Source organism: Streptomyces sp. NPDC086077, assembly GCF_040686175.1.
Taxonomy (GTDB): Bacteria; Actinomycetota; Actinomycetes; order Streptomycetales; family Streptomycetaceae; genus Streptomyces.
The window spans coordinates 1-100,533 of sequence record NZ_JBFBJT010000009.1 but is presented as its reverse complement, the minus strand read 5'-3'; the positions used below and the strand labels follow the sequence as shown (position 1 = coordinate 100,533).

Below are 100,533 nucleotides of genomic sequence, written 5' to 3'. Positions count from 1 at the left end.
AGCGGCTTCGCCGCCGCGGTCCGCCGCGCGAGACGGGTGAACTTGCGCGGGTTGCCGATGGACTCCAGGTACATCAGCACGACGTCGGTGTCCGGATCGTCGTACCAGTACTGGAGTACGTCGTTGCCGGACACGTCCGCGCGGTTGCCGGAGGAGACGAACGTCGACACGCCCGTGTCCCCGGTGACCCCGCCACCGCGCCGGTGCAGCCGGGACAGCAGCGCGATGCCGATCGCCCCGGACTGCGCGAACAGCCCGATCCGCCCGGGGCGCGGCATCTCCGGTGCCAGCGAGGCGTTGAGCCGCACCTCCGGGGAGGTGTTGATGATCCCGAAGGTGTTCGGCCCGATGATCCGCATGCCGTACGCGCGCGCGTGCCGCACGAGTTCACGCTGGCGCTCGCGTCCGTCGGGCCCGCTCTCGGCGTACCCGGCCGAGATCACGACGAGCCCCTGCACCCCGTGCTCCCCGCACTCGGCGACCACCTCGGGGACGTGCTCCGCCGGCACCGCCACCACCGCGAGGTCGACGGGCTCCTCGATGTCCCGCACCGACCGGTACGCCGGCACCCCGTCGAGCTCCTTCTGCCCCGCGGGCAAGGCCCTGTTCACGGCGTACAGGCGGCCGGTGAAGCCGGCCTCCCGGATGTTGCCGAGCACGCTGCGGCCCACGCCCCCGGGCGTGCGCCCGGTGCCGACGACGACGATCGAGCCGGGCGTCAGCAGCCGCCGTACCGACCGCCCCTCGGCGCGCTGCTCTCGCGCGCGTTGCACCGCGAGCGAGCGGTCGGTGGGTTCGAGGTCGAACTCCAGGCGTACGACGCCGTCCTCGAAGCTGCGCTTCTGGGTGTACCCGGCGTCCGTGAACACCTTGATCATCTTGCTGTTGGCAGGCAGCACCTCGGCGGCGAAGCGGCGGATGCCGCGCTCACGGGCGACGGCGCCGATGTGCTCCAGCAGGGTGGAGGCGACACCGCGCCCCTGGTGGGCGTCCTGCACCAGGAAGGCGACCTCGGCCTCGTCGGCGGGCGCGGACGCCGGCATGCCGTCGGCGCCGATGCGGTCGTAGCGTACGGTGGCGATGAACTCGCCGCCGATGGTGGCCGCGAGTCCCACCCGGTCCACGAAGTCGTGGTGCGTGAAGCGGTGGACGTCCTTCGCGGACAGGCGCGGGTAGGGCGCGAAGAAGCGGTAGTACTTCGACTCGTCCGAGACCTGCTCGTAGAAGCTGACCAGGCGCTCGGCGTCGTCGACGGTGATGGGCCGGACGCGTGCGGTGCCGCCGTCGCGCAGCACCACGTCGGCCTCCCAGTGGGCGGGGTACTCATACCGGTCCGACGGGCTCTGCATGGGCCCCAGAGTACGGCTCGCGTACGACAACGGCGCGAGGCAGTCTGTGGAAGGACGGGCACCGGACCGAGGCCGCGGTCCGGTGCCGTTCCGGACGGGACACAGGGCCCGTCGGGGCATGCCTCACGATATGGGAAACTGGTCTAGACAACCCTGAACACCTGAAGGGCAGCATCACATGGCTGAGCGCCGCGTCAACGTCGGCTGGGCCGAGGGCCTCCACGCCCGCCCCGCCTCCATCTTCGTACGAGCCGCCACGGCCGCAGGCGTCCCGGTGACGATCGCCAAGGCGGACGGCAACCCCGTCAACGCGGCCTCCATGCTGGCCGTCCTGGGTCTGGGCGCCCAGGGTGGCGAGGAGATCGTCCTGGCTTCCGACGCCGAGGGCGCGGACGCCGCGCTCGACCGTCTGGCAAAGCTGGTCGCGGAGGGCCTTGAGGAGCTCCCCGAGACCGTCTGAACCCGCTGACGGCATTCCTGAGGCCGCGTCGCCCATTCCGGGCGGCGCGGCTTCGCCGTCTGCCGCACACCCGGTCGCTTTTTCGCACGACGGGTCGAGAGAATTCCGAGCACCCAGAAAGGGGCAGCGGAAATGCACCGCCGCCGAATATCACTTCTTTGTATACGGCGCCCGTGTTAATGCCGCAGGCCCGACATGTTTACGGCATGTTGCGAAGTCCTCACACGGTCCGCGCGGTCGCCGCCGCCGGGAAATCGGAGCCGGTGCGCGCCGGTCGCGCGCTCGGCGTGCAGCGCCGTGACCGCCCGCGCCCGCTCGCCGTCGCCGCGCGCCACCGCGTCCACGATCGCGCCGTGCTCCGACCACGACTCCACGGGGCTGACGGGTGCCTCCACGGCGTACATCCAGGCGATCTTGTGCCGCAGCTGGGTCAGCATCGCGATCAACGCGGGGCTTCCGCAGGCCTGGGCCAGCGTCTCGTGGAACCAGCCGCCCAGGGAGCGCAGGTCCTCGCTGCCGCCCCGCCTGGCCCGCTCCTGGCCCAGCCGGACCAGGCCGCGCAGCACCTTCAGATGGGCCTCGGTGCGCCGCTGCGCGGCCCGCGCGGCGCCGAGCGGCTCCAGCAGCAGCCGCATCTCCAGCAGGTCGGCGGCCTCCTGCTCGGAGGGCTCCGCCACGCACGCGCCCGCGTGGCGCCGGGTCACCACGAAGCCCTCGGCCTCCAGCGTGCGCAGGGCCTCCCGGACGGGGACGCGGGAGACGCCGTAGCGGCGCGCGAGGAGTTCCTCGGTGAGCCGGCCGCCACGCTCATAGACACCCGCGACGATGTCGTCCCGGATGGCCGTGCACACCGAATGCGCCGGAATACGCATGACCGACCTCCGCCTTAATCCCCGTGAAACGCCGACGACTGACGTGTGTTCCGTGACTCTATTGCAGTGAGCCGGAATTTCCGATGGGGGGCCGGAATCCATGCATATTTTTTGGACATACAGGCGTACGAAACACCGAAAGCCCCGGCTCGGAGAGCCGGGGCCGCGGGAAGCGGGGCGGTCCGCTGTCAGATGCCGACGCCGTGCGAGCGGAGGTAGGCGACCGGGTCGATGTCCGTGCCGTACTCCGCCGTCGTCCGGGCCTCGAAGTGCAGGTGCGCTCCGGTGACGTTGCCGGTGGCCCCGGACAGGGCGATCTGCTGTCCCGGGGTGACCGTCTGGCCCACCGAGACAGCGAAGGACGACAGGTGACCGTACTGGGTGTACGTACCGTCGTTCATCTTGATCACTACTTGATTGCCGTACGCCCCACCCCAGCCGGCCTCGACGACCGTGCCGGAGCCGACCGCGTGCACGGGGGTCCCGCTCGCGGCGTGGAAGTCGACACCGGTGTGGCTGCCGGAGGACCACAGCGCACCGCCGGACCGGTAGCCGGTGGAGACGTAGGAGCCGCTGATGGGCGACACGTAGGTGTTGAGGCGCTTGCGCTCGGCCTCACGGGCGGCACGCTCCTTGGCCTCGCGGGCCTCCTTGGCCCGCTCCTCCGCGCGCTTCTTGGCGGCGGCCTCGGCCTTCTTCTCGGCCTCGGCCTCCGCCGCCGCCTGCTGCTGGGCGGCGGCCTGGGCGTCTATCTGCTCGGCGACCGAGTCGCCGATGGTGATGACCGGGAGCAGGCCGGTCTGCTCGGCCGCGGGCTCGTCGGCGAGCGCGGGAGCGGCCAGGGTGCCGAGGACACCGGTGGTGGTGAGGGCCGCGACACCGGCCGCCTGGGCGGTGGTGCGCTTCATCCGGCTGGGACGGCGGTGCTTCCCGGTGGCGCGCGTGAACGCCATGTGGTGGCTGGTCCTTTCCTTCCCTCTCGCCTACCGGGTTAGCTGACGGGTTCGGAGCAGGAAGGTCTCCTACGGACCCCCTCGCCGTGCGCGGGCGTCCGATTCACCCCAGGGACTTCATGGTTGGGTCCCCGGCTCCCCTGGCTCGCGCCGTACGGGGACTCGGCGATGACTGTCCGGTGCCGCGGGTGCGGCGCACTGCCTGACGGACAGCCCGGATGACGCTAAGCGGGACATCTTTCAATCCCCAAACCCATCCGGGCGTTTGTAGCGCATCCCACAGGCCAGACAGGCAACCTCTCCCTCAATTGGGACATAAAGGGGCCCTGGTGACGCGTCCGTCACCAGGGCCCCTCCGCGCGCGTGCCGCTCGCCGGCCTCTACTCGGCCGGGACGACCGTGACTTCGCCGATGCCGAGGGCCTCGACGGGCGCCTTGATCTGCGCCGCGTCACCGACGAGGATCGTCACCAGACGGTCCGCCGGGAAGGCGCTGACGACCGCCGCGGTGGCCTCGACAGTGCCGGTCGCGGCGAGCTGCTGATACAGCGTCGCCTGGTAGTCGTCGGGGAGGTGCTGCTCGACCTGGTCGGCCAGGGTCCCCGCGACGGCCGCCGCTGTCTCGTACTTCAGCGGCGCCACACCGACGAGGTTCTGCACGGCGACGTCCCGCTCAGCGTCCGTGAGCCCCTCCGCGGCCAGCGTGCGCAGCACCGTCCAGAGGTCCTCCAGCGCGGGACCGGTGTTCGGCGTGTCCACGGAACCGCTGATGGCGAGCATCGCGGCACCGCTGCCGTCGGGCGCGGAGCGCAGCACCTGACCGAACGAGCGCACCCCGTAGGTGTAGCCCTTCTCCTCGCGCAGGACGCGGTCCAGACGGGAGGTGAGGGTGCCACCCAGGCAGTACGTGCCGAGCACCTGGGCCGCCCACACGCGGTCGTGCCGGTCGGGGCCGACGCGGCCGATCAGCAGCTGGGTCTGGACGGCGCCGGGACGGTCCACGATCACCACGCGGCCGGTGTCGTCGGCCGTCACCGGCGGCACGGGGCGCGGCTGTGCCTGGGAGCCGGCCCAGGCACCCAGGGTCTCGCCGAGCAGCACGTCGACGTCGACGTCCGTGAGGTCGCCGACGACCACGGCGGTGGCGGTGGCGGGGCGCACGTGCCGCTCGTAGAAGGCGCGTACGGCGGCGGAGTCGATCTTCGCGACCGTCTCCTCGGTGCCCTGGCGCGGGCGGGACATGCGCGAGGTCGCCGGGAACAGCTCCTTGGAGAGCTCCTTGGCGGCCCGCCGGGCGGGGTTGGCCAGCTCGTGCGGGATCTCGTCGAGGCGGTTGCGGACCAGCCGCTCGACCTCGCTGTCGGCGAAGGCGGGCGCCCTGAGGGCGTCGGCCAGCAGTCCGAGCGCCTTGGGCAGGCGGGAGACCGGCACCTCCAGGCTCAGTCGGACGCCGGGGTGGTCGGCGTGTGAGTCCAGGGTGGCGCCGCACCGCTCCAGCTCTGCGGCGAACTCCTCGGCGGAGTGCTTGTCGGTGCCCTCGGAGAAGGCCCGCGCCATGATCGTGGCGACACCGTCGAGGCCGGCCGGCTCGGCCTCCAGGGGCGCTTCAAGCAGCACTTCCACGGCCACGACCTGCTGGCCGGGGCGGTCACAGCGCAGCACCGTCAGGCCGTTGTCGAGCTTCCCGCGTGTGGGAGCCGGGAACGCCCACGGGCGGGCCTCGCCCGCCTGCGGCCGGGCGTGGAAGTCCATCGTGGCGAGCTCGGTCACTTGGCCGCCTCCTCGGTGTCGTCGTCTGCGTCGGTCGCGGCGGCTTCCGGAGTCGTGGGCTCGTAGACCAGCACCGCGCGGTTGTCGGGCCGCAGGCGGGCCTTGGCGACCTCCTGGACCTCCTCGGCCGTCACCTCCAGGACACGCTGCACGGCGGTGAAGGCGAGCTTCGGGTCGCCGAAGAGCACGGCGTACCGGCAGAGTTCGTCGGCGCGGCTGGCGACCGTGCCCAGCCGGTCCAGCCACTCGCGTTCCAACAGGGCCTGCGCGCGCTCCATTTCCTCGGCCGTCGGGCCCTCCTCGGCGAAGCGGGTGAGCTCCTCGTCGATGGCGGCCTCGATCACCGGCACCTCGACGTCGCCGGACGTCTTCACGTCCAGCCATCCCAGGGAGGGCGCTCCGGCCAGCCTCAGCAGCCCGAACCCGGCCGCCACCGCCGTACGGTCGCGTCGTACGAGCCGGTTGTACAGGCGGGACGACTCGCCGCCGCCGAGGATGGTGAGCGCGACATCGGCCGCGTCGCACGCGCGCGTGCCGTCGTGCGGGAGCCGGTAGGCGCCCATCAGGGCACGCGCCGGGACCTCCTCCTCGATGACCTCGCGCAGCTCCTTGCCGATGACCTCCGGCAGCGAACCGTCGCGTGGCGCGGGCTTGCCGTCGTGGGCGGCGATGGAGCCGAAGTACTTCTTGATCCATTCGAGCGTCCGCTCGGGATCGATGTCGCCGACGACCGACAGCACCGCGTTGTTCGGCGCGTAGTACGTGCGGAAGAACTGGCGCGCGTCCTCCAGGGTCGCCGCGTCCAGGTCGGCCATCGAGCCGATCGGCGTGTGGTGGTACGGGTGGCCCTCCGGGTAGGAGAGGGCGGCGAGCCGCTCGAAGGCGGTGCCGTAGGGGACGTTGTCGTAGCGCTGGCGGCGCTCGTTCTTGACGACGTCCCGCTGGTTCTCCATGGACTCGTCGTCCAGGGCGGTGAGCAGCGAGCCCATGCGGTCCGCCTCCAGCCAGAGCGCGAGCTCCAGCTGGTGGGTGGGCATGGTCTCGAAGTAGTTGGTGCGCTCGAAGCTGGTGGTGCCGTTCAGCGAGCCACCGGCGCCCTGCACCAGCTCGAAGTGCCCGTTCCCCTTGACCTGGGCGGACCCCTGGAACATCAGGTGCTCGAAAAGGTGAGCCAGGCCGGTACGCCCCTTGACCTCGTGGCGCGAGCCGACGTCGTACCACAGGCACACCGCGGCGACCGGGGTCAGGTGGTCCTCGGAGAGCACCACACGCAGGCCGTTGTCCAGGCGGTGCTCTGTCGCTGTCAGCCCGCCGGAGCCTGCCTCGGCTGTGGCCGTGTGACCCATGGGCATGTACGTCCCTTCGATCGCGGTGCGGTCGGGAAACCGCAGATTTCCTGCCAGTCCTGCCACTGTATGCAAGCGCGCCGACCTGGTGTGAAGTTCCCGGAGCGCGTACGCCCAGAGCGAGAATCTGGTTGCCGGTCGCGAGGGCGTAGCCTGCGGGTCAGCGCGGGGCCGGTCGGCCGACGTCGGGTCCAGCGTCCGCGTTTGTCAGTGGCGCGGTCCACAATGGTCCGCGTCAGATGCCGTTCACGCTTCAGCAACAGCGAGCCGCAGGGACCGAGCGCCCCGTGGGCGAACGACCAGAAAACAGGAGGAGCCGGCAGCGATGGCCCGCCGCAGCACGAAGACCCCGCCGCCCGACGACTCGTACGAGGAGCGGATCCTCGACATCGACGTCGTGGACGAAATGCAGGGCTCCTTCCTCGAGTACGCGTACTCGGTCATCTACTCCCGGGCCCTGCCGGACGCCCGTGACGGTCTCAAGCCCGTGCACCGACGCATCGTCTACCAGATGAACGAGATGGGCGTGCGCCCCGACCGCGGGTACGTGAAGTGCGCCCGCGTGGTCGGCGAGGTCATGGGTAAGTTGCACCCGCACGGCGACGCGTCGATCTACGACGCCCTGGTGCGCATGGCCCAGCCGTTCTCCATGCGGGTGCCCCTGGTGGACGGCCACGGCAACTTCGGCTCGCTGGGCAACGACGACCCGCCCGCCGCCATGCGGTACACCGAGTGCCGGATGGCCGAGGCCACGAGCCTGATGACGGAGTCGATCGAAGAGGACACGGTCGACTTCGCGCCGAACTACGACGGCCAGGAGCAGGAGCCGGCGGCCCTGCCCGCCGCCTTCCCGAACCTGCTGGTCAACGGCGCGTCCGGAATCGCGGTCGGCATGGCCACGAACATGCCGCCGCACAACCTGCGCGAGGTCATCGCGGCCGCCCGCCACCTGATCAAGCATCCGAACGCCGACCTCGACGCCCTGATGCGGCACGTCCCGGGCCCCGACCTGCCCACCGGTGGCCGGATCGTCGGCCTCACCGGGATCCGCGACGCCTACGAGACCGGCCGCGGCACGTTCAAGATCCGCGCCACGGTCTCCGTGGAGGACGTGTCGGCGCGCCGCAAGGGCCTGGTCGTCACCGAGCTGCCGTTCGCGGTCGGCCCGGAGAAGGTGATCGCGAAGATCAAGGACCTGGTCGGCTCGAAGAAGCTCCAGGGCATCGCCGACGTCAAGGACCTCACCGACCGTGAGCACGGGCTGCGCCTGGTCATCGAGATCAAGAACGGCTTCGTGCCGGAGGCGGTCCTGGAGCAGCTGTACAAGCTCACGCCGATGGAGGAGTCCTTCGGCATCAACAACGTCGCCCTCGTCGACGGCCAGCCCCTCACACTGGGCCTGAAGGAGCTCCTGGAGGTCTACCTCGACCACCGCTTCGAGGTCGTGCGCCGCCGCTCGGAGTTCCGCCGCGGCAAGAGGCGCGACCGGCTGCACCTGGTCGAGGGCCTGCTCACGGCGCTGGTGGACATCGACGAGGTGATCCGCCTCATCCGCTCCAGCGACAACTCCGCCCAGGCCAAGGAGCGCCTGATCGAGCGCTTCGGGCTGAGCGACATCCAGACGCAGTACATCCTGGACACGCCGCTGCGCCGCCTGACCAAGTACGACCGCATCGAGCTGGACGCGGAGAAGGACCGGCTCACCGCGGAGATCCAGGAGCTGACCCGGATCCTGGAGTCGGACACCGAGCTGCGCAAGCTGGTCTCCACCGAACTGGCCGCGGTGTCCAAGAAGTTCGGCACCGATCGGCGTACGGTCCTGCTGGACTCGAACGCCACCGCGGTGGCAGCCGTTCCGCTCCAGGTGGCCGACGACCCGTGCCGGATCCTGCTGTCCTCGACAGGGCTGCTGGCCCGTACGGCGAACGCCGAGCCGTTCCCCGAGGACGCCGTGGCCAAGCGCGCCAAGCACGACGTGATCGTCTCGGCGGTGCCGGCCACGGCCCGCGGCGAGGTGGGCGCGGTGACCTCGGCGGGCCGACTGCTGCGGATCAACGTCGTCGACCTCCCGCAACTCCCGGAGACGACGACGGCGCCGAACGTCTCCGGCGGTGCGCCGCTCGCCGAGTTCGTCTCCCTGGAGGGCGACGAGACGGTCGTCTGCCTGGCCACGCTCGACGAGTCCTCCCCCGGGCTCGCGCTGGGCACGGAGCAGGGCGTCGTCAAGCGCGTGGTGCCCGACTACCCGGCCAACAAGGAGGAACTGGAAGTCATCACCCTGAAGGAGGGCGACCGGATCGTCGGCGCGGTGGAACTGCGCACCGGCGAGGAGGACCTGGTCTTCGTCACGGACGACGCGCAGCTCCTGCGCTACCAGGCTTCGCAGGTGCGCCCGCAGGGCCGTCCGGCGGGCGGTATGACGGGCATCAAGCTCACCGAGGGCGCCAAGGTCATCTCCTTCACGGCCGTGGACCCGGCGGTGGACGCGGTCGTCTTCACGGTCGCGGGCTCGCGCGGCACGCTGGACGACTCCGTGCAGACGACGGCCAAGCTGACCCCGTTCGACCAGTACCCGCGCAAGGGCCGGGCGACCGGTGGCGTGCGCTGCCAGCGGTTCCTGAAGGGCGAGGACTGCCTGTCCTTCGCCTGGGCGGGCGCCACGCCGGCCCTCGCCGCGCAGAAGAACGGCTCGCCCACCGAGCTGCCCGAGATGGACCCGCGCCGCGACGGCTCGGGCGTGTCCCTGGCGAAGCCGGTGGGGGCGGTTGCGGGCCCGGTCTAGGCCGGGGGCTCCTCGAGATCCGGCGCGTCCGGATCTCGAGCGTCCGGATCCTGTACGTAGCGCAGGACGCCCCACATGCCGTGTTCATCGGCGTGCGGGGCGTCGCTCCTGCACGCCGCGAGTTCCTTGTCGAGGGCGGGGGCGTCGATGCCGGAGCCGATGAGGACGAGCTGCGTGAGGCGTTCGCCGTCGGATCCCCAGGGCTCCGGATAGAAGCGCAGGAACCGCCCGACGGCGTGCACGGCGTACCGGCTGCGCGGATCGTGCGGGCCGAAGTCGACGTATCCCTTGATCCGGTAGAGCCCCTCGGGCCGGCTGTCGAGGAACGTCATCAACCGGCGCGGGTCGAGGGGCACTTCGGAGACGAAGGAGAGGCTGTCGTAGGCCGTGTGCAGGTGCCCGGCGTGCTCGGCGCCCGCGCCTTCGTGATCGTGCAGGTCGTCGAAGGACAACTGCCCGACGCGCTCCCGCGAGGGCCGGCAGTCGAAGAGGAGCTCGGGGTCCACACGGCCGTACGTCGTCGGTACGACGGCGGCGCCGTCGGCTAGGGAACGGACGAGGGCGAGGACGTGCTCGGAGTCCGGCGCCCGGTCGGTCTTGTTGACGACGACCAGGTCGGCGAGCGCGAGGTGCCGGCCGATCTCGGGGTGCTTCGCGCGCGTGTCGTCGAACTCGGCCGCGTCGACGACCTCGACGAGCCCGCCGTACACGATGCCCGGATGCTCGCTGGCCAGCAGCATCCGTACCAGTTCCTGCGGCTCGGCTAGCCCGCTGGCCTCGATGACGACGATGTCGATCCCGGCGCCGGGATGCGCCAGCCGTTCGAGGTACTCGTCCAGCTCACTGGCGTCGACGGCACAGCACAGGCAGCCGTTGCCGAGGGAGACGGTGGAATCCCCCAGGGCTCCGGCCACCGCCATGGCGTCGATCTCGACGGACCCGAAGTCGTTGACGAGGGCGCCGATACGGCTGCCTCCACTGCGGTGCAGGAGGTGGTTGAGAAGGGTCGTCTTGCCGGACCCCAGAAATCCGGCGATGACGACGACCGGGATCTGCCGGGAACTCGGGCTCAGCCCCACCGTGCGACCTCTCCCACGCCTACGCGCACACCGGTTCACACCCCGGCGCGCCTTACGGAACTTGCATGCCGGGCCAGGATACGAGCACGCAGAATCTCCGCGTAGTGAACGATTGTTAGCATCGCGAGCGGGGCAGACGTTGGGCATGGCGCCGGTTTGTGCGACCCTCGCTTCCTTCCGTGCGCCTCCTCTCCGCCTCCCCGCCGATCAGAGCCGCTCGGCACCCTGGGAGACGGCAAGCGCCGCCCACCGCTCGCCGGTCCCCACCCGTCGACCCGCACCCCGACGACCGGCGGGCGGCCGCCTGAATCGGGGGTTGACATGGCCACACGGAAAATAAGGACACGGGGGCTGGGCACCGCGGCGGCAGCGGGCCTGGGTCTACTGACAGGAGCCCTCGCCGCGCTGGCCGCGGAACGCCGCACGGCGCACGCCATGCGGGCACGACTCGACCGCCTGGAAGCACAGGTGGCCCATTCGCACCGGCACGCGAACCTCGCCAACCAGCAGCATCTGCACTGGGAACTGCTCAGCAAGGCGATCGACAGCCCGGAGCTGGCGGAGGTGCTGGACATCTTCGAGGCACCGGCATCACCGCTGGAGCGCCGCCAGTACCTGTTCGCCAATGCCCTCTACACGAACCTTCTCTTCTATTACCGCATCGGCAACCTCAGCCGAGAGGAGGTCTTCGGGCGGATGCGCGGCCTGCTGCAGAACCCGGTGGTACGGGAGTACTGGCTCGCGACGCGCGGCCAGCGCGCCACCCTTCCGGAGGACTCGGACGAGGCGGAGTTGGGACGAATGGTGGACGACCTTCTTCGGCAGTTGGAGGAGGCGGACACGGAGGAATGGTGGGTGGTGGGCGAGCCACCGGCCGAGTAGGAACGCGCTCCCGCAGAAATCACACCCTCGGGCCATAACGAACGGGTGAATACGTCAGTTGTCCCAGTCGCCACTGGGGTTGACTCTCGCCTGACCGTGCCGAGCGACCCCACAAGCGTCGCTCACGCTGCCGGACGACGAGTGCACCCACAAGGCTGCCTTCGCACCAGCTGCCGTCGTGCACCCCTCTTCAGTCGTGGACCAAAGGGAAACAAACAGTGAGTCAGATCATCCGTCGGATCGGTGTACCTCCAAGCCAGCGCGGGAGCACTGGAGGAGGCAATTGCCCTGACATCTTCGAATTGGCCGACGGAAACTTTGCCGTCATCGGCAGGGACGCCACGGACTCACTCGACCCGGATCTACCCTCCGACGCCTCGCGTGCTGATTACGAGCGCATCGTCGTCATCACCCGCGAAACCCTTATTCGCGCAAAGCGCGACATTCCTGATGTGTGAGTAATCCACGGCGGCGCCCGACCGGGACCGCCGCCTTCAGGTCCGGCACCAGATCGGTGCCGGACCTCGTCCGTTCCGGGCCGGCCGCGTCAGGCCGCCCGCGGCACCTCCACCGGTGCCCCGGGCCCCACATACCGTGCCGCGGGGCGAATGATCTTCGAGTCCTGGGACTGTTCCAGGATGTTGGCGCTCCAGCCGACCACGCGCGCCGCGGCGAAGGTCGGGGTGAACATCTCGCGGGGCAGGCCACAGAGTTCCATGACCACGCCGGCGTAGAACTCGACGTTGGCGTGCAGTTCGCGGCCAGGCTTGAGGTCGGCGAGGATCGCCTCCACCCGGCGCTCCACCTCCACGGCGAAGTCGACCAGCGGTCCACCGAACTGCTGCGCGATGCCACGCAGCATGCGGGAGCGCGGGTCCTCCGTGCGATAGACGGGGTGCCCGAAGCCCATGATGCGGTCGCCGGCAAGGACACGCTCCCGGATCCAGGGGTCGATGCGGTCCACCGTGCCGATCGCGTCCAGGGTGTCCAACGCCCGGCTCGGGGCACCTCCGTGCAGCGGCCCCGACAGCGCCCCGATGGCCCCCACCATGCACGCGCCCACGTCGGCGCCGGTGGACGCGATCACCCGTGCCGTGAAGGTTGATGCATTGAATCCGTGATCAATGGTTGAGATCAGGTATTGCTCAACCGCACGAGCTCGCCGCTGATCCGGTTCGTCGCCCGTCAACATGTACAGGTAGTTGGCCGCGCACGAGAGGTCCGCACGGGGCGGCACCGGCGCCAGCCCCTTCCCCAGCCGATGCAGCGCGGTGAGCACGGTCGGTACGGCCGCGGTCGCCACGAGCGTGTCCTCGCGCCGCCGGTCCGCATCGATGTCGTACAGCGGACGGAAGCCCTTGGCCGCGCCCAGCAGGGACAGCGCGGTGCGCAGCCCGGCGAGCGGCCCGGAGCGTCCGCCGGCGGCAGCGATGGCGGGCAGCGCCGCCGACACCTCGTCGGGCAGCCGTCGCAGCGCCGCGGTCCCGGCGACGAAGGTGGCCGCACTCGGGGCGTCCGGCAGCTCGCCGTGGACCAGGAGATGCCAGACGTCCTCGAAGGAGCGGGTCTGCGCGAGGTCGACGGCCGAGTACTGCCGGTAGTGGTAGAAGCCCTCAAGACCCCGTACGTCACCGACCTCCGTGTCGGTCACGACGACGCCCGCGAGTCCCCGCGGTACGTCGACGGGAGTGGATGCGGACCTGTTGACGGACATGTTTTCCTCCCTGGATTTAATGCGACTGTCCATGGTTGACTCAATTTCTGTCAATATTGATTGAATCAATACAGGAGTCAATGTGTTGCTCGGGCCGCTACCGTGACCCCCATGCGCGATCAAGAACCCGGCCTCGTCCCACCGGGCCTGCGGCTGAGCACCAAGGAGGCCGCCGAGCTGCTCGGCGTGAAGGCGGAGACCGTGTACGCCTACGTGAGCCGGGGCCAGCTGAGCAGCCACCGCACGCCCGGCGGCCGGGGCAGCACGTTCGACGCCGAGGAGGTGGCGGCGCTCGCCCGGCGCAACAGGCGGGAGACCAGGGGGAGTTCGGCCGCCGGCGCCGACATGGCCGTACGCACTCGCATCACGCTGATCGACGACGACCGGTACTACTTCCGGGGCGTCGACGCGACCGAGCTCGCCGCACGCCACAGCTACGAGGAGATCGCCGAATGGCTGTGGACGGGGCGACTGCGCCCCGGGATCGCCTTCGCCGCACCCCTGGCCTCCGTCGCCGTCGCCCGGCGCGCGGTCGACTCGCTGCCCGAGCACAGTGGCCCCACCGACCGGCTGCGCGTCGCCGTGGTCGCCGCCGCCTGCGCGGACCCGCTGCGTTTCGACCTGTCCGAGGAGGCCGTCCTCGGCACCGCGCGCGTGCTGATCCCCACGCTCGTCGCCGCTCTGCCGCCACGGCGCCGCACAGAGCGCGACGAGGGCTCCCTGGCCCAGCGCCTCTGGCGGCGGCTCAGCCCGCGCGACCCGGACGAGACCTCGCTGCGCGCCCTGGACATGGCGCTCGGCCTGCTGGTCGACCACGACCTCGCCGCCTCGACGCTCGCGGTGCGCGTCGCGGCGTCGGCCCGGGCGCACGCCTACGCGGCCGTCTCCGCCGGGCTCGGCGTGCTCGAGGGCCCCCTGCACGGCGCGGCCAGCGGGCTCGCCCACCGGATGCTCGTGGAGGTCCTGGACCAGGGTGACCCGGCGCCCGTGGTCGCGGAGGAGCTCCGGGCCGGCCGCCGTGTCCCGGGCCTCGGCCACCAGCTGTACGCGGGCGAGGACCCCCGCGCGCGGGCGCTGTTCGCCGTCCTGGAGGAGATGCCCGACGCCGAGCCCGCCCTCGCCGCCGCCCGCGACGTCATGGTCACCGCCGCCCGGCACACCCCGCTGCACGCCAACGTCGACCTGGCCCTCGCCGTGCTCACGGTAGCGGGAGGAATGTTCCCCACCGCGGGCGAGACGATCTTCGCGGTGGCCCGCACGGCGGGCTGGATCGCCCACGCCCTGGAGGAGTACGGCGAGCGTCCCCTGCGGCTGCGCCCCAGCGGACACTACGTCGGCTCGCGCCCGCCGCAGCCCCTGCCGGAGTAGGTCACCGGGAGGTCCGGAAGTCACCCTGCACAAAGTCAGGTTAGGCTCACCTGTGTGAGTAGGTGTGCAACCGTCTCGCGGGACCTCGACGAGCCCGTTTCCGGAACCGCCGCGACCGCCAGGACCTGGCTCCTGGTGGAACAGCCGGGTCCGTGGGGCGCGAGGGCGCTCACTTCGAGCCACCTGGATCCCGCGCTGGGCCGGTCCCTGGAAGCGGCCGCGAAGGGCACGGGCGTTCGCGTCGCGCTCATCCGCCGCCCGGGACGCCACGCGGACTTCGGCACGCCCGCCGTTCGCAAGGTGTACGCGGCGCACACCATGCCCGGCAACGCCTGGTTGCACGCCGCCACGATCGACGACCCGGCGCGGCTGCTCGACCTCGACTTCACCGCTCTCGGCACGGGTGACCAGCACACCTTCGACGCCACGCTGCAGGGCCGTCCCCATGTCGGTGGCCCGCTCGCCCTCGTCTGCACCAACGGCAAGCGCGACCGCTGCTGCGCCCTCCTCGGCCGCCCCTTGGCGAACGACCTCGCCGCCTCCGGCATGAGCGGCATCTGGGAGGTCACCCATCTGGGCGGTCATCGCTTCTCGCCGACCGTGCTCGTGCTGCCCCACGGCTACGCGTACGGCAGGGTCGAGGCCCACACCGTCAAGGACGTCCTGCACGGCGTCCAGGAGGGCCGTGTGGTCCCGGAGGGGTGCCGTGGCCGCTCGGCCTGGGAGCGGCCCGGTCAGGCGGCGGAGCTGGCCGTGCGCACGGCCGCAGGCGAGTACGCGGCGGACGCGCTGAGCGTCGTACGGACCGAGAACGCCGTACGGGTGGACGGTGCGGCAGCCCGCTGGGAGGTGGTCGTCGCCCATGCGGACGGACGCCACTGGCGGGTGATCGTCGCCCAGGGGGCGTCGCTGCCCCCGCGCGCGGAGAGCTGCGGTACGTCGGTCCTGGGCGCCCCGGCGCGGATGGACGTGGTGTCGGTCCACGAACTCGAGCCGACGGCACTCGCGAGCTGACACCTCCGGCGATGCCGTCGGCGCGGACCGACCTGCCGCTCGCCGCCCAGGTGAGCGCCCGGGGTGGGCGCACCGCCCGGCTGAGCCCCCCGAGGGCACCTAACCGCCCTCCGGCCCCGCACGCGCCCTCTCCCAAAGACCACACCCCACGGGACCCGTCCCACCCCCATACGGCACCCCCCGCTCCCCCACGTACCTTCGTGGGCATGAGCCCCACTCCCCCCGCCCGCCGCCTGCGCCTCGGACTTCCTCGCCGGGTGTTCTCGCAGGTGCTGATGATGCAGGTGGCGATCGCCGCGGGAGTCGCGGTGCTCGCGACCGGACTGTTCCTCGCACCTCTGAGCGACCAGCTCGACGACCAGGCGATGCGGCGTGCGCTCGCCATCGCGCAGACCACCGCGGCGCATCCGCAGCTCGCCGAGGAGGTCCGCACGACGCCCGCGACGCCCGACGGGCCCGTCCAGCGGGAGGCTGAGCGGATCCGGCGGGCCACGCAGGCCGAGTACGTCGTGGTGCTGGACCGCCGGGGCGTGCGCTGGTCGCACACCGAGCCCTCGCAGATCGGCAAGCACGTCTCCACGGACCCCGGCGACGCGCTCGCCGGCCAGGAGGTCATGGAGATCGACGAGGGCACCCTGGGCCGCTCCGCGCGCGGGAAGGTGCCGCTGCGGGACGCGGACGGGGAGATCGTCGGCGCGGTCTCGGTGGGCATCGCCTACGACAGTGTCCGGGCGCTGCTGATCCATGCGATCCCGGAGTTGCTGGCGTACGCGGGCGGCGCCCTGGCCGTCGGCGCGCTGGCCGCCTGGCTGATCTCCCGGCGGGTGCAGCGGCAGACCCGGGACCTGGCGTTCTCCGACATCGCGGGGCTGCTCGCGGAGCGGGAGGCGATGCTGCACGGTATCCGGGAGGGCGTCGTCGCGCTGGACCGCACGGGCCGTGTCCGGTTGCTCAACGACGAGGCGCAGCGCCTGCTGGGCATCGGGAACGAATCCGTGGGCCGCTCCCCCGACGAGGCGCTCGGCGAGGGCCGCACGGCCGACGTGCTGGCCGGCCGGGTGACCGGCACCGATCTGCTCACGGTGCGCGGCAGGCGGGTCCTGGTCGCCAACCGGATGCCCACCGGCGACGGCGGCGCGGTCGCCACGCTGCGCGACCGCACGGAGCTGGAGCAGCTCGGCCGGGAACTGGACTCGACGCGCGGCCTGATCGACGCCCTCCGCGCGCAGGACCACGAGCACGCCAACCGGATGCACACGCTCCTGGGGCTGCTGGAACTGGAGATGTACGACGACGCGGTCGAGTTCGTGGGCGAGGTGGTCGGCGATCACCGGGCGACCGCGGAGCAGGTCACCGAGAAGATCGAGGACCCGCTGCTCGCCGCGCTGCTGGTCGGCAAGGCGACCGTCGCGGCCGAGCGGGGCGTCGCGCTGCGCCTGTCGGGCCGTACGCGTCTTCCGGACCGGCTGGTCGACGCCCGGGGACTGGTCACCGTGGTCGGCAACCTGGTGGACAACGCGCTGGACGCCGCCGCCGGCGCGCCGCACGCGCGCGTGGAGGTCGAGCTGTACGCCAAGGGCCGTACCGCCGTGCTCGTGGTGCGGGACACCGGTCCCGGAATTGCGGCGGAGCTGAGGGAATTGATCTTCACCGAGGGCTGGTCCACCAAGAAGCCGCCCGCGCACCGGAAGCGAGGTATAGGCCTCGCCATGGTGCGCAGGCTGGCGGAGCGGCAGGGCGGATCCGCGGCGGTCGGTGAAGCCGCCGGTGGGGGCGCGCAGTTCACCGTCGTCCTGCCCGAGGCCCTCGCCGAACCGGGCACGGAACCGGCACTCACCGTCTCGTCCGCTCAGCGGACCGCCGAGGAGGAGGCGTGGTGATCGAGGTCCTGGTCGTGGACGACGACACCAGGGTCGCGCGCGTGAACGCCGCGTACGTCGAGAAGGTGCCGGGCTTCCGCGCCGCCGGGGAGGCGCACAGCGCCGCCGGGGCGCTGTGTCAGCTGGAGGCGCTGCCTCGGGTGGACCTGGTGCTGATGGACCACTACCTGCCCGACCGGACGGGCCTCGCGGCAGTGCGGGAGATGCGCCGGCGCGGCCTCCAGACCGACGTGATCATGGTCACGGCGGCGCGCGACATCTCGACCGTGCAGGCGGCGATGCGGCAGGGCGCGTTGCAGTACCTCGTCAAGCCGTTCGCGTTCGCCGGTCTGCGGGCCAAGCTGGAGGCGTACGCCGCGCTGCGCCGCACCCTCGACGGGGGCGGCGAGGCGGAACAGGCCGAGGTGGACCGCATCTTCGGCGCCCTGTCCGCGACGTCGGAGCCGGATCTGCCCAAAGGCCACTCCCCCACCACCGCCGAGCTCGTACGGCAGTCCCTGATGCACGCGGAAAGCCCCCTGTCCGCCACGGAGATCGCCGAACGGACCGGGGTGAGCCGCCAGACCGCCCAGCGCTATCTGAAGCTCCTGGAGCGCACGGGACGGGCCACGCTGACCCTCAAGTACGGTGACGCAGGCCGCCCGGAACACCGTTACGCGTGGGCGACCCGCACCTGAGCCCCGGCCCCGTCAGACGGCTCCCAGCCCCGTCAGGCACCCCCGGCCCCGTCAGACGGCTCCCAGCCCCGTCAGGCACCCCCGGCCCCGTCAGACGGCCCCCGCCCCCGTCAGCGCCCGCACCTGCGTCTCCGCGTGCTTGGCGGCGTCCGGGGTCTCCGCGGACGTGACCGTGCCGACCCAGCCCGCCAGGAAGCCCAGGGGGATCGAGACGAGGCCCGGGTTCTGCAGGGGGAACAACTGGAAGTCCACGCGGGGGAACAGTGATTCGGGGTTGCCCGAGACGACGGGCGACAGAGCGACGAGCGCCACGGCCGGGATCAGCCCGCCGTAGACGGACCATACGGCACCGCGGGTCGTGAAGCCGCGCCAGAAGAGCGAGTAGAGCAGCACGGGCAGGTTGGCCGACGCGGCGACGGCGAAGGCCAGGCCCACCAGGAAGGCGACGTTGAGGTCCCGCGCGAGCAGGCCGAGGGCGATGGCGACGACGCCGATGCCGACCGCGGCGGTGCGCGCCACGGTCACCTCGCTGCGCGGCTCGGACTTCCTGCGCCGCACAGACGCGTACAGGTCGTGCGCCACGGATGCCGAGGAGGCCAGGGTGATGCCCGCGACCACTGCGAGGATGGTGGCGAAGGCGATGGCGGCGACGATCGCGAAGAGAACCGTTCCCCCCGTGGAGCCCGCCCCGCCGCCCAGGTCCAGGGCCAGCAGCGGAACCGCCGTGTTCCCGGCGGCGTTCGACGCGCGTACGGCGCCCGGTCCGACGATGGCCGCCGCGCCGAAACCGAGGACGATCGTCATCAGGTAGAAGCCGCCGATCAGCCCGATCGCCCACACCACCGAGCGACGGGCCGCCCGCGCGGTGGGCACGGTGTAGAACCGGGACAGGATGTGCGGCAGCCCGGCCGTGCCCAGCACCAGGGCGAGCCCGAGACTGACGAAGTCGAACCGGGCGGTCCAGTCCCCGCCGTACTTGAGTCCCGGCGCGAGGAACGCCTCCCCCTGGCCACTGCGCGCGGCCGCGGTACGCAGCAGCTGGTCGAAGTCCCCGTGGAAGCGCGCCAGGACGAGCACGGTCAGGGCGATCGCTCCGCCCATCAGCAGGACCGCCTTCACGATCTGGATCCATGTGGTGGCCCGCATCCCTCCCAACGACACGTAGATCACCATCAGCGCGCCGACGCCGATGACCGTCCACGACCGCGCCGCCTCGCTGGTCCCGCCCAGCAGCAGCGCCACCAGGCTGCCCGCACCCACCATCTGCGCCACCAGGTACAGAACGGACACGGTGACCGAGGAGGTTCCCGCCGCGATCCGCACCGGCCGCTCCCGCATCCGCGCGGCCACCACGTCGGCGAGGGTGAACCGCCCGCAGTTGCGCACCAGTTCGGCGACGAGCAGCAGGACCACCAGCCAGGCCACCAGGAAGCCCACTGAGTACAGCATCCCGTCGTACCCGAACAGCGCGATGAGTCCGGAGATGCCCAGGAAGGAGGCGGCAGACATGTAGTCGCCCGCGATGGCAAAACCATTCTCCATGGGCGAGAAGAGCCGCCCGCCGACGTAGAACTCCTCCGCCGAACCCTGCCTGTTGCGGCTCACCCACGTCGTGATCCCGAGAGTGACGGCGACGAACGCGCTGAAGAGCAGCAGGGCCAGCGTCTGGTGATCACCCGTCACAGGACACCGCCACGGACGCCACGCGCCAGTTCCTGGGTGTCCCAGCGCAGTTCGAGCGCGGCCCGGTCCCGGCGCAGCCGTGCGTGCCGCGCGTAGGCCCAGGTGAGCAGGAAGGTGGTGAGGAACTGTCCGAGCCCTGCCAGCATCGCCACGTTGACCGCGCCCACCACGGGCCGGGCCATCAAGCCGGGCGCGGTCGTGGCGGCGACCACGTACGCCACGTACCAGAGGAAGAAGCCGGTCACCGCGGGGACCACGAACCTCAGGTACCGGCTGCGCACCTCCCGGAAGGCCGCGCTGCGCTGCACCTCGAGGTAGATGTCGCCGGCCGCCGGGGCCTGCCCGCGCGCGGGCGTCGCGGGCGCGGTGGGGCCGGCCTGCTCGCCCCAGCCGGAGGCCAGGGAGTCGTACCAGGGGTCGTCGTAGTGCATGGGGCGACCATTGCTTGAGGGCATGCCCAAGCATGGACAGAGCGGGAAGATCCCTGACTATTCTTCTTCCCGCTCTTCACCCCATCAGGTGACTCGGGGCCACTGGTGGCCCCCGCTCCGCGCTAGGCGTCGATGCGCGACCGGTCCAGGGTCGCCGCCGAGTTGGAGATGAACTCCTTGCGCGGTGCGACGTCGTTGCCCATCAGCAGGTCGAAGACCTGCTCCGCGGCCTCCAGGTCGGCGAGGTTGATGCGGCGCAGGGTGCGGTGGCGCGGGTCCATGGTGGTCTCGGCCAGCTGGTCGGCGTCCATCTCGCCGAGACCCTTGTAGCGCTGGATCGAGTCCTTGTAGCGGATGCCCTTGCTCTGGAACTCCATGAGCTTGTCGCGCAGCTCGCGGTCCGAGTACGTGTACACGTACTTGTCCTGGCCCTTCTTGGGCTGGACGATCTCGATCCGGTGCAGCGGCGGCACCGCGGCGAACACCCGGCCGGCCTCGACCATGGGGCGCATGTAGCGCTGGAAGAGCGTCAGGAGCAGGCAGCGGATGTGGGAGCCGTCCACATCGGCGTCGGTCATCATGATGATCTTGCCGTAGCGGGCCGCGTCGAGATCGAAGGTCCGGCCCGAGCCCGCCCCTATGACCTGGATGATCGCGCCGCACTCGGCGTTCTTGAGCATGTCCGTGACGGACGACTTCTGGACGTTGAGGATCTTGCCGCGGATCGGCAGCAGCGCCTGGAACTCGGAGTTCCGGGCGAGCTTGGCGGTGCCGAGCGCGGAGTCGCCCTCGACGATGAACAGCTCGCTGCGGTCCACGGCGTCGCTGCGGCAGTCGGCGAGCTTGGCCGGCAGCGACGAGGATTCCAGGGCCGTCTTCCGGCGCTGCGCGTCCTTGTGCTGGCGGGCCGCGATGCGCGTACGGGCGGCGGCGACCGCCTTCTCCATGACGACCCGGGCCTGCGCGGCGGCGTCCCGCTTCGTGGACGTCAGGAAGGCCTTGAGCTCCTTGGAGATCACGGTGCTCACGATGCGACGGGCCGCCGAGGTGCCGAGGACCTCCTTGGTCTGGCCCTCGAACTGCGGCTCGGCGAGACGGACGGTCACGACCGCCGTCAGGCCCTCCAGGGCGTCGTCCTTGACGATGTCGTCCTCGGCGACCCGCAGCATCTTCTTGGTGCGCAGCACCTCGTTGAGCGTGCCGGCCACGGCCTGCTCGAAGCCCGCGACGTGGGTACCGCCCTTGGGGGTGGCGATGATGTTCACGAACGACTTGAGGGTCGTGTCGTACCCCGTGCCCCACCGCATCGCGACATCGACGTCGAGTTCGCGGGTGACCTGGGTGGGGGTCATCTGCCCGTGCTCGTCAAGGACGGGGACGGTCTCCCGGAAGGTGCCCTGGCCGGACAGCCTCAGGACGTCGCAGACCGGCTTGTCGGTGGCCAGGAACTCGCAGAACTCGCTGATGCCGCCGTCGAAGCGGAAGGACTCCTCGCCCTTGCTGCCGCCCTCGCCGAGGCCGTACTCGTCGCGGACGACGATGGTCAGGCCGGGGACGAGGAACGCGGTCTGGCGGGCGCGCTGGTGGAGGTTCTCCAGGGAGAGCTTGGCGTCCTTGAGGAAGATCTGGCGGTCGGCCCAGTACCGCACGCGCGTGCCGGTGCGGGTCTTGGGGATTTTCTTGGCCTTGCGCAGTCCACTGCCGGCGTCGAACTTCGCGTCGGGCCCCAGGGTGGCGAAGGCGCCGGGGACACCGCGGCGGAAGCTGATGGCGTGGGTGTGGCCGCCGCGGTCGACCTCGACGTCCAGCCGCGCGGAGAGGGCGTTCACCACGGAGGCGCCCACCCCGTGCAGACCGCCGGAGGCGGCGTACGAGCCGCCACCGAACTTGCCGCCGGCGTGCAGCTTGGTCATGACGACCTCGACGCCGGACAGGCCGGTCTTGGGCTCGACGTCGACCGGGATGCCGCGGCCGTTGTCGCGCACCTCCACCGAGCCGTCGTCGTGCAGGATCACGTCGATGTGGTCGCAGTAGCCACCCAGGGCCTCGTCCACGGAGTTGTCGATGATCTCCCAGAGGCAGTGCATCAGGCCACGACTGTCGGTCGACCCGATGTACATGCCAGGGCGCTTGCGGACGGCCTCCAGTCCCTCCAGGACGAGCAGGTGCCGCGCGGTGTAGTTGGAACCGTCCCGGTCTGCTCCTGCCAGCAGCGCTGTGGACGGCACGGACGTTTCGGCGGTCACGCGGTTCGCTCCTCGCTGAATTTCATGTGGGGCCCATTTGGGTAAGGGCGCGGCTCCGGTAGCCGTTCAGAGGGTACCGAGGCCTGGTAGAGCCGTTGTAACGCCACCCTCGTTCGGAACTCAGACTAGTCCACGGTCGCATGCGTGTTCGATCCCTCGTTGGAGTGAAGCACATATCACGTTCCCTTCGAGGCATGAACCATTTAGGCTCCGGGCACGTCCTCATGAACAACCGGCAAGCCGGCCGGGGAGGACACCGACACCGACAGACTGCGCGAACCCGTAAGACACATAGACACGTAATACGGCACATTCGCCGCCAACCGGCAGCAGACAGCCACCTCAAAGATTTTTTTCGAGGAAACGCCACGAGCGGGAACGTTTTCGGGCTGGTTGGATGTTGACCCTGGTACGACAGCTCGTCGAGCTAGAGAAGAGGCGACGTGACTACTGTTCTGACCCCCGCGAGCCCGCTGACGGCGGCTGATCGCTGCGACCGCTGCGGCGCCCAGGCATACCTGCGCGTCGTGCTGCTCAGCGGCGGAGAGCTGCTCTTCTGCGCGCACCATGGCCGCAAGTTCGAGCCGGAACTCAAGAAGATCGCCGCTGAGATACAGGACGAGACGGAGCGACTCACGGCCGCTCCTGCGACCGCTTCCGAAGATGAGCGCTGACGCCTAGCGTCCACGACGAGCTCCGGTACAGACCGGTGAACGGGCGGCCGCCCTGCCTTCAGGGCGGCCGCCCGTCCTCGTCCTCTCGCTCTCAGCGGCCCTGCCGTAACGCCTGTCCAGGCTCCCCGCCGGGAGTCCCGTTCAGATCCCGCCAGGGGTCCGCTCGGGTCCAGGTCCCGTCAGGGAAGCCGCACGGGCTTCTCGGGCACCTTCCCGCGGCCCTCACCCTGCGCACGGCGCTCCGAAGTCTGGGCGGGGCTGTCCCAGCCCAGCTTCTTGATCACGTCCGACACCCGCGTGTACACACCCGGGCTGCCGGGCCGTCCGCAGCCGCTGCCCCATGACACCAGGCCGATCAGCCGACCCTGGGCGACCAGTGGGCCTCCACTGTCCCCCTGGCAGGCGTCCCGGCCTCCCACCCGCAGACCCGCGCACAGCATGGCGTCCGCGCGATAAGCGCCGTCGTCACTGCCCGGATAGGCTCTGTCGCACAGAGCGTCCGGCAGCACGCGCACGCGGGCGGCCCGCAGGCTGTTCGGGTAGTTGCCGGCGCCTGTGATGTCGCCCCAGCCGTAGACCGTGGCGCTCGTCTCGGCCGCGTACGCGGCATCACCTGCCGCGGCCATGGCGATCACGGCCTTCTCCGGAAGTTCCTCGGCGAGGGTGAGTACCGCGAAGTCGCCGGCGTTGCTGATGTTGTCGTACGCGGGATTCACCCATGTCTCGCGGACGGGGATCTCCTGCCCCTCGTCCGTGCGCAGGTCCGTACGGCCCGCGATGACCTTGAGGTCGCGCACCTTGCCCGGCGGCTTCCCGAGGACGTCCTCGCCCAGGCAGTGCGCCGCGGTGAGGACAGTGGTCCGGCCCACCGCGACCGCGCCGCAGAACTGACCCGACCGCGTACCTCCGAACCGGTCACGGCTGGACAGCGCGACGGTGTAGGGACTGTCGGCGGCGTCGATCGGGAAGCCGCCGACGACTATGCCGTCAGAGGCGGCAGGAACCGCCATGGCCAGGGGTATCGCGGTCACCGCGGCCGCCAGGACCAGCGGCCGGGCCAGGGCCCGGACAAAGGGACGACGCATGTCTGCTCCTCACTCTGGGAGGTTCGTGAGACACCCAGAGTGATTCAGGCCGCTACGGCTCGCACCCGCTCAGCCCAGCGCGAGGGCCCAGCACGAAGGCCCGGCACCCCCTCGGGTGGCCGGGCCTTCGTGTCGTGCGGACGACCTAGTCGAGGTAGTCGCGCAGCACCTGCGAACGCGACGGGTGGCGCAGCTTCGACATGGTCTTCGACTCGATCTGGCGGATGCGCTCGCGCGTGACGCCGTACACCTTGCCGATCTCGTCGAGGGTCTTCGGCTGACCGTCGGTGAGACCGAAGCGCATCGAGACGACGCCCGCCTCGCGCTCGGACAGGGTGTCGAGGACGGAGTGCAGCTGCTCCTGCAGAAGCGTGAAGCTGACCGCGTCGGCCGGAACGACGGCCTCGGAGTCCTCGATGAGGTCACCGAACTCGCTGTCGCCGTCCTCACCCAGCGGGGTGTGCAGCGAGATCGGCTCACGACCGTACTTCTGGACCTCGATGACCTTCTCGGGGGTCATGTCGAGTTCCTTGGCCAGCTCCTCCGGGGTGGGCTCGCGACCCAGGTCCTGGAGCATCTGGCGCTGCACGCGCGCGAGCTTGTTGATGACCTCGACCATGTGCACCGGGATACGGATGGTGCGGGCCTGGTCGGCCATCGCGCGGGTGATCGCCTGACGGATCCACCAGGTGGCGTACGTGGAGAACTTGTAGCCCTTGGTGTAGTCGAACTTCTCGACCGCGCGGATCAGACCGAGGTTGCCTTCCTGGATCAGGTCCAGGAAGAGCATGCCGCGGCCGGTGTAACGCTTGGCCAGGGAGACCACCAGACGGAGATTGGCCTCCAGCAGGTGGTTCTTGGCGCGGCGGCCGTCCTCGGCGATGATCTCCAGCTCGCGCTTGAGCTTCGGCGCCAGCTTGTCGGAGTTGGCAAGCTTGTCCTCGGCGAACAGGCCCGCCTCGATGCGCTTGGCCAGTTCCACCTCCTGCTCCGCGTTGAGCAGCGGGACCTTGCCGATCTGCTTCAGGTAGTCCTTGACGGGGTCGGCGGTGGCGCCGGCCGCGGCGACCTGCTGAGCGGGCGCGTCGTCCTCATCCTCGTCGGACAGCACGAACCCGGCGCTCTCGGTGCCTTCGGGCTCCTCGGTGGCTCCCTTGGGCTCCTCCAGCGTCTCCTCTTCGAGGAGCTCCGCGTCGTCCTTCTTGGCGTCGGACTTCTTGGGCGCGGCCGTCTTCTTGGCCGCGACCGTCTTCTTCGCGGTCGCCTTCTTGGCGGCCGTCTTCTTGGCGGCGGCGGCCTTCTTCGTGGGCGCGGCTTCCTCGGCCGGATCGTCGACGGCGGGCGCGGCCGGTGCAGGCGTGGTGGCGGAGGTCTTACGGGCTGCCACTGTCTTCGCCGCGACCGTCTTGGTGGCGGTGCGCTTGGCCGGACTCTTCGCTGCGACGCTCTTGCGGGTGCGCTTGGGTTCTGCGGCACTGACCATCAGCGTCACACCCTCTTCCTCGAGGATCTGGTTGAGGCTGCGCAGTACGTTCTTCCACTGAGTGGCCGGAATCTGGTCAGCTTCGAAGGCCCGACGCACGTCATCGCCGGCGATCTGCCCCTCAGCCTTTCCCCGCTCGATGAGCGCCATGACAGAGACGGACTCGGCGATCTCCGGCGGGAGCGTACGGGATGTGCTGGCCGACACGAACAACCTCTCGGAACGTTGGAAAACGACTTCCGGCCCCGTCCACGGCGGACAGGAGCCGACCGCCGACTTGGGGATGGGCCGACGGCGCGGGCGGGGGCCGGGAAGATTCACAACGCCTTGTACGGCGTCCGTGTTCCCCTCTCGGCTGTCACCTCTTAGGTCATCGCGCTGTTTCCACGAGTGTTACGCCCAATCTGCGTGGCCCGAGTCACACCCCGTAAGCGCGCAAAAACGATCAGAGTAGGGCAGAGGGGGTCACGGAGGGCTCTGAATCGTTCCGCTCAGATCGTCCCACGGGTGCGCCGTCGGTTCATCGCTTGTCGTGGTCGCTCCGTGGGTCGGCCCGTGGTCGGTAGGCGGTCGGTCCGTGGTCGGTCCGTGGTCGGTCCGCTCGCGGTGCGCCATCGGTCCTCTCACCGGTGCGCCCGCCCGCCCGTCGGTCAGTCACGGCCCGCCCGTCGTCCCGCCCCCGCCCGTCCGCCTCCGTCGCGTCGTCGGACCCCGCAGATCGAGATGAAACCTGCGGGGTCCGAGGGGGACGAACGGCCGGCCGAGCGCTACCGGGGAAGCCGAGCAGCAACGGGGAGGAGAACACCTCGGACGCCTACCGGCCGCGGCACACCGCGCGCCGCGGTCAGTGCTCGCGCGGCGCCGGCACCACGCGCTCCACCTCGGGGTGGACGGTCAGCAGTTGACGCATGGCCGCCTCGGCGGCCCCGCCGTCGCCGGCCGCGAGGGCGTCGGCGATCCGGGCGTGGTGCGCCAGGGACGCCTCGTTCGGCCGGTCACAACCGGTCACCGGGCCGCCGGAGACCTGGAGCGCGGCGGAGACGATGCCGGACAGGTGCTCCAGCATGCGGTTGCCCGCGACCTGGATGAGCAGCGAGTGGAACTCGGCGTCGGCACGGGAGAAGGTGATCGCGTCACCCTGCCCCATCGCGTGGCCCATGATCTCGACCATGTCGGACAGCCGCTGCTGGACGTCCTCACGGCCGTGGCCGGCGGCCAGGCGGGCAGCGAGCGGTTCGATGGTCCAGCGCAGCTCACTCAGTTCACGACGCTGGTCGTCACGCTGCGGGCCGAAAGCCCGCCATTCGATGATGTCCGGGTCGAGCAGGTTCCAGTCGCTGACGGGACGCACGCGCGTGCCGACGTTCGGGCGGGCGCTGACCAGGCCCTTGGCCTCCAGAACGCGAAGCGACTCGCGGACGACGGTGCGGGAGACCTCGAAGCGCTGGCCGATCTCTTCGGGCACCAAAGGGCGGTCGGCGCCCAGGTCGCCGGAGACGATCATCTGTCCGAGCTGCTGCACGAGTTGGCCGTGCAGTCCGCGGCCGCGGCTGCCCGCGGCGCGGCGGCCCACACGGCCCAGCTCGGGGTCCGCGCCCTCCCAGGCGGGGACGCTCACGCGGTCGGGGCCGTGGGCCTCGGCGTAGGGGTAGCGGTCGAGTTCGCCCGGGCCGACGAGACCGGAGTCGGTGGAGCGGGCGGAGGTCATCATGGTGTGCGCAAGGGTACTCACGGATCCTTTGTCGGCGCTGTCTCCAACTCCCTTGAGGTCTTTGGTGAAAAGCACACGAAAGGGTGATCGCTCACCCCGTCGCAATTGACGCCTTATCGGAAAGAAATGGGCTTTCCTGAGGGAGTTGTGCGCAGCACTGAATCGGAAGGGCACGGAGGGTAGTCAGAAGCCTGTCATCGGACCCTGCTTCGCAGGGTGGTGAACAGATACGCGCAGAGCAGCGCGGTGAGCGACAACGTCAGTGCGCTGCCGACGGGTTGGGCGACCACCCGCGCCGCGGCCTCCAGATATCGCTCCCCACCGAACGGCCACTGCAGCAGAAACATCTGCCTCATCCGCATCGGCAGCCCCGCGGCGGCTCGCACGGACGATCCCTCGACGACCTTCTGTACGAGCGGTACGACGAGGACCGGTACGGCGAGCACGGCGGACAGCCCGGCCGTGGTGGACCGGAAGACACCGGCCGCCAGCACGCCGGCCCAGGCGCACCCGACCATGAGCCCGAACCAACTCGCGCTCAGCGAGAGCCAGTCGCCCGGGATCTGCGCGAGATCCTGCCCGTAGACGAGATAGAGCACCTCGGCGTCGCACCCCACCGTGAGGATGGCCAGGGCGAGCGCGGTGCCCGCGGCTACCAGAAGCTTGGCGGTGAGCAGCCCCAGGCGGCGGGGGACGGTGCCTCGGTCCGCCGCCAGGGCGGGGTGGCGGAACTCCTCCCCGAACGCCAGCGCCCCCAGCAGGCCCGCGCCGAGCGCCGCGGGCGGCAACGGCAGCTGCTGCGGCCACGCGGCGAGCAGCCGCGCCTGCGGGGTGTGCCCGATCCGCGCGAGCACGAGGGCGGTGAGCGCGGACACGGCGAGCACGGCGGCGCTGGTGACGAACCCGGTACTGATGCCGGTGGCCCGGCGGAGTTCGTAGCGGAGCGGGCGGAGCGGGGAGGGGGCGGAGTGGACGGTGATGGGGGGTGGGAGCGGGGGGAGGGCTTCCCGGGGGGGTGGGGAGGGGGCGGGTGAGGGGTGGGGGGCCTCAGGGCGATCGGGGGTTTGGTGGGTTGCGGAAGTGTGGACGGCGCGGGTCTTGTCGGTGGGGGCCTTGCGGTCGGGAGTGGCGGCGCTGCGGTCGGTGGCGGCGCTGCGGTCTCGGGCTGCGCTGGGGTCTGGGGTTGCGCTGCGGTCAGCGGCGGTGTTGCGGTCGGGGGTTTTGTGGCTGGTGGGGACCCCGTGTTCCGCGAGGGCGATGCGACCGGCGAGGGCTCCGCGGTCCGGGCGGGAGGCTTGGCCGACGCACGGGTTGCCGGCCGTGAGGGGGGTGCCCTTGGTGGCCGGCTCGTGAGCCGTCAGGGGGTTGGCATTGGCGGTGGGCTCGTGAGCCGGCAAGGGGCTGCCGGCGGCGGTGGGCTCATCAGCCGCCAGGGGGTTGCCGTCGGCGCGAGAGTCGTGGGCCGCGGCTTCGTGGGCTGTGAGGGAGTTACCCGTGGCCGCGAGCGCCCCGTCCGCGTCTGTGGGGACGTTCTGCTGAGAGGCGGACAGCATCGCGGTCGGCGGTGCGTCGAGCGGGGCGGGCATCGGCCGGGGCGTGTGCTTGCCGGCAGCGGCTTCGTCGGTCGCCGCTGCGCCGGTGGCGGCCTTGCCGAGGGTGAGCCCGCCGACGGCCTCCTTGTCGATCGCACCCGACGACGGAGCCGTGTCCTTGTGCGACCCGCTGTCCGACTGGCGCGGAAGGCCGGCTCCCGTGCGACGCGGGTCCGGTTCGGGCCCCTCCGGGGCCGGCGGCCGCTCGTGGCCCGGCTGCGAGGGCTCCGAGTGCTGCGAGGACTGCGAGGACTGCGAGGGTTCCGAGTGCTGCGATTCCAGCGGCGGCGTCCTTTCCGTTCCGGCCCCCGGCCCCATGTCCCCGACCTCGTCGGCGAGTTTGAGTACGAGGACACTGTGGCGGAACGCCGCCTCTCCGATGTCGGCGCAGGTACTGCCGTAGACGGACAGGCGGTTGCCGCTCTCCATGACGACCTCGACGGAGCGGTGCGCGGTGCGGGCCTCCTTGGTGAGCACGGCCGCGAGCCGGGCGGCGTGCGGGCTCTGGACGACGACGCGCGGCCGCAGCCGGGTGCGGGCGAACTCCTTGGCCTCCTGATCCGCGACGACCCTGCCCCGTTCGAGGGTGACGACGCGGTCGGCGGTGCGCGCGGCCTCCTTGGGGTCGGACGTGGTGACCAGGACCGTGCCACCCTGGGCAGCGTGGGCGCGCAACATGCCGTAGAGCCAGTTGCTCTCACGCGGCGAGAGCCCCTCGGCGGATTGGTCGAGCACGAGCGTGTGGGGGTCGGGCAGCAGGGCGCAGGCGAGGCCCATGCGGCGGTCCATGCCCCGGGAGAGGGTGCCGAGGCATTCGTCGCGGAGGCTGACGAGGCCGACCACTTCCAGGACCTCGTCGGCCCGGCGGGCGGAGATCCCCGCGGCGGCGCACAGCATGCGGAGATGGCCGCGAACCGTCCTGCCGGGGTGCCCCGGCACGTCGCCCAGTAGGACGCCGACTTCGTGGAACGGGTGGTCGATGCGATGCAGGGGGCGGCCCCTGAAGTAGGTAATGCCGCGGCCCGGTTGGAGTTCGAGCATCAGCCTGAGGGCCGTCGTCTTGCCTGCACCCGGATCTCCGAGCAGCGCGGTGACGCGGCCCGCGGGCGCTACGAAGGAGACGTCGTCGACGGCAGGCGGAAGGTCCTTGCGGGAGTTGCTGGTCAGTCCGAAGGCCTGGATCACCCGTAGCAAGATAGCGTGCTATGTCCGTTTTTTCGGGTACCTAACACGTTGCCCTGTGGAGCGCGACCGGACGCTTCGCGCCCGGGGCAGGTCGGTCCCAGGCTTTCTCTGATGCTCCAAGGCGCTTCCAAGGCGCCTCCTGGACACTCCCAGGGCGTATCCCGCGTGCCTTCCTGGGCACTTCCCGTTCGCTCCTCGCGAGCTCGAACCCGGCCTGGCGGCCGGTGACACGGCCGCCGTCACACCTCCGGTCGCAGCATCGGCGGGTTCAGGAGCGTCGCCCCGCCCGCACGGAAGAGCTGTGCCGGACGGCCGCCCTGCCGTGTGGTGGTACCGCCCGTGGGTACCAGGAAGCCCGGCGTGCCCGTCACCTTGCGGTGGAAGTTGCGCGGGTCGAGCGCCACGCCCCAGACCGCCTCGTAGACGCGGCGCAGCTCCCCGACGGTGAACTCCTGCGGGCAGAACGCCGTGGCCAGCGACGAGTACTCGATCTTGGAGCGGGCCCGCTCGACCCCGTCCGCGAGGATCTGCGCGTGGTCGAAGGCCAGCGGCGCCACGGGCTCGTCGGCGCGGCCGTAGCCGCCCTGTTGCAGCAGCTCCTCGACCGGCGCCCAGCGGGCATTGCTGGCGTCCCCACCCGCGCGCGGTGCGGGCAGGTCGGGGGCGAGGGCCAGGTGCGCGACGCTGACGACACGCATCCGGGGATCCCGCTTGGGATCGCCGTAGGTCGCGAGCTGCTCCAGGTGAGCCCCGTTGTCCTGGGTAGGGACAGCGGGGTCGTGAACGCAGAGCCCGGTTTCCTCGGCCAGTTCGCGTGCGGCGGCCTGAGAAAGATCCTCGTCGTCCCGCACGAAGCCCCCCGGGAGCGCCCAGCGCCCCTGGAACGGCTGCTCGCCCCTGCGTACCGCCAGCGCACACAGCGCATGGCGACGCACGGTCAGCACGACCAGGTCCACGGTCACGGCGAAGGGCGGAAAGGCTGACGGGTCGTAGGGCATGCCGCGATCATAGTCGTCTGCCTGACGATAAACACTCCCCTCGTCGGCCCCTTCGGCGGCCGGTCCGCGTCCGGGCGGTACCGGTCTCACCTGCGGCTCCCGGCGCTCGCCCGTCGTCCCGTGGGCCTGCCTGATCCCCTTCTCGGACCACCGTCCACTTCACAGCCCCAGCTGCAGTCCCTCCGCCGCCTCCTCCACCATGGCGAGGCCGAGGCGGCTGACCCGTACGGAGAAGGGCGCGCCCGCGACCCGTAGTCCGTTCAGGGTGAGCTCTCCCAGGGGCGCGCTGCGGACAGGACGCAGCGTGACCGTGCCGGCGGGGGCGTCCGGACGGATGCCGACGAGGGTGGTGAGCAGCAGGATCCCGGCCGCGGCCGTGGTGGCGGCGGGGCGGCAGGCCGCCGGGTGGGGAAGCGGGGTGCTCCCGTCGCCGCGCTGCTCCCCCGCGTACATCTCGGGCAGCCGGTGATGGAATGCCCCGGCGGCCGCGAGGACGCCCCGCAGCAGCGCACTCGCCTCCTTCTCGTACCCGGCGGCAGCCAGTCCCGCGACCGCTGTAGCCGTCTCCTGGATCCGTACGGCGCCGCTGCGGTGGCCGAACGGGTTGTAACCCGCCTCCTTGACGCCCAGCCCCCGCAGTCCCCACCCCGAGTCCATCGCCGGGCTGCCCAGGAGCCGGGCGAGCTGCTCGGTCTGCACCCGCTCGAGCAGCCCGGGCGCCAGTTGGCCCCCGCCGAGCAGACCGGTGTCGAGAAGGTGGGCGGCGGCCGCTCCGAGGTGCGGCACGCGCCGACCGTCGGGGGAACGGGCCGCCGCCGGTCGCCCGCCTCCCAGGCCGTCGACCCAGAAACCGGTCCTGAACGCGGACCGCAGCGCCCGGGCCCAGTCCCGCAGCCCGGGCCCACCCGGTCTGCCGCAGGCGTCGAGGAGATCGGCGCCCAGCAGCGCCGCGCGATGGGCGTGTGCCTGCGTCTCGCAGCGGACGGGACCACCGGGCTGCGGGTCACACAGGTACATGCCGTCGCCGACGGCGGTCCGCAGCCAGGTCAGACAACGCTCGGCGGCGGGCAGCAGTTCCTCCACCTCGTGCTCCGGCATCCCCCAACGGCGGGCCTCCGCGAGGAGCGCGGGGAACAGCAGCGTGGCCTCGGTACCCGTACAGGCGGGCGGCAGGTGACCGCCCGCGTCCCGGCGCGGCCCGGGGATCAGGCCGGACTGCTGTCCGGGACCGGTGAGTTGGCTCCGGGCGAGCGCACGCAGCGTGCCCGTGGCGAGCCGGGTCCCGAGCGGCAACGCCATCCTCGCGGCCGCGAGTGCGTCGGCCGGGGCGAGGCCGCAACGCCACGGTGCCCCGGCGGCGAGATACACGTCCGTCGGCTGCGCGGGATCGCGCAGCAGCAGCGCCTGCAGGTCGTCGACGCTGGTCCGCAGGAACGCCTGCACGCAGGGGTCGTCACCCGTCGCTCCGGCCTGGGCGAGCGGACTCGTCGCCGCGCGGCCGACCGCCCGAACGGGCCCCGCGCCGGCCGTGCGCACCCTCAGCTCCAGGGTCGCGCTGCCGCCCGGGGGCAGTTCGACCTCCCAGCGCAACAGGCCCGCGGAGGCCAGCGCGTCGGCGGGCGGCGGGTCCGCCGTGACCGTCGAGGCCTCTCTGCCGGCGGTCCAGCGCAGACCCGCGTCATGAACGCTGGCCGGCACCTCCGGCCCCGCGTTGCCGGACGCGATCGCGCCCAGCGCCGCCAGGTCCGTGCCGAGGGCGACCTCGACGGGCAGGCGCAGGGGACGGGTGGCCGCACTGTGCAGTGTGATCCGCTCAGTGCCGTCCGCATGCCGCGTGCGCTCGACCACGACGTCCGGGTCCGGTCCGGCGTGCGGCGAGGCGCGCAGCGTACCCACGAAGCGAGCGTGATCGGCACCGGTCATCTGGGCCTGCACCGCGAGCGGTTCACGCCCGGCCACGCGGACCTGGCACCGGGAGAGCAACCGCCGGCCCGCGCGGTAGAACCCCTCCAGCCCCTGCCCGGTCAACTGCCCCTGCCCGTTGGAAATGGCGAGGCCCGGAAGGGCGACGCAGATCATGGCGGTATGGGTGGGTGGCAACTCGCCGGGGCGAGGCGGCGGTGGGGGTGGGGATGCGGGGCGGCGTTGGTGCGGTGGTTGCGGCGCGAGGGGTCCCCCGGCGTTCATGGAGGACTCCCGGTGCCCGAGTCCGTCGGTCCGCTGCGGCGGGCCGGTGCCCGGCCCGGGCCGTGGCGCGTGCCGGCCACGGATCGTGCGGTCGGCCGTGGGCGGAGTCGGCTGGTGCATCGGGCTGCTTCCTCTGCGCTCTGTGCGCCTCGGGCTGGATCGAGGCCGGGCGCAAGGCTCGGTCGGGACGTGGCATTGCGGCGGCTCGACCCGTCCAGGCGTTCCGCCACTCAGGTGAACGGAAAGGGGCTCCTTCGGGTCACGCCCATACCCGGTCGGCCCAACCGAATGGCAGGCGGGACGCGTACCACCGCACTCGGCACGGGCACTCCAGTCCGCGAAAGAACGCTGGTGAGCACCTTGGCCCCGACTGATCGGGCAGCTCACTCGACCGCCCCTCGTACGTCCCCCTCACAGTCGCTGCGAGCAGGAGAAACGCCTCGCCGGGAAGTGCCACGACGCCGTACGCTTCCCTTCCCTGCCGAGGGCGGACGCGTACCGCCGCCGCGCCCGTGCCCCGGACCAGTCCCTCCCTCTGACACCCTGCGCCGTGGCGACGCCTTCTTCCGCACTTTTTGATCCGCAAGGGAGCGCGTGTCGGCGACGTCGGGTGTGATCCGGTCTCGGTCCTCCCGCTCCGCGCGCAGGCAGCGGCGGATCGATTCCGGATCAAGGCCTTCGTTGACGGCCTGGTGCAGAAGTCGGGCGAAGAGATAGCTGGGATCGGCCCCCAGTGCCATGGCCAGCGCCTCCCTTGCTTCGAGGTCGTCGCCGGTCGACCAGGCCACCCAGCCCGCGAGAGTGAGGGGCGCTGCCGCGTGCTCGCCATAGGGGCCGACGCAGCGGCGGGCCAGGGCTCGCCAGAGCCGTAGTGCGTGGGCTGCCTCGTCGCCCTCCATCCACTCGGCCACCCGATCGCGGGTGGTGCGGTCCTGCAGGCCGAGAATCAAGGTCGCCGCTTCCTCGCTCCGGAGCAGGCCGTCGTCGCGGAGGTCCGCCATGAACGCGCCGGACGCGGGCGGCGCACCGGCCAGCCGGCTCATGACCTGTCGGGCCAGCTCCACCGTCTCCTCGGCCACGTCCGTGCGACTGGTGCCGTCGAGCATCCTGGGGACGAGGGCCATGCTGCCGGAGTCCAGCGCGGTCTCCTGCTCCAGTGCCGCTGCCGTCTCCCAGGGCTGGAGCCTCGCCCTCAACTCACGCAGGGTCCCGCGGACCTGGAGACCTGCGTAGGTGGCCGCGGCGGCCAGCACCGACGTACCCGGCAGTCCCATGGGCAGGCCCTCGTCCGGGCAGCATCCCTTGATCTCGCAGCAGTACGACCAGAAGCGGCTGCCCGAGATGCACAGGGCCTCGATCACCGGCACGTCGAGCTGGCCGCACTGGTATCGCAGATGGTGGGCCAGCGGGCGGAGCCGCTCCATGACGTGCTGGCCCGTCTCACCTTTGCCGGGCTCCTGGCAGACGTACGCCACGATCTGTTCCGGTCGTGCCCCTCTGCGCTCGCTTCCGCGGATCAGGCCGTGCGCCAGCTGCCCCGCGACGGACTCCCAGTCGTCCGGATTCGCCGGAATACCCAGTCGCGCCCGGCCGCCGAACCGCCCGCGGCCGCCATGCAGGGCGACCAGGACGATGCTGTCCTCCGGGCGGTACCCGAGCAGATACGGCAGGGCGTCGGCCAGCTCGGCCGGGGTGCGCAGAGTGACGCGGTGGGCGGCGGGGAGTACGTCACAGTTCGTGGAGGCGGCGTCGTGGATATTGCCGTCGTGTGCCGTGTGCGCATTGCCGTCGTTCGTCGTGCGCGCCTTGCCGTCATGTGGTGTGCGCGCCTTGCCGTCATGTGGTGTGCGCGCGTCGTCATGTGGCGTGTGCGCCTTGCCGTCATGTGGTGTGCGCGCGTCGTCATGTGGCGTGTGCGCGTCGTCGTGGTGGTCGTGACCGTGGGGTCGGCGCGCCCCGGCCCACTCGGCCACGTCGTCGTTGTCGAAGGATCCAGTCGGTTCGCCGTGATGCGTCATGCGCCGACGATCTCGCGGAATCCAAAACTCCGCTTGGGCCTGTGGATAAGTCCGATCAGGGACACGACACCTTCGCTCATTCCTGACCCACGCCTGCGGCCGGCCCGCCCGTCTGTCAGTGCCGTCCTGTTGTATGGACGCATGGAGCACACGAGCAACGCGGAACTCCGCGCGGACGCCGACGCCGTCCTCGCGCGCCTGGTCGGGGACGCCACAGGCACGGCCCGGCTGCGCGAGGACCAGTGGCGGGCTATCGAGGCGCTGGTCGCCGAGAAGCGCCGGGCCCTGGTCGTGCAGCGCACGGGCTGGGGCAAGTCCGCGGTGTATTTCGTGGCGACCTCGTTGCTGCGGGCCCGCGGCAGCGGTCCCACCGTGATCGTCTCCCCGCTGCTCGCGCTGATGCGCAACCAGGTCGAGGCCGCGGCACGCGCCGGGATCCACGCCCGGACGATCAACTCCGCGAACACCGAGGAGTGGGACGCCGTCCAGGCGGAGATCGCCGCGGGCGAGGTCGACGTCCTGCTGGTCAGCCCGGAGCGCCTCAACAACCCGGACTTCCGCGACCAGGTGCTGCCCGCGCTCTCGGCGACGACCGGGCTCCTGGTCGTGGACGAGGCCCACTGCATCTCCGACTGGGGCCACGACTTCCGCCCGGACTACCGGCGGCTGCGCACCATGCTCACCGATCTGCCGGCGGGCGTGCCCGTGCTCGCCACCACGGCCACCGCCAACGCGCGCGTGACGGCCGATGTCGCGGAGCAGCTCGGTACCGGCGGCACGTCGGACGCCCTGATCCTGAGGGGCCCGCTGGACCGGGAGAGCCTGAGTCTCGGTGTGCTGCCGCTGCCGGACGCCGCGCACCGCATGGCGTGGCTCGCCGACCATCTCGACGATCTGCCGGGTTCGGGGATCATCTACACGCTGACCGTGGCCGCCGCGGAGGAGGTCACCGCGTTCCTGCGCCATAGGGGACACGCTGTCGCCTCGTACACCGGGAAGACGGAGAACGCCGAGCGCCAGCAGGCCGAGGACGACCTGCTCGGGAACAAGGTCAAGGCCTTGGTCGCCACTTCGGCCCTCGGGATGGGATTCGACAAGCCCGACCTCGGTTTCGTGGTGCACCTCGGCTCGCCCTCCTCCCCCATCGCCTACTACCAGCAGGTCGGCCGTGCGGGCCGTGGCGTAAAGCACGCCGAGGTCCTCCTGCTGCCCGGAAGGGAGGACGAGGCGATCTGGGAGTACTTCGCCTCCCTCGCCTTCCCCTCGGAAGAGCTGGTGCGCCGCACGCTCGACGTCCTCGCACGCGCGGAGCGGCCGATGTCGCTGCCCGCCCTGGAACCGCTGGTGGAGCTGCGCCGCTCCCGGCTGGAGACCATGCTCAAGGTCCTCGACGTGGACGGGGCGGTGCACCGGGTCAAGGGCGGCTGGATCGCGACCGGGCAGCCATGGACGTACGACTCGGAGCGTTACGACTGGGTCGCCCGGCAGCGCAAGGCAGAGCAGCAGGCGATGCGGGACTACGCGGCGACCACGGAATGCCGCATGGAGTTCCTGCAACGCCAGCTGGACGACGAGGGCGCCAAGCCTTGCGGCCGCTGTGACAACTGCGCCGGTGCGCGCTTCACCGCGGACACGTCGACGTCCGCGCTGGAGGCCGCACGCGTCGATCTGGGCCGGGCGGGTGTCGAGGTGGAGCCCCGCCGGATGTGGCCCACCGGTCTGCCCGCGATCGGCGTGGACCTCAAGGGCCGTATCCCGGCCGGTGATCAGGCCTGGCCGGGCCGCGCTCTGGGACGGTTGTCGGACATCGGCTGGGGCAACCGGCTACGGCCGATGCTCGCGCCGCAGGCCCCGGACGGTCCCGTGCCGGACGACGTGGCGAAGGCGGTGGTCGGTGTGCTGGCCGACTGGGCCAAGGGGCCCGGTGGCTGGGCTCCGGGTGCGGCGGACGCCCAGCCGCGTCCCGTAGGCGTGGTCACGGTCGCCTCGCGTACCCGGCCACAGCTGATCAGCTCGCTGGGCGCGCGCATCGCGGAGGTCGGCCGACTGCCGTTGCTGGGTTCGGTGGAGTACGCGGCCGACGTGCCGCCGGTCTCACGGAGCAACAGCGCCCAGCGCCTCAAGGCACTCGACGGAGCGCTGGCCGTACCGCCCGCCCTCGGCGCGGCGCTGGCCGAGACGCCTGGCCCTGTCCTTCTCGTGGACGACTTCACGGAGACGGGCTGGACCCTTGCGGTCACCGCCCGCCTGCTCCGGCGCGCGGGCGCGCAGGGGGTGTTGCCTCTCGTCCTCGCCGTACAGGGCTGAGCAAGCACCTGCATTCGCAGCGCACGCGCGCGTACCGCCCACACCCGCTACCTGCGTTGTCCCACCTGGCATCACCCAGCAGCCCACGGGGTACGGATATAAGCCACGGACCACTCCATAAGGGCCGGGCGCCCCAATTGCTCGTTGCCGCATCCCAGTTCGGCGGGAAGAATTGAGGTCCGCTCCCCGCACGGCTCACCCCGTGATCAGGTAGGGCTCTGCTGCGGTGTGCGCTCCCCCGATCCAGACCTCGCCCGTAGTGTGGGCGCGTAGCCGAAGGGAGGAACGTGACCTTCGGATTCGCTCCGTCCTCCGCGGCATCCACGTCGACTTCCGCCGCATCAGTCAACGCTGGGGCGCGACTGCTGGAACCCGCGGAGTGGGCCGCCGCGGGCATCCCACTGCTGCGCAACCCCCGGGAAGTCGTCAGCGGCCTGCACACGCGACACCGCCCCGCCCCGTCCACGGCGATCGTGGCTGTCCTCGACGTGGACGATCGGCTGTGCGCGAGCGCCTCGTTCGCCAGGCGTCCGACGGCCGCCGACGGCTGGGTCCTCCGCAACGCGCTGCTCGACCAACTGCGCCGGGTCATCCCACACGACCTGCGCCGCCGCACACCGGTACGAACCGCCGTGCTGCTCTATTGCCGGGAGGGCGACGCGCGTTGGACGGAGGAGGACGGCGCGTGGATGTGGGGTCTGCGTGACGCCTGCACACTGCACGGACTGCGCTGCGGGGCGTACATCACGCTGACCCGCGACGGCTGGCAGGTCCTCGGCGAGGGCCGGGGCGGCCGCCGCCCCAACTCCGCATCGGCGCCCGAGCCGTTCGCGACGTCGGAGGCACCGCCCCCGCCGCCGCGCACCGGAGGCGCCGCCTCCGACATCCTGAGCCGCGTGGCAGCCCGCTGAGGGCCGCCGGCCCCGAGCACCGGGACCGGCGCGGCACACCGACCGCAGACGGCGACCGGTCAGCGTGGCACCACAGAGGCCCCGCCCCTCCGGACAGGCCGGAGGACAGTCGTGGATCGCCCGCGCACACCCGCCACGCGAGCACGCCAAAGGCCGCACCGTGCAGTGGCCGCCGGGACGGCGTAATGGCCGACCCGACACCCCCGATCTGCTGGAACCCGGCTCAGACGCCCGCGCCCAGCACCGAGTTGATCTGCTGCGGGTCGCCGCAGACGATCAGCAGGGCGCCGGCCCGGGTGAGAGCCAGAGGCAGTGCGGTGGCGGCAGCTGTGTCGGAACCACCGTTGACGGCGACCACGACCACAGGCCGGGACGCGGCACGGTCGGTCACGGCGGCATCGGCGTAGAAGACGTCGTCGCCGGCGTCGTGCTGCGCCCAGTAGGACGCCTCACCGAAGGACAGCTCATGAGCGGCCCAGGGGTGCGGCTCGCCGGTGGTGATCACCAGGACGTCACTGGGGGCGCGGCCGGACTCCAGCAGCAGGTCCACGGCTTCCTCGGCAGCGTCGAGCGCACCCTGGGCCGGGGCCGGGATGAGCTGGATCTGCGGAGTCGCCGGAGCCGAAGCCGGACCGGACGCGGCAGGGGTGGCGGTTACGGGCGGACCCGCGGCGCCGGGCTTGGCGGACCCGACCGCACCCGAGCGCTGCGCCGGCGGCGAGGGCCGGAGAGCGCCGGGACGACCAGGACGCGGCGGGGCCGCGGGGCGGGGGCCGGGTACGGGACGAGGGGTCGGCGCGGTACGGCCACTGGCCGAAGCAGCGCGGGGACCCTGGGCACTCTCGTGAATCTGAGGCTCCTCGGGGAAGAGAGGCATGAGTTGATGTCTATCAAACGTTGGTACGGGTCGCGCCAGTGGGTGGGACATACGTGCGACCGGAACCGTCAGAAATCGAAGTTGAGCTGACCGTCGATCTCCGGAACGCTTCCGTCCGCCCAGCTGCGGGCCTTCTTGAGGTGCCGCCATTGCGGCAGCGCATCAAGATACGCCCACGACAACCGGTGGTAGGGGGTGGGGCCCCGCTCCGCCAGTGCGGCCTTGTGCACGGGTGAGGGATACCCGGCGTTGTCCGCAAAACCGAAGTCTGCATGGTCGATACCCAGTTCGGCCATCATTTTGTCGCGCTGAACCTTGGCGATCACCGAGGCAGCCGCCACGGCCACGCACGACTGATCGCCCTTGATCACTGTACGGACCTGCCACGGCGCCCCGAGATAGTTGTGCTTGCCGTCGAGGATCACCGCGTCGGGACGGATCGGCAGCGCGTCCAGGGCTCGCACGGCCGCGATCCGCAGCGCCGCCGTCATCCCGAGGTCGTCGATCTCCTCCGGGGACGCGTGCCCCACGGCGTACGAGGTCACCCAGGTCCGCAACAGCTCGGCGAGCTCGGTCCGCCGTTTCACGGTGAGCAGCTTGGAGTCGGTGAGACCCAGGGGAGGCCGGCGCAGTCCGGTGATCGCCGCGCAGACGGTGACGGGACCGGCCCAGGCGCCGCGCCCCACCTCGTCGACACCGGCAATGATCTTCGCTCCGGTCGTTGCGCGGAGGGAGCGCTCGACGGTGTGAGTGGGTGGTTCGTACGGCATGGCGCACTTAGATTACGCCGCTCCCGAGCACCTCCGACACCCTGGTCCCCCAAGCCACCGCCAGGGGCGGCGCAGCCCTGGTCCAAGCCTCCGGGCGGGCGCACCAGCGCGACCGTCGGCTGCTCGTCCGGATCTTCGTCGACCGGTCGTCCGGCTCCTCGAGGTCCTGGTCCGACCATTCGCTCCCGCACACAATCGACCGGCACATCCCTCGCCGACACGACGTCGCCGCTCGCCGCGTCGGACCGCACCTCCACCTGCTCGATTCCTCGGCCGATCATCTTGTGCAGCACCCTGACCACGGGTCCATCACGCGGCGCGGGACGACGTCGCGGAAGCGCTCATCCCGCACGCCATCGCATTCGTGAATCCGAACCGGTCTAGGCCGAAGCCCCCAGCCAGTCGGGCAGCGCCTCCGTCTGCGCCGCCCACTCCGCGGGCGGCGCCCCTGCCTTCCCCGCGGCGAGCACGCCGCCCACGATGGCGCAGGTGGTGTCCACGTCGCCGCCGGCCTGGGCGGTCGTCCAGAACGCCTGCTCGTAGTCGCCGAGGGAGCGCGCGGCCGACCAGAGGGCGAAGGGCACGGTGTCATGGGCGGACGTCCGCCGCCCGCAGCCCAGTACCGCCGCGACCGTGGCCGGATCGCCGTAGTCGAGCATGTCCCGGGCGCGGCGCAGCCCCGCGCCGACGGCGCTCTTCGGCACGAGTGCGACGACGTCGTCGAGCAGCGACTCGGGGCTCGGCGGTCCGCCGGGGGCGCCCACCAGCGCGGCGGCCGCGGCGACGGCCATGGCGCCGACCACGGCCTCACGGTGCTGATGTGTCGGGTAGGCGGAGATCTCCGCCTGGTGCGTGGCCTGCTCGGGGTCGCCGGCGTACCAGGCACCCAGCGGAGCGATGCGCATCGCGGCTCCGTTGCCCCAGGAGCCCCTTCCATTGAAGAGCGCGGAGGACAGCTCCCGCCAGTCGCCGCCCTCGCGGATCAGCCGGAGCATCCGGTTCACCGCGGGGCCGTAGCCGCGGTCGAAGTCGTGACGGTCGGCGAAGGAGTGCGCGAGGGCGTCCTGGTCGATCCGCCGGTGGGCGGCGAGGACGGCGACCACGGAGCAGGCCATCTCCGTGTCGTCGGTCCACTGCCAGGGGCCGGGTGGCGGCTCGCGGCGCTTGAGCAGCGGGTAGTTCACCGGTACGAAGAACTGGGAGCCCAGGGCGTCCCCGACCGCGAGTCCGCGCAGGCTGGCCAGGGCGCGATCCAGGCGCCAGCCGGGAGAGGAGTCAGTCATCGCTCTGCCACTCTATCCAGTGGTCCCGTACGGTTTCGGGTCTCGCCAGCGCTCGAACGGCCGGTCAAGCGTGTACTTGCCGTCCTCCCCCAGAACGAGCATCCGTATCTCGCCGTTCCCGGGATTCGACAGCGACTCGAACTCGGCGACGGTCCAGTGGAACCAGCGCATGCAGAACAGCCTCATGGCCAGGCCGTGCGTCACCAGAAGAACGTTGGACGGATGATCCGGCGCCTCGAAGCTGCGGTACAGACTCTCCAGGAAGCCGCCGACCCTGTCGTACACGTCGGCGCCGCTTTCGCCCTGCGCGAAGCGGTAGAAGAAGTGCCCGTACGCGTCGCGGTAGGCCTTCTGCAGCCTTACGTCGTCGCAGTCCTGCCAGTTTCCCCAGTCCTGCTCGCGCAGCCGGGGCTCCTCGCGCACGCGTATCAGGTCGGGGTCGAGGTGGAAGGCGCGGAGCGTCTCGTGGGTGCGGCGGTACGGCGAGACGTACACGCTCACCGGTTCGCGTCCGAAGAGGTCGCGCAGCCGCTTGCCGGCGTCCTCGGCCTGTCGCCATCCGCGTTCAGTCAGTGCCAGTGAGTGATCGGGTTCGCGTTCGTACACGGAGTCATCAATATTGCCCATTGACTCGCCGTGCCGGACAAGGACGATGCGCCGTGGTCGTGCCATGCCAAAACCCTAGTTCGGGCGAGGCCATATCGAGCACTCGTACGGGCTCCATACGGCGTAGGTCACACACTTCCCGCACCATACGCCACATAGGGCGCACGTTCTCCGGGACCGGATCAGACGATCCAGGTCGGCTCCAGTTCCACGATGTCGCCCGTGAGTGCCGCGACGTCCGCCTCCGTCTGCGCCCGCAGAGCGAGCCTCTCCACGCGCTCGGTGCGGTACTTGCCGTGCTCGGCGGCCGACCGCCACATCGAAAGGACCATGAACTCATGGCCCGGGGCCTCGGCGAACAGCCCGCGGATCATCCCCGGTGAGCCGGCCATCGCGGGGTTCCACACCTTCTCCTGCATCAGCGTGAAGTTCTCGACGCGCTCCTCGTGGATGCGGCAGAGGGCCACCCGGACCAGGTCGGCGTCCGTGAAGCGCGGTTCGAAGCCCGTCTTCACGTCGAAGCGGTAGTCGAACAGCCTGACCTGGGCATCCTTGAAGGTGCCGACCTGGGCCGTGGCCAGCCGGTCGTGGGAGCGTGCCATGAAGGAGTCGTAGAAGGCACGGCTTTCCCAGAAGGCGAAGATGTGCGCCACCGAGGGCCGGCTCCGGCTCCAGCCCCCGCCCTGTCCCCGAAATCCCGGCTCCCCCGGAAGCCCCGCCCATTTTCGCTGCCCCCGCTCGAAGCCGCGGCGGTCCACCACGGTGCAGCGAATCCACTTGACCAGCACCGCGCCATCGTACGGCCACGGGCGTGGCGCCGGTCACGTTCGGACGCGGCGCACTCGCGCACGCCCACCCGCGCGCGTGGCAGGATGGACAACCGGCTTGGATCGCCCGGCAGTTCGGGCTGCGGGCGCATGGAAGGGGGACGACGTCCGATGAGCGGCATCAGCAAGGGGATCCGCAAGGTCGAGATCGCGGTCAAGTGGGACCCGAGTGCGGCGGGGCAGCCGCCGACCGATCTGGACATAGTGGCCGCCACCTACCTGGCAAGTGATCCGTACGGCGATCCCGCCTACATGGTCCACTTCGACAGCCGCTCCCCCGACGGCACCATCACGCTCAACCGGGACAGCAAGGACGGCAAGGGCTTCGGGTGGGACGAGGTCCTGACGGTGGAACTCGACCGGCTGGACCCCCGCTACGGGCGCGTGGTGGTCGGCGTCATCATCCAGCAGCGCCCCGACCGGCGCACGTTCGTCAGTGTGGTCAAACCGTCCCTGCGCATCCGCGAGGGCTACACGGACCTCGCCACGGACGACTTCGGCAGCGTCCTTGGCTCCACGGCGGCCAGGGTCGCGGAGTTCGTCCGCAGCGACTCCGGGGCCTGGGACTTCCACTCCGGCGTGCACGGCTTCGAGGACGATCCCACCAGTTTCACGAGCTCGATGGGCCGCCCGCACCAGCCCTGACCCCACGCCGCCTTCGCATCACGTGCCACCCCAGCGGCACGACTGCCGCCGAGCACAGACCTGAGCGCATACGACAACGAGGGGCGCCGGCACACAGCCGACGCCCCTCGTTCTCAGGGACTATCTGTCAGGCGTCAGCTGCAGCCGCTCGTCGAGCCGCAGCCCTCGCAGATGTAGCAGGAGCCGGCGCGCTGCATCTTCGTGCCGCACGAGAAGCACAGCGGGGCGTCGGCCTGGATGCCCAGCTGCATCTCCACCAGCTCGGCGCTGGTGTGGGCCTGCTGCGGGGCGGGCTTGGCCGCCTCGACCTCGGCCTTCGGCATGGCGACGGCCTTGAGTTCCTGAGCGCGCGGCGCCGACTGGGCCAGGCCCTCGACGTCCACGTCCTCGTCCGACGGCTCGTACGAACCGGTCTCCAGGTGCCGCTGACGCTCCTCGGCGGAGTGGATGCCGAGCGCGGAGCGCGTCTCGAACGGCAGGAAGTCCAGCGCCAGGCGGCGGAAGATGTAGTCGACGATCGACTGGGCCATGCGGACGTCGGGGTCGTCGGTCATACCCGCCGGCTCGAAGCGCATGTTCGTGAACTTCGAGACGTACGTCTCCAGCGGCACGCCGTACTGCAGGCCCACCGACACGGCGATCGAGAAGGCGTCCATCATGCCCGCGAGGGTCGAGCCCTGCTTGGACATCTTCAGGAAGACCTCGCCGAGGCCGTCGTCCGGGTAGGAGTTGGCCGTCATGTAGCCCTCGGCGCCGCCGACGGTGAAGGACGTGGTGATACCGGGACGTCCCTTCGGCAGCCGCTTGCGGACCGGGCGGTACTCGACGACCTTCTCGACCGTCTCGCGGATGGTGGCCTCGGCCTTCTCCGTGATCTCGGTCTTCTCCTTCTCCTTGGTCTTGGCGGAGAGGGGCTGGCCGACCTTGCAGTTGTCGCGGTAGATGGCGAGCGCCTTGACGCCCATCTTCCAGGCCTCGAAGTAGATCTCCTCGACCTCCTCGACGGTCGCCGACTCCGGCATGTTGACCGTCTTGGACAGGGCGCCGGAGATCCACGGCTGGATCGCGGCCATCATCCGGACGTGGCCCATCGCGGAGATGGAGCGCTCGCCCATGGCGCAGTCGAACACCTCGTAGTGCTCGTGCTTGAGGCCCGGGGCGTCGACGACATTGCCGTGGTCGGCGATGTGGGCGACGATCGCCTCGATCTGCTCCTCCTGGTAGCCCAGGCGGCGCAGGGCCTGCGGGACGGTGCCGTTGACGATCTGCATCGAGCCGCCGCCGACCAGCTTCTTGAACTTGACCAGCGCGAGGTCGGGCTCCAGGCCGGTGGTGTCGCAGGACATCGCCAGACCGATGGTGCCGGTGGGGGCGATGACGGACGCCTGGGAGTTACGGAAACCGTTCTTCTCGCCGAGGCGCAGCACGTCCTGCCAGGCCTCCGTGGCGGCGGCCCAGATCGGCGTGTCCAGGTCGTCCATGCGGACGGCCTTGCCGTTGGCGTCGGAGTGCTGCTTCATGACCCGCTGGTGCGGCTGGGCGTTGCGGGCGTAGCCGTCATACGGGCCGACGACCGCGGCGAGTTCGGCGGATCGCCGGTACGACGTGCCGGTCATCAGGGAGGTGATGGCGCCGGCCAGGGCACGGCCGCCGTCGGAGTCGTACGCGTGGCCGGTCGCCATCAGCAGGGCGCCGAGGTTGGCGTAGCCGATGCCGAGCTGACGGAACGCGCGGGTGTTCTCGCCGATCTTCTGCGTCGGGAAGTCCGCGAAGCAGATCGAGATGTCCATCGCGGTGATGACCAGCTCGACGACCTTGGCGAAGCGCTCGACCTCGAAGGACTGGTTGCCCTTGCCGTCGTCCTTGAGGAACTTCATCAGGTTCAGCGAGGCGAGGTTGCAGGACGTGTTGTCCAGGTGCATGTACTCGCTGCACGGGTTCGAGCCGTTGATGCGGCCGGACTCCGGGCACGTGTGCCAGTGGTTGATGGTGTCGTCGTACTGGATGCCCGGGTCGGCGCAGGCCCAGGCGGCCTCGGCCATCTTGCGGAACAGGGACTTGGCGTCGACCTCTTCGATGACCTCGCCGGTCATCCGCGCGCGGAGGCCGAACTTGCCGCCCTGCTCGACCGCCTTCATGAACTCGTCGTTCACACGGACCGAGTTGTTGGCGTTCTGGTACTGGACGGACGTGATGTCGTCGCCGCCCAGGTCCATGTCGAAGCCCGCGTCGCGCAGGGCGCGGATCTTCTCCTCTTCCTTCACCTTGGTCTCGATGAAGTCCTCGATGTCGGGGTGGTCGACGTCGAGGATGACCATTTTGGCGGCACGACGGGTGGCGCCACCGGACTTGATCGTTCCTGCGGAGGCGTCGGCACCGCGCATGAAGGACACCGGGCCGGAGGCGTTGCCGCCGGAGGAGAGCAGCTCCTTGGAGGAGCGGATGCGGGAGAGGTTCAGGCCGGCGCCGGAGCCGCCCTTGAAGATCATGCCCTCTTCCTTGTACCAGTCGAGGATCGACTCCATGGAGTCGTCGACGGACAGGATGAAGCAGGCCGAGACCTGCTGCGGCTGGGGAGTGCCGACGTTGAACCAGACGGGGCTGTTGAAGCTGAAGATCTGGTGCAGGAGGGCGTAGGCCAGCTCGTGCTCGAAGATTTCGGCGTCGGCGGGCGAGGCGAAGTAGTTGTAGTCCTCGCCGGCCTTCCGGTACGTCTTCACGATGCGGTCGATCAGCTGCCTGAGGCCGGTCTCGCGCTGCGGGGTGCCCACGGCACCCCGGAAGTACTTGCTGGTGACGATGTTGACCGCGTTCACCGACCAGAAGTCGGGGAACTCGACGCCACGCTGCTCGAAATTGATCGAGCCGTCGCGCCAGTTGGTCATGACGACGTCACGGCGCTCCCAGGCCACCTCGTCGTACGGATGTACGCCGGGGGTGGTGTGGATGCGCTCGATACGCAGTCCCTTGGTCGCCTTGGTGCCCTTGGCGCGGGAACTCCGTGCCGGACCGCTCGCCGTCTCTGTCATGCCGCCTCCCTCTACGGGCAAAAACGCCCTGAAGTGCCCCGATGTTCCCGTGGCACGGTGTTCTGTCTGGTGTTGCGCGGCCCTCTCACTGCCGCCCGCAACAGGTCTTCGGTCGCCGCCGACCGGCCGGCCCGGATGCCGCCTCCGGGCCCGGCCCGCCGTTCAGTCGGCGGAGCGCGCGGGCTCGGGGAGCTGAGCTGCCCCTCCGGACCCGCGGTCGTCTTCCTGGCTCCCCGTGCCGTCGGCTTCGTCGTCCGCGGCGGGGTGTTCCGGCTTTTCCCTGAGTTCCGCGATCGCCGCCTCGAAGTCCTCCAGCGACTCGAACGCCCGGTAGACGGACGCGAATCGCAGATAGGCGACGAGATCGAGCTCCTGCAGCGGGCCGAGTATGGCCAGCCCCACGTCGTGGGTGGTCAGCTCGGCACTCCCGGTGGCCCGCACCGCCTCCTCGACCCGCTGGCCGAGCAGGGCGAGCGCGTCCTCGGTGACAGGCCGCCCCTGGCATGCCTTGCGCACGCCGTTGATGACCTTGGTGCGACTGAAGGGCTCGGTGACTCCGGACCGCTTCACCACCATGAGCGAGCACGTCTCCACGGTCGTGAAACGACGGGAGCAGTCAGGGCACTGGCGGCGCCTGCGGATCGACGTGCCGTCGTCGGTCGTACGACTGTCGACCACACGGCTGTCGGGGTGCCTGCAGAAGGGGCAGTGCATGGATTCCCAACCCTCCTCACAGCAGACTCAATAGCCTCAACGGACCCTTGGGCCCCTCGAAGCGAGCACAAGCATAGGCGATGATCGTGCGAGCCAAGACCGGGGGGACCACAACTTCTGGGCCGCTGTAGCCATCCAACCACTAGATGTGGGGATTGGCTCGTACATCCATTGAGGCTCGCGTGTCGACGGAGGCACCACGGAGCCCCAGGCGCGCGTGCGGCACACCGGCCACCTGGGCGCACCGCCGTATCGCGGTCGCAGGTGGGGAGATACCGTGGGCGCCACAGGGAGAAGACGTACGACTTCCCGCGCGGAAAGGGGTCGGTGCCCGACCGGCGGGGCCCCGGATGGCAGACTGGGCCGCACTTCACGAGGGTCATCCCAGCGGTGGAGGGTACAACAATGTGCGCTTTTGTCCGCGGGACTCCGCGTTAGCCATTACACCCAGACGCAAGATCACGTCCGGTGATTCGCACTTTTTCACTCGAACGTGTGTTTGGCGCAACCTTTCGAAAGCAACTACCGTTGTGCCGCAGGGAGACCATCGAGAGGGGCCGACGTGACCACCACCGCAGACAGTGCCACCATCACTGCCCAGGACCGCTCCCAGGGCCGACTCGAGCCGGTGCATGCGATGAACGAAGCCACGAACCCAGAGGGGCAAAAGCGCTCCCTGCCGGGCCGACCTCCAGGCATCCGGGCGGACAGCTCCGGGCTGACCGACCGGCAGCGCCGGGTGATCGAGGTCATCAGGGACTCCGTGCAGCGGCGTGGCTACCCGCCGTCGATGCGCGAGATCGGCCAGGCGGTCGGCCTGTCCAGCACGTCCTCCGTGGCGCACCAGCTGATGGCACTGGAGCGCAAGGGCTTCTTGCGCCGCGACCCGCACCGCCCGCGCGCCTACGAGGTGCGCGGCTCCGACCAGGCCGCGTCCGTGCAGCCCACGGACACCGCGGGCAAGCCCGCCGCGTCGTACGTCCCGCTGGTCGGCCGCATCGCCGCCGGTGGCCCGATCCTCGCCGAGGAGTCGGTGGAGGACGTCTTCCCGCTCCCCCGGCAGCTCGTCGGTGACGGTGAGCTGTTCGTGCTGAAGGTCGTCGGCGACTCGATGATCGAGGCCGCGATCTGCGACGGCGACTGGGTCACCGTCCGCCGCCAGCCGGTCGCCGAGAACGGTGACATCGTGGCCGCGATGCTCGACGGCGAGGCCACCGTCAAGCGCTTCAAGCGCGAGGACGGCCACGTCTGGCTGCTGCCCCACAACTCCGCCTATGAGCCGATTCCGGGCGACGACGCGACGATCCTCGGCAAGGTGGTCGCCGTTCTGCGGCGGGTGTGACGCCCGCTGCGGGCGGCCCTGACAGGACCGCCCTCCCTTGACCGGGCCCCGGGACCCCTGCGCCGGTTCCGGGGTCCTGCGCTGTCCGGCGCATCTACCGCCGGGGCCGAGAGGCCGTCCGGCCGCATTCCAGTAGGCCGACGGTCGTCCGGAGTCCGGCCGGGGGCAGACAAGAGGCGGGGCGGCCTGGACAGCATCGCGCGCCGGGCCGCCCCGCGTTTCACCGGACTTCCGCCTACTCGCCGACCGCACCGCGCGCCCTCGCGCCGACCGCGCCCCGCCTACGTGGCCGGCTCTGCTTCCACCTTCTTCGCCACGGCGTCGATGGCAGCCAGAGACTTCCGGACCTGATTACGGTCCGTGGTGAACCAGAAGTCGGGCAGTGACGCCTTCAGATAGCTCCCGTAGCGAGCGGTGGCCAGGCGCTGGTCGAGTACGGCGACCACCCCGCGGTCCCCCGAGGCCCGTACGAGGCGACCGGCGCCCTGGGCCATCAACAGGGCCGCGTGGGTGGCGGCCACCGCCATGAAGCCGTTGCCTCCGGCGTCCTCCACCGCCTTCTGGCGGGCGCTCATCAGCGGGTCGTCGGGGCGCGGGAACGGGATCTTGTCCATGACGACCAGCTGGCAGCTCGGGCCGGGCACGTCGACGCCCTGCCAGAGCGACAGCGTACCGAAGAGGCATGTCTTCGGGTCGGCCGCGAAGTTCTTGATCAGCTCGCCGAGGGTCTCCTCGCCCTGGAGGAGGATCGGGAACTCGGGGATACGCGTGCGCAGTTCCTCGGCGGCCAGTTGGGCGCCCCGCATCGAGGAGAACAGGCCGAGGGTGCGCCCGCCCGCCGCCTGGATCAGCTCTGTCAGCTCATCGAGCATGTCCGCACGATCGCCGTCCCGCGCGGGGCGGGACAGGTGCTTGGCGACGTAGAGGATGCCCTGCCTCGGGTAGTCGAACGGCGAGCCCACGTCGACCCCCTTCCACTGCGGGAAGTCGTCCCCCTCGGTGCCTTCGGGGGCGAGTCCGAGCGAGGCCCCGACGCCGTTGAAGTCGCCGCCGAGCTTCAGGGTCGCGGAGGTCAGCGTCACGGAGCGGTCCGCGAAGAGCTTCTCCCGGAGCAGGCCCGAGACCGACATGGGGGCGACGCGGAGAGAGGCGCCGAAGCGGTCGTGGCGCTCGTACCAGACGACGTCCCACTCCGAGCCGTGCGTGATGCGCTCCGCCACGTCGTGCACCGTCTCTACGGAGGCCAGTGCCTGCTTGCGGACCGCGTTCTCGTCCTGGACGGACTTTTCGCGGGTCGCGCCGATCGCGGAGATGACCGTACGGCAGGCGTCACGCAGTGCCGTCAGCGCGTAGCCGAGATCCTCCGGGACTTCTTCGAGCCGACCGGGCAGGGCCAGCTCCATCAGCCGCTCGAATCCCTCGGCGGCAGTCTGGAGCTGGTCTGCGGCCTTCTCGTTGACCAGCTTCGCGGCGCGCCGCACGGCGCGGTTGACCTGGCCGGAGGTCAGCTCACCGGTGGCGACGCCGGTGACCCGGGAGACCAGCTCGTGCGCCTCATCCACGATCAGCACCTCGTGCTGCGGGAGGACCGGGGCGCCCTCGATGGCGTCGATGGCGAGCAGGGCGTGATTGGTGACGACGACGTCGGACAGCTTGGCGCGCTCCCGGGCCATCTCCGCGAAGCACTCGGCGCCGTACGCGCACTTCGAGGCACCCAGGCACTCCCGCGACGAGACCGACACCTGGGCCCACGCGCGGTCCGACACGCCCGGCGTGAGGTCGTCGCGGTCGCCGGTCTCGGTCTCGTCCGACCAGTCGCGCAGCCGCAGCAGGTCCTGGCCCAGCTTGCTGGTGGGTGCGGCCGCCTCGAACTGGTCGAAGAGACCCTCCTCCTCGTCCTGCGGCACGCCCTCGTGCAGGCGGTGCAGACACAGGTAGTTCGACCGGCCCTTCAGCATCGCGAACTCCGGGCGGCGGCGCAGCAGTGGGTGCAGGGCCTCGACCGTGCGCGGCAGGTCCCGCTCCACCAGCTGGCGCTGCAGCGCCAAGGTGGCGGTCGCTACGACGACCCGCTCGCCGTGCGCGAGCGCGGGCACCAGATAGCCCAGCGACTTGCCGGTGCCGGTGCCGGCCTGGACCAGCAGATGGGAACCGTCATCGATCGCCTCCGCGACGGATTCGGCCATGGTCACCTGGCCGGGGCGCTCCGTACCACCGACGGCTGTGACGGCGGCATGCAGGAGTTCGGGGAGTGAGGGCTTCGTCATAGCTCGACCACCCTACGGCGCGGCACTGACAAAGGGGTGATCGCGGTGAGGGCGGGGGTGGGATCAAGTCCGGTGACGGCGGAGATGTGGGCTGGGTTCCGGGTGCTCTGCGGATCGGTTGCGTACGGCATGGGATCGGTGAGGATCGCCGGAGATCGGATCTGGGCAGATCGGAGCGACAGAAGATCGATTGACCGTGTCGCCGCACGCCTTCGTCGAGCTCGAAGAAATCGAGTGGAACCGAATCGCCGCGGCCGGTGTACCAAAAGTGATGACGCTGTGGCACAGCGCTACAGCAGATGACGCAGGGACCGGTCTCGCATCATGAGGGCGGCCCGTTTGGCAGGCAGGTCGGCCTCGGCGGCGAACCGGAAACCGGAGCTGAGGAAGGCGGCCACGGAGGGGGTGTTGCGAATGTCGGGTTCCGCTACGACGCGCGCGCAGGCGGGCCGTTTGTCGAGGACAAGGTCCGCGACGGATCGGAGAAGGATGCTGCCCAGCCCTTGTCCTCGTCTGGCGATATCGCCGATGAGGATGTGGATGCCCGTGTCGTGGGGCCGGGCCGGGTAATAGCGGGCCAGCGAGTCGAGGTCGGCCCGATAGATCTCCCAGTAGCTCATCGGGGTGCCGTCCAGCACGCCGAGACAGGGGACGCTGCGTCCGTCACCTGCCAGCTGGGCGTTCAGGTGCTTCTCGGTCAGGTCCTGGGTCCCGTCCAGCTCCCAGAACGTCGCAACGGCGGGATCTTTCATCCAGCGGCCGAGGAGGGGCAGGTCCCGCTCGACGCGCACGGGAACGAGCTGGAACGCGCCCGCGGGTGTATCGGTCGGCCCCCAGTCGCCGACCTGGTCGAGGAGGTCTGCGGAGGCGGGCGGTACGGGTGTCAGGCGTAGTGCCGCGGCAGGCTCGGATCGGTCCCCTTCGGGCTCCTGCCCGGCGAGGAAGGCGATGAACTCGCCGGGCAGACGCAGGTCCAGCGTGTCCTCGGCGTCGGTGTCCTGAGGCGGGTCCTTGTGCTCGCCCGGGCCGGGACTCCCGTCGGTGAGGGGTGCGGTGGCGGCGTCGGTGCTCGCGTCGGTCGGAGGCACTTGGGGCTCCTCTCAGAAGGCGGCGTCGGGGCGTTTTTCTTGTGGATGGCGGCAGTTGCGTTGATCAGAGATGGAGGGGGTTGGTGATGGTGACGTAGACGGACTGGGTGTCCACCGGGCCCGCGAGTTCGTCCAGTCCGTGCAACCGGGTCAGCAGGTTGGCCTTGCAGCGCAGGACGGGCGAGTCCAGAAGGCGGGAGGGGAGCGAGGTGCGCAGCCGGACGGGACCCGAGGCGGCGCCTTCGAGGAAGCGGCGGAAGGCAGCGAGCAGCAGCCGTTCGTCGGCGAGATGCTGCGATCCGAACGCACCGATGAGGCCGAACACGTTGTTGATCGCCATGTAGTAGGCGAAGCGTTCGTCGGCGACCTCGTCGGCCACAAAGGTGTCGCTGCGCTCGCCGATGCCCGGGAGCCGGGAAGCGAGCTCCGCGCGCCGGGACTCGCGGAAGTAGAAACCCTGGTTGTCGCGGTAACGGCCACCGGCGGGCCAGCCTTCGCTGTCGAGCAGGACCAGCGTGTTCTGCTGGTGGGCCTCCAGGGCGATCCCGGCCTCACCGTCCAGCCAGAGCACGGGACGGACGACCTGTTCGAGGTAGCGCAGGAACCACTCGGCGGACACGGCTGCGCGCGGACGGCCTGTCCGGCCGGCGAGCCGGGTGACGATGTCGGCCAGCCGGGACCGGTGCGACGGCCGGTCGGGGCGCTGCGGGTGGTCGGTGTACGCCAGGCGATCGGTCTGCACCGGGTGGTCGGTGGGCACCTGGTGGTCGACGTGCTGCACGCGCTCGGGGTGCGAGCGGCTGGCGGACGGGCACAGCTGGATGTGCGGGCGGGGAGCCGTGAGCCCGGCGAGGCAGGCGACGTCGTCCGTGGGCGCGAACGGGTTGTGCCGGATCATCACGTCGAGTCCGGGCACGGGTCGGCCGTCCGGTCCGTCGACGGCGAGCCAGGCCGGGTCGCGGACGACGTCGAAGCCGGGGTGGACGGCTTGCCACTGCTGGGCCAGCCCGGTGCGCAGCAGACGGTGGGCCTCGACGCCGCGGTGCAGTTCCTTGCGGAGGTTCTCGCGACGGGAGTTGGTGATGTGCAGGCCCAGGGACAGCTTGAGCATGGCGGGGGCGGGGGGCCGGTAGACGGTTCGGACGGAGGAGGTGGGGTGCCAGGCGGGGCCGTGTGCCCCGAGGTCTCGGAGGAGTCCGGCGTCGAGCAGTGCGGCGACATCGCTGCGGTGCCGGAGTTCGCGCATCTGCCAGGGGTGCAGGGGAAGGGCGGTGCAGCCGTCGGGCAGGGGCAGGTCGACGCCGGCCAGGTGGGCGGTGAGCCGGGCTGCGGGCACGGCGCGGCCGCGTTCCGTCCAGGCGGAGTCGGTGGCGAGTACGGAGGGGTCTACAGCCATCCAGTGCAGGGGAAAGGAACCGCGCAACTCGGGTGACCAGCGGCGCGCTTCGGTCTCGGTGATGCCTTCGCGGCTCTTCGGGGTCGGGTGCAGGGGGTGCCCGAGCAGCAGCGCCTGCTCGGCTGCCAGGAAGAGATCCGCTGCTTGGTCCGCGTGGAGTTGTCTGCGCTCGCCGATGAAGGTCGCGACGCGGCGGACGGAGTCGGCGACGCGCGCGACGAGGTCGGTGCCTTCGCGGCGTCCGGGCGCGTTCGCGTCCAGGCTCCCAGGCGTCTCCCGGGCTAGCAGTGCGGCGACGGTGACCGCGTCGAGGGGTGGGGCTGCCTCCGGTGCGTTGACCAGATGGGGTAGGCCGAAGCGGTGCCAGCCCGTGCGTGACCAATAGTGCACAGGGATCAGCAGAGCGGTGCCGCTGGAGGGGAGTGGGATGTGGAGGGTGCCATGGTCAGGGGCCGGGAGGTCGGTCTCGCGTACCCAGCAGCGCAGCAGGTTCTCCACGGCGGCGGCCTCGGCCGCGGCGTGGGCGTCGGCGTGATCCAGGACGTCGGTGGCGGTGCCGTTCAGGCCCTCCGCCTCCAGCCAAGGGCACTGCTGTGCCGGGACGGTCGCGGTCGTGGGCACGGGTGTGGTCTCGGACCCGCAGCGGCGTTGCGCGGGGGTGCGGAGACGGCCGTCAGGTGTGGGGGCGGTGGTCAAGGCGGTTCCTCGGGGGGTCGATCGGGCTCCGACGACAGCGCGCGTCGTGGCGTGTGGGGGAGATCTGCATCCGCGCTCCCGCTATCGCGAACGGTCGAGGCGGGCGGTGCGATCGACGTGGTCGACGCGGGTGATGTCGACGCGGGCGTCGGAAACGGCGTTGGCAGCGGGGTCGGCGCGGTGAGCGTGGCCGTCGCCGTGGCAGTGGCCGTCCTTTCCGGCATGGCCGCCCCCGTTGCCGTGGCCGTCCTTGCGGGCATGGCCACCCCCGTCGGTGCGGCCGCCGCAGTGCGCGTCGCCGCCGTTTCCGGCTTGACCGCCGATTCCGCCTTGGCCGCCCCCGTCGGCGTGGCCGCCGCAATCAGGGTCCCCGCCCATCTTGGCGTGGCCGTAGGGACGGCGATCCGAGCGGCGCGGCGGGCGGGCGCCCTCACCTGGGCGTGTTCGGGACGCCGCCGCCAGGGCGTCGGCCAGGCGGTCGAGTACAGCGGAGGCCTGTTCGTCGCTGATGATGAGCGGTGGGAGCAGCCGTACGACGTTCGGCTGGCGAGGGGCGATTCCGACGATCAGACCACGCCGGAGGCACTCCCGCTGAACGGTGGCGGCGAAGCCGGGGGCTGTGGGATACCCGCGGTGGGTGCCAGCCTCCAGGTTCGGTGGGGGATCGACCACGGTGTCGAGCCCCGGCGTTCCGGCGTCATCCCCCACGGCACGGGCATGCACCGCTTCCGGACCCCCCACCATCTCGACGCCGATCATCAGCCCCCGTCCGCGCACCTCGCCGATACAGGAGAACTCGCCCGCCAGCAGACCGAGTCGGGACAGCATCTGGGAGCCGATGGCCGCTGCTCGCTCGGCGAGGCGGTGCTCGCGGACGTGGGCAAGAGTCGCGGTGCCTGCGGCGAGAGCGAGTTGGTTGCCGCGGAAGGGGCCGGCCGGCGCGATGGGTCGGCCGAGCGCGAGGTCGCTGTGGTGGATCACCGCGGACAGCGGAAGACTGCCGCCGATGGCCTCGGAAAGGATCATCACGTCGGGCGTCACCCCACTGTGCTCGACGGCCCAGAAGGCACCGGTCCTGCCCACGCCCGTCCGCGTCTCGTCGACGACCAGGGGGATGGAGCGGGCGGCGGCGAGCTGCCGTGTCGCTCGCATCCAGGCGTCGGGCGCGGGGATCACTCCGCAGTCGCCGTGGACGGGTTCGACGAGCATTCCCGCGGGGCCGCTCACCCCGGGCGAGGGCGCGAGGGCCGCCTCGGTCCAGCGGGCTGCCAGTTCGGTGCCGTCGGCGTCGGCGGTCCCGAAAGCACGGCGAGGGGCGGGCGGAGAGGGCCGGCAGGCATCGGGAGACGGGGGGCACTTGCCGGATGTCCCCGTCATGGCCGACGGCGTCCTGTGCTCGGTGCTCGACAAGGCGACGATGCCGGAGCGTCCGGTCGCGGCGCGTACGAGCGCGATGGCGGTCTCGACCGCTTCCGTTGGCGACGGGCCGCAGAACTGCACGCCGGCGTGCTCGGCGAGCCCGGGCGGCAGGGTGCGCTTCAGTTCCGTGACGAAGGCGTCCTCACCGGGTGTGGCCAGGTCGGGGACGTTGAGGGGGGCGCCCGAGTCGAGGACCTTGCGGATCGCTTGGAGTACGACGGGGTGGTTGTGGCCGAGGGCGAGGGTGCCGGCGCCCGCGAGGCAGTCCAGGTAGCGGCGTCCGTCCGCGCCCTCGACGGTCAGACCGCGGGCGCGCACCGGCACGATCGGCAGGGCGCGCGGGTAGGTCCGCGCTGCCGGCTCGCGTGCCGGCTGCCGGCGCGGGATCCTCTCGGTCACTGCCACGGCTTTCTGTCCTCCCGTTCTGAGGCACCCTCCCGTCGCTGTGTGGCGACAAGTTGGTCTCGCACTCTCCGCATACGGCCGGTCATCCCCGCCGGCGAGGTCCGCGCCCTCACTCACCGGCCGGACGAACGGCACGCGTCCGAATGCCGCTCGGCTGCCCGGCGTTCACGGCCTCGCGGTCCGGCGCGACACCCCACACGGCCACCCGGTCACCAAACCCGGACGGCGCGCCCGTTGAAGGACTCGCGTCCAGGCCGCACCACGGAACAGTCACTGTCGACGGCACACCTCCCGAGGCAACGCACGCGGTACACGGGCACACAGGACCGGCCCCAATCCCCGACCCCATCGCTACCAACCGCGGTCCCGCCACCGGGTTACGGGTTGCTTCAAGATCCTTGCCGTGACGGAACCGTTGCCGTTCCGTCGGAAGTCCCCCACAGCGAGCGCATAGTGTGGGGTGCCATTCCCAGACAGCCGTGAGATCGGCCTGAACCGAGGTGAGTTCGGCCGGGATCGCGGCCGCGGCGCCGAGTCCTTTCACCACCAGGGGGAGTAACACCATGCGATCCATACCGCCGTCGTTCACCGCTCGCCGGGACAGGCACGCGCGTCGCAGAACCTCCCCGGTGCTGGCCGCTGTCGCGCTGGCTTCCGTGCTGGCGCTCACCGTCACCGCGTGTGACTCGGGTGACTCCGCGGTGGATGCCAAGGCCTCGGCCTCCGCGAGTACGCAGGGCGACGGCGAGTTCAAGATCCCGGACGACATCAAGGACCAGCTCAAAGAGCACGGGATCGACCTGGACAACTGGCGGAACGGCGCCTGGAAGAACTGGGACAAGGACGACTGGCTGCGCGAGGCCGAGGACTACATCAACCCGATCATCGAGGACCTGTGGGACCCGGACCGGATGCGGGAGGCCCAGGAGCCGGACCAGGCCGTCGACGAGGGTGACATCTCCGGGGACCAGGGTGTGACCGACCCGACGCCCGAGCCGGTGGAGGCGGAGGCCGTGCCGGCGTCGTACCACGCCAACGCTCCCGAGGCGGGCAAGGTGCTCTTCGACTCCCCCGAGGGCACGATGGTCTGCTCGGGAACGGTCGTGAAGGACCCGGCCAACCCGGGCAGGTCGAACCTCGTGTGGACGGCCGGGCACTGTGTGCACGCGGGCAAGAGCGGGGGCTGGTACCGCAACATCGCGTTCGTGCCGTCGTACAACGACGCGGGCCTGTCGGCGGCGGAGCTGCAGAACGCCACGAAGGAGGAGGTCGCTCCGTACGGCGTCTGGTGGGGCGACTGGGTGCAGACCTCGGACCAGTGGATCGAGCAGGGCAGTGCGACCGGCGGCGAGGGAGCGGCGTACGACTTCGCCGTGCTCCATGTGACGCCGGAGGACGGCAGTGGCGGCAAGTCGCTGGAGGAGATGGTGGGGTCGGCGGTGCCGGTCGAATTCGCCGCTCCGGCGGTGCCCGAGATGGAGAGCATGACGGCGACGGGCTACCCGGCGGCGCCGCCGTACGACGGGCAGAAGCTGTACCAGTGCGAGGACAAGCCGGGACGTCTGTCGATCCACGCGTCGGACCCGACGATGTACCGGATCGGCTGCACGATGACCGGCGGCTCGTCCGGCGGTGGCTGGGTCTCGACGGGGTCGGACGGGAAGCCGGCGCTGGTGTCCAACACCTCGATCGGACCGGTCACTGCGGGCTGGCTGGCGGGGCCGCGGCTCGGTGACGAGGCCAAGGGCGTGTTCGAGGCCGTGAGCGGGAAGTTCGCGGGCCAGTGACGGTGCCGTAGGACCGGCGGTGCGGGGGCGGCGTACGACTACGCCGTGCTCCATGTGCAGCCTGAGCAGGGCGCCAGGTCCCTTGGGGAGACGGTCGGCGCGGCGCTGGAGGTGGACTTCTCGGCACCTCCGCGGCGCAGGCCGGCGAGATGGGTGCGTGGGGTATCCGGCGGGGCCGCCGTACAACGGGCTGCGGATGTTCAGGTGCGTCGAGCGGCCGGGGCGGTTCTCGCTCAGCCCGGCGCTGCCGACGATGTACCGGGTCGGCTTCACCATGACGGGCGGTTCGTCGGGCGGCGGCTGGTTCCGGGTGGTGGACGGCGAGACCAGGCTGGTCTCCAACACGTCGATCGGCCCGCTCGACAGCACCTGGCCGGCGGGTCCGCAGCTGGGGCAGGACGCGAGAGCGCTGTACGAGAGCATGAGCCGGACGCTCGGTGGTCGGTGACGCGCCGATGACGAAGGCCCGCCCCTCACACCAGGGGCGGGCCTTTTCTCGTCTGGACTACCAGGACTGCTAGGCGGCCGGCGCCGGAACGTACGGCGTGAGTTCCGCCGCGAGTTCCTCGTGCACCCGGACCTTGAGCAGGGTGCCCTCCGGGGTGTGCTCCTCGGAGATCACATCGCCCTCGTCGTGGGCGCGGGCGACCAGCTTGCCCTGGGTGTAGGGCACGAGCGCCTCGACCTCGACGGACGGGCGGGGCAGCTCGTTGTCGATCAGCGCGAGCAGCTCGTCGATGCCCTGACCGGTGCGGGCCGAGACGGCGATGGAGCGCTTCTCGATCCGCATCAGCCGCTGGAGGACCAGCGGGTCGGCAGCGTCGGCCTTGTTGACCACGACGATCTCGGGTACGTCGGTGGCGCCGACGTCCCGGATCACCTCGCGCACGGCGGCCAGCTGCTCCTCCGGGGCCGGGTGCGAACCGTCGACCACGTGCAGGATCAGGTCGGACTCGCCGACCTCCTCCATCGTGGAGCGGAACGCCTCGACCAGGTGGTGCGGCAGGTGCCGGACGAAGCCGACGGTGTCGGCCAGCGTGTACAGCCGACCGCTCGGGGTCTCGGCCCGGCGGACGGTCGGGTCCAGCGTCGCGAACAGGGCGTTCTCGACCAGGACGCCGGCGCCTGTGAGGCGGTTGAGCAGGGAGGACTTGCCCGCGTTGGTGTAGCCGGCGATGGCGACGGACGGCACCTTGTGGCGCTTGCGCTCCTGGCGCTTGATGTCGCGGCCGGTCTTCATCTCCGCGATCTCCCGGCGCATCTTCGCCATCTTCTCGCGGATCCGGCGCCGGTCCGTCTCGATCTTGGTCTCACCGGGACCACGGGTGGCGAGGCCGCCGCCCTTGCCGCCGCCCATCTGACGGGACAGCGACTGACCCCAGCCTCGCAGCCTCGGCAGCATGTACTGCATCTGCGCGAGCGCGACCTGCGCCTTGCCTTCTCGGGACTTGGCGTGCTGGGCGAAGATGTCCAGGATGAGCGCCGTACGGTCGATGACCTTGACCTTGACGACGTCCTCGAGGTGGATCAGCTGGCCGGGGCTGAGCTCACCGTCGCAGATGACGGTGTCCGCGCCCATGTCGACCACGATGTCGCGCAGCTCCTGGGCCTTGCCGGAACCGATGTAGGTCGCGGCGTCGGGCTTGTCGCGGCGCTGGATCACACCGTCGAGCACGAGCGCGCCCGCGGTCTCCGCGAGGGCGGCGAGCTCCGCGAGGGAGTTGTCCGCGTCCTGCACGGTCCCCGAGGTCCAGACACCGACGAGGACGACCCGCTCCAGACGGAGCTGGCGGTACTCGACCTCGGTGACGTCCTCGAGCTCGGTGGAGAGGCCCGCGACGCGGCGCAGGGCCGCGCGCTCGGAGCGGTCGAGCTGGTCGCCGTCCCGCTCTCCGTCGATCTCGTGGCTCCAGGCGACGTCCTCTTCCATCAGGGCATCGGCCCGAAGACCTTCGGGATAGTCCTGCGCGAGGCGCTTGGTGTCCTGGGAAGGGGAAGAAGAGGAGGTCATTGGGTCCTTACGTCGTTGGGGATTCCTTGGCGCGGCTACGGGGCGCCGCGAGCGAAGCTTCTCGGACCTCTGTGCGTAGCCGGCCCGTCACCGCATTCAACGCACAAGGGTCCCGGGAGATTCCCGTCGCCTGTGCCGCCGACCTGAAAATGGTCGCACGCAACGCCCCGTCTCGTCACCGTGTTATTCCGCCGCCCTCTTCACCGCCCCCTTCCTGGGCGCCGTGACCTTGGGCGTGGAGGGCTTCTCGGGCGACTGGCGGGCCGCCACCGGCTTCCAGTCCGGGTGGCCCGGCATCGGCGGGGTCTTCTCGCCGTACAGCCACGCCTGGAAGAAGCCGCTCAGGTCGCGTCCGGACAGCTGGGAGGCCAGGGAGATGAAGTCGGCGGTGGTCGCCGTGCCGTCCCGGTACTGGCTCACCCAGGCCCTTTCCAGGCCCTCGAAGACCCGCCGTCCGATCTCCTGGCGGAGGGCGTACAGGACCAGGGCGGCGCCGTCGTAGACGTTGGGGCGGAAGATGCCCAGGCGGCTGTCGGCCTCGGGCACCTTGGGTGCCGCGGGCGGACCGCCGGCGGCGCGCCAGCGGTCGGAGGCGCCGTACGCGGCGCGCATCCGCGACTCCAGGGGCCGGTTCGACTTCTCCTGTGCGTACAGCGCCTCGTACCAGGTCGCGTGTCCCTCGTTGAGCCACAAGTCGGACCACGTGCGGGGGCTGACGCTGTTGCCGAACCACTGGTGTGCCAGTTCGTGGACCATGACCGAGTCGACGTACCACTCGGGGAAGGCCGGGTCGGTGAAGAGTTCCCTCTCGAAGAGGGAGAGGGTCTGCGTCTCCAGTTCGAAGCCGGTGGAGGCGTCAGCGACGAGCAGTCCGTACGTCTCCAGGGGGTACCGCCCGATCTTGCCCTCCATCCAGGCGATCTGGTCGGGCGTCTTGGCGAGCCACGGCTCCAGCGCCGTCCTGTGCCGGGTCGGGACGACATCCCTCACGGGGAGCGCGTGCGGCCCTGTGCGGCGTACCACCGTGGAGCGGCCGATGGAGACCTGGGCGAGCTCGGTGGCCATGGGGTGCTGCGTGCGATACGTCCACCGCGTCGCGGTCCCGGAGCGCCGCACGTCGGCCTGGAGACCGTTGGCGACGGCCGTGAAGCCCTCGGGGGCGGTGATCCGGAAGGTGAAGCCGGCCTTGTCGGAGGGGTGGTCGTTGCACGGGAACACCAGGTGGGCGGCGTCGGCCTGGTTGGCCATCGCGAGGCCGTCGGAGGTACGGACCCAGCCTCCCTCCCGGCCGCCCGCGGGCATGGGGTCGCTGGTGTGCCGCACGGTGATGCGCATCCGCTGCCCCTGGGGCAGCGCCTCGTCCGGCGTGATCACCAGGTCCTCGTCGGCCGCGGCGAACGACGCCGGCTCACCGTCGATCTCCACGGAGGAGACCTTGCCGCGCGCGAAGTCGAGGTTGACGCGCGAGAGGGGGGCGGTCGTCCGGGCGTCGATGGTGGTCACGGCCTGGAGCGGCTTGTCGTTGCTGCCGGGATACGTGAGGGACAGGTCGTACGCCGCCACGTCGTACCCCGGGTTGCCGAGGTACGGGAAGAGGCGGTCGCCGACGCCCAGCGGGATGGGCGAGGCGCTCGCGGCGACGAGACAGACGGAGGCGGCGGAGGCGACCAGGGCCGCCTTCAGCCGACGGTTGATCCTGGGGGCGTCGGTGCGGGCTCGGGCGCCGTCGGTGGCGGGCCGGGGAGCCCTGTCACGGGGGGTGAGCAGCATGGGCTACGGCTATCAGCGCACGCGCGCGACACCACGACGGCGCGCGCCGGGCGCACCCGAACGGGGTGCGGGCGGGGACCAAGGCGCCCAGTTGGAGGGCGGGTGGGCCCGGCGGGCGCCCCCACACACGCGGGGCGTGGTGGTCAGGGCCTGGCGCCGCGTCTCACCACGTCGGCACGTGGTGCTGTGCCCGGCTCACGTCGTACACCCCTGCCACGTTGCGCATCGCGCGCATCAGGGCGGGCAGGTGGGCGGCGTCGGTCAGTTGGAGGGTGTACGTGTGGCGGACGCGCTGCTGGGTGGGGGGTTCGACGGTGGCCGAGACGATCTCGGCGCCCTCCAGGGCGATGGCCTCGGTCAGGTCGGCGAGCAGGTGCGGGCGGCCGAACGATTCAGCGATCAGCGTCACCCGGCACTCCGCGCTCTCCCCCCAGCTCACGTCCACCTCCGCGCGCCCCGTTCCCTTCATCCGCGCCACCGCCGCGCACTCGACGCGGTGGACGGTCACGACTCCCCCGCGCACGGCGAAGCCGGTGACCTCGTCGGGTGGTACGGGGGTGCAGCAGCGGGCGAGCCGGATGCTCGCGCCCGGGCGGTCGGCGACCACGGCTTCGGGGGAGGCGGACGCTTCCGCCCCTCCGATGGCTCGCGAAGTCCTCGACCTGCCAGGGGCCGCCGGGGTCAGGGGGGCTCCCGAGGCCGCAGCGGCACCAGTGGCCGAAGTGGACGAGGGGGGAGGTGTGGCGGAGTCCTCGGCGGGGCTCTCGCGGCTCGTCTCCGCGGCCCCCGCCCGGCCCGCCTCCGGGGGCGCCGGATGCGCGGTCAGCCACCGCTGGATGGCAATGCGGGCAGCCGGTGTGTGGGCGTGGTCCAGCCACTCCCTGGAGGGCTCGGAGGCCGGGTCCTGGCCCATGAGGAGCTGGACCGTGTCGCCGTCCCGCAGGACCGTGCTCAGCGTCGCCAGGCGGCCGTTCACACGCGCCCCGATGCACGCGTGCGCGTCCTCGCCGTACTGCGCGTACGCGGCGTCCACGCAGGACGCGCCCTCGGGCAGGCCGAGGGTGCCGCCGTCGGGGCGGAAGACCGTGATCTCGCGGTCCTGGGCGAGGTCCTCCCGCAGGGTGGACCAGAAGGTGTCGGGATCGGGTGCGGCCCGCTGCCATTCGAGGAGGCGGGAGAGCCAGCCGGGGCGGGTGGGGTCGGCGCGCTCGCCGTCGGCCGGGTCCTCGGAGGAGGCGGGCGGCGCATAGGGGTTGCCGAGCGCGATGACACCTGCCTCCGCGACCTTGTGCATCTGGTGGGTACGGATGAGTACCTCGGCGACCTGGCCGTCCGCGCGGGCGAGGGCGGTGTGCAGGGACTGGTAGAGGTTGAACTTCGGTACGGCGATGAAGTCCTTGAACTCCGAGACGACGGGCTTCATGCAGGTGTGCAGTTCACCGAGGACGCCGTAACAGTCCGCGTCCTCGTTCACCAGCACCAGGAGCCGGCCGAAGTCGCAGCCGCGCAGCCGGCCGCGCTTGCGCGAGACGCGGTGCAGGGAGACGAAGTGCCGAGGACGGATGAGGACTTCGGAGGCGATGTCGGCCTCGTTCAGCACGGTGCGCATCTCTGCGGCGATCTCGGCGAGCGGGTCGTCGCAGCGGGCCGCGTTCTCGACGATCAACGCGCGGGTGTGCTCGTACTCCTCGGGGTGGAGGATCGCGAAGACCAGGTCCTCCAGTTCGGTCTTGAGGGCCTGGACGCCGAGGCGTTCGGCGAGCGGGATCAGGACGTCGCGGGTGACCTTGGCGATCCGGGCCTGTTTCTCGGGGCGCATCACACCGAGGGTGCGCATGTTGTGGAGCCGGTCGGCGAGTTTGATCGACATCACCCGGACGTCGCTGCCGGTGGCGACGAGCATCTTGCGGAAGGTCTCGGGCTCGGCGGCGGCGCCGTAGTCGACCTTCTCCAGTTTCGTGACGCCGTCGACGAGGTAGCGGACCTCCTCGCCGAACTGCTCGCGCACCTGAGCGAGGGTCACGTCGGTGTCCTCGACGGTGTCGTGCAGCAGAGAGGCCGTCAAGGTGGTGGTCTCGGCGCCGAGTTCGGCGAGGATCAGGGTGACGGCGAGCGGGTGCGTGATGTACGGCTCGCCGCTCTTGCGCATCTGGCCCCGGTGCGAGGACTCGGCCAGGACGTAGGCGCGGCGCAGCGGTTCGATGTCGGCGTCGGGGTGGTGGGCGCGATGCGCCTCGACGACGTGGCCGATGGCGTCGGGCAGCCGGTCACGGGTGGCGGACCCCAGCAGGGCGGCGCGGCCCAGGCGGCGCAGGTCCAGTCGCGGGAGCGACCTTCTGCGCGGCGCCGGCGAGGGCACGGCGCCTGTCATCGGGCCCGCCACAGCACCTGGGCTCGCGGGGTTCGTGGCCTCCGCACTCATGGGCACCTCCGGCTGCATGGACCGGCGAACGGGGTGCCCCATGGCGGACACGGCTCAGGGGTGGCGGACATCTCCCCCGTCCGGGCCGGTGCTTGATGCTATCGAGCCGACCACGCCCACCTGACCGCCTCTCGCCCAGCGTGAAACGGATCACCCATTCGAGCGATGGTTTGGAGGTTTATGACCGAGCACGGCATGAACTGGGCTGCCAGGTGTCGAACGTCCGCACGGTGTTTTCGCCACTGTCGGCCGTACGCCGACCGCATCCTGGCGGGGTGTCAGCCGATCTCGGAGGTGAGCGTTCCGAGCCCCCGCAAGCGGATGCTCCGTCAGCCCGCCGAACCCGCGAGCCACTCCGCGTCGATCTCGCCCTCGGCGACGATCACCGCGGGGCCGGTCATCTCGATCTCGCCGTCCGGCCGTTCGGTGATGACCAGACGTCCGCCGGGGACGTCCACGGTGTACGTCACGGGAGTCCCGGTGACGGCGGGGTCGGCGCCGTCGCGGCGGGCGGCGGCCACGGCGACGGCGCACGCGCCCGTGCCACAGGAGCGGGTCTCGCCGGAGCCTCGCTCGTGCACGCGCATGGCGACGTGCCGGGGGCCGCGGTCGACGACGAACTCGACGTTGACGCCGTCCGGGTAGGCCACGGCCGGGCTGAACGGCGGCGGGGTGTACAGGTCGCCGGCGTCCGTGAGGTCGTCCACGAACGCCACGGCGTGCGGATTGCCCATGTTCACGTTCCGCGCGGGCCAGCTGCGCTCGCCGACACTCACGGTGACGTCGCCCTCCGGGAGCCGCGCGCTACCCATGCCGACGGTGACGTCGCCGTCCTTGGCGAGGTGCACGGTCTTCACGCCCCCGCGCGTGGCGACGGCGATGTCACCTTCGGTGACGTGCCCGGCGCGCTGGAGGTAGCGCGCGAACACGCGCACGCCGTTTCCGCACATCTCCGCGATCGAGCCGTCGCCGTTGCGGTAGTCCATGAACCACTCCGCCTCGGCCGCCATCTCCTCGGCCTCGGGATGCGCCGCGGACCGCACGACGTGCAGCAGGCCGTCGCCGCCGATGCCCGCGCGGCGGTCGCACAGGGCGGCGACGGCGACAGGGGGCAGGTCGATGGCGTTCTCGGGGTCCGGGACGATCACGAAGTCGTTCTCGGTGCCGTGCCCCTTGAGGAAGGCGATCCGCGTGCTCATTCCTCGATCGTACGGGGTGACCACGACACTCGGTCGCGCCCGGGGCGTCGTCCCAGCCAGGGCCTCGGCGCCGTGACCCACCCGTCCCACCCCGAGACTCAGCGCAGCCGGCCGTTCCGGTCAGGGATCGACCCGCCCTACGGTGAGCAGCCGCTCAGCGCAGGCGGGCCACCCGCCACACCGCGAGCACCACCACCGCGGCGACCACGACCACGTACGCGAGCACCACCCGCCAGTCCGGCCTCCGCCCGGAGCCGCGCTGCGGCAGCCCCGGCCAGGTGTGGCCGACCTTGCGGGCGGCCATCATGCCCCAGCCGGCCGCGCAGGAGCAGATCAGCAGCCCCAGCATGGCGATCACGGCGCCGCTGTCGCCGAAGTCGAAGGCGAGCGGGAACGCGAACATCAGAGAGCCCATCGCGGCCAGACCCACGATCGGCGCGAGCTGCCACAGGCGCAGCCGGCGCTGCGGGCGCAGCTCGACCTCGACCTCGGGACCGCTCACGAACAGCTCGTCCGGCTCGGGGCCGTCGTGGGTCACACCGTCCGGACTCTCGTCGAGCCCGTCCGCAGCGAGACGGACGTCCCCGTCGGGGCCGAGGGGATTCTCACCGCCGGGGCCGGTCGGCCCCTCCGTGTCGGCGCCGAGACGGGCATCCCCGCCGGCGGTCAGTCCCTCCACATCGGCGCCGGGACGACCGTCGTCGTCCCGCTCCGCTTCACCACTCCCGGTGGTGGCGTGCTCGGCGCCTTGTGCCGTGTTGCGAGGGCCGGCCTCCATCGCCACGCGCCCTCCCAACTAGGACTCCACTTGGTCGATCGAAGCTCGATGATGGCACGGCGCCGGAGGCCCGGATGACGGCCGGAGCGTCCCGATGCCATCACGTGATCAGGCTGTGACCGGTCGTCCGACCAACGCCAGAGCCCGCCGCGGAAGTTCCCCGCGGTCCGCCGCGGCCCCACTGAGCCAATGCACCCGGGGGTCGCGCCTGAACCACGAATCCTGGCGGCGCGCGAAGCGTTTGGTGGCCCGGACGGTCTCGGCCCGTGCCTCCTCCATCGTGCATTCACCGGTCAGCGCCGCGAGCACCTGCTGGTAGCCGAGTGCGCGCGACGCCGTACGCCCCTGGCGCAAGCCCTGCGCCTCCAGTGCGCGCACTTCGTCGACGAGCCCGGTGTCCCACATCCGGTCGACCCGGAGTGCGATGCGCTCGTCGAGCTCGGGACGCGCCACGTCGACGCCGATCTGGACGGTGTCGTACACCGAGTCGTGACCCGGGAGGTTGGCCGTGAAGGGCATCCCAGTGATCTCGATCACTTCCAGCGCCCGGACGATACGGCGGCCGTTGCTCGGCAGGATCGCGCGCGCGGCGTCGGGGTCGGCGGCGGCGAGTCGGGCGTGCAGCGCGCCGGAGCCGCGCAGCGCGAGCTCCTCCTCCAGCCGGGCCCTGACCTCGGGGTCCGTCCCCGGGAACTCCAGGTTGTCGACTGCCCCACGGATGTACAGACCCGAGCCGCCGACGAGGACGGGCCAGCGTCCGTCGGCGAGCAGGGCGTCGATGTGCTCCCGGGCGAGCCGCTGGTACTCCGCGACGGAGGCCGTGACCGTGACGTCCCAGATGTCCAGCAGGTGGTGCGGGATGCCGCCGCGCTCCTCGGGCGTCAGCTTGGCGGTGCCGATGTCCATCCCCCGGTAGAGCTGCATGGAGTCGGCGTTGACGACCTCCCCACCGAGCTGCTGGGCGAGGTGGACGCCCAGATCGGACTTTCCGGCCGCGGTCGGTCCGACGACGGCGATGACTCGGGGGGTGGGAAGTGCGCTGCTCACCGCACCAGTCTCGCAAACCTCTCACCCCACCCTCGAACGAGTTACGTGACGGGGGCAACCCGGAGTCGTTGCCCGTTGCGGGGGTTCACGCCGCCAGTTCAGGGAGGCGGCGATCCGGGCGATACACGGACGCTTCCCGGCCTCCTCGGCTTCGCCCGGACAGGGGCCCCATGGCGACGCGGGATTCAGCCCGCGCGAGTAACGTATGGAGTTGATATGGGCGTTTTTGCGCGACTTTTCGGCAGGTCGAAGACCACGGAGGAGACGTCGGCCGCCGAGGCACGGACCGAGCAGCCGTCGGCCGGGCCTGAGGCGGATGAGGTGACGGAAGCCAAGGCATCCGACGAAACCGAAGCCGGGGCCGCGACGGAGCCGCCCGCGGCGAAGAAGGATGACGAGGGCGACGCTTCGGAGGCCGTCGAGATCCCGCAGCAGCAGTCTCCCGGCAAGGCGGCCGACAGCGAGGCCGACGAGGGCGCCCGGACGTGACGGTCCCGCGAGGGAAGGTGAACCCATGGGTCTTTTCCACAATCTGAAGGCCAGGCTGGGCCCGGCCAAGGGCAAGGTCTCCGACCTCGCGCAGCAGCACGGGGGCAAGATAGAGCACGGCATCGACAAGGCCGCCAAGGCCGTCGACGACCGGACCAAGGGCAAGTACAGCGACAAGATCCATACGGGCACCGACAAGGCCAAGGGCGCCATGGACCGGCTCGCGCACAAGGACGACAGGGACACGGGAGGCGGCACCACCACGCCGCCGAGCGGCCCGCCGCCGACCTCCTGAACAGGCGACGACGCCGACGTCAGCGCCGAAAGCTGAGTGAGGTGGCGGAGCAGTCGGCGGTCAGCGCGGACCAGGGCATACGGCACGACGGGCGGCCGCGGAGCGAGACGCTCCCGGCCGTCCGCCGTATGCGCCGGCCCATCGCCGCGCACCTGTTCCGTAGAAAGCCGCCCGGTTCCCCCAGGGCGCTGCCCGGATTGCAGTAGGGCGCTGCCCGTCAGCCCTTCGCTGTCGGCGGCCGCACGTCAGCGACTACCTGTGGGGCGCTGCCCGTCAGCCGTTCCACGCGGGGCGCTGCCCACCAGCCGTTCCACGCCGGGCGGTGCCCACCAGCGTCCCTGCCCGCCCCCCCTACCGTCGGCCGTCCCCGTTCCCAGCGCGCCCCCCTACGACCAGGACGCCACCACGTACCCCACCCCGTAAGGCGCGTCCTCGTACAGGAGGGCGCCGCCGAGGCCGGCGTCCTCGGCGGCGCCCGCGAGCACCTGCCAGGGCGCACGCCCCGACACCATCAGTCGGCGCGCCAACTCCACGTCCAGCGCCTCAAGGGCCGCGAGGTCGGCCGATCCCAGCGCACGCCCCACCGCCGCGTCGAACGGCTCCGCCCGCTCGTCGAGATATCCCGGCGCCTTCAGCGTGCGGCACGCGCTCGCGTCACCCATCACCAGCAGCGCGACCCGCTCGGTCCCGGCGGCGACCTCCCTGCCGATGTTCCTGCACCGCTCGGGCGCGAAAGATTCCCCCACGGCGAGTCCCTCGATCGGCGTGGCCGACCAGCCGGTCCGTCCCAGCAGCCACGCGGCGACCGCGAGCGACGGCGGCAGCGTCCCCGGGACGGCCGCCTCGGTCCCGTCGGTCGCTCCGGTCCGGCCCAGTCGCACACCGACGTCGACACCGAAGCCGCGGAACGAGCCGTGCGCGCCCTCCGGGTACGACTCGGTCCCGCCCCGACGGGTGGGCCCGACGACGATCAGCCGGTCGGGCCGGGCGGCGGCGAGCACGCCCAGCGCGTCGGTGCACGCGGTACGGGCGGCGTCCAGCTCAGGAGCGGCACCCGCGGCGACCGCGGGTACGAGAAGCGGCGGGCAGGGGCACACTGCGGCGGCGACAAGCATGATCGGCAGCGTAACCCCGCCGGCCCCACCGGCCGGCGCTCCGGCCCGAGTCACCGCGCCCTCGGTCGCCGCGCCTTCAGCCGACGCGCCCTCGATCGCCCGGCCCAAGGTCTCGGCATCCCCGGTCACCACACCTCAGCCGCCGTGCCCTCAGCGGCGCTCGGCCTCATCTCGGCCGCCCGGCCAGAGGCTCCACGTCCGCGGTCGCCGCGTCCTGAGCGGCCCAGGATCATCGCCCGGGCCGCGGCCGCTCAGGTCGTCCCCCCGGCCTCAGCCGCCCCAGTCGATCCCAGCCGACCGTGGCCCGAGTCGGTCCCAGCCGCCGGGCCTCAGTCTCGGCCGCACCCGCCACCCGAAGCCACCGGCAGTGGCTCCGGGACGCCCACCGTCGGCAGGCCGAGCAGCACACCCGCCGGCTTGGTGGCCTCCGCCGCGTTCCGCTTCTCCCAGGCGTCGCCCGCGCGCGTGCGGCGCACGGCGAGAACGGGGCCCTCGGCGAGGAGGTGGTGCGGGGCTGCGTACGTCACCTCGACCGTGACCACGTCGCCGGGCCGCACCTCCTCGTCCGGCTTCGTGAAGTGGACCAGGCGGTTGTCGGGGGCGCGGCCCGAGAGGCGGTGGGTGGCGCCGTCCTTGCGGCCCTCGCCCTCGGCGACCATCAACTCCAGGGTGCGGCCGACCTGCTTCTTGTTCTCGTCCCAGGAGATCTCCTCCTGGAGGGCGACGAGACGCTCGTAGCGCGCCTGGACGACCTCCTTGGGGATCTGCCCGTCCATCTCGGCGGCTGGGGTGCCGGGCCGCTTGGAGTACTGGAACGTGAACGCCTGTGCGAACCGGGCCTCGCGCACCACGTGCAGGGTCTGCTCGAAGTCCTCCTCGGTCTCGCCGGGGAAGCCCACGATGATGTCAGTGGTGATCGCCGCGTGCGGGATGGCGTCGCGGACCTTCTCGATGATGCCGAGGTAGCGCTCCTGGCGGTACGAGCGGCGCATCGCCTTCAGGACCGTGTCCGAGCCGGACTGGAGCGGCATGTGCAGCTGCGGCATGGCGTTCGGCGTCTCGGCCATCGCGGCGATGACGTCGTCCGTGAAGTCACGCGGGTGCGGCGAGGTGAAGCGGACGCGCTCCAGGCCCTCGACCTTGCCGCAGGCGCGCAGCAACTTGCTGAAGGCCTCACGGTCACCGATGTCGGAGCCATAGGCGTTGACGTTCTGGCCGAGCAGTGTGATTTCGGAGACGCCCTCGGCGACCAGGGCCTCGACCTCGGCGAGGATGTCGCCGGGACGGCGGTCCTTCTCCTTGCCGCGCAGCGCCGGGACGATGCAGAAGGTGCAGGTGTTGTTGCAGCCGACGGAGATCGACACCCATGCCGCGTACGCGCTCTCGCGGCGCGTCGGCAGCGTGGAGGGGAACGCCTCCAGCGACTCGGCGATCTCGACCTGTGCCTCTTCCTGCACGCGCGCGCGTTCCAGCAGGACGGGCAGCTTGCCGATGTTGTGCGTGCCGAAGACGACGTCCACCCAGGGCGCCCGCTTCACGATGGTGTCGCGGTCCTTCTGCGCGAGGCAGCCGCCCACCGCGATCTGCATGCCGGGCCGCTGGGCCTTCTTCGGCGCGAGGTGGCCGAGGTTGCCGTAGAGGCGGTTGTCGGCGTTCTCCCGTACCGCGCAGGTGTTGAAGACGACGACGTCCGCCTCGCCGTCGGCGCCCTCCGGGGAGCGTACGTACCCGGCGTCCTCCAGCAGCCCGGCCAATCGCTCGGAGTCGTGGACGTTCATCTGGCACCCGTAGGTGCGGATCTCGTAGCTCTTGGGTGCTTGAACGTCCACTGCCGGGCTCCGGTCGCTGCTGCTGGTCATGCGTCAAGGGTAGGCGGTCCCGCGAGGGGGCCGTCCCCGTCCCGGGAGGGGCCCGTACCGGTCACGGACCGAGCCCCTCAGGGGGCTACGCGGGCGAGCGCGCCGATCTCCAGTGCCGTCCACAGCGCACCGTCCGGGCCGACGGTGATGCCGTGCGGCTCGGAGTCCGGGTGGGCAACGCGGACTCGTCGACGACACCCGCGGTCGTGATCCGCCCGATCCGATGGGCACGGTACTCCGTGAACCACAGGGCGCCGTCCGGTCCGGACACGATGACCGCGGGCCCGCAGCCCGGGTCGAGCGGGTGGCTCGTGGGCTCCTCGCCGGGGACCAGCCTGCCGATCCGGCCGGCATGGACGAGGGTGAACCACAGCACCCCGTCCGGCTCGTCGGCGATCGCGTACGGCCCGGCGTCGCGGTCGGCGACGGCGCACTCCTCGATCGACACCTGCGTCCTGCCGGCGTCTGGGTCGCGCAACATGCGGGCCAGGTTAGCTCCGCGGGCCTCCTTGGAGCCGTCCCGGCGTCGCCGCGTGCGTCATTCGCCGGACAACGGCGCGGGTGCTGAGGTGCGCACGCAGGACACGACGACCACGAAGGGCCACACGGACTGAAGGGTCGTCACCATGCGTTCGACGGCTCCGGCGGAGCCCTGCTGGCTCGCCTCGATCAGGAACCAGGCCGCACCGGCGCACATCGCGGCGGTCGCCGCGACGCAGGGTCCGGGGCGCAGTGCCCAGGGAGCTGTGCCGCCGCGCTCGGTGGCCAGTACCGGCCACACCGCGAGGAGGGTGAAGGCGATCGCGGCGACGGAGCCGTGGCGCAGGGAACCCCCGCTGCTCGGGGCCGGGAGCAGCGCCACCAGCAGCGCGGCCACTCCCCCGGCGGCCAGCGCCACCCGCCCGGCGGCCGCTGCCGCGCGCAGTGCCCAGGCGGTCAGCAGGTGGCAGGCTCCCAGGGCGAGCATCGCCCCGGTCATCACCCAGAAACCCGCCGACCCGTAGGCCGCCAGGACGCTGATCGTCTGGGTGAAGGGGTCGTAGTCGGGTCCCTCCAGCCGTCCCGCGACCGTCCAGCCCGAGATCAGCAGGACGGGCGCGCCTCCCGACGAGACCAAGGCCCACCGGGGAACCGTTCGCATCCGCACACGGTAGAACGCCGGTCGGCGCCTTCCCGGTTCACACGCGAGCGGCGTGCCCCGGCCGCCGTCCGAAGCCTGGGGAGCAGGTGCGGGCGATGCCGTCCCAGGGTCTTCGCACCCCGGGCCCGCACTCCTTTTTCCGCGTTCCGCGTTCGCACTCCGTACGCCACGGGGCACGGGGCACGAGCGTGTGGTCGTCCGCGAGCAGCGCGCGCGTCGGCGCCGGCATCACCGCGCCCCGCCGGCGGTGGGTATGCGCAGCCGTATCTCCGTGCCCTGCCCCGGCGCCGGGCTGAGCGTCAGCGCCGCCCCGACCAGCAGCGCCCGTTCCCGCATCCCGCCGATCCCGGCCCCTTCCGGCGCCCGGCCGAGCCCTTTGCCGTTGTCGCGGACGTGCAGCTCGACGCCGTCGGCGACCGGCCCGAACCGGAGTTCGGCGCGGTCGGCACCGGAGTGCCGCGCGGTGTTGGTGAGCGCCTCCTGGGCCACCCGGTACACGACCAGTTCGGTCTCCTCGTCCAGCGCAGGCAGCTCGCCTTTCACGTCGTGGCGCACAGTAAGCCCGTGCGCGGTGAACTCACCGGCCAGCGCCCGCAGCGCACTGGCCAGTCCCAGTTCCTCCAGCACCCCCGGCCGCAAGCGGCGCGCGATACGCCGGATCTCGTCGAGACCGGCCCGGGTCGCGTCCTGCGCCTGGCCGACCTCCTGCCGCAGTTCCTCGGGCGCCCGGTCGGCGACCCGCTTGAGCTGGAGCAGAACGGCGGTGAGGGTCTGCCCGACCTCGTCGTGGAGTTCGCGGGCGATGCGGTGGCGTTCCCGCTCCTGGGCGGAGAGTGCCCGTGCCGCACTGGTGGCGCGTTCGGTCTCCAGCCGGTCCAGCATCGTGTTGTACGTCGTGATGAGCACCGCCGTCTCCACCGGCCCGGAGACCTCGGCGCGGGCTCCCGGCCGCAGCAGGTCCGCGGTGGCCATGGCCCGGCCCAGACGGCCCAGCGGGGCGAGACCGACGCGCAGGACGGCGGCGTTGACCGCGAGCAGCGCCGCGAGACCGCAGACGACGACCAGCACCTCGCCCGGCAGCACCGGGGTCGACACCGTGACCGGGCCGAGCAGCAGGGCCGTGGCCACGAGGAGGCCGAGGGCGTTCAGGGAGAAGATCCGCCAGAACAACGACACGCGGGTACGCAGTCCCCTCCCGGTCGTGGCCGACAGCAGAGCCCGGACCAGCCTCTCCGCCCTCCGCCGTCGCTGTCCATCCGTGCTGACACCCATGTCGCCACGGTACGGGCGGATGGCAGCATGGCGGGGCCGACGGCGTGCACGGCAATCGGCATGCAGTCGGCACAGCCATCAGCACAGCAATCGGCAAAGCGATCAGCACGGCAATCCGTACGGCGATCGCACGGCAATCAGCAGGACGATCAGCAAGGGGAAGAATCGTGTCCGCTCCACGCCTCAGGGCGACGCCGCTGCCGGGCATCGGGGTCCAGTACGACCTCGTCACCCGGGAACACCGCCACCTGTCCGTGGTGGCCCACCGCGACGGCACCCGGACGGTCAACGTCTACCGGACCGACGACCCCGACTCCTGCGCACAGTCGCTGCACCTGACCATCCCGGAGGCCGGCGCGCTGATCGACGCGTTGCAGCCCTCGCACCACAGCAACAACCTGCTCTCCACCACGGACCTCGGCCTGGTGGCCGAGCGGATCGAAGTGGGCGCGACCACCCGCTGGAACGGCCGTGTGCTCGGCGACACCCGATTGCGGACCGATACCGGCGCCTCCGTCGTGGCCGTGCTGCGGCGGGCCGAGGCGATCCCGTCCCCGACGCCGGACTTCCGGCTCGCGGGCGGCGACACACTGATCGTCATCGGCACCCGCGAGGGCGTCGACGCCGCCGCGGCGATACTCGGGCGGGAGTGAGCCGGTGCACTCCGCGGTTCTGCTGATCGAGTTCGGTTCGATCCTCCTGGGCCTCGGCCTGCTCGGCCGGATGGCCGGCCGGCTGGGCTTCTCGCCCATTCCCCTCTATCTGCTCGCCGGGCTGGCCTTCGGCGAGGGCGGTCTGCTGCCGCTCGGCGCGAGCGAGGAGTTCGTCGCCATCGGCGCCGAGATCGGCGTCATCCTGCTGCTGCTCATGCTCGGCCTGGAGTACACGGCCAGCGACCTCGTCACCAACCTCAAGTCCCACTACCCGGCCGGCCTGGTCGACTTCGCGCTCAACGCCCTGCCGGGCGCGGCGGTCGCGCTGCTGCTCGGGTGGGGCCCTGTGGCCGCCGTGGTTCTGGCGGGCGTCACCTGGATCTCGTCCTCCGGTGTCATCGCGAAGGTGCTCGGCGAACTGGGCCGGATCGGCAACCGCGAGACGCCCGTGATCCTCAGCGTGCTGGTCCTCGAGGACCTCGCGATGGCCGTGTACCTGCCCATCATCACCGCGCTGCTCGCGGGGGTCAGTCTGGCGGCGGGCAGCGTGACGCTGGCGATCGCACTGGGCGTGGCGGGGCTCGTGCTCTTCGCAGCGGTGCGCTACGGCCGGGTCATCTCGCGGTTCGTCTCCAGCGACGACCCGGAGAAACTGCTGCTGGTCGTCCTCGGGCTGACGATCCTCGTCGCGGGCATCGCCCAGCAGCTCCAGGTGTCGGCGGCGGTGGGCGCGTTCCTGGTCGGCATCGCGCTGTCGGGGGAGGTCGCGGAGGGCGCGCACACGCTGCTGAGCCCGCTGCGCGACCTGTTCGCCGCGGTGTTCTTCGTCTTCTTCGGCCTGCACACCGACCCGGCGAGCATTCCGCCGGTCCTGCTGCCCGCCCTCGGCCTGGCCGTCGTCACCGCCCTCACCAAGATCACCACCGGCTACTGGGCCGCCCGGCGCGCCGGGATCTCCCTGAGGGGCCGCTGGCGCACCGGCGGCGCGCTGGTGGCCCGCGGCGAGTTCTCCATCGTGATCGCGGGCCTGGCGGTGACGGCCGGCATCGAACCGTCCCTGGGCCCCCTGGCCACGGCGTACGTCCTCATCCTGGTCATCCTCGGCCCCCTCACGGCCCGTTACACCGAGCCGGTCGCGATGCGCTGGATGCGCCACCGCGCCAAGGGCCCCTCCGGACCGGTACGACGCGAGGAGGACGCCCGGACGGAGGCACCGGTCGGGGACTGAGTTCCGGGCCCGGACCGGGGTGACTGCCGCCTGAGCGCATGACGGACGAGGGAGGGTGTCCGGGTCGGCGACGTGCTGTCGGTCGCCTGCCCGTTCACCCGGACCCGAATGGCGCACGGCTTGAAAGGGGATCATGGCGGCACGGCGAGCCCTGAGGCCCGGCTCACGCGGCGCGAGTCCAACCGGCGGCTCGGCCCCCACCGGTCGTCGGCCAGGGCCCGGCGGGCGCACAGCCAGTGCCCGCCCATCCCGCCGTACGCCGCCTCACGCCCCGTCCGGCCGCCAGCCCTGACGGCGCAGCACCGCCGACACGTCCGGTGCCTCGTAGTGCTCCCCCTTGAGCACCTTGCCGTCCGCACGCCGCATCACCTGGCCGTCGGGGCCCAGCTTGGTCATGTTGGAACGGTGGATCTCGGCTATCACCGCGTCGAGGTCGATGCCGTGCACGAGAGCCGTGCCGTAGGCCACATAGACGACGTCGGCCAGTTCGTGCGCGAGCTTGTCGAGGGGGCCGTTCACCGACACCTCGGCGACCTCCGCGGCCTCCTCGGCCAGCAGCTCGCCGCGGTGCCCGGCCAGCTTCGGCGACACCTTCGTCGGAACGCTGCGGGCGTCGAGACCGAAGGCGAGGTGGAATTCACGGACCAGGTCGGCGGGCGAGGAACTCATACCCGAAACACTATCGGCCCCCACTGACAGCCCCCTGTGATTCCCGCCCTGGTCAGCAGCCGTACGGACTGGCAGGATCGCGCTCATGTCCAGAGCGCTCCCCCGTATCGGCATCCGCCGTGCCCTGCAGAGCACGGCGGCCGGCGCGGTCGCCCTCGCCCTGCTGCTGTGGTGGCTGCTGCCGCTGGGCGAGGAGCCGCCGAGGGGGGCGATCACGTTCAGCACCGGCACGCCGCGTGGTGTCTACCAGGAGTACGGCACCCTGCTGCGCACCGAGCTGTCCAGGGACATGCCGAACCTCAAGGTGCGGCTGCTGACGAGCGACGGCTCCCAGGAGAACGTCGCGCGTGTGGCGACCGGCGAGGCCGACTTCACCATCGCGGCGGCCGACGCGGTGGAGACGTACGAGCTGAACAAGGGACCGGGCGCGGACCGGCTGCGCGGCGTCGCACGGCTGTACGACGACTACGTGCACCTGGTCGTCCCGCGCGACTCGGACATCCACTCGGTCGAGGATCTGCGCGGCAGGCGGGTCGCCATAGGGCTGCCCCACTCGGGCGTGCGGCTGATCGCCACCCGGGTGCTGAAGGCGGCCGGCATCGACGCGCGGCAGGACATCACGCCGCTGTCCGACGGCATAGACACCGGCCCGGCCAGGCTCAGGCAGGGCGGGATCGAGGCGTTCTTCTGGTCCGGCGGGCTGCCCACGGACGGTCTGCGGGAGCTGGCCAAGAGGTTCAAGTTCCGCTTCGTGCCGATCGACGCGGACTTCGTCTCCGAGCTGCACCGCCAAGGCCCGGCGACCCACCACTACCGGGCGACCAACATGCCCGAGTCGGCCTACGGGGCCCGCGGCGGCGCCACCGTGCCGACGATGGCGGTGTCGAACGTACTGATCACCCGCAAGGACATGGACCCCGAGCTCACCGAGTGGGTGACCCGCACGGTGATCAAGAGCCGCGACGGCATCGGGGCGCACGTCCACTCCGCCCAGCTGGTCGATCTGCGCACTGCCATCTACACCGACCCGCTGCCCCTGCACGACGGCGCCCGTCGCTACTACCGCTCCGTCAAGCCGTAGGGCAGTTGCGGGGCACGGTCAGCGTCACCTTCAGCCCGTGCGGCGCATGATGCTCGTAGGCGATGGAGCCGTCGGCCGCCGCGAGCAACGCGCGCGTGATGGACAACCCGAGCCCCGAACCCTTCACGTTCTGGTGCCGACCGCTGCGCCAGAAGCGGTCGCCCACACGGCTCAGCTCCTCGTCGGTCAGGCCGGGCCCGCGGTCGGCGACCACAACCGTCGAGGTGTCGCCGTTGGAGGCGACGGTGACCTCGACGCACGCGCCCTCGGGCGTGAACTTCACCGCGTTGTCGATCACCGCGTCCAGCGCGCTGGACAGGGTCACCGGGTCGGCCCAGGCCGTCGTCGCCGGGCAGTCCCCAACCAGCCGTACGCCCTTGGCCTCGGCGGTCGGTGACCAGGCGGCGACCCGCTCGGCGGTCAGCGCGCCGACGTCCGTGAGCCGGAGGTCGGCCCCCGCGTGCTCGGCGAGCGCCAGGTCGAGCAGGTCGTCCAGAACCCGCGCCAGGCGTTTGCCCTCGGCCTGGACGGAGGCGATCTCCTCGTTTCCCTCGGGCAGTTCGAGGGCGAGCAGCTCGATGCGCAGCAGCAGCGCGGCGAGCGGGTTGCGCAACTGGTGCGAGGCGTCGGCGACGAAGGCGCGCTGCTGCTCCAGCACGTCCTCGACGTTGTCCACCATCTCGTTGAACGACCGGGCGAGGCGGCGCAGTTCCGGCGGTCCGCTGGCCACCGCGACCCGGGACTTCAGACGTCCGGTGGCGATCTCGTGCGTGGTGGCGTCCAGGACGCGTACGGGCCGGAGCACCCAGCCGGTCAGCCGCAGCGCGGCGCCGACGGCCAGCAGCATGGCGGCCGTCTCGCCCGCGGCGATGACCAGCCAGCCGTACAGGATCTTCGAACGCATCTGGTCGGTCGGCGAGTCGGTGACCACGGCCGCGACGACGTCACCGTCCCGGATGACCGGCGAGGCCACGACGAGCCGGCCGTCCTGCCAGGGCCACACCTGCTTGGGGTCGTCGCTGCGGCGGCTCAGCAGGGCCTCGTCGAAGGCCTCGCGCACCTCGCCCTCCGGGGGGAGGAACCACTGCGCCGGCGCATGAGCCATCGGGGTGTCATTGACGTAGAAGACACCGACGCGAATGCCGTAGACCTCGTAGTAGCTGTCGAGTTCGCGGCTGAGCGTCTCCAGGCGCTCGTCCGGCTCGGTACGGCGGGACCCGGTGGGCGAGACGGTGACGAACTGGGCGAGGGCCGCGAAGAACGCCGTGTCGTCGATCCGGTCGACGACCACCTTCTGCTGCTGGGCGGCGGCCACGCTGACGGCCAGCGGGACGCCGAGCGCCAGCAGTACGGCCGCCATCAGGACGATCAGCAGCGGCAGCAGACGTGTGTGCACCCGGCCCCGCTAGGCGGCCGGGGCGACGAGCCGGTAGCCGACGCCGCGCACGGTCTCGATCAGGGCGGGCATGCGCAGCTTGGCGCGCAGGGACGCGACATGCACCTCCAGGGTGCGTCCGGTCCCCTCCCAGCTGGTGCGCCACACCTCACTGATGATCTGCTCCCGCCGGAACACCACCCCCGGCCGCTGCGCGAGCAGGGCGAGCAGATCGAACTCCTTGCGGGTCAGCTGGACGACCGATCCGTCCACCGTGACCTGACGGGTGTGCAGTTCGATCCGTACGGCGCCCAGGAGCAGCGCGGTGTCCCCACCGGTGGCGGAGTCCTCGTGGACGGTGCGCCGGCTGACGGCGTGGATCCGGGCGAGCAGCTCCCCCGTGTCGTACGGCTTCACCACGTAGTCGTCGGCGCCGAGGTTGAGGCCGTGTATGCGGGAGCGGACGTCGGAGCGCGCGGTGACCATGATCACCGGGATGCTGGTGCGCTTGCGGATCTTGCCGCACACCTCGTATCCGTCCTGGTCGGGCAGGCCGAGGTCGAGCAGGACGACGCCGAAGCCCGCGCCCTCCGGGACGAGCGCCTGAAGAGCCTCCTCGCCGCTGCGCGCGTGGGTGACGTCGAACCCGTGCCGCGCAAGAACCGCGGACAGCGCGGCGGCGACGTGGTTGTCGTCCTCGACGAGGAGCAGTCTCATCCCGGCCTCCTTCGGTTCATCGGCGGTACGGACTCGGCGGGTACAAAGGTCGCTGGGCACAAAAAGGTGTGCACGCGCGCGCGTGCACCAAGGCAGTCACGCTGATGGAAGAGGACGGCGTCAAGAGGGTTCCGGTTGCGCGGGCCTTCCGTTATCCGGCCGATACGCGCCCGGTCCTCCGTGCTACCACCCGTGTCCAGCTGCTACCGGATCGTGATACTCAAATTCGCCTCAGATGTAATGACGCAGGTCGCATAGGGTAGCTACTGTCCTCCGAAACCGAGGAGGACGGAGCCCGAGAGCGATGACCGAAGTATCGGTGGCCAAGGAAGATGTGGCCGCGACCGGCGAACTGGTCGTCCTGAAGAGCGTCAACAAGCACTTCGGCGCGTTGCACGTACTCCAGGACATCGATCTGACGATCGCACGCGGCGAGGTCGTCGTGGTCATTGGACCCTCTGGGTCCGGAAAGTCCACCTTGTGCCGCACCATCAACCGGCTGGAGACGACCGACTCCGGCTCGATCACCATCGACGGCAAGCCGCTGCCCGCTGAGGGCAAGGCGCTGGCCCGGCTGCGCGCCGACGTCGGCATGGTGTTCCAGTCGTTCAACCTCTTCGCGCACAAGACGGTGCTCGAGAACGTGATGCTGGGCCAGATCAAGGTCCGCAAGACCGAGAAGAAGCAGGCCGAGGCGAAGACCCGGGCCCTGCTCGACCGGGTCGGCGTGGCCTCGCAGGCGGACAAGTACCCCGCACAGCTCTCCGGTGGCCAGCAGCAGCGCGTCGCGATCGCGCGGGCGCTGGCCATGGACCCGAAGGTGATGCTCTTCGACGAGCCGACCTCGGCCCTCGACCCGGAGATGATCAACGAGGTGCTGGAGGTCATGCAGCAGCTCGCCCGTGACGGCATGACCATGATCGTCGTGACGCACGAGATGGGCTTCGCCCGATCCGCCGCGAACCGCGTGGTGTTCATGGCAGACGGCCGCATCGTCGAAGAGGCCGTGCCGGACCAGTTCTTCAGCAACCCGCGCAGCGACCGCGCCAAGGACTTCCTGTCGAAGATCCTCCACCACTGACCGTCACTCGTCGCACCTGCTGCGACAAGCCGCGTTTCCCGCACCGGACGGCCCTCCCCTTCATCACGCAAAGGATGTTCACATGAAGTTCCGCAAGGTCTCTGCCGCGGCGACCACCGCACTTGTCCTGTCCCTGACCGCCACCGCGTGCGGCGGGGGTGACGGGGACTCGGAGTCGGGCTCCGGTGGCGGCGACAAGATCAAGATCGGTATCAAGTACGACCAGCCGGGTCTCGGCCTGAAGGAGCCGGGCGGCTCCTTCTCCGGCTTCGACGTGGACGTGGCCACCTACGTGGCCAAGGAGCTGGGCTACGAGGCCGACCAGATCGAGTGGGTCGAGACCAAGAGCGCCGACCGTGAGAACGCCCTTTCCCGTGGCGACGTGAAGTTCATCGCCGCCACTTACTCGATCACCGACGAGCGCAAGGAGAAGGTCGACTTCGGCGGCCCGTACCTGCTGGCCCACCAGGACCTGCTGGTCAAGGCGGACTCCGACATCAAGGAAGGCACCGACCTCAACGGCAAGAAGCTGTGCTCGGTGACCGGATCCACCTCCGCGCAGAACGTCAAGGACGAGATCGCCCCCGACGCCCAGCTGAAGCAGTACGGCACCTACTCGGAGTGCATCGCCGGTCTGCAGAGCGGCGCGGTCGACGCTGTGACCACCGACGACTCGATCCTCGCCGGCTTCGCCGCGCAGGAGCAGTACAAGGGCAAGTTCAAGCTCGCGGGCCTCAAGCTGAGCAACGAGAACTACGGGATCGGCGTCAAGAAGGGCGACTCCGAGACCCTGAACAAGATCAACGAGGCGCTGGAGAAGATGGTCAGCGAGAAGGCCTGGGACAAGGCGGTCCAGGACAACTTCGGTCCGGCCAACTACAAGAACGAGCCCGCGCCGAAGATCGGCCAGATCGTTCAGTAACGCGGGAAACCCTCCCCTAGCGGAGTGCTTCGCAGGCGCACCACCGCCGGCCGCTGTCCCGGCGGCGGTGCGCCATGCCCGCCACGTTCGTCACACACCCGGAAGCGCGGGAGATCGTGTTCGACTTTCTTTCTGACTATGACGACCCGAGCCTGTTGGGCGCCTTCTGGGTGACGGTCCAGCTCACCGTCTTCTCCGGCATCGGCTCGCTGGTCTGGGGCACCCTGCTGGCCGCGATGCGGGTCAGCCCGGTCCCATTGATGCGCGGCTTCGGTACCGCCTATGTGAACATCGTCCGGAACATCCCATTGACGGTCATCATCGTCTTCACCTCGCTCGGCCTCGCCGACTTCTTCGGGGTGACGCTGGGCGCGCCGGACGACTTCGAGCTACAGGGCTTCCGGCTGGCGGTCCTCGGCCTCGTCGCCTACACCGCCGCCTTCGTCTGTGAGGCGCTGCGGTCCGGCATCAACACCGTGCCCGTCGGACAGGCCGAGGCGGCCCGTGCCCTCGGGCTGAGCTTCAGTCAGGTGCTGCGGCTGATCGTGCTGCCCCAGGCGTTTCGCTCGGTCATCGGCCCGCTGGCCAACGTCCTGATCGCGCTGACCAAGAACACGACGGTGGCGGCGGCGATCGGTGTCGCGGAAGCCGCGCTGCTGATGAAGGAAATGATCGAGAACGAGGCTCAAACCGTGCTCATCGGCGCGGTCTTCGCCTTCGGTTTCGTGGTACTGACCCTGCCCACCGGCCTGTTCCTCGGCTGGCTGAGCAAGCGACTGGCGGTGAAGCGGTGACCTCCGTTCTGTACGACGCCCCCGGCCCCAAGGCCAAGCGGCGCAACGTCATCTTCTCGGTGGCCTTCATCGCCCTGCTCGCACTGCTCGTGTGGTGGCTCTGGCAGGTCATGGACGACAAGGGCCAGCTGGAGTGGGCCCTGTGGAAGCCGTTCGCCGAGGGCGAGGCGTGGACGACGTATCTGCTGCCCGGCCTGGGCAACACGCTCAAGGCCGCGGCGCTCGCCATGGTGATCGCCCTGCCGCTGGGCGCCATATTTGGCATCGCACGACTGTCCGACCATCGGTGGGTACGCGTTCCGGCCGGCGCCGTGGTGGAGTTCTTCCGGGCGATCCCGGTGCTGCTGCTGATGCTGTTCGCCAACGAGCTCTACGCGCGCTCCACGGACGTCAGCAGCGATGCCCGACCCCTGTACGCGGTCGTCACGGGCCTGGTCCTCTACAACGCGTCCGTCCTCGCCGAGGTCGTCCGGGCCGGCATCCTCGCCCTGCCCAAGGGACAGACGGAGGCCGCCCAGGCGATCGGCCTGCGCAAGGGCCAGACGATGAGCACCATCCTGCTGCCGCAGGCCGTCACGGTGATGCTCCCGGCCATCGTCAGCCAGCTGGTCGTCATCGTGAAGGACACCGCGCTGGGTGGTGCGCTGCTGGGCTTCAGCGAACTCGTCAGCGCGCGCGGCACGCTCGCGGCCAACTACGCGAACGTCATCCCGAGCTTCATCGTCGTGGCGATCATCTTCATCGTCCTGAACTTCGCCCTGACCAGCTTCGCGGGCTGGCTGGAGGCCAGGCTCAGGCGCAGCAAGAGGGGCACCGGCACGGTGCTGGGAGCCGAGCAGGTGGAGGAGCTCAACGCGGCCGAGGTCGGAGGTACCCACGGCACCAGGGCCGGAGGGGCCGTCTGAAAGTGAGTCAGCGGCTTCCGTGACATGAGGGGCAGTGGCATGATCGCCACTGCCCCTCGTCACTTGACGCAAGCACCGGCAATGGGTTGCATACGTTCTGTGATCGTGCACCCTGCTCCAACCTCCTGTTCACATACGTCTCCAGAGGCACCGCTGCGGACAGGGAGCGCCGCGTGGATCCGGTGATCATCGTCGGAGCGGGGCCCGTCGGGCTCACGCTCGCCCTGGCGCTGGCGCGCCAGGAAGTGCCGTCTGTCGTCCTCGACGAGGGGCCGGGCAAGGACGAACCACGGCTCGCCCGCACCCTCGTCCTGCGCGAGGACACCGCCGCGCTCATGGAGCGGCTGACCGGGGTACCGCTCGACGAGGTCGGGACCCGTTGGGCCGGATGGCGGTCGATGCGGCGCAAGCAGGTGGTTCGGGAGATCACTTTCGAGGACCCCGGCGACGCCGGCGCCGCCGGCGCCGCCGAGCCCGACCGCCTCCGCCCGGCTGACCCGGGGCGCAAGCTCGGCTCGGACTACGCCGTGACCACCGGCGCCGCCCCCGAGCAGCCGCCCCTGCACCTCGCCCAGCACGTCCTCACCGACGCCCTGCGCGCGGCCATCGACCACGAGCCCCTCACCAAGATCGCCGTGGACAGCAGGCTCGACACCATCGAGCAGGAGTCATCCGGCGTCACCGCGCACACCCGGGGCCCCAACGGCACCTGGTGGCGCGGCAGTTATCTGGTCGGCTGCGACGGCCCCCGCTCGACCGTGCGCAAGCTCCAGGACATCCGCTTCCCCGGCCGTACGGCGGTGGAACGCTACGCCGTCGCCGCACTGCGTACGGAACTCCCCTGGCCAGGCCGGGCGTTGCTCCATCGCACGCCGCCGTGGCGGACGTCGGGCCCCTCGGCGGGCGAGATCACCGCACGCCCGCTCCCCGCCGGCGTCTGGCGGGTCGACTGGCTGCTGCCCCCCGGCAAAGACCTGGTCACGCCCGAGCTCGTGGTGACCCGCATCCGGGAGACCCTCGCCGGCTGGACCGGCGGCTCCACCCCGCCGTACGAACTGCTCGACACCGGCGTCCACACCGTCCACCACCGCCTGGCCCGCCGTTGGCGCGTCGGCCGCGTCTTCCTCGCCGGGGACGCCGCCCACCTGCTCGGCGCGCTCGGCACGCAGGGGCTGGAGGAGGGGCTCAAGGACGCCGACAACCTCGCCTGGAAGCTGGCGCTGTCCTGGCATCACGGGCCTCGCGAGGCACTTCTCAACAGCTACCAGGCCGAGCGCCGCGCGATCGTCGCAGCGCGGCTGCGCGCCGCCGACCAGGTGCTGCCGCTGCTCCGTGGCGGCGGCGCCCTGCGCGCCTACGTCCCCGGCACCGGCCGCGGCCATGAGTCGCTGCTCACCGACGGTCACCTGGGGCGGGGACCACTGGGCGAGACGTCCACCTACGCCGACTCGCCCCTCGCACCCCGGTCCATCGAGGCGGAGGTCCCCGTCGAGACGCTCCCGGGTGCGCCGGTGACGGATGTGCGGGTCACGGCGGAGGATGGTTCCTTCGTACGACTGCGCGACCGGCTCGGGCGCGGCGCGCTGCTCGTCGTACTGATCGCCCCGGGCACCGGCGTGTGGGAGCGCAAGCACTGGGTGACCGCCGGGATCATGCCCCGGCTCGCGGCCGCGGTCACGGCGCTGCCCCATCCGGCCGAGCTGCTGGTCGCCGAGCGCTACCCCGGCGCCTCCGCCCACACCGTCCTCCTCATCCGCCCCGACGGACACCTGGTCACAGCCCTGAACGGCGTTCGCCCGGCCGACCTCTACGCGGCCGCCGAGGCGGCACTGGGCGGCCCGGTGAAGGCGCCGGCGGAAGCCACGGCGGGCTCGCGCTGACGCCGGTCCTCCCGGGCTCCGTGCGCGTCCCGTCCTCTCCGCCGCCCTGCGTTCGTCCGCAGGGTGGCGGAGAGTTGACCAGTCCGGACCGTCGTGGTGTACTCCGATTCGTGACCGACACCTGTGTGCGCCTGTGGCGGAGGGTCCATATGGACCTCGTCCGCTATGCGGGCTGCGTGTGTCGTCCCTCCTGCTGATCTCGCCTTCCTCTCTTTCCGCGCGCCGCTGACGCCTCGCCGCGCGCGCTCACGCGAACGCTCATCAGGACGGTGCACGTTGTCTGTCTCTCCTTCCGCCTCTGTACCCGCCACTGCCGCGGGATCCGCCACTGTCGCGGGGTCTGCCACTGCCGCCCCGACGCAGGCCGATCTTCTCGACTTCGTCCGGCGTACGGCCGCGGACGACGCGTTGATCGACTCGCTTCCGCTCGACCCCGAGGGCCGTACCTGGGTACGGCTGGAGGGCCCCGGCGGCAGCGAGGCCTGGCTGATCGGCTGGCCGCCCGGCACGGGCACCGGCTGGCACGACCACGCCGACTCGGTCGGCGCCTTCCTCACCGCCCGCGGCGAACTCAAGGAGAACTCTCTCGCCGCCCGGCTGCCCACCGACGGCTGGAAGACCCTGGAACTCACCGAGGACGTCGACCGGGAGCGCCGCCTGCCGGCAGGCCGGGGTCGCTCCTTCGGCCGCCACCACGTCCACGAGGTGCTCAACGAGTCCTCCGAACGGCATACCGTCTCCGTGCACGCCTACTACCCGCCGCTGCCCCGTATCCGCCGCTACAGCCGGGCCGGGAACGTGCTCCGGCTGGAGCAGGTCGAGCGGCCGGAGGACTGGCAGTGAGGCGCCGCACGGTACGGCACGGTGCCGGTGAACGCGCAGGTCGCACAGGGGCGTTGAGGAGGAACGATGAGCGGTGAGCGTGGGGTGCCGGTGGGCATCGACGAGTTGCTGGAGCGGGTGCGCGAGGGGTACGCGCGGATCGAACCGCAGGAAGCCTACGAGGCCGCCCGGGCCGGCGAGGCCCTCCTCGTGGACATCCGGTACGAGGCCCTCCGCGAACGCGACGGCCTGATCCCCGGCGCCTTGGTGGTGGAGCGCAACGAACTGGAGTGGCGCCTCGACCCCCTCGGCAGCCACCGCCTCCCCGAGGCCACCGGCCACGACCTGCGCGTCGTGGTCGTCTGCAACGAGGGTTACGCGTCCAGCCTCGCGGTGGAGTCCCTGCACCGCCTGGGGTTGCACCGGGCGACCGACCTGACGGGGGGCTTCCAGGCTTGGCGGGGTGCGGGGCTGCCCGTCACAGCGAACCCGTGACGCCCGTCTTGGAATCGCCGCCCGCCTGGACGCCGGCATCTCCGAGCGCCTGGACGCCGTGGAACCGCCGCGCTCTTGGACACCGTGGAATCCCCACGCCTGAACGCCGTGGAATCCTCACGAGCCCGAAACCCGTGAACCGTCGCGTGTCTGCAGGCCGTGGGACCGCCGCGCGCCCAAGCGCCATGGAACCCCGGCGCGCCTAGAACCCCTCTCCCCCCAAGAACTCCGTGTCCTCCCCCTCCTCCTCCAACGCCTGCCGCACCACCCGCAAGGCCATCCCCTCGGGATATCCCTTCCGCGCGAGCATCCCCGCCAGGCGCCGGAGCCGCTTGTCGCGGTCGAGGCCGCGGGTGGAGCGCAGCTTGCGGGCGACCAGTTCGCGTGCGGTCGCCTCCTCCTGCTCGGTGTCGAGCTGCGCGACGGCGTCCTCGATCAGCGTGGAGTCGACCCCCTTGGTCCGCAGCTCCTGCGCCAGCGCCCGCCGGGCCAGCCCCCGGCCGTGATGCCGGGACTCCACCCAGGCGTCGGCGAAGGCACTGTCGTTGATCAGCCCGACCTCCTCGAACCGCGACAGCACCTCCTCGGCCACGTCGTCCGGGATCTCGCGCTTGCGCAGGGCGTCCGCGAGCTGCTTTCGCGTCCGCGGGGTCCCGGTGAGCAGGCGCAGACAGATCGCCCGTGCCCGCTCAGCCGGGTCCCCTGGGGACTCCTCCTGCTCGGCCCTGGACAAGGAGGAGGTGCGCCCGTCCTGTGCGGACGACTCCGCGAAGCCTCGCCGACGCCCGCGCCCCCGCCGTGCGCCGGTTTCGCCGCGCCCCGCGCGGTCGCCACGAGGCCGGCCGCCGCCGCTCGCACCCGCACCGGCGCGCGAGCCACCGTCCTGCCGGTCCTCACCCTGCCCGGCCCCGGCAAAGCCCCCCTCGTCCGCGCTCCCCGGATCCGGCTCCCTCGGGACGCCGGGGTCGGGGTACACGTACTCGGCCCAGTCGGTTCGCCGTGTCACGGGTCAGCTCTTGGCCGCCGCGGCCTTGGTCTTGGCGGTCTTCGCCACCGCCGGGGCAGGCACCGCCTTGGCCGGGTCGTCCGCCGGGGCGGAGACCGCGGCGTCCGTGCCCGGCTGGGCCGCCGGCTGTTCCGGCCGCACACCCACGCCCAGCTTCTCCTTGATCTTCTTCTCGATCTCGTTGGCCAGGTCGGGGTTGTCCTTCAGGAAGTTGCGCGCGTTCTCCTTGCCCTGGCCGAGCTGGTCGCCCTCGTAGGTGTACCAGGCGCCGGCCTTGCGGACGAAGCCGTGCTCCACGCCCATGTCGATCAGGCCGCCCTCGCGGCTGATGCCCTGGCCGTAGAGGATGTCGAACTCGGCCTGCTTGAAGGGCGGGGCGACCTTGTTCTTGACGACCTTGACGCGGGTGCGGTTGCCGACCGCGTCCGTGCCGTCCTTCAGGGTCTCGATGCGACGGATGTCGAGTCGCACCGAGGCATAGAACTTCAGCGCGCGGCCACCGGTCGTGGTCTCCGGGGAGCCGAACATCACGCCGATCTTCTCGCGGAGCTGGTTGATGAAGATCGCGGTGGTCTTGGACTGGTTGAGCGCGCTGGTGATCTTCCGCAGGGCCTGGCTCATCAGCCGGGCCTGCAGACCCACGTGGCTGTCGCCCATCTCGCCCTCGATCTCCGCGCGCGGGACGAGCGCGGCGACGGAGTCGATGACGATGAGGTCGAGGGCGCCGGAGCGGACCAGCATGTCCACGATCTCCAGGGCCTGCTCGCCGTTGTCGGGCTGGGACAGGATGAGGTTGTCGATGTCGACGCCGAGCTTCTGCGCGTACTCGGGGTCGAGGGCGTGCTCCGCGTCCACGAAGGCGACCTGTCCGCCGGCCTTCTGGGCGTTCGCCACCGCGTGCAGGGTCAGGGTCGTCTTACCCGAGGACTCCGGGCCGTAGATCTCGACGACTCGGCCGCGCGGCAGGCCGCCCACGCCGAGGGCCACGTCGAGCGCGGTCGACCCGGTCGAGATGACCTCGATGGGCTCCTTCGTCCGATCGCCCATGCGCATGACCGCGCCTTTGCCGAATTGCCGTTCAATCTGTGCGAGCGCGGCGTCGAGAGCCTTCTCGCGGTCGGTTCCTGCCATGGGTTCCACCCGGTTTGCTTGAGTCGATCGCTTCACGTCAAAGACGCTAACGCCTGGCACTGACAATGCGCCCCGACGCCGGTCCGGCCTGTGGATAACTCGGGCACTTCTATGTCAAATCCCTGTGGAAATCCCCGCCGAGAGCCTCACCGGAACCTCCATAAGAATGGATGTTCGATTTTTGTGTCAAGCTCACCACGCGGCACCTCCGAGACTACGACCGCGTACTGACGCCGGGCCCGGTTTCCACCCCACCGCCCCGAAACCCGCCCTGCTTCCCACGGCGTACGGCGGCGTCTCCGGGCCGTACTGTCGCCCCAGCCGCGGTTACGAACGCCCGTCCGCGGAGCCTTCGCCCAAGCCGCCCGAAGGTCCGGAGTCCCTTGAAAGGCGATCCCCCGACTCCGCCGCCCGCAGCCGCCCCCACACCCGCCACGCGCGCGTGACCAACCCCGTCCCTGGGGCCTGCCTCCGGTGCCCGTGCACCCGAGGGTCGTCCGTGACGTCGTACCGCTTCACGTACGCGCCGAGGAACGCCTGGAGCGTGGCGACCGCCGGGATGGCGATCAGCGCGCCGACCGCCCCGAGCAGGGCGGTGCCCGCGACGACCGACCCGAAGGCGACGGCCGGGTGGATGTCGACGGTCTTGGAGGTCAGCTTGGGCTGCAGCACGTAGTTCTCGAACTGCTGGTAGATCACGACGAAGATCAGCACCCACAGCGCGTACCAAGGGTCGACCGTGAAGGCGATCAGCATGGGCAGGGCGCCGGCGAGATACGTACCGATGGTGGGGATGAACTGCGACACCAGCCCCACCCAGACAGCCAGCACGGGCGCGTACGGCACGCCCAGGATCTCCAGCAATATGTAGTGCGCCACTCCCGAGATGAGCGCCATAAGACCGCGCGAGTACAGATAGCCGCCGGTCTTGTTGACGGCGATCTCCCACGCGCGCAACACCTCCGCCTGGCGGGCGGGCGGCAGCACGGAGCAGAGCGCGCGGCGCAGCCTCGGGCCGTCGGCGGCGAAGTAGAACGCGAACAGGGTGATCGTCAACAACTGGAACAGGCCCCCGAGGACCTGCGCGGACACGTCCAGGACGCCGGTCGCGCTGTTCTGCACGTAGTTGCGCAGCCAGTCGGAGCGGAGCACGCCCTCCTGGATGTCCACGCGCCTCAGCTCGGTCTTGAAGTGGGCGTTGATCCAGTTGATGACGGAGTCGAGGTAGTCCGGAAAGCCCTCGACCATCGTGATGATCTGGCCTGCGAGCATCGAGCCGAGCAGGGTGACGAAGCCCGCCGAGACGATCATCACGGCGAGGAAGACCATGCCGGTGCCCAGCCCCCGGCGCATTCCGCGCGAGGCCATCCAGCTCACGGCGGGCTCGATGGCGAGTGCGAGGAAGAAAGCGATCAGGATGTTGATCAGCAGGCCGGTGAGCTGGTGGAAGGCCCAACTGCCCAACTGGAAGAGGGCGACCAGGGTGAGCGCCAGCACCATGGCGCGCGGCAGCCAACGCGGCATGCGTCCGCCGGGCGTGACGCGACCGCCGGCCGGGGGCCAGGCCGGCGGCGTCGTGCCGGAGGGGGATGCGTGCGGGGCCGTATGCCCTGTCTCGTCTGCCACGATGCAAGTCTCACCCACGCCACCGACAATCGGGTGACGTCCTGCGATCTCCCTGACCGGTCAGCGCCTTTCCTGCGGCACGTTCATGACCGCGCAGACCACACGCCACACGTCCTTGGCCTCCCAGCCGGCGTCGAGCGCCTGGTACACGGTGCGTTCACCGAGCTCCGACATCACGTGATCACGCGCGAAGGTGTCGGCGTACCCCGTACCGAAGTGCTCCGCCATCCGCTCCCAGAAGACCGTCAACCTCATGACATCAGTATCCCGCCCCTGAGAGTGGGCCCGAGCCGGGAGCGCATGCCGAGACCGCTTTCCGTCCTACGGTCTGAGCCATGGCCGAAACAGGAGCTTCACCACTCCCCCCGACGCCCCCGGCGCACTCCCCGCTGTTCCGCGCCGAGCAGTTCGTCTGGCTCACCGCGCGCGTGCTGGAGCAGCGCCTCTTCGCGTACCACTTCCTCCACGGCGGCGCCGACCCGGTGGAGACGGCTCTGGACGCCTACCGCAACCAGGACGGCGGATACGGCCACGCCCTGGAGCCCGATCTGCGCGGTCCGGTCAGCCAGCCGCTGCACACCGCGCACGCCCTGCACGTGCTGGACGCCATCGGGCACTGCGGCGGCCAGCGCGTGGAGCGGGTGTGCCGCTATCTGACCTCCGTCTCCACGCCGGACGGCGCGCTGCCGGCGGTCCATCCCGGTCAGCGCGGCTACCCGACGGCCCCCTTCGTACCGGTCGTCGACGACCCGCCCAGCGAACTCCTCGCCACCGGCCCGGTGGTGGGCGTCCTGCACCGCAACGAGGTGTGGCACGCCTGGCTGTTCCGGGCCACGGACTTCTGCTGGCAGGCGGTCGAGTCCCTGAAGCGGTCCCATCCCTACGAGATCCAGGCGGCGGTGACGTTCCTTGACTCCGCACCCGACCGCCCGCGCGCGGAGGCGGCCGCCGACCGTCTGGGCCGCCTGGTCCGCGAACAGCGCCTCGCCGCACTCGATCCCGAGCGTCTGGACGCCTACCCCGTCGCTCCCGGGTACGCCCCCGGCGAGCACCACTTCCCGCACGACTACGCCAGGACGCCGCACTCCCTCGCGCGCGTGTGGTTCACCGACGACGAGATGGAACGCTCCCTGGACTTCCTGGCGAGCGAACAGCAGGAGGACGGTGGCTGGCCGATCCGCTGGCGCCAGTGGGCCCCCGCCCCCGCGCAGGAGGCCCGCCCCCTGGTGACGATCCAGGCCCTGCGCACCCTCAGGTCCTACTCCCGCGCCATCGGCTGACTCCGTACCTCAGACAGGATCGCCCGCGCCATCGGCTGACTCCGTGCCTCAGCCACTGATCGCCCGTACCCCCGCCGTCACCACCACGGCCGCCGCGACGACCAGCAGGAAGGGAGCGCGCAGGAACAGCGCCACGGCGGCCGCGGCGACCCCCGCGGCCCGGGCGTCCAGCACCAGCGCCCGTCCGTCGGCGAACGTCTGCTGGGCCGTGAGGGCCGCGAGCAGGGCGACGGGCAGCAGCGCGGCGAGCCGCTTGACGAGGGGCCGTTCCAGCACGCCGGCCGGCACCAGCAGCCCGGCGAGCTTCACGGCGTAGCAGCTGACGGCGGTGACACCGATCGCTATCCAGACGTTCAACGATCCTCCTCCCGTCCCGCGCGGCGCCCACGCGCCCACAGCACCGCCGGCGCCGCGAGCGCGGCCACCAGCACCGGCAGACCTGCGGGCAGCACCGGCAGGAGCCCCAGCCCCAGAAGCACCGCGAGCCCCGCGACAGCCCGCTCGGTCCCACTCGTCAGCATCGGCGCCAGCAGCGCCAGGAAGACCGCCGGCCCGGCCGCGTCGAGCCCCCATGCGGCGGTGTCGCCGAGGGCTTCCGCCCCCAGTGCCCCGAGCAGCGTGGTCAGGTTCCACAGCACGTAGAGGCTGAGCCCGGTCACCGTGAACCCGATCCGGACGCCGCGCCGCGTGGACTGCGCCAGCGCGACCGCCGCCGTCTCGTCGATCACCCACTGTGCGGCGAACGGGCGCACCGCGCGCGGGAGGGCCAGCAACTGCGACAGCCGCAGCCCGTAGAAGGCGTTGCGCACGCCCAGGAAGAAGGCGCCCGCGGCCGCGGTGAACGGATTCCCGCCCGCGGCGAGCGCCCCCACCAGCGCGAACTGGGAGGCGCCGGTGAACACCAGCAAACTGAGCGCACACGTCTGCCACAGGGTGAGTCCACTGCCCGCCGAGGTCACCCCGAAGGCGAACCCCGACAGACCTACGGCGACTCCGACGCCGAGGGCGTCCCGTACGACGGCGGCATCCGGTCTTCCATCGGTTCGTATGTCTGCGAGAGCTGTCTGATCTGCCACGTCTCGGACGGTATGCGCAGCTGCTGTGCCGCGTCTTGTACGTTCTTGCGCTCCCGCTGGTAGGCCCCCGGCGGTACCCCCACGATCCGGCTGAAGTGCCGATTCAGGTGCGGCTGGTCCGTGAACCCCACCAGTGCCGCGGCCTCCGCGGGCGCCGTGCCGCCGTCCAGCAGCCGCCGCGCCCGCCGCACCCGGGCATCGGTCAGCCAGGTGTGGGGCGGCATCCCGTACGACACCCTGAACGCGCGCAGCAACGCGAACGGACTGGTCCCGAGCTCCTCCGCAAGCCTCTCCAGACTCGGCGGCTCGGCCATCCGCACCTCCAGCACCTCACGCGCGCGTGCCGCGACGCGCGCCCCCGCCGTCCGCACCTCTCGCTGCGGCATCGACCCACCGTTCAGCCGCAGCAGCCGCGTCACGGCGACCCGCAGGAGCGTGTCGGCGGCGAGGGCGTTCCCCTCGTCGGCGGCACGCAGCACCCGGTGCACCAGTCCCACCGCGTACGGATCCTCCAGCACGGGCCGCACAAATCCAGGCGTCCCACGAATCACCGTCGTCTCGGCAGCGATCTCCGCCACCAGATCCGGCGAGGGATAGACCGCCCCGTACCGCCACCCCTCCGGCACCCCGGCCCGCCCGGTGTGCGGCGTATCGGGATTCACCAACGCCAGCGTCCCGGCCCCCGCGTATTGGTCGCCCCCACCGTGGTGGAAGACCTCCACCCCGTCCGCGATGGCCGCGATCACGAAGTGCTCATGCGTATGCCGCACGAACGTCTTCCGCACGTACCGGGCCCGCAGCAGATCCACACCGGGCAGCTCCGAGTACTGCCAGTGCCGCGCACGCTCACCCGACCCCATGCCCTCATTCTCCGCCACAGCCGCAGGTGCGCCCTGCGCTCCCGCCCGAACCCCCAGCTCAGCGCCATTGTCAGTGCCGAGGTGCAGGATGGACGCATGGCTAGCTCCACGCACCGAGCCCTGGACGGCTTCTCCCCCGCGACCCGCAGCTGGTTCACGGGGGCCTTCTCCGCGCCCACCGCAGCCCAGGCCGGCGCGTGGCAGGCCATCGGCGAGGGCTCGGACGTCCTGGTCGTGGCGCCCACCGGCTCGGGCAAGACCCTGGCCGCCTTCCTCGCCGCTCTGGACCAGCTCGCCTCCACGCCCCACCCCGCCGACCCCAAGAAGCGCTGCCGGGTCCTCTACGTCTCACCGCTCAAGGCCTTGGCCGTGGACGTGGAGCGCAACCTCCGCAGCCCCCTCACCGGCATCCGCCAGGAATCCGTCCGGCTCGGCCGGCCCGAGCCCGACATCAAGGTGGGCATCCGCTCCGGCGACACCCCGGCCGCGGAGCGCAGGGCCCTGTCCACCCGCCCGCCGGACATCCTGATCACCACCCCCGAGTCCCTGTTCCTGATGCTCACGTCGGCCACCCGCGAGGCCCTGACCGGCGTGGAGACGGTGATCCTCGACGAGGTGCACGCCGTCGCCGGCACCAAGCGCGGCGCCCACCTCGCCCTCTCCCTGGAGCGCCTGGACGAGCTGCTGCCGAAGCCGGCCCGCCGTATCGGCCTGTCCGCCACCGTCCGCCCGGTCGACGAGATCGCCCGCTTCCTCTCCCCACGCCGCAAGGTGGAGATCGTCCAGCCGAAGTCCGGCAAGGAGTTCGACCTCTCCGTCGTGGTCCCGGTCGAGGACATGGGTGAGCTGGGCGGCTCCCCGGCCGGCGACAACGGCCCCGAGGGCGGCGACCGCCCGTCCATCTGGCCGCACGTGGAGGAGCGCATCGCGGACCTCGTCCAGTCCCACCGCTCCACCATCGTCTTCGCGAACTCCCGCCGTCTCGCGGAGCGCCTGTGCAACCGGCTCAACGAGATCGCCTACGAGCGGGCGACCGGCGAGCCCCTGGACGAGCACCACGCCCCGGCCGAGCTCATGGGCGGCTCCGGCGCCGCCCAGGGCGCCCCGGCCGTCATCGCCCGCGCCCACCACGGCTCGGTCTCCAAGGAGCAGCGCTCCCTGGTCGAGGAGGACCTGAAGGCTGGCCGGCTCCCGGCCGTCGTCGCCACGTCCAGCCTGGAACTCGGCATCGACATGGGCGCGGTCGACCTCGTCGTCCAGGTCGAGTCCCCGCCCTCGGTCGCGTCCGGCCTCCAGCGCGTAGGCCGCGCGGGGCACCAGGTCGGCGCGGTCTCGACGGGCGTGGTCTTCCCGAAGTACCGCGGCGACCTGGTCCAGGCAGCTGTGGTCACCGAGCGGATGCGCACCGGCGCGATCGAGTCCCTGAGGGTCCCCGCCAACCCCCTCGACGTCCTGGCCCAGCAGCTCGTCGCGATGACGTCGATGGACACCTGGCAGGTCGACGACCTGCTCGCGATGGTCCGCCGCGCCGCTCCCTTCGCCTCGCTCCCCGAGTCGGCGTTCACCGCGGTCCTCGACATGCTGGCCGGCCGCTACCCGTCCGACGCGTTCGCGGAGCTGCGCCCGCGCGTGGTGTGGGACCGCGTCGCGGGCACCATCACCGGCCGCCCCGGCGCGCAGCGCCTCGCCGTCACCTCCGGCGGCACCATCCCCGACCGCGGCCTCTTCGGCGTCTTCCTGGCCGGCGCCGACCCCAAGAAGGGCGGCGGCCGGGTCGGCGAGCTCGACGAGGAGATGGTCTACGAGTCCCGCGTCGGGGACGTCTTCACCCTCGGCACCAGCTCCTGGCGCATCGAGGACATCACCCGCGACCGGGTGCTGGTCTCCCCGGCCCCGGGTGTCCCGGGCCGCCTCCCCTTCTGGAAGGGCGACCAGCTCGGCCGCCCGCTCGAACTGGGCCGCGCGGTGGGCGCGTTCCTGCGCGAGGTCGGCTCCCTCAGCAAGGAGGACGCCCGCCTGCGCCTGCTCGCCGCGGGACTCGACGCCTGGGCCGCCGACAACGTGCTGTCCTACCTCGACGAACAGCGCGAGGCCTGCGGCCACGTCCCCGACGACCGCACCATCGTCGTCGAACGCTTCCGCGACGAGCTCGGCGACTGGCGCGTCGTGGTCCACTCCCCGTTCGGTGCCCAGGTGCACGCCCCGTGGGCGCTGGCGCTCGGCGCCCGCCTCTCCGAGCGGTACGGCATGGACGCCCAGGTGATGCACGCCGACGACGGCATCGTGCTGCGCCTGCCCGACGCCGACCTCATGGGCCTGGACCTGCTGGACCAGGAGCCGGTGAAGCTGGGCACCGAGTACGACGCCGCGCAGGCTCCCGTCAACGCCGGGGACGTGGTCTTCGACAAGGGCGAGGTCGACCAGGTCGTCACCGACCAGGTCGGCGGATCGGCCCTGTTCGCGTCCCGCTTCCGCGAATGCGCCGCCCGCGCGCTGCTGCTGCCCCGCCGCAACCCGGGCAAGCGCACGCCCCTGTGGCAGCAGCGCCAGCGCGCCTCGCAACTGCTCCAGGTGGCAGGTGAGTTCGGTTCGTTCCCGATCGTCCTGGAGGCGGTCCGCGAATGCCTCCAGGACGTCTTCGACGTCCCGGGCCTGGTCGAGCTGATGGGCGACCTGGAGTCCCGCAAGGTCCGCCTGGTCGAGGTCACCACCCCCGAGCCGTCCCCCTTCGCCCGCTCCCTCCTCTTCGGATACGTCGCCCAGTTCCTCTACGAGGGGGACTCGCCGCTGGCCGAGCGCCGCGCAGCCGCGCTGTCGCTGGACTCGCGCCTGCTCGCCGAGCTGCTCGGCCAGGCGGAGCTGCGCGAACTGCTCGACGCGGAGGTGCTGACCGAGCTGGAGCGGGAGCTTCAGTGGCTCACCGAGGACCGCCGCGTCAAGGACGCCGAAGGCGTCGCCGACCTGCTGCGCCTCCTCGGCCCGCTCACCGCCGCCGAGCTGGCCGAGCGGGGCGCCGAGCCGCAGTGGGCACAGGAGCTGGCCCGGGCCCGCCGCGCGATCCAGGTCCGTATCGCCGGCGCCGACCACTGGGCGGCGATCGAGGACGCGGGCCGCCTGCGCGACGCGCTCGGCACAGCCCTGCCGGTCGGCGTCCCGGAAGCCTTCATGGAACCGGTGAAGGACCCGCTCGGCGACCTCCTCGCGCGCTACGCCCGCACCCACGGCCCCTTCACGTCGGCCACGGCCGCCGCCCGGTTCGGCCTGGGCGTGGCGGTCACCGAGGGCGCCCTGCAGCGGCTCGGGGCGTCCGGGAGGGTCGTACAGGGCGAGTTCCACCCGGCCGGCATCGGCCAGGAGTGGTGTGACGCGGCTGTGCTGCGCCGGCTGCGCCGACGTTCCCTGGCCGCCCTGCGCCACGAGCTGGAGCCGGTGCCGCCGCCGGCGCTGGCCCAGTTCCTCCCGCAGTGGCAGCACATCGGGCGGGGGCACACACTGCGGGGCATCGACGGACTGGCGCGCGCCATCGAGCAGTTGCAGGGCGCCTCGGTGCCCGCCTCCGCCCTGGAGAAGCTCGTCCTGCCGTCCCGCGTCGCCAACTACTCTCCGGCCATGCTCGACGAGCTCACGGCCGCCGGCGAGGTGGTGTGGGCCGGAGCGGGCGCGCTCCCCGGCAAGGACGGCTGGGTCTCCCTGTACCTGGCGGACGCGGCCCCCCTGCTGCTGCCGCCCCCGCACCCCCTGGAGCTGACGGCCCTCCACGAGTCCGTGCTCGCCGCCCTCTCCGGGGGTTACGGACTGTTCTTCCGCCAGATCACCGACCAGGTCCGCGCCACCACGCACCCCGAGGCCACCGACCCCCAACTGGCCGACGCCGTCTGGGACCTGGCCTGGTCCGGCCGACTGACCAACGACACCCTCTCCCCGCTGCGCTCCGTGCTCGGCTCGGGCCGCACCGCGGGCTCCACGGCCCACCGTGCCAAGCGAACAGTCCCGCGCGGCCGCTACGGCTCACTGACCGCCGCCGCCCGTACGGCTTCCCGCAGTGGCCCTCCCACCGTCGCCGGCCGCTGGTCCCTGCTGCCGGCCCACGAGCCCGACCCGACCGTCCGCGCGCACGCTCTGGCCCGCACCCTGCTCGACCGGCACGGCGTGGTGACCCGGGGCGCGGTCGCCGCGGAAGGCGTCGAGGGCGGCTTCTCGGCGACGTACCGCATCCTGTCCGCCTTCGAGGAGAGCGGTCAGGCCCGGCGCGGCTATGTGGTGGAGGGTCTCGGCGCCGCACAGTTCGCGATGGACGGCGCGGTCGACCGCCTCCGCGCCGTTGCCAACGCCCGCGATCGGGGCGAAGCCCTGCCCGAGCCGGCCTTCGGAAACACCGCCGGCTTCCCCCACGGCGACGGCACCCACAGGAACGGCACCCACGGCGACGGCACCTTCGGCAGCCGCCCCGACGGCTTCTTCTCCCCCGCCGACGCCCTCGGCCCCTTCGACGATGACGCCTACCAGGGCGACGACACGTACAGCGATCCCGACGGCGAGGCCCCGCTCGCCCACCCCGCGCCGGGCGAGTACGTGTCTCCCAGGGACTACGCCGCAGCCGCCCGCACTTCCCCCTGGCAGAACGGCGGCCGCTCCCCGTACGACCCGGGTTCCCCCGCCCGCCGTAACGGCTCCCCCCTCGCCTCCCGGGCGGCGGTCGTCCTCGCCGCCGCCGACCCGGCGAACGCGTACGGCGCCGCCCTGCCCTGGCCCGAGCCACCCACCGGTGCGGGCCACAAGCCGGGACGCAAGGCGGGCTCTCTGATCGTCCTGGTCGACGGCGAACCGGCCCTCTACATGGAACGCGGCGGCAAGACCCTGCTGGCGTGGCACACCGACCAGGACGCCGCCCCCACCGACGACCCCCGCCTGTGCGCCGCCGCCGAGGCCCTCGCCGCGGCCGCCCGCGCGGGCTCCCTCGGCACGGTCACCGTGGAACGCATCAACGGCGCCGCCGCCCTCACGTCCCCCGTGGGCACCCTCCTGGAATCGGCCGGCTTCATCGCCACCCCGAGAGGCCTGCGCCTACGGGCGTGAACCAAGACGCCGGCCCCACACCCCGGCGCCCGGGTCTCCCCGGGCAGAACATGCCACCCTGAACCCATGCCCGAAGGAGACACGGTCTGGCAATCCGCGAGACGCCTGCACACCGCCCTCGCGGGCAAGATCCTGACCCGCTCCGACCTGCGCGTCCCCAAGTACGCGACGGCCGACCTCACCGGCCGCGCCGTTCTCGACGTCACCCCCCGCGGCAAACACCTCCTCACCCGCATCGAAGGCGGCCTCACCCTCCACTCACACCTCAGGATGGACGGTTCCTGGAGGGTGTTCGCGGCCGGCGCACGCTGGACCGGCGGGCCCGCGCACCAGATCCGCGCGATCCTCGGCAACCCGGACCACACCGCCGTCGGCTACCGCCTCCCCGTCCTCGAACTGCTCCGCACCACCGACGAGGACCGCGTGGTCGGCCACCTGGGCCCGGATCTCCTGGGTCCGGACTGGGACCCGGACCAGGCCCTGGCCAACCTCCTCGCCGCCCCCGCGCGCCCCCTCGGTGAGGCCCTCCTGGACCAGCGCAACCTCGCCGGCATCGGCAACGTCTACAAGAGCGAGCTCTGCTTCCTGCTCGGCGCCACCCCCTGGCTCCCGGTCGGCACCCTGCCCGCCGACCGCGCGGCCAAGCTCCCGGCCCTCGCGAAGAAGCTCCTGGAGGCCAACCGCGACCGCCCGATCCGCAGTACCACGGGCCGCCGGGGCCAGGACCTGTTCGTCTACGGCCGCGCCCCACGCCCCTGTCTGCGCTGCCATACCTCCATCCGCGTCGCCGACCAGGGCGACAGCTCCCGCGAACGCCCCACGTACTGGTGCCCCCACTGCCAGACCGGCCCGGCTCCCACGCCGGGCACCCCACACTCCAGCCAGGTCCAAGGGAGCCGAACTCGCTCCGCGCCGCCCGGCAGAACCCAGCACCGCCCGGCCAATTGACGATCCATCAGGATCTCTCGTACCGTCCCTACATTTCAAAGGCGTGCTCCACGCATGCCAGGAAGCCGCGCGCCTGATGCTCGTCCACGACGTGAAGGGCAGCATCATCACCATGGCGTCCGGCGCCGTCGACACCGGCGGCCCGGGCCTGCTCGCTACGGCGCGGCCAAGGCGGCCGTCGTACAGCTGACGAAGACGCTGGCCACCGAGATGGGCCCGTGCGGCATCCGGGTGAACGCGGTCGCGCCGGGCTGGATCACGCACGCCGATGACCGACCGCCACGACAGCGCGGCCCAGGCGCACACGGAGTCACTGATGGCGCGGATGTCCCCACTGGGCCGGATCGGGGAGGCGGAGGAGGTCGCTCACGCCGTTCTGTACCTGGCCTCGGACGCGTCGGCCTTCACGACGGGCCAGATCCTGCGTCCGAACGGGGGTGTGGCGATGCCCTGGTAGCGGCCCCCCAGACCGCCCGCCAGACCACCGCCCCGAGCGAACCTGCCGCACGCCCCCCGGGCACACAGTGCACCGGCAGCAGGCTCAGCCCCCACCCCCCGGCCACGACCGCCCCCTCCAGCGCCCCCGCGTCGGGCGCCGTCGCCAGTCGCAGCACGGCCCACCACCACACCACGCCGAGCCCCAGTACGGCCCCCCAGCGCACTATTCGCCCCGCCATGGCCGTCACCTCCAGCTCGGCGCCAGAAACGCCGTCCTCATCTCCGGGGCGACGCCGACGACGCTAGTCGCGTGCCCACGCGCCACGGGAGGGCGCACCAGCGGCACAGGGGCGCACACGCGCAGCAGCGACCTCGCCGGCCAGGCGCACGGGCGACCCGCGGATACGCCGGGTCAGCCGTTCTCGGCCTGGAACATCCAGTGGTGCTTCTCCAGGTCCGCGGTGATCCCGATCAGGATGTCCTGCGAGACGGGATCCGGCGCCTCGGTCGCCGCCACCCGCTCACGCATGCGCCCGATCACCGCCCCCAGCGCGTCCACGAGCACCCCGACCGCCTCCGCGTCCCTGATCCAGCCGCCGGCGGTCGCCGCGATTCCGCTGCCCACGGCCACCGTCGAGGCACGCCCGTCGGGTGAGACACCCAGCGCGGAAGCGCGCTCGGCGACCGTGTCGGAGTGGGTGCGCGCGCTGGTCACCACGTCGTCGAGCTGGAGGTGCACGCTGCGGAAGCGGGGGCCGACCACGTTCCAGTGGACCTGCTTGGCGACGAGGGAGAGGTCGATCAGATCGACGAGGGCACCCTGCAGCGCCTCGGCGACGGTCTTCAGATCCGCGTCGGACAGCGGGCTTTTCACGACGTACATGGCACCTCCGTTGGCTGACCCCGTCATCTCCCTCCACGATGACCGCGCCGACCCGGACCGGCAAACGCACCCAAACGGAACGTAAAAAACTTCCAAAGAGGGACGGCTCGCACACGCCGGACGCGCACGCCCCGGACCCCCACAGCGCACTACCCACGCGCCGCTGACCCGCACAGCCCTCGACCCACACACCCCCGGACCCGCACAACGCCCGACCGCCACACCCCCGAACCCGCACGCTCCCCTGACACGCGAAAACCCCGACCGCTCCCCCGGATCCACCCGGAGAAGCCCCGGCCGGGGCCTCACACGTTCCTGACAGTCACAGACCTCGTGACGCGCGGCAGCGTGCCGTACACGCGAGCCTCGACTCAGGCGGCAA

Annotated in this window: 79 protein-coding genes, 4 pseudogenes and 1 riboswitch; of the genes and pseudogenes, 32 read left to right on the top strand and 51 right to left on the bottom strand. The window is 71.3% G+C overall.

Going from position 1 to position 100,533, the window contains the following annotated elements:
- A partial coding sequence (locus AB0O67_RS04830) for a GNAT family N-acetyltransferase (protein WP_365446130.1) occupies nucleotides 1-1,349 on the bottom strand: 1,349 nt, incomplete at its 3' end.
- 178 nt (nucleotides 1,350-1,527) lie between these two features.
- On the opposite strand from AB0O67_RS04830, the gene AB0O67_RS04825 reads away from it, so the two are divergent.
- On the top strand, nucleotides 1,528-1,809 hold the full coding sequence (locus AB0O67_RS04825) for an HPr family phosphocarrier protein (RefSeq protein ID WP_030021209.1): 282 nt from the start codon (nucleotides 1,528-1,530) through the stop codon (nucleotides 1,807-1,809).
- 176 nt (nucleotides 1,810-1,985) lie between these two features.
- Here AB0O67_RS04825 and AB0O67_RS04820 read toward each other — a convergent pair whose 3' ends face one another.
- The 4 genes from AB0O67_RS04820 to AB0O67_RS04805 all read right to left on the bottom strand — a co-directional run bounded on the left by AB0O67_RS04820 (nucleotide 1,986) and on the right by AB0O67_RS04805 (nucleotide 6,755).
- The gene (locus AB0O67_RS04820) at nucleotides 1,986-2,681 is read right to left on the bottom strand and encodes a GntR family transcriptional regulator (RefSeq protein WP_365446127.1); all 696 of its coding nucleotides are present in this window, start codon (nucleotides 2,679-2,681) and stop codon (nucleotides 1,986-1,988) included.
- Nucleotides 2,682-2,869: 188 nt separating this feature from the next.
- Nucleotides 2,870-3,634 (bottom strand): M23 family metallopeptidase, encoded by a 765-nt coding sequence (locus tag AB0O67_RS04815; protein WP_365446124.1) that lies wholly within the window; start codon nucleotides 3,632-3,634, stop codon nucleotides 2,870-2,872.
- A 12-nt stretch (nucleotides 3,635-3,646) separates the two neighbouring features.
- Nucleotides 3,647-3,812: riboswitch (cyclic di-AMP (ydaO/yuaA leader) on the bottom strand.
- A 202-nt stretch (nucleotides 3,813-4,014) separates the two neighbouring features.
- Nucleotides 4,015-5,403 carry a pitrilysin family protein gene (locus tag AB0O67_RS04810; protein WP_365446121.1) on the bottom strand — a complete coding sequence of 463 codons (1,389 nt, stop codon included), beginning with the start codon at nucleotides 5,401-5,403 and terminating at the stop codon, nucleotides 4,015-4,017.
- A complete protein-coding gene (locus AB0O67_RS04805; protein WP_365446119.1) occupies nucleotides 5,400-6,755 on the bottom strand; it encodes a pitrilysin family protein in 1,356 nt (451 codons plus the stop codon). Before AB0O67_RS04805 ends, AB0O67_RS04810 begins: the two co-directional genes overlap by 4 nt.
- Nucleotides 6,756-7,074: 319 nt before the next feature.
- On the opposite strand from AB0O67_RS04805, the gene AB0O67_RS04800 reads away from it, so the two are divergent.
- Nucleotides 7,075-9,531: a DNA topoisomerase IV subunit A gene (locus tag AB0O67_RS04800; RefSeq protein ID WP_365446116.1), complete on the top strand. Its 2,457-nt coding sequence runs from the start codon at nucleotides 7,075-7,077 to the stop codon at nucleotides 9,529-9,531.
- Here the strand turns inward: AB0O67_RS04800 and AB0O67_RS04795 are convergent.
- Nucleotides 9,528-10,610, bottom strand: a complete 1,083-nt coding sequence (locus AB0O67_RS04795) for a GTP-binding protein (RefSeq protein ID WP_365446113.1) — start codon at nucleotides 10,608-10,610, stop codon at nucleotides 9,528-9,530. The genes AB0O67_RS04800 and AB0O67_RS04795 overlap by 4 nt on opposite strands.
- A gap of 321 nt (nucleotides 10,611-10,931) precedes the next feature.
- On the opposite strand from AB0O67_RS04795, the gene AB0O67_RS04790 reads away from it, so the two are divergent.
- Both AB0O67_RS04790 and AB0O67_RS04785 read left to right on the top strand, forming a co-directional pair.
- Entirely contained in the window at nucleotides 10,932-11,492 is a 561-nt protein-coding gene (locus tag AB0O67_RS04790) for a DUF6082 family protein (RefSeq protein ID WP_365446110.1), read from the top strand.
- A 218-nt stretch (nucleotides 11,493-11,710) separates the two neighbouring features.
- Nucleotides 11,711-11,950, top strand: coding sequence for a hypothetical protein (locus AB0O67_RS04785; protein WP_365446107.1), 240 nt, complete (start codon nucleotides 11,711-11,713; stop codon nucleotides 11,948-11,950).
- Between the two features lie 89 nt (nucleotides 11,951-12,039).
- On the opposite strand, the gene AB0O67_RS04780 is transcribed toward AB0O67_RS04785, so the two are convergent.
- Nucleotides 12,040-13,206, bottom strand: coding sequence for a citrate synthase/methylcitrate synthase (locus tag AB0O67_RS04780; protein WP_365446105.1), 1,167 nt, complete (start codon nucleotides 13,204-13,206; stop codon nucleotides 12,040-12,042).
- Nucleotides 13,207-13,317: 111 nt separating this feature from the next.
- Here AB0O67_RS04780 and AB0O67_RS04775 point away from each other — a divergent pair, with 111 nt between their 5' ends.
- The 4 genes from AB0O67_RS04775 to AB0O67_RS04760 all read left to right on the top strand — a co-directional run bounded on the left by AB0O67_RS04775 (nucleotide 13,318) and on the right by AB0O67_RS04760 (nucleotide 18,145).
- Nucleotides 13,318-14,574 carry a citrate/2-methylcitrate synthase gene (locus AB0O67_RS04775; RefSeq protein WP_365446102.1) on the top strand — a complete coding sequence of 419 codons (1,257 nt, stop codon included), beginning with the start codon at nucleotides 13,318-13,320 and terminating at the stop codon, nucleotides 14,572-14,574.
- A 54-nt stretch (nucleotides 14,575-14,628) separates the two neighbouring features.
- Nucleotides 14,629-15,588, top strand: coding sequence for a sucrase ferredoxin (locus AB0O67_RS04770; protein ID WP_365446099.1), 960 nt, complete (start codon nucleotides 14,629-14,631; stop codon nucleotides 15,586-15,588).
- A 206-nt stretch (nucleotides 15,589-15,794) separates the two neighbouring features.
- On the top strand, nucleotides 15,795-17,468 hold the full coding sequence (locus tag AB0O67_RS04765) for a sensor histidine kinase (protein ID WP_365446096.1): 1,674 nt from the start codon (nucleotides 15,795-15,797) through the stop codon (nucleotides 17,466-17,468).
- The gene (locus tag AB0O67_RS04760; protein ID WP_365446139.1) at nucleotides 17,465-18,145 is read left to right on the top strand and encodes a response regulator; all 681 of its coding nucleotides are present in this window, start codon (nucleotides 17,465-17,467) and stop codon (nucleotides 18,143-18,145) included. Before AB0O67_RS04765 ends, AB0O67_RS04760 begins: the two co-directional genes overlap by 4 nt.
- A gap of 90 nt (nucleotides 18,146-18,235) precedes the next feature.
- Here the strand turns inward: AB0O67_RS04760 and AB0O67_RS04755 are convergent, their stop codons facing one another.
- The 3 genes from AB0O67_RS04755 to AB0O67_RS04745 all read right to left on the bottom strand — a co-directional run bounded on the left by AB0O67_RS04755 (nucleotide 18,236) and on the right by AB0O67_RS04745 (nucleotide 22,505).
- On the bottom strand, nucleotides 18,236-19,828 hold the full coding sequence (locus tag AB0O67_RS04755; RefSeq protein WP_365446094.1) for a cation acetate symporter: 1,593 nt from the start codon (nucleotides 19,826-19,828) through the stop codon (nucleotides 18,236-18,238).
- The gene (locus AB0O67_RS04750) at nucleotides 19,825-20,259 is read right to left on the bottom strand and encodes a DUF485 domain-containing protein (RefSeq protein WP_365446091.1); all 435 of its coding nucleotides are present in this window, start codon (nucleotides 20,257-20,259) and stop codon (nucleotides 19,825-19,827) included. The genes AB0O67_RS04755 and AB0O67_RS04750 overlap by 4 nt, the downstream gene beginning before the upstream one ends.
- Nucleotides 20,260-20,381: 122 nt before the next feature.
- The gene (locus AB0O67_RS04745) at nucleotides 20,382-22,505 is read right to left on the bottom strand and encodes a DNA topoisomerase IV subunit B (RefSeq protein WP_365446088.1); all 2,124 of its coding nucleotides are present in this window, start codon (nucleotides 22,503-22,505) and stop codon (nucleotides 20,382-20,384) included.
- 443 nt (nucleotides 22,506-22,948) lie between these two features.
- Between AB0O67_RS04745 and AB0O67_RS04740 the strand changes: the two genes are divergently transcribed.
- Nucleotides 22,949-23,179, top strand: a complete 231-nt coding sequence (locus tag AB0O67_RS04740) for a hypothetical protein (RefSeq protein ID WP_365446085.1) — start codon at nucleotides 22,949-22,951, stop codon at nucleotides 23,177-23,179.
- Nucleotides 23,180-23,358: 179 nt separating this feature from the next.
- Here the strand turns inward: AB0O67_RS04740 and AB0O67_RS04735 are convergent, their stop codons facing one another.
- The 7 genes from AB0O67_RS04735 to AB0O67_RS04705 all read right to left on the bottom strand — a co-directional run bounded on the left by AB0O67_RS04735 (nucleotide 23,359) and on the right by AB0O67_RS04705 (nucleotide 35,438).
- On the bottom strand, nucleotides 23,359-24,264 hold the full coding sequence (locus AB0O67_RS04735; protein WP_365446082.1) for a serine protease: 906 nt from the start codon (nucleotides 24,262-24,264) through the stop codon (nucleotides 23,359-23,361).
- Nucleotides 24,265-24,409: 145 nt separating this feature from the next.
- Nucleotides 24,410-25,954, bottom strand: coding sequence for an RNA polymerase sigma factor (locus tag AB0O67_RS04730; protein WP_365446079.1), 1,545 nt, complete (start codon nucleotides 25,952-25,954; stop codon nucleotides 24,410-24,412).
- 637 nt (nucleotides 25,955-26,591) lie between these two features.
- Nucleotides 26,592-27,479, bottom strand: coding sequence for an FCD domain-containing protein (locus AB0O67_RS04725; protein WP_365446076.1), 888 nt, complete (start codon nucleotides 27,477-27,479; stop codon nucleotides 26,592-26,594).
- Nucleotides 27,480-27,652: 173 nt separating this feature from the next.
- Nucleotides 27,653-30,235: an ATP-binding cassette domain-containing protein gene (locus AB0O67_RS04720; protein WP_365446074.1), complete on the bottom strand. Its 2,583-nt coding sequence runs from the start codon at nucleotides 30,233-30,235 to the stop codon at nucleotides 27,653-27,655.
- 239 nt (nucleotides 30,236-30,474) lie between these two features.
- Nucleotides 30,475-31,233 (bottom strand): NUDIX hydrolase, encoded by a 759-nt coding sequence (locus AB0O67_RS04715; RefSeq protein WP_365446071.1) that lies wholly within the window; start codon nucleotides 31,231-31,233, stop codon nucleotides 30,475-30,477.
- Between the two features lie 159 nt (nucleotides 31,234-31,392).
- A complete protein-coding gene (locus AB0O67_RS04710) occupies nucleotides 31,393-33,312 on the bottom strand; it encodes a glycogen debranching N-terminal domain-containing protein (protein WP_365446068.1) in 1,920 nt (639 codons plus the stop codon).
- Between the two features lie 491 nt (nucleotides 33,313-33,803).
- A complete protein-coding gene (locus AB0O67_RS04705) occupies nucleotides 33,804-35,438 on the bottom strand; it encodes a DUF4192 domain-containing protein (protein ID WP_365446066.1) in 1,635 nt (544 codons plus the stop codon).
- 141 nt (nucleotides 35,439-35,579) lie between these two features.
- Between AB0O67_RS04705 and AB0O67_RS04700 the strand changes: the two genes are divergently transcribed.
- Nucleotides 35,580-37,745, top strand: a complete 2,166-nt coding sequence (locus AB0O67_RS04700) for a RecQ family ATP-dependent DNA helicase (RefSeq protein WP_365446063.1) — start codon at nucleotides 35,580-35,582, stop codon at nucleotides 37,743-37,745.
- 287 nt (nucleotides 37,746-38,032) lie between these two features.
- A complete protein-coding gene (locus tag AB0O67_RS04695; protein WP_365446060.1) occupies nucleotides 38,033-38,656 on the top strand; it encodes a hypothetical protein in 624 nt (207 codons plus the stop codon).
- Between the two features lie 223 nt (nucleotides 38,657-38,879).
- Here AB0O67_RS04695 and AB0O67_RS04690 read toward each other — a convergent pair whose 3' ends face one another.
- The 5 genes from AB0O67_RS04690 to AB0O67_RS04670 all read right to left on the bottom strand — a co-directional run bounded on the left by AB0O67_RS04690 (nucleotide 38,880) and on the right by AB0O67_RS04670 (nucleotide 42,980).
- On the bottom strand, nucleotides 38,880-39,533 hold the full coding sequence (locus tag AB0O67_RS04690; protein ID WP_365446058.1) for a hypothetical protein: 654 nt from the start codon (nucleotides 39,531-39,533) through the stop codon (nucleotides 38,880-38,882).
- A 68-nt stretch (nucleotides 39,534-39,601) separates the two neighbouring features.
- Entirely contained in the window at nucleotides 39,602-40,303 is a 702-nt protein-coding gene (locus AB0O67_RS04685; protein ID WP_365446055.1) for a ribonuclease HII, read from the bottom strand.
- Nucleotides 40,304-40,683: 380 nt separating this feature from the next.
- Nucleotides 40,684-41,586 (bottom strand): ADP-ribosylglycohydrolase family protein, encoded by a 903-nt coding sequence (locus AB0O67_RS04680; protein ID WP_365446052.1) that lies wholly within the window; start codon nucleotides 41,584-41,586, stop codon nucleotides 40,684-40,686.
- A 12-nt stretch (nucleotides 41,587-41,598) separates the two neighbouring features.
- The gene (locus tag AB0O67_RS04675) at nucleotides 41,599-42,258 is read right to left on the bottom strand and encodes a histidine phosphatase family protein (RefSeq protein ID WP_365446049.1); all 660 of its coding nucleotides are present in this window, start codon (nucleotides 42,256-42,258) and stop codon (nucleotides 41,599-41,601) included.
- Between the two features lie 116 nt (nucleotides 42,259-42,374).
- Nucleotides 42,375-42,980: a YdbC family protein gene (locus AB0O67_RS04670; protein WP_365446046.1), complete on the bottom strand. Its 606-nt coding sequence runs from the start codon at nucleotides 42,978-42,980 to the stop codon at nucleotides 42,375-42,377.
- Nucleotides 42,981-43,130: 150 nt separating this feature from the next.
- Between AB0O67_RS04670 and AB0O67_RS04665 the strand changes: the two genes are divergently transcribed.
- Entirely contained in the window at nucleotides 43,131-43,664 is a 534-nt protein-coding gene (locus AB0O67_RS04665) for a TerD family protein (protein WP_365446043.1), read from the top strand.
- 134 nt (nucleotides 43,665-43,798) lie between these two features.
- Here the strand turns inward: AB0O67_RS04665 and AB0O67_RS04660 are convergent, their stop codons facing one another.
- Nucleotides 43,799-46,693, bottom strand: coding sequence for a vitamin B12-dependent ribonucleotide reductase (locus tag AB0O67_RS04660; protein ID WP_365446040.1), 2,895 nt, complete (start codon nucleotides 46,691-46,693; stop codon nucleotides 43,799-43,801).
- Nucleotides 46,694-46,855: 162 nt separating this feature from the next.
- The gene (gene nrdR, locus AB0O67_RS04655; protein WP_365446037.1) at nucleotides 46,856-47,407 is read right to left on the bottom strand and encodes a transcriptional regulator NrdR; all 552 of its coding nucleotides are present in this window, start codon (nucleotides 47,405-47,407) and stop codon (nucleotides 46,856-46,858) included.
- 562 nt (nucleotides 47,408-47,969) lie between these two features.
- Here nrdR and lexA point away from each other — a divergent pair.
- The gene (lexA, locus tag AB0O67_RS04650) at nucleotides 47,970-48,749 is read left to right on the top strand and encodes a transcriptional repressor LexA (RefSeq protein WP_365446034.1); all 780 of its coding nucleotides are present in this window, start codon (nucleotides 47,970-47,972) and stop codon (nucleotides 48,747-48,749) included.
- A gap of 281 nt (nucleotides 48,750-49,030) precedes the next feature.
- Here lexA and AB0O67_RS04645 read toward each other — a convergent pair whose 3' ends face one another.
- The 4 genes and pseudogenes from AB0O67_RS04645 to AB0O67_RS04630 form a co-directional block, all read right to left on the bottom strand.
- Entirely contained in the window at nucleotides 49,031-51,016 is a 1,986-nt protein-coding gene (locus tag AB0O67_RS04645) for an ATP-dependent DNA helicase (protein WP_365446031.1), read from the bottom strand.
- A 290-nt stretch (nucleotides 51,017-51,306) separates the two neighbouring features.
- Nucleotides 51,307-52,104, bottom strand: a complete 798-nt coding sequence (locus AB0O67_RS04640; protein WP_365446028.1) for a GNAT family N-acetyltransferase — start codon at nucleotides 52,102-52,104, stop codon at nucleotides 51,307-51,309.
- 64 nt (nucleotides 52,105-52,168) lie between these two features.
- Nucleotides 52,169-54,196 (bottom strand): IucA/IucC family protein, encoded by a 2,028-nt coding sequence (locus AB0O67_RS04635; RefSeq protein ID WP_365446025.1) that lies wholly within the window; start codon nucleotides 54,194-54,196, stop codon nucleotides 52,169-52,171.
- A gap of 441 nt (nucleotides 54,197-54,637) precedes the next feature.
- Nucleotides 54,638-56,020, bottom strand: a pseudogene (locus AB0O67_RS04630) (aminotransferase class III-fold pyridoxal phosphate-dependent enzyme); the annotation flags it as partial.
- Between the two features lie 563 nt (nucleotides 56,021-56,583).
- Between AB0O67_RS04630 and AB0O67_RS04625 the strand changes: the two are divergent.
- On the top strand, nucleotides 56,584-57,807 hold the full coding sequence (locus AB0O67_RS04625; protein ID WP_365446022.1) for a hypothetical protein: 1,224 nt from the start codon (nucleotides 56,584-56,586) through the stop codon (nucleotides 57,805-57,807).
- A gap of 12 nt (nucleotides 57,808-57,819) precedes the next feature.
- Nucleotides 57,820-58,255: pseudogene (locus tag AB0O67_RS04620) on the top strand (hypothetical protein); the annotation flags it as partial.
- Between the two features lie 69 nt (nucleotides 58,256-58,324).
- Here the strand turns inward: AB0O67_RS04620 and hflX are convergent.
- The 6 genes from hflX to miaA form a co-directional block, all read right to left on the bottom strand.
- Nucleotides 58,325-59,818, bottom strand: coding sequence for a GTPase HflX (gene hflX, locus AB0O67_RS04615; RefSeq protein WP_365446019.1), 1,494 nt, complete (start codon nucleotides 59,816-59,818; stop codon nucleotides 58,325-58,327).
- Between the two features lie 183 nt (nucleotides 59,819-60,001).
- Nucleotides 60,002-61,588 (bottom strand): M1 family metallopeptidase, encoded by a 1,587-nt coding sequence (locus AB0O67_RS04610; RefSeq protein ID WP_365446016.1) that lies wholly within the window; start codon nucleotides 61,586-61,588, stop codon nucleotides 60,002-60,004.
- A gap of 163 nt (nucleotides 61,589-61,751) precedes the next feature.
- Nucleotides 61,752-64,010, bottom strand: coding sequence for an HD domain-containing protein (locus tag AB0O67_RS04605; RefSeq protein WP_365446013.1), 2,259 nt, complete (start codon nucleotides 64,008-64,010; stop codon nucleotides 61,752-61,754).
- Between the two features lie 329 nt (nucleotides 64,011-64,339).
- On the bottom strand, nucleotides 64,340-65,209 hold the full coding sequence (gene dapF, locus AB0O67_RS04600; RefSeq protein ID WP_365446010.1) for a diaminopimelate epimerase: 870 nt from the start codon (nucleotides 65,207-65,209) through the stop codon (nucleotides 64,340-64,342).
- Nucleotides 65,210-65,363: 154 nt separating this feature from the next.
- Entirely contained in the window at nucleotides 65,364-65,993 is a 630-nt protein-coding gene (locus AB0O67_RS04595) for a hypothetical protein (RefSeq protein ID WP_365446007.1), read from the bottom strand.
- Between the two features lie 102 nt (nucleotides 65,994-66,095).
- The gene (gene miaA, locus AB0O67_RS04590; RefSeq protein WP_365446004.1) at nucleotides 66,096-67,034 is read right to left on the bottom strand and encodes a tRNA (adenosine(37)-N6)-dimethylallyltransferase MiaA; all 939 of its coding nucleotides are present in this window, start codon (nucleotides 67,032-67,034) and stop codon (nucleotides 66,096-66,098) included.
- Nucleotides 67,035-67,250: 216 nt separating this feature from the next.
- Between miaA and AB0O67_RS04585 the strand changes: the two genes are divergently transcribed.
- A complete protein-coding gene (locus AB0O67_RS04585) occupies nucleotides 67,251-67,523 on the top strand; it encodes a hypothetical protein (protein ID WP_365446001.1) in 273 nt (90 codons plus the stop codon).
- Nucleotides 67,524-67,548: 25 nt separating this feature from the next.
- Complete coding sequence (locus AB0O67_RS04580) at nucleotides 67,549-67,818, top strand: antitoxin (protein WP_365445998.1); 270 nt, start codon at nucleotides 67,549-67,551, stop codon at nucleotides 67,816-67,818.
- A gap of 386 nt (nucleotides 67,819-68,204) precedes the next feature.
- Here the strand turns inward: AB0O67_RS04580 and AB0O67_RS04575 are convergent, their stop codons facing one another.
- The 5 genes and pseudogenes from AB0O67_RS04575 to AB0O67_RS04555 all read right to left on the bottom strand — a co-directional run bounded on the left by AB0O67_RS04575 (nucleotide 68,205) and on the right by AB0O67_RS04555 (nucleotide 73,205).
- On the bottom strand, nucleotides 68,205-68,933 hold the full coding sequence (locus AB0O67_RS04575; RefSeq protein ID WP_365445995.1) for a class III extradiol dioxygenase subunit B-like domain-containing protein: 729 nt from the start codon (nucleotides 68,931-68,933) through the stop codon (nucleotides 68,205-68,207).
- Between the two features lie 329 nt (nucleotides 68,934-69,262).
- Nucleotides 69,263-70,792, bottom strand: a complete 1,530-nt coding sequence (miaB, locus tag AB0O67_RS04570; protein ID WP_365445992.1) for a tRNA (N6-isopentenyl adenosine(37)-C2)-methylthiotransferase MiaB — start codon at nucleotides 70,790-70,792, stop codon at nucleotides 69,263-69,265.
- Between the two features lie 119 nt (nucleotides 70,793-70,911).
- A pseudogene (locus AB0O67_RS04565) lies at nucleotides 70,912-71,273 on the bottom strand (virginiamycin B lyase); the annotation flags it as partial.
- A 57-nt stretch (nucleotides 71,274-71,330) separates the two neighbouring features.
- Complete coding sequence (locus AB0O67_RS04560; protein ID WP_365445989.1) at nucleotides 71,331-71,933, bottom strand: DUF998 domain-containing protein; 603 nt, start codon at nucleotides 71,931-71,933, stop codon at nucleotides 71,331-71,333.
- 228 nt (nucleotides 71,934-72,161) lie between these two features.
- Entirely contained in the window at nucleotides 72,162-73,205 is a 1,044-nt protein-coding gene (locus AB0O67_RS04555; RefSeq protein WP_365445986.1) for a sensor histidine kinase, read from the bottom strand.
- Nucleotides 73,206-73,372: 167 nt separating this feature from the next.
- Here AB0O67_RS04555 and AB0O67_RS04550 point away from each other — a divergent pair, with 167 nt between their 5' ends.
- Nucleotides 73,373-73,858, top strand: coding sequence for a TrkA C-terminal domain-containing protein (locus tag AB0O67_RS04550; RefSeq protein ID WP_365445983.1), 486 nt, complete (start codon nucleotides 73,373-73,375; stop codon nucleotides 73,856-73,858).
- A gap of 4 nt (nucleotides 73,859-73,862) precedes the next feature.
- Entirely contained in the window at nucleotides 73,863-75,086 is a 1,224-nt protein-coding gene (locus AB0O67_RS04545) for a cation:proton antiporter (protein ID WP_365445980.1), read from the top strand.
- A gap of 264 nt (nucleotides 75,087-75,350) precedes the next feature.
- Here AB0O67_RS04545 and AB0O67_RS04540 read toward each other — a convergent pair whose 3' ends face one another.
- Nucleotides 75,351-75,755, bottom strand: coding sequence for a MazG nucleotide pyrophosphohydrolase domain-containing protein (locus tag AB0O67_RS04540; protein WP_365445977.1), 405 nt, complete (start codon nucleotides 75,753-75,755; stop codon nucleotides 75,351-75,353).
- 85 nt (nucleotides 75,756-75,840) lie between these two features.
- On the opposite strand from AB0O67_RS04540, the gene AB0O67_RS04535 reads away from it, so the two are divergent.
- Nucleotides 75,841-76,836, top strand: a complete 996-nt coding sequence (locus AB0O67_RS04535) for a TAXI family TRAP transporter solute-binding subunit (protein ID WP_365445974.1) — start codon at nucleotides 75,841-75,843, stop codon at nucleotides 76,834-76,836.
- On the opposite strand, the gene AB0O67_RS04530 is transcribed toward AB0O67_RS04535, so the two are convergent.
- Nucleotides 76,826-78,232: a HAMP domain-containing sensor histidine kinase gene (locus AB0O67_RS04530; RefSeq protein ID WP_365445971.1), complete on the bottom strand. Its 1,407-nt coding sequence runs from the start codon at nucleotides 78,230-78,232 to the stop codon at nucleotides 76,826-76,828. The two genes, AB0O67_RS04535 and AB0O67_RS04530, sit on opposite strands and share 11 nt — an antisense overlap.
- Nucleotides 78,233-78,241: 9 nt before the next feature.
- A complete protein-coding gene (locus AB0O67_RS04525) occupies nucleotides 78,242-78,928 on the bottom strand; it encodes a response regulator transcription factor (RefSeq protein ID WP_365445968.1) in 687 nt (228 codons plus the stop codon).
- 304 nt (nucleotides 78,929-79,232) lie between these two features.
- Between AB0O67_RS04525 and AB0O67_RS04520 the strand changes: the two genes are divergently transcribed.
- The 8 genes from AB0O67_RS04520 to AB0O67_RS04485 all read left to right on the top strand — a co-directional run bounded on the left by AB0O67_RS04520 (nucleotide 79,233) and on the right by AB0O67_RS04485 (nucleotide 85,827).
- Nucleotides 79,233-80,009: an amino acid ABC transporter ATP-binding protein gene (locus AB0O67_RS04520; RefSeq protein ID WP_365445965.1), complete on the top strand. Its 777-nt coding sequence runs from the start codon at nucleotides 79,233-79,235 to the stop codon at nucleotides 80,007-80,009.
- Between the two features lie 82 nt (nucleotides 80,010-80,091).
- Entirely contained in the window at nucleotides 80,092-80,931 is an 840-nt protein-coding gene (locus AB0O67_RS04515; protein WP_365445962.1) for a glutamate ABC transporter substrate-binding protein, read from the top strand.
- A gap of 116 nt (nucleotides 80,932-81,047) precedes the next feature.
- Nucleotides 81,048-81,725: an amino acid ABC transporter permease gene (locus AB0O67_RS04510; protein ID WP_365446136.1), complete on the top strand. Its 678-nt coding sequence runs from the start codon at nucleotides 81,048-81,050 to the stop codon at nucleotides 81,723-81,725.
- A complete protein-coding gene (locus tag AB0O67_RS04505; RefSeq protein ID WP_365445959.1) occupies nucleotides 81,722-82,630 on the top strand; it encodes an amino acid ABC transporter permease in 909 nt (302 codons plus the stop codon). The genes AB0O67_RS04510 and AB0O67_RS04505 overlap by 4 nt, the downstream gene beginning before the upstream one ends.
- 173 nt (nucleotides 82,631-82,803) lie before the next feature.
- Nucleotides 82,804-84,510, top strand: a complete 1,707-nt coding sequence (locus AB0O67_RS04500; protein WP_365445956.1) for an FAD-dependent monooxygenase — start codon at nucleotides 82,804-82,806, stop codon at nucleotides 84,508-84,510.
- Nucleotides 84,511-84,530: 20 nt separating this feature from the next.
- Complete coding sequence (locus AB0O67_RS04495; RefSeq protein WP_365445953.1) at nucleotides 84,531-84,707, top strand: putative leader peptide; 177 nt, start codon at nucleotides 84,531-84,533, stop codon at nucleotides 84,705-84,707.
- 79 nt (nucleotides 84,708-84,786) lie between these two features.
- Nucleotides 84,787-85,353: a cysteine dioxygenase gene (locus tag AB0O67_RS04490; RefSeq protein WP_365445950.1), complete on the top strand. Its 567-nt coding sequence runs from the start codon at nucleotides 84,787-84,789 to the stop codon at nucleotides 85,351-85,353.
- A 66-nt stretch (nucleotides 85,354-85,419) separates the two neighbouring features.
- Nucleotides 85,420-85,827, top strand: coding sequence for a rhodanese-like domain-containing protein (locus tag AB0O67_RS04485; RefSeq protein ID WP_365445947.1), 408 nt, complete (start codon nucleotides 85,420-85,422; stop codon nucleotides 85,825-85,827).
- A 202-nt stretch (nucleotides 85,828-86,029) separates the two neighbouring features.
- Here AB0O67_RS04485 and recX read toward each other — a convergent pair whose 3' ends face one another.
- From recX to AB0O67_RS04465, 4 genes are all read right to left on the bottom strand, one after another.
- Nucleotides 86,030-86,833: a recombination regulator RecX gene (gene recX / locus AB0O67_RS04480; protein ID WP_365445944.1), complete on the bottom strand. Its 804-nt coding sequence runs from the start codon at nucleotides 86,831-86,833 to the stop codon at nucleotides 86,030-86,032.
- Between the two features lie 3 nt (nucleotides 86,834-86,836).
- A complete protein-coding gene (gene recA / locus AB0O67_RS04475) occupies nucleotides 86,837-87,964 on the bottom strand; it encodes a recombinase RecA (RefSeq protein WP_365445941.1) in 1,128 nt (375 codons plus the stop codon).
- Between the two features lie 327 nt (nucleotides 87,965-88,291).
- The gene (locus AB0O67_RS04470; RefSeq protein WP_365446133.1) at nucleotides 88,292-89,488 is read right to left on the bottom strand and encodes an AI-2E family transporter; all 1,197 of its coding nucleotides are present in this window, start codon (nucleotides 89,486-89,488) and stop codon (nucleotides 88,292-88,294) included.
- Between the two features lie 162 nt (nucleotides 89,489-89,650).
- Nucleotides 89,651-89,845: a DUF3046 domain-containing protein gene (locus AB0O67_RS04465; protein WP_365445938.1), complete on the bottom strand. Its 195-nt coding sequence runs from the start codon at nucleotides 89,843-89,845 to the stop codon at nucleotides 89,651-89,653.
- Between the two features lie 80 nt (nucleotides 89,846-89,925).
- Between AB0O67_RS04465 and AB0O67_RS04460 the strand changes: the two genes are divergently transcribed.
- Nucleotides 89,926-90,870, top strand: coding sequence for a hypothetical protein (locus tag AB0O67_RS04460; protein ID WP_365445935.1), 945 nt, complete (start codon nucleotides 89,926-89,928; stop codon nucleotides 90,868-90,870).
- 48 nt (nucleotides 90,871-90,918) lie between these two features.
- Here AB0O67_RS04460 and AB0O67_RS04455 read toward each other — a convergent pair whose 3' ends face one another.
- From AB0O67_RS04455 to AB0O67_RS04445, 3 genes are read right to left on the bottom strand one after another with little or no spacing between them, the layout of a single operon-like run.
- Nucleotides 90,919-91,227, bottom strand: a complete 309-nt coding sequence (locus tag AB0O67_RS04455; RefSeq protein WP_365445932.1) for an AzlD domain-containing protein — start codon at nucleotides 91,225-91,227, stop codon at nucleotides 90,919-90,921.
- Nucleotides 91,224-91,946, bottom strand: coding sequence for an AzlC family ABC transporter permease (locus tag AB0O67_RS04450; RefSeq protein ID WP_365445929.1), 723 nt, complete (start codon nucleotides 91,944-91,946; stop codon nucleotides 91,224-91,226). Before AB0O67_RS04450 ends, AB0O67_RS04455 begins: the two co-directional genes overlap by 4 nt.
- Entirely contained in the window at nucleotides 91,853-92,806 is a 954-nt protein-coding gene (locus tag AB0O67_RS04445; protein WP_365445926.1) for an AraC family transcriptional regulator, read from the bottom strand. The genes AB0O67_RS04450 and AB0O67_RS04445 overlap by 94 nt, the downstream gene beginning before the upstream one ends.
- A gap of 96 nt (nucleotides 92,807-92,902) precedes the next feature.
- On the opposite strand from AB0O67_RS04445, the gene AB0O67_RS04440 reads away from it, so the two are divergent.
- From AB0O67_RS04440 to AB0O67_RS04430, 3 genes and pseudogenes are all read left to right on the top strand, one after another.
- On the top strand, nucleotides 92,903-97,882 hold the full coding sequence (locus AB0O67_RS04440) for an ATP-dependent helicase (protein WP_365445922.1): 4,980 nt from the start codon (nucleotides 92,903-92,905) through the stop codon (nucleotides 97,880-97,882).
- Nucleotides 97,883-97,948: 66 nt separating this feature from the next.
- Nucleotides 97,949-98,830: a DNA-formamidopyrimidine glycosylase family protein gene (locus AB0O67_RS04435; RefSeq protein ID WP_365445919.1), complete on the top strand. Its 882-nt coding sequence runs from the start codon at nucleotides 97,949-97,951 to the stop codon at nucleotides 98,828-98,830.
- 25 nt (nucleotides 98,831-98,855) lie between these two features.
- Nucleotides 98,856-99,287 (top strand): annotated as a pseudogene (locus tag AB0O67_RS04430) (SDR family oxidoreductase); the annotation flags it as partial.
- On the opposite strand, the gene AB0O67_RS04425 reads toward AB0O67_RS04430, so the two are convergent.
- Together AB0O67_RS04425 and AB0O67_RS04420 are read right to left on the bottom strand one after the other, a co-directional pair.
- The gene (locus AB0O67_RS04425; RefSeq protein WP_365445916.1) at nucleotides 99,235-99,507 is read right to left on the bottom strand and encodes a hypothetical protein; all 273 of its coding nucleotides are present in this window, start codon (nucleotides 99,505-99,507) and stop codon (nucleotides 99,235-99,237) included. The pseudogene AB0O67_RS04430 and the gene AB0O67_RS04425 overlap by 53 nt on opposite strands.
- A gap of 173 nt (nucleotides 99,508-99,680) precedes the next feature.
- Nucleotides 99,681-100,151 (bottom strand): DNA starvation/stationary phase protection protein, encoded by a 471-nt coding sequence (locus tag AB0O67_RS04420; RefSeq protein ID WP_365445913.1) that lies wholly within the window; start codon nucleotides 100,149-100,151, stop codon nucleotides 99,681-99,683.
- Between the last annotated feature and the right edge of the window lie 382 nt (nucleotides 100,152-100,533).

Coding starts and splice junctions, on each gene's coding strand:
- AB0O67_RS04825 (WP_030021209.1), top strand. CDS start 1,528: ATGGCTGAGCGCCGCGTCAACGTCGGCTGGGCCGAGGGCCTCCACGCC.
- AB0O67_RS04820 (WP_365446127.1), bottom strand. CDS start 2,681: ATGCGTATTCCGGCGCATTCGGTGTGCACGGCCATCCGGGACGACATC.
- AB0O67_RS04815 (WP_365446124.1), bottom strand. CDS start 3,634: ATGGCGTTCACGCGCGCCACCGGGAAGCACCGCCGTCCCAGCCGGATG.
- AB0O67_RS04805 (WP_365446119.1), bottom strand. CDS start 6,755: ATGCCCATGGGTCACACGGCCACAGCCGAGGCAGGCTCCGGCGGGCTG.
- AB0O67_RS04800 (WP_365446116.1), top strand. CDS start 7,075: ATGGCCCGCCGCAGCACGAAGACCCCGCCGCCCGACGACTCGTACGAG.
- AB0O67_RS04790 (WP_365446110.1), top strand. CDS start 10,932: ATGGCCACACGGAAAATAAGGACACGGGGGCTGGGCACCGCGGCGGCA.
- AB0O67_RS04780 (WP_365446105.1), bottom strand. CDS start 13,206: ATGTCCGTCAACAGGTCCGCATCCACTCCCGTCGACGTACCGCGGGGA.
- AB0O67_RS04775 (WP_365446102.1), top strand. CDS start 13,318: ATGCGCGATCAAGAACCCGGCCTCGTCCCACCGGGCCTGCGGCTGAGC.
- AB0O67_RS04765 (WP_365446096.1), top strand. CDS start 15,795: ATGAGCCCCACTCCCCCCGCCCGCCGCCTGCGCCTCGGACTTCCTCGC.
- AB0O67_RS04750 (WP_365446091.1), bottom strand. CDS start 20,259: ATGCACTACGACGACCCCTGGTACGACTCCCTGGCCTCCGGCTGGGGC.
- AB0O67_RS04735 (WP_365446082.1), bottom strand. CDS start 24,264: ATGCGTCGTCCCTTTGTCCGGGCCCTGGCCCGGCCGCTGGTCCTGGCG.
- AB0O67_RS04715 (WP_365446071.1), bottom strand. CDS start 31,233: ATGCCCTACGACCCGTCAGCCTTTCCGCCCTTCGCCGTGACCGTGGAC.
- AB0O67_RS04710 (WP_365446068.1), bottom strand. CDS start 33,312: ATGATCTGCGTCGCCCTTCCGGGCCTCGCCATTTCCAACGGGCAGGGG.
- AB0O67_RS04705 (WP_365446066.1), bottom strand. CDS start 35,438: ATGACGCATCACGGCGAACCGACTGGATCCTTCGACAACGACGACGTG.
- AB0O67_RS04700 (WP_365446063.1), top strand. CDS start 35,580: ATGGAGCACACGAGCAACGCGGAACTCCGCGCGGACGCCGACGCCGTC.
- AB0O67_RS04690 (WP_365446058.1), bottom strand. CDS start 39,533: ATGCCTCTCTTCCCCGAGGAGCCTCAGATTCACGAGAGTGCCCAGGGT.
- AB0O67_RS04685 (WP_365446055.1), bottom strand. CDS start 40,303: ATGCCGTACGAACCACCCACTCACACCGTCGAGCGCTCCCTCCGCGCA.
- AB0O67_RS04680 (WP_365446052.1), bottom strand. CDS start 41,586: ATGACTGACTCCTCTCCCGGCTGGCGCCTGGATCGCGCCCTGGCCAGC.
- AB0O67_RS04675 (WP_365446049.1), bottom strand. CDS start 42,258: ATGGCACGACCACGGCGCATCGTCCTTGTCCGGCACGGCGAGTCAATG.
- AB0O67_RS04665 (WP_365446043.1), top strand. CDS start 43,131: ATGAGCGGCATCAGCAAGGGGATCCGCAAGGTCGAGATCGCGGTCAAG.
- AB0O67_RS04660 (WP_365446040.1), bottom strand. CDS start 46,693: ATGACAGAGACGGCGAGCGGTCCGGCACGGAGTTCCCGCGCCAAGGGC.
- nrdR (WP_365446037.1), bottom strand. CDS start 47,407: ATGCACTGCCCCTTCTGCAGGCACCCCGACAGCCGTGTGGTCGACAGT.
- AB0O67_RS04645 (WP_365446031.1), bottom strand. CDS start 51,016: ATGACGAAGCCCTCACTCCCCGAACTCCTGCATGCCGCCGTCACAGCC.
- AB0O67_RS04625 (WP_365446022.1), top strand. CDS start 56,584: ATGCGATCCATACCGCCGTCGTTCACCGCTCGCCGGGACAGGCACGCG.
- hflX (WP_365446019.1), bottom strand. CDS start 59,818: ATGACCTCCTCTTCTTCCCCTTCCCAGGACACCAAGCGCCTCGCGCAG.
- AB0O67_RS04610 (WP_365446016.1), bottom strand. CDS start 61,588: ATGCTGCTCACCCCCCGTGACAGGGCTCCCCGGCCCGCCACCGACGGC.
- AB0O67_RS04605 (WP_365446013.1), bottom strand. CDS start 64,010: ATGAGTGCGGAGGCCACGAACCCCGCGAGCCCAGGTGCTGTGGCGGGC.
- dapF (WP_365446010.1), bottom strand. CDS start 65,209: ATGAGCACGCGGATCGCCTTCCTCAAGGGGCACGGCACCGAGAACGAC.
- AB0O67_RS04585 (WP_365446001.1), top strand. CDS start 67,251: ATGGGCGTTTTTGCGCGACTTTTCGGCAGGTCGAAGACCACGGAGGAG.
- AB0O67_RS04580 (WP_365445998.1), top strand. CDS start 67,549: ATGGGTCTTTTCCACAATCTGAAGGCCAGGCTGGGCCCGGCCAAGGGC.
- AB0O67_RS04575 (WP_365445995.1), bottom strand. CDS start 68,933: ATGCTTGTCGCCGCCGCAGTGTGCCCCTGCCCGCCGCTTCTCGTACCC.
- miaB (WP_365445992.1), bottom strand. CDS start 70,792: ATGACCAGCAGCAGCGACCGGAGCCCGGCAGTGGACGTTCAAGCACCC.
- AB0O67_RS04560 (WP_365445989.1), bottom strand. CDS start 71,933: ATGCGAACGGTTCCCCGGTGGGCCTTGGTCTCGTCGGGAGGCGCGCCC.
- AB0O67_RS04555 (WP_365445986.1), bottom strand. CDS start 73,205: ATGGGTGTCAGCACGGATGGACAGCGACGGCGGAGGGCGGAGAGGCTG.
- AB0O67_RS04540 (WP_365445977.1), bottom strand. CDS start 75,755: ATGAGTTCCTCGCCCGCCGACCTGGTCCGTGAATTCCACCTCGCCTTC.
- AB0O67_RS04535 (WP_365445974.1), top strand. CDS start 75,841: ATGTCCAGAGCGCTCCCCCGTATCGGCATCCGCCGTGCCCTGCAGAGC.
- AB0O67_RS04525 (WP_365445968.1), bottom strand. CDS start 78,928: ATGAGACTGCTCCTCGTCGAGGACGACAACCACGTCGCCGCCGCGCTG.
- AB0O67_RS04520 (WP_365445965.1), top strand. CDS start 79,233: ATGACCGAAGTATCGGTGGCCAAGGAAGATGTGGCCGCGACCGGCGAA.
- AB0O67_RS04515 (WP_365445962.1), top strand. CDS start 80,092: ATGAAGTTCCGCAAGGTCTCTGCCGCGGCGACCACCGCACTTGTCCTG.
- AB0O67_RS04485 (WP_365445947.1), top strand. CDS start 85,420: ATGAGCGGTGAGCGTGGGGTGCCGGTGGGCATCGACGAGTTGCTGGAG.
- recA (WP_365445941.1), bottom strand. CDS start 87,964: ATGGCAGGAACCGACCGCGAGAAGGCTCTCGACGCCGCGCTCGCACAG.
- AB0O67_RS04470 (WP_365446133.1), bottom strand. CDS start 89,488: ATGCCGCGTTGGCTGCCGCGCGCCATGGTGCTGGCGCTCACCCTGGTC.
- AB0O67_RS04465 (WP_365445938.1), bottom strand. CDS start 89,845: ATGAGGTTGACGGTCTTCTGGGAGCGGATGGCGGAGCACTTCGGTACG.
- AB0O67_RS04460 (WP_365445935.1), top strand. CDS start 89,926: ATGGCCGAAACAGGAGCTTCACCACTCCCCCCGACGCCCCCGGCGCAC.
- AB0O67_RS04445 (WP_365445926.1), bottom strand. CDS start 92,806: ATGGGGTCGGGTGAGCGTGCGCGGCACTGGCAGTACTCGGAGCTGCCC.
- AB0O67_RS04440 (WP_365445922.1), top strand. CDS start 92,903: ATGGCTAGCTCCACGCACCGAGCCCTGGACGGCTTCTCCCCCGCGACC.
- AB0O67_RS04435 (WP_365445919.1), top strand. CDS start 97,949: ATGCCCGAAGGAGACACGGTCTGGCAATCCGCGAGACGCCTGCACACC.
- AB0O67_RS04425 (WP_365445916.1), bottom strand. CDS start 99,507: ATGGCGGGGCGAATAGTGCGCTGGGGGGCCGTACTGGGGCTCGGCGTG.
- AB0O67_RS04420 (WP_365445913.1), bottom strand. CDS start 100,151: ATGTACGTCGTGAAAAGCCCGCTGTCCGACGCGGATCTGAAGACCGTC.